Origin of the sequence: Undibacterium sp. Tian12W, assembly GCF_049339405.1 — a bacterium.
Taxonomy (GTDB): domain Bacteria; phylum Pseudomonadota; class Gammaproteobacteria; order Burkholderiales; family Burkholderiaceae_D; genus Undibacterium.
This window is the reverse complement of the sequence record NZ_JBMPPK010000016.1, coordinates 57672-173014: the sequence shown is the minus strand read 5'-3', so window position 1 is coordinate 173014 and position 115343 is coordinate 57672. Positions and strand designations below refer to the sequence as shown.

The 115343-nt window shown below is 49.6% G+C and carries 111 protein-coding genes, 8 tRNA genes, 1 pseudogene and 1 riboswitch (2 of these 121 cut by a window edge); of the genes and pseudogenes, 43 read left to right on the top strand and 77 right to left on the bottom strand.

Translation table 11 applies throughout. The features are described 5' to 3' along the window. Positions 1-308: the 3' end of a response regulator gene (locus tag ACO0LI_RS20730; protein WP_423034935.1), read on the top strand. 316 nt of this gene lie to the left of the window's left edge; 308 of the gene's 624 nt are visible here — the last part of the coding sequence; its start codon lies off the left edge, out of view; its stop codon occupies positions 306-308. A gap of 10 nt (positions 309-318) precedes the next feature. Further along, positions 319-2127 (top strand): hybrid sensor histidine kinase/response regulator, encoded by a 1809-nt coding sequence (locus ACO0LI_RS20725; protein WP_423034933.1) that lies wholly within the window; start codon positions 319-321, stop codon positions 2125-2127. A 95-nt stretch (positions 2128-2222) separates the two neighbouring features. Here the strand turns inward: ACO0LI_RS20725 and ACO0LI_RS20720 are convergent, their stop codons facing one another. From ACO0LI_RS20720 to ACO0LI_RS20710, 3 genes are read right to left on the bottom strand one after another with little or no spacing between them, the layout of a single operon-like run. Next, positions 2223-4460, bottom strand: coding sequence for a RelA/SpoT family protein (locus tag ACO0LI_RS20720; protein WP_422950373.1), 2238 nt, complete (start codon positions 4458-4460; stop codon positions 2223-2225). 5 nt (positions 4461-4465) lie between these two features. Continuing rightward, positions 4466-4816: a RidA family protein gene (locus tag ACO0LI_RS20715; RefSeq protein WP_423034931.1), complete on the bottom strand. Its 351-nt coding sequence runs from the start codon at positions 4814-4816 to the stop codon at positions 4466-4468. A gap of 21 nt (positions 4817-4837) precedes the next feature. Continuing rightward, the gene (locus ACO0LI_RS20710) at positions 4838-5707 is read right to left on the bottom strand and encodes an alpha/beta fold hydrolase (RefSeq protein WP_423034929.1); all 870 of its coding nucleotides are present in this window, start codon (positions 5705-5707) and stop codon (positions 4838-4840) included. 357 nt (positions 5708-6064) lie between these two features. On the opposite strand from ACO0LI_RS20710, the gene ACO0LI_RS20705 reads away from it, so the two are divergent. Beyond that, positions 6065-6589 carry a DUF3617 domain-containing protein gene (locus ACO0LI_RS20705; RefSeq protein WP_423034927.1) on the top strand — a complete coding sequence of 175 codons (525 nt, stop codon included), beginning with the start codon at positions 6065-6067 and terminating at the stop codon, positions 6587-6589. An 89-nt stretch (positions 6590-6678) separates the two neighbouring features. Here ACO0LI_RS20705 and ACO0LI_RS20700 read toward each other — a convergent pair whose 3' ends face one another. Both ACO0LI_RS20700 and ACO0LI_RS20695 read right to left on the bottom strand, forming a co-directional pair. Then, positions 6679-7320, bottom strand: a complete 642-nt coding sequence (locus ACO0LI_RS20700) for a CoA transferase subunit B (RefSeq protein WP_422950376.1) — start codon at positions 7318-7320, stop codon at positions 6679-6681. 18 nt (positions 7321-7338) lie between these two features. Beyond that, complete coding sequence (locus ACO0LI_RS20695) at positions 7339-8040, bottom strand: CoA transferase subunit A (protein WP_422950377.1); 702 nt, start codon at positions 8038-8040, stop codon at positions 7339-7341. A 181-nt stretch (positions 8041-8221) separates the two neighbouring features. Between ACO0LI_RS20695 and ACO0LI_RS20690 the strand changes: the two genes are divergently transcribed. Continuing rightward, positions 8222-8782, top strand: a complete 561-nt coding sequence (locus ACO0LI_RS20690) for a LuxR C-terminal-related transcriptional regulator (protein WP_423034963.1) — start codon at positions 8222-8224, stop codon at positions 8780-8782. 81 nt (positions 8783-8863) lie between these two features. On the opposite strand, the gene ACO0LI_RS20685 is transcribed toward ACO0LI_RS20690, so the two are convergent. Further along, positions 8864-9325, bottom strand: coding sequence for an acyl-CoA thioesterase (locus tag ACO0LI_RS20685; protein WP_422970449.1), 462 nt, complete (start codon positions 9323-9325; stop codon positions 8864-8866). Then, positions 9322-10098 carry an SDR family oxidoreductase gene (locus ACO0LI_RS20680; RefSeq protein ID WP_422950641.1) on the bottom strand — a complete coding sequence of 259 codons (777 nt, stop codon included), beginning with the start codon at positions 10096-10098 and terminating at the stop codon, positions 9322-9324. Before ACO0LI_RS20680 ends, ACO0LI_RS20685 begins: the two co-directional genes overlap by 4 nt. 343 nt (positions 10099-10441) lie before the next feature. On the opposite strand from ACO0LI_RS20680, the gene ACO0LI_RS20675 reads away from it, so the two are divergent. Continuing rightward, positions 10442-12064 (top strand): electron transfer flavoprotein-ubiquinone oxidoreductase, encoded by a 1623-nt coding sequence (locus ACO0LI_RS20675; protein WP_423034961.1) that lies wholly within the window; start codon positions 10442-10444, stop codon positions 12062-12064. Between the two features lie 213 nt (positions 12065-12277). Here the strand turns inward: ACO0LI_RS20675 and ACO0LI_RS20670 are convergent, their stop codons facing one another. The 28 genes and pseudogenes from ACO0LI_RS20670 to ACO0LI_RS20535 all read right to left on the bottom strand — a co-directional run bounded on the left by ACO0LI_RS20670 (position 12278) and on the right by ACO0LI_RS20535 (position 39935). After that, complete coding sequence (locus ACO0LI_RS20670; RefSeq protein WP_423034925.1) at positions 12278-12844, bottom strand: NUDIX domain-containing protein; 567 nt, start codon at positions 12842-12844, stop codon at positions 12278-12280. Next, positions 12837-13076, bottom strand: coding sequence for a DUF2818 family protein (locus ACO0LI_RS20665; protein WP_423034959.1), 240 nt, complete (start codon positions 13074-13076; stop codon positions 12837-12839). Before ACO0LI_RS20665 ends, ACO0LI_RS20670 begins: the two co-directional genes overlap by 8 nt. Before the next feature lie 153 nt (positions 13077-13229). After that, positions 13230-13319, bottom strand: a pseudogene (locus ACO0LI_RS20660) (DUF2818 family protein); the annotation flags it as partial. Between the two features lie 11 nt (positions 13320-13330). Next, positions 13331-14806 carry an NADH-quinone oxidoreductase subunit NuoN gene (gene nuoN / locus ACO0LI_RS20655; RefSeq protein ID WP_423034923.1) on the bottom strand — a complete coding sequence of 492 codons (1476 nt, stop codon included), beginning with the start codon at positions 14804-14806 and terminating at the stop codon, positions 13331-13333. 82 nt (positions 14807-14888) lie between these two features. After that, entirely contained in the window at positions 14889-16382 is a 1494-nt protein-coding gene (locus tag ACO0LI_RS20650) for an NADH-quinone oxidoreductase subunit M (protein WP_423034957.1), read from the bottom strand. Positions 16383-16408: 26 nt separating this feature from the next. Next, on the bottom strand, positions 16409-18484 hold the full coding sequence (gene nuoL / locus ACO0LI_RS20645; RefSeq protein ID WP_423034921.1) for an NADH-quinone oxidoreductase subunit L: 2076 nt from the start codon (positions 18482-18484) through the stop codon (positions 16409-16411). Positions 18485-18581: 97 nt separating this feature from the next. Continuing rightward, on the bottom strand, positions 18582-18896 hold the full coding sequence (gene nuoK, locus ACO0LI_RS20640) for an NADH-quinone oxidoreductase subunit NuoK (protein ID WP_162041807.1): 315 nt from the start codon (positions 18894-18896) through the stop codon (positions 18582-18584). Continuing rightward, on the bottom strand, positions 18897-19544 hold the full coding sequence (locus ACO0LI_RS20635; protein WP_423034955.1) for an NADH-quinone oxidoreductase subunit J: 648 nt from the start codon (positions 19542-19544) through the stop codon (positions 18897-18899). It lies immediately after the preceding gene. 16 nt (positions 19545-19560) lie between these two features. Beyond that, the gene (gene nuoI, locus ACO0LI_RS20630; RefSeq protein WP_422950382.1) at positions 19561-20049 is read right to left on the bottom strand and encodes an NADH-quinone oxidoreductase subunit NuoI; all 489 of its coding nucleotides are present in this window, start codon (positions 20047-20049) and stop codon (positions 19561-19563) included. Positions 20050-20061: 12 nt separating this feature from the next. After that, positions 20062-21126, bottom strand: a complete 1065-nt coding sequence (gene nuoH / locus ACO0LI_RS20625; protein WP_422950383.1) for an NADH-quinone oxidoreductase subunit NuoH — start codon at positions 21124-21126, stop codon at positions 20062-20064. After that, positions 21126-23432, bottom strand: a complete 2307-nt coding sequence (gene nuoG, locus ACO0LI_RS20620; RefSeq protein WP_423034919.1) for an NADH-quinone oxidoreductase subunit NuoG — start codon at positions 23430-23432, stop codon at positions 21126-21128. Before nuoG ends, nuoH begins: the two co-directional genes overlap by 1 nt. Positions 23433-23464: 32 nt before the next feature. Then, entirely contained in the window at positions 23465-24760 is a 1296-nt protein-coding gene (gene nuoF, locus ACO0LI_RS20615) for an NADH-quinone oxidoreductase subunit NuoF (RefSeq protein WP_422950385.1), read from the bottom strand. Then, positions 24760-25245: an NADH-quinone oxidoreductase subunit NuoE gene (nuoE, locus tag ACO0LI_RS20610; protein ID WP_162041813.1), complete on the bottom strand. Its 486-nt coding sequence runs from the start codon at positions 25243-25245 to the stop codon at positions 24760-24762. The genes nuoF and nuoE overlap by 1 nt, the downstream gene beginning before the upstream one ends. Before the next feature lie 37 nt (positions 25246-25282). Continuing rightward, positions 25283-26536, bottom strand: a complete 1254-nt coding sequence (locus tag ACO0LI_RS20605; protein ID WP_162059349.1) for an NADH-quinone oxidoreductase subunit D — start codon at positions 26534-26536, stop codon at positions 25283-25285. Next, positions 26536-27132, bottom strand: coding sequence for an NADH-quinone oxidoreductase subunit C (locus ACO0LI_RS20600; RefSeq protein ID WP_423034917.1), 597 nt, complete (start codon positions 27130-27132; stop codon positions 26536-26538). Before ACO0LI_RS20600 ends, ACO0LI_RS20605 begins: the two co-directional genes overlap by 1 nt. Positions 27133-27161: 29 nt before the next feature. Then, positions 27162-27638: a NuoB/complex I 20 kDa subunit family protein gene (locus ACO0LI_RS20595; RefSeq protein ID WP_422970442.1), complete on the bottom strand. Its 477-nt coding sequence runs from the start codon at positions 27636-27638 to the stop codon at positions 27162-27164. Between the two features lie 6 nt (positions 27639-27644). Then, on the bottom strand, positions 27645-28004 hold the full coding sequence (locus ACO0LI_RS20590) for an NADH-quinone oxidoreductase subunit A (RefSeq protein ID WP_110253971.1): 360 nt from the start codon (positions 28002-28004) through the stop codon (positions 27645-27647). 112 nt (positions 28005-28116) lie between these two features. After that, positions 28117-28201, bottom strand: a tRNA-Leu gene (locus ACO0LI_RS20585). A gap of 85 nt (positions 28202-28286) precedes the next feature. Beyond that, on the bottom strand, positions 28287-28679 hold the full coding sequence (gene secG / locus ACO0LI_RS20580; protein ID WP_422950389.1) for a preprotein translocase subunit SecG: 393 nt from the start codon (positions 28677-28679) through the stop codon (positions 28287-28289). A gap of 41 nt (positions 28680-28720) precedes the next feature. Continuing rightward, positions 28721-29464, bottom strand: coding sequence for a triose-phosphate isomerase (gene tpiA / locus ACO0LI_RS20575; protein WP_422950390.1), 744 nt, complete (start codon positions 29462-29464; stop codon positions 28721-28723). A gap of 189 nt (positions 29465-29653) precedes the next feature. Continuing rightward, complete coding sequence (locus ACO0LI_RS20570) at positions 29654-30634, bottom strand: NAD(P)H-quinone oxidoreductase (RefSeq protein WP_423034953.1); 981 nt, start codon at positions 30632-30634, stop codon at positions 29654-29656. 125 nt (positions 30635-30759) lie between these two features. Then, positions 30760-32916, bottom strand: coding sequence for a polyribonucleotide nucleotidyltransferase (gene pnp, locus ACO0LI_RS20565; RefSeq protein ID WP_422950392.1), 2157 nt, complete (start codon positions 32914-32916; stop codon positions 30760-30762). A gap of 225 nt (positions 32917-33141) precedes the next feature. After that, positions 33142-33411: a 30S ribosomal protein S15 gene (gene rpsO / locus ACO0LI_RS20560; RefSeq protein ID WP_110253976.1), complete on the bottom strand. Its 270-nt coding sequence runs from the start codon at positions 33409-33411 to the stop codon at positions 33142-33144. Positions 33412-33541: 130 nt separating this feature from the next. After that, positions 33542-35080 carry a 2-isopropylmalate synthase gene (locus tag ACO0LI_RS20555; RefSeq protein ID WP_422950393.1) on the bottom strand — a complete coding sequence of 513 codons (1539 nt, stop codon included), beginning with the start codon at positions 35078-35080 and terminating at the stop codon, positions 33542-33544. A 396-nt stretch (positions 35081-35476) separates the two neighbouring features. Continuing rightward, on the bottom strand, positions 35477-36346 hold the full coding sequence (pssA, locus tag ACO0LI_RS20550) for a CDP-diacylglycerol--serine O-phosphatidyltransferase (protein WP_423034915.1): 870 nt from the start codon (positions 36344-36346) through the stop codon (positions 35477-35479). 307 nt (positions 36347-36653) lie between these two features. Beyond that, positions 36654-37670, bottom strand: coding sequence for a ketol-acid reductoisomerase (ilvC, locus tag ACO0LI_RS20545; protein WP_110253979.1), 1017 nt, complete (start codon positions 37668-37670; stop codon positions 36654-36656). Positions 37671-37728: 58 nt separating this feature from the next. Next, on the bottom strand, positions 37729-38220 hold the full coding sequence (ilvN, locus tag ACO0LI_RS20540; protein ID WP_110253980.1) for an acetolactate synthase small subunit: 492 nt from the start codon (positions 38218-38220) through the stop codon (positions 37729-37731). Further along, entirely contained in the window at positions 38220-39935 is a 1716-nt protein-coding gene (locus tag ACO0LI_RS20535; RefSeq protein ID WP_422950397.1) for an acetolactate synthase 3 catalytic subunit, read from the bottom strand. The genes ilvN and ACO0LI_RS20535 overlap by 1 nt, the downstream gene beginning before the upstream one ends. A 207-nt stretch (positions 39936-40142) precedes the next feature. On the opposite strand from ACO0LI_RS20535, the gene ACO0LI_RS20530 reads away from it, so the two are divergent. The 12 genes from ACO0LI_RS20530 to rarD all read left to right on the top strand — a co-directional run bounded on the left by ACO0LI_RS20530 (position 40143) and on the right by rarD (position 48014). Next, positions 40143-40430, top strand: a complete 288-nt coding sequence (locus ACO0LI_RS20530; protein WP_423034913.1) for a hypothetical protein — start codon at positions 40143-40145, stop codon at positions 40428-40430. Positions 40431-40523: 93 nt separating this feature from the next. Next, positions 40524-41093 (top strand): RNA polymerase sigma factor, encoded by a 570-nt coding sequence (locus ACO0LI_RS20525; RefSeq protein WP_162041826.1) that lies wholly within the window; start codon positions 40524-40526, stop codon positions 41091-41093. After that, a complete protein-coding gene (locus ACO0LI_RS20520; protein WP_422950399.1) occupies positions 41090-41506 on the top strand; it encodes a DUF3619 family protein in 417 nt (138 codons plus the stop codon). The genes ACO0LI_RS20525 and ACO0LI_RS20520 overlap by 4 nt, the downstream gene beginning before the upstream one ends. 2 nt (positions 41507-41508) lie before the next feature. Beyond that, entirely contained in the window at positions 41509-42222 is a 714-nt protein-coding gene (locus ACO0LI_RS20515) for a DUF3106 domain-containing protein (protein WP_423034911.1), read from the top strand. A 4-nt stretch (positions 42223-42226) separates the two neighbouring features. After that, positions 42227-42745 carry an RDD family protein gene (locus tag ACO0LI_RS20510; RefSeq protein WP_423034909.1) on the top strand — a complete coding sequence of 173 codons (519 nt, stop codon included), beginning with the start codon at positions 42227-42229 and terminating at the stop codon, positions 42743-42745. Between the two features lie 62 nt (positions 42746-42807). Further along, the gene (locus ACO0LI_RS20505; RefSeq protein WP_162041829.1) at positions 42808-43479 is read left to right on the top strand and encodes a TetR/AcrR family transcriptional regulator; all 672 of its coding nucleotides are present in this window, start codon (positions 42808-42810) and stop codon (positions 43477-43479) included. Continuing rightward, positions 43476-44057, top strand: a complete 582-nt coding sequence (locus ACO0LI_RS20500; RefSeq protein ID WP_423034907.1) for a TIGR00730 family Rossman fold protein — start codon at positions 43476-43478, stop codon at positions 44055-44057. Before ACO0LI_RS20505 ends, ACO0LI_RS20500 begins: the two co-directional genes overlap by 4 nt. 105 nt (positions 44058-44162) lie before the next feature. After that, a complete protein-coding gene (locus ACO0LI_RS20495; protein WP_162059367.1) occupies positions 44163-44372 on the top strand; it encodes a DUF3460 family protein in 210 nt (69 codons plus the stop codon). A 45-nt stretch (positions 44373-44417) separates the two neighbouring features. Continuing rightward, positions 44418-45275 (top strand): segregation and condensation protein A, encoded by an 858-nt coding sequence (locus ACO0LI_RS20490; protein ID WP_422950403.1) that lies wholly within the window; start codon positions 44418-44420, stop codon positions 45273-45275. 39 nt (positions 45276-45314) lie between these two features. After that, positions 45315-46154 carry a pantoate--beta-alanine ligase gene (gene panC, locus ACO0LI_RS20485; protein WP_162041832.1) on the top strand — a complete coding sequence of 280 codons (840 nt, stop codon included), beginning with the start codon at positions 45315-45317 and terminating at the stop codon, positions 46152-46154. Next, positions 46154-47053 (top strand): cobalamin-binding protein, encoded by a 900-nt coding sequence (locus ACO0LI_RS20480; protein WP_423034904.1) that lies wholly within the window; start codon positions 46154-46156, stop codon positions 47051-47053. The genes panC and ACO0LI_RS20480 overlap by 1 nt, the downstream gene beginning before the upstream one ends. 82 nt (positions 47054-47135) lie before the next feature. Continuing rightward, positions 47136-48014: an EamA family transporter RarD gene (gene rarD / locus ACO0LI_RS20475; RefSeq protein WP_423034902.1), complete on the top strand. Its 879-nt coding sequence runs from the start codon at positions 47136-47138 to the stop codon at positions 48012-48014. A gap of 74 nt (positions 48015-48088) precedes the next feature. On the opposite strand, the gene ACO0LI_RS20470 is transcribed toward rarD, so the two are convergent. Continuing rightward, on the bottom strand, positions 48089-49897 hold the full coding sequence (locus tag ACO0LI_RS20470; RefSeq protein WP_422950407.1) for an ATP-binding protein: 1809 nt from the start codon (positions 49895-49897) through the stop codon (positions 48089-48091). Between the two features lie 141 nt (positions 49898-50038). Here ACO0LI_RS20470 and ACO0LI_RS20465 point away from each other — a divergent pair, with 141 nt between their 5' ends. After that, entirely contained in the window at positions 50039-51391 is a 1353-nt protein-coding gene (locus tag ACO0LI_RS20465; RefSeq protein WP_422950408.1) for an FAD-binding oxidoreductase, read from the top strand. Positions 51392-51441: 50 nt separating this feature from the next. Here ACO0LI_RS20465 and ACO0LI_RS20460 read toward each other — a convergent pair whose 3' ends face one another. Next, positions 51442-52569, bottom strand: coding sequence for a YiiX/YebB-like N1pC/P60 family cysteine hydrolase (locus tag ACO0LI_RS20460; protein ID WP_423034900.1), 1128 nt, complete (start codon positions 52567-52569; stop codon positions 51442-51444). A 20-nt stretch (positions 52570-52589) separates the two neighbouring features. After that, positions 52590-53216, bottom strand: a complete 627-nt coding sequence (locus ACO0LI_RS20455; protein ID WP_423034898.1) for a response regulator — start codon at positions 53214-53216, stop codon at positions 52590-52592. Between the two features lie 363 nt (positions 53217-53579). Here ACO0LI_RS20455 and ACO0LI_RS20450 point away from each other — a divergent pair, with 363 nt between their 5' ends. From ACO0LI_RS20450 to ACO0LI_RS20430, 5 genes are all read left to right on the top strand, one after another. Then, complete coding sequence (locus tag ACO0LI_RS20450; protein WP_422950411.1) at positions 53580-54362, top strand: C1 family peptidase; 783 nt, start codon at positions 53580-53582, stop codon at positions 54360-54362. Between the two features lie 41 nt (positions 54363-54403). After that, the gene (locus ACO0LI_RS20445) at positions 54404-55327 is read left to right on the top strand and encodes a hypothetical protein (RefSeq protein WP_422950412.1); all 924 of its coding nucleotides are present in this window, start codon (positions 54404-54406) and stop codon (positions 55325-55327) included. Positions 55328-55337: 10 nt separating this feature from the next. Next, on the top strand, positions 55338-55640 hold the full coding sequence (locus ACO0LI_RS20440) for a hypothetical protein (protein ID WP_422970425.1): 303 nt from the start codon (positions 55338-55340) through the stop codon (positions 55638-55640). A gap of 109 nt (positions 55641-55749) precedes the next feature. After that, positions 55750-55849: riboswitch (TPP riboswitch) on the top strand. 68 nt (positions 55850-55917) lie between these two features. Then, positions 55918-58062, top strand: a complete 2145-nt coding sequence (locus ACO0LI_RS20435) for a TonB-dependent siderophore receptor (RefSeq protein ID WP_423034896.1) — start codon at positions 55918-55920, stop codon at positions 58060-58062. 162 nt (positions 58063-58224) lie between these two features. After that, positions 58225-58740: a hypothetical protein gene (locus tag ACO0LI_RS20430; protein ID WP_423034894.1), complete on the top strand. Its 516-nt coding sequence runs from the start codon at positions 58225-58227 to the stop codon at positions 58738-58740. 82 nt (positions 58741-58822) lie between these two features. Here ACO0LI_RS20430 and ACO0LI_RS20425 read toward each other — a convergent pair whose 3' ends face one another. Together ACO0LI_RS20425 and ACO0LI_RS20420 are read right to left on the bottom strand one after the other, a co-directional pair. Further along, on the bottom strand, positions 58823-60280 hold the full coding sequence (locus ACO0LI_RS20425; protein WP_422950416.1) for a Ppx/GppA family phosphatase: 1458 nt from the start codon (positions 60278-60280) through the stop codon (positions 58823-58825). A 152-nt stretch (positions 60281-60432) separates the two neighbouring features. Continuing rightward, positions 60433-61305 carry a class I SAM-dependent methyltransferase gene (locus ACO0LI_RS20420; protein ID WP_423034892.1) on the bottom strand — a complete coding sequence of 291 codons (873 nt, stop codon included), beginning with the start codon at positions 61303-61305 and terminating at the stop codon, positions 60433-60435. 321 nt (positions 61306-61626) lie between these two features. Between ACO0LI_RS20420 and ACO0LI_RS20415 the strand changes: the two genes are divergently transcribed. Beyond that, the gene (locus ACO0LI_RS20415) at positions 61627-62223 is read left to right on the top strand and encodes a hypothetical protein (protein ID WP_422950418.1); all 597 of its coding nucleotides are present in this window, start codon (positions 61627-61629) and stop codon (positions 62221-62223) included. A 28-nt stretch (positions 62224-62251) separates the two neighbouring features. On the opposite strand, the gene ACO0LI_RS20410 is transcribed toward ACO0LI_RS20415, so the two are convergent. From ACO0LI_RS20410 to ACO0LI_RS20380, 7 genes are all read right to left on the bottom strand, one after another. Further along, the gene (locus ACO0LI_RS20410) at positions 62252-62584 is read right to left on the bottom strand and encodes an SMR family transporter (protein WP_162059374.1); all 333 of its coding nucleotides are present in this window, start codon (positions 62582-62584) and stop codon (positions 62252-62254) included. 150 nt (positions 62585-62734) lie between these two features. Further along, a tRNA-Lys gene (locus ACO0LI_RS20405) sits at positions 62735-62810 on the bottom strand. A gap of 64 nt (positions 62811-62874) precedes the next feature. After that, positions 62875-62950 (bottom strand) — tRNA-Lys (locus ACO0LI_RS20400). Positions 62951-63122: 172 nt separating this feature from the next. Further along, positions 63123-63884, bottom strand: coding sequence for a tol-pal system protein YbgF (ybgF, locus tag ACO0LI_RS20395; protein ID WP_422950419.1), 762 nt, complete (start codon positions 63882-63884; stop codon positions 63123-63125). Positions 63885-63979: 95 nt separating this feature from the next. Then, positions 63980-64507: a peptidoglycan-associated lipoprotein Pal gene (gene pal / locus ACO0LI_RS20390; protein WP_422950420.1), complete on the bottom strand. Its 528-nt coding sequence runs from the start codon at positions 64505-64507 to the stop codon at positions 63980-63982. A 44-nt stretch (positions 64508-64551) separates the two neighbouring features. Further along, a complete protein-coding gene (tolB, locus tag ACO0LI_RS20385; RefSeq protein WP_423034889.1) occupies positions 64552-65829 on the bottom strand; it encodes a Tol-Pal system beta propeller repeat protein TolB in 1278 nt (425 codons plus the stop codon). A gap of 15 nt (positions 65830-65844) precedes the next feature. Then, complete coding sequence (locus tag ACO0LI_RS20380; protein WP_423034887.1) at positions 65845-66960, bottom strand: energy transducer TonB; 1116 nt, start codon at positions 66958-66960, stop codon at positions 65845-65847. Between the two features lie 130 nt (positions 66961-67090). Here ACO0LI_RS20380 and ACO0LI_RS20375 point away from each other — a divergent pair, with 130 nt between their 5' ends. From ACO0LI_RS20375 to ACO0LI_RS20365, 3 genes are all read left to right on the top strand, one after another. Next, on the top strand, positions 67091-67486 hold the full coding sequence (locus ACO0LI_RS20375) for a hypothetical protein (RefSeq protein WP_423034885.1): 396 nt from the start codon (positions 67091-67093) through the stop codon (positions 67484-67486). 98 nt (positions 67487-67584) lie between these two features. Continuing rightward, positions 67585-68133, top strand: coding sequence for a cytochrome b (locus ACO0LI_RS20370; protein WP_423034883.1), 549 nt, complete (start codon positions 67585-67587; stop codon positions 68131-68133). A gap of 110 nt (positions 68134-68243) precedes the next feature. Then, complete coding sequence (locus ACO0LI_RS20365) at positions 68244-68714, top strand: GNAT family N-acetyltransferase (RefSeq protein ID WP_423034881.1); 471 nt, start codon at positions 68244-68246, stop codon at positions 68712-68714. A 113-nt stretch (positions 68715-68827) separates the two neighbouring features. Here the strand turns inward: ACO0LI_RS20365 and ACO0LI_RS20360 are convergent, their stop codons facing one another. The 6 genes from ACO0LI_RS20360 to ACO0LI_RS20335 are packed head-to-tail and all read right to left on the bottom strand — an operon-like array spanning position 68828 to position 74175. After that, on the bottom strand, positions 68828-69325 hold the full coding sequence (locus tag ACO0LI_RS20360) for a lipocalin-like domain-containing protein (protein WP_422950426.1): 498 nt from the start codon (positions 69323-69325) through the stop codon (positions 68828-68830). Positions 69326-69357: 32 nt separating this feature from the next. Continuing rightward, entirely contained in the window at positions 69358-69582 is a 225-nt protein-coding gene (locus ACO0LI_RS20355; protein ID WP_422950427.1) for a hypothetical protein, read from the bottom strand. After that, positions 69579-70880: a PQQ-dependent sugar dehydrogenase gene (locus ACO0LI_RS20350; RefSeq protein ID WP_423034879.1), complete on the bottom strand. Its 1302-nt coding sequence runs from the start codon at positions 70878-70880 to the stop codon at positions 69579-69581. Before ACO0LI_RS20350 ends, ACO0LI_RS20355 begins: the two co-directional genes overlap by 4 nt. Positions 70881-70893: 13 nt before the next feature. After that, positions 70894-71433, bottom strand: coding sequence for a manganese efflux pump MntP family protein (locus ACO0LI_RS20345; RefSeq protein ID WP_423034877.1), 540 nt, complete (start codon positions 71431-71433; stop codon positions 70894-70896). Further along, positions 71426-73123 carry a PQQ-binding-like beta-propeller repeat protein gene (locus tag ACO0LI_RS20340; protein WP_423034875.1) on the bottom strand — a complete coding sequence of 566 codons (1698 nt, stop codon included), beginning with the start codon at positions 73121-73123 and terminating at the stop codon, positions 71426-71428. Before ACO0LI_RS20340 ends, ACO0LI_RS20345 begins: the two co-directional genes overlap by 8 nt. Before the next feature lie 17 nt (positions 73124-73140). After that, on the bottom strand, positions 73141-74175 hold the full coding sequence (locus ACO0LI_RS20335) for a ferritin-like domain-containing protein (RefSeq protein ID WP_423034873.1): 1035 nt from the start codon (positions 74173-74175) through the stop codon (positions 73141-73143). A 425-nt stretch (positions 74176-74600) separates the two neighbouring features. Here ACO0LI_RS20335 and ACO0LI_RS20330 point away from each other — a divergent pair, with 425 nt between their 5' ends. After that, positions 74601-75401, top strand: a complete 801-nt coding sequence (locus tag ACO0LI_RS20330; RefSeq protein ID WP_423034871.1) for a MipA/OmpV family protein — start codon at positions 74601-74603, stop codon at positions 75399-75401. Between the two features lie 81 nt (positions 75402-75482). On the opposite strand, the gene ACO0LI_RS20325 is transcribed toward ACO0LI_RS20330, so the two are convergent. From ACO0LI_RS20325 to ACO0LI_RS20305, 5 genes are all read right to left on the bottom strand, one after another. Beyond that, entirely contained in the window at positions 75483-76631 is a 1149-nt protein-coding gene (locus ACO0LI_RS20325; RefSeq protein WP_423034869.1) for an acyltransferase family protein, read from the bottom strand. A 118-nt stretch (positions 76632-76749) separates the two neighbouring features. Further along, positions 76750-77700, bottom strand: a complete 951-nt coding sequence (locus ACO0LI_RS20320; RefSeq protein WP_422950434.1) for a DMT family transporter — start codon at positions 77698-77700, stop codon at positions 76750-76752. A 68-nt stretch (positions 77701-77768) separates the two neighbouring features. Further along, positions 77769-78593, bottom strand: coding sequence for an AraC family ligand binding domain-containing protein (locus ACO0LI_RS20315; RefSeq protein ID WP_423034951.1), 825 nt, complete (start codon positions 78591-78593; stop codon positions 77769-77771). A gap of 84 nt (positions 78594-78677) precedes the next feature. Continuing rightward, the gene (gene rnhA, locus ACO0LI_RS20310; RefSeq protein ID WP_110254005.1) at positions 78678-79112 is read right to left on the bottom strand and encodes a ribonuclease HI; all 435 of its coding nucleotides are present in this window, start codon (positions 79110-79112) and stop codon (positions 78678-78680) included. Next, positions 79105-79878, bottom strand: a complete 774-nt coding sequence (locus ACO0LI_RS20305) for a class I SAM-dependent methyltransferase (protein ID WP_422950435.1) — start codon at positions 79876-79878, stop codon at positions 79105-79107. Before ACO0LI_RS20305 ends, rnhA begins: the two co-directional genes overlap by 8 nt. Here ACO0LI_RS20305 and gloB point away from each other — a divergent pair. The 4 genes from gloB (at position 79856) to ACO0LI_RS20285 (ending at position 85302) form a co-directional block, all read left to right on the top strand. Continuing rightward, positions 79856-80668, top strand: a complete 813-nt coding sequence (gene gloB / locus ACO0LI_RS20300; RefSeq protein ID WP_423034867.1) for a hydroxyacylglutathione hydrolase — start codon at positions 79856-79858, stop codon at positions 80666-80668. The two genes, ACO0LI_RS20305 and gloB, sit on opposite strands and share 23 nt — an antisense overlap. Before the next feature lie 36 nt (positions 80669-80704). Further along, on the top strand, positions 80705-81901 hold the full coding sequence (gene earP, locus ACO0LI_RS20295; protein WP_423034865.1) for an elongation factor P maturation arginine rhamnosyltransferase EarP: 1197 nt from the start codon (positions 80705-80707) through the stop codon (positions 81899-81901). A gap of 115 nt (positions 81902-82016) precedes the next feature. Next, a complete protein-coding gene (locus ACO0LI_RS20290; RefSeq protein ID WP_423002970.1) occupies positions 82017-82592 on the top strand; it encodes an elongation factor P in 576 nt (191 codons plus the stop codon). Positions 82593-82905: 313 nt separating this feature from the next. Beyond that, positions 82906-85302 carry a fused MFS/spermidine synthase gene (locus tag ACO0LI_RS20285; RefSeq protein ID WP_423034863.1) on the top strand — a complete coding sequence of 799 codons (2397 nt, stop codon included), beginning with the start codon at positions 82906-82908 and terminating at the stop codon, positions 85300-85302. Positions 85303-85407: 105 nt separating this feature from the next. On the opposite strand, the gene ACO0LI_RS20280 is transcribed toward ACO0LI_RS20285, so the two are convergent. The 3 genes from ACO0LI_RS20280 to ACO0LI_RS20270 all read right to left on the bottom strand — a co-directional run bounded on the left by ACO0LI_RS20280 (position 85408) and on the right by ACO0LI_RS20270 (position 87978). Then, complete coding sequence (locus tag ACO0LI_RS20280) at positions 85408-86217, bottom strand: MetQ/NlpA family ABC transporter substrate-binding protein (protein ID WP_423034861.1); 810 nt, start codon at positions 86215-86217, stop codon at positions 85408-85410. A gap of 70 nt (positions 86218-86287) precedes the next feature. Continuing rightward, entirely contained in the window at positions 86288-86947 is a 660-nt protein-coding gene (locus ACO0LI_RS20275) for a methionine ABC transporter permease (protein ID WP_423034859.1), read from the bottom strand. Next, positions 86947-87978 (bottom strand): methionine ABC transporter ATP-binding protein, encoded by a 1032-nt coding sequence (locus ACO0LI_RS20270; RefSeq protein WP_423034857.1) that lies wholly within the window; start codon positions 87976-87978, stop codon positions 86947-86949. The genes ACO0LI_RS20275 and ACO0LI_RS20270 overlap by 1 nt, the downstream gene beginning before the upstream one ends. Positions 87979-88238: 260 nt before the next feature. Here ACO0LI_RS20270 and ACO0LI_RS20265 point away from each other — a divergent pair, with 260 nt between their 5' ends. Continuing rightward, positions 88239-88547, top strand: a complete 309-nt coding sequence (locus tag ACO0LI_RS20265; RefSeq protein WP_423034855.1) for a hypothetical protein — start codon at positions 88239-88241, stop codon at positions 88545-88547. A gap of 82 nt (positions 88548-88629) precedes the next feature. Here the strand turns inward: ACO0LI_RS20265 and ACO0LI_RS20260 are convergent, their stop codons facing one another. Both ACO0LI_RS20260 and ACO0LI_RS20255 read right to left on the bottom strand, forming a co-directional pair. Then, on the bottom strand, positions 88630-89883 hold the full coding sequence (locus ACO0LI_RS20260) for a DUF1501 domain-containing protein (RefSeq protein WP_423034853.1): 1254 nt from the start codon (positions 89881-89883) through the stop codon (positions 88630-88632). Positions 89884-89914: 31 nt separating this feature from the next. Next, positions 89915-91495 carry a DUF1800 domain-containing protein gene (locus tag ACO0LI_RS20255; RefSeq protein ID WP_423034851.1) on the bottom strand — a complete coding sequence of 527 codons (1581 nt, stop codon included), beginning with the start codon at positions 91493-91495 and terminating at the stop codon, positions 89915-89917. Between the two features lie 404 nt (positions 91496-91899). On the opposite strand from ACO0LI_RS20255, the gene ACO0LI_RS20250 reads away from it, so the two are divergent. Continuing rightward, positions 91900-93477, top strand: a complete 1578-nt coding sequence (locus tag ACO0LI_RS20250) for an ABC transporter substrate-binding protein (RefSeq protein WP_423034849.1) — start codon at positions 91900-91902, stop codon at positions 93475-93477. Positions 93478-93587: 110 nt separating this feature from the next. Here ACO0LI_RS20250 and ACO0LI_RS20245 read toward each other — a convergent pair whose 3' ends face one another. Further along, positions 93588-95180, bottom strand: a complete 1593-nt coding sequence (locus tag ACO0LI_RS20245) for a thioredoxin family protein (protein ID WP_423034847.1) — start codon at positions 95178-95180, stop codon at positions 93588-93590. Between the two features lie 275 nt (positions 95181-95455). Here ACO0LI_RS20245 and ACO0LI_RS20240 point away from each other — a divergent pair, with 275 nt between their 5' ends. Further along, positions 95456-96508, top strand: a complete 1053-nt coding sequence (locus tag ACO0LI_RS20240) for a sulfate ABC transporter substrate-binding protein (RefSeq protein ID WP_422950447.1) — start codon at positions 95456-95458, stop codon at positions 96506-96508. Positions 96509-96580: 72 nt separating this feature from the next. Here the strand turns inward: ACO0LI_RS20240 and ACO0LI_RS20235 are convergent, their stop codons facing one another. The 5 genes from ACO0LI_RS20235 to gltX form a co-directional block, all read right to left on the bottom strand. Continuing rightward, entirely contained in the window at positions 96581-97000 is a 420-nt protein-coding gene (locus ACO0LI_RS20235) for a DUF1801 domain-containing protein (protein WP_422950448.1), read from the bottom strand. A 161-nt stretch (positions 97001-97161) separates the two neighbouring features. Then, positions 97162-97237 (bottom strand) — tRNA-Glu (locus ACO0LI_RS20230). Positions 97238-97305: 68 nt separating this feature from the next. Then, positions 97306-97381, bottom strand: a tRNA-Glu gene (locus ACO0LI_RS20225). Positions 97382-97412: 31 nt separating this feature from the next. Next, a tRNA-Ala gene (locus ACO0LI_RS20220) sits at positions 97413-97488 on the bottom strand. A gap of 64 nt (positions 97489-97552) precedes the next feature. Next, the gene (gltX, locus tag ACO0LI_RS20215; RefSeq protein ID WP_422950449.1) at positions 97553-98947 is read right to left on the bottom strand and encodes a glutamate--tRNA ligase; all 1395 of its coding nucleotides are present in this window, start codon (positions 98945-98947) and stop codon (positions 97553-97555) included. 192 nt (positions 98948-99139) lie between these two features. Between gltX and ACO0LI_RS20210 the strand changes: the two genes are divergently transcribed. The 3 genes from ACO0LI_RS20210 (at position 99140) to ACO0LI_RS20200 (ending at position 100402) form a co-directional block, all read left to right on the top strand. Next, a complete protein-coding gene (locus tag ACO0LI_RS20210) occupies positions 99140-100054 on the top strand; it encodes a pseudouridine synthase (RefSeq protein WP_423034845.1) in 915 nt (304 codons plus the stop codon). A gap of 73 nt (positions 100055-100127) precedes the next feature. After that, a tRNA-Pro gene (locus ACO0LI_RS20205) sits at positions 100128-100204 on the top strand. 121 nt (positions 100205-100325) lie between these two features. Then, a tRNA-Pro gene (locus tag ACO0LI_RS20200) sits at positions 100326-100402 on the top strand. A 94-nt stretch (positions 100403-100496) separates the two neighbouring features. Here the strand turns inward: ACO0LI_RS20200 and ribD are convergent. After that, positions 100497-101594 (bottom strand): bifunctional diaminohydroxyphosphoribosylaminopyrimidine deaminase/5-amino-6-(5-phosphoribosylamino)uracil reductase RibD, encoded by a 1098-nt coding sequence (gene ribD, locus ACO0LI_RS20195; RefSeq protein WP_423034949.1) that lies wholly within the window; start codon positions 101592-101594, stop codon positions 100497-100499. Between the two features lie 31 nt (positions 101595-101625). Beyond that, positions 101626-102714, bottom strand: a complete 1089-nt coding sequence (apbC, locus tag ACO0LI_RS20190) for an iron-sulfur cluster carrier protein ApbC (RefSeq protein ID WP_423034843.1) — start codon at positions 102712-102714, stop codon at positions 101626-101628. A 203-nt stretch (positions 102715-102917) separates the two neighbouring features. Between apbC and ACO0LI_RS20185 the strand changes: the two genes are divergently transcribed. Beyond that, positions 102918-103604 (top strand): carboxypeptidase regulatory-like domain-containing protein, encoded by a 687-nt coding sequence (locus ACO0LI_RS20185; RefSeq protein WP_423034841.1) that lies wholly within the window; start codon positions 102918-102920, stop codon positions 103602-103604. 76 nt (positions 103605-103680) lie between these two features. On the opposite strand, the gene ACO0LI_RS20180 is transcribed toward ACO0LI_RS20185, so the two are convergent. Both ACO0LI_RS20180 and ACO0LI_RS20175 read right to left on the bottom strand, forming a co-directional pair. Further along, complete coding sequence (locus ACO0LI_RS20180) at positions 103681-105213, bottom strand: phage tail sheath family protein (RefSeq protein ID WP_423034839.1); 1533 nt, start codon at positions 105211-105213, stop codon at positions 103681-103683. 40 nt (positions 105214-105253) lie between these two features. Next, positions 105254-105853, bottom strand: coding sequence for a DUF924 family protein (locus tag ACO0LI_RS20175; RefSeq protein ID WP_423034837.1), 600 nt, complete (start codon positions 105851-105853; stop codon positions 105254-105256). A 116-nt stretch (positions 105854-105969) separates the two neighbouring features. Here ACO0LI_RS20175 and ACO0LI_RS20170 point away from each other — a divergent pair, with 116 nt between their 5' ends. The 4 genes from ACO0LI_RS20170 to ACO0LI_RS20155 all read left to right on the top strand — a co-directional run bounded on the left by ACO0LI_RS20170 (position 105970) and on the right by ACO0LI_RS20155 (position 108939). Beyond that, positions 105970-106503, top strand: a complete 534-nt coding sequence (locus tag ACO0LI_RS20170) for a GbsR/MarR family transcriptional regulator (protein ID WP_422950456.1) — start codon at positions 105970-105972, stop codon at positions 106501-106503. A gap of 123 nt (positions 106504-106626) precedes the next feature. Next, the gene (locus tag ACO0LI_RS20165; protein WP_162041878.1) at positions 106627-107064 is read left to right on the top strand and encodes a thiol-disulfide oxidoreductase DCC family protein; all 438 of its coding nucleotides are present in this window, start codon (positions 106627-106629) and stop codon (positions 107062-107064) included. Positions 107065-107143: 79 nt separating this feature from the next. Further along, on the top strand, positions 107144-108469 hold the full coding sequence (locus tag ACO0LI_RS20160) for an SDR family oxidoreductase (RefSeq protein WP_423034835.1): 1326 nt from the start codon (positions 107144-107146) through the stop codon (positions 108467-108469). Then, complete coding sequence (locus tag ACO0LI_RS20155; protein WP_162041880.1) at positions 108466-108939, top strand: DUF2269 family protein; 474 nt, start codon at positions 108466-108468, stop codon at positions 108937-108939. Before ACO0LI_RS20160 ends, ACO0LI_RS20155 begins: the two co-directional genes overlap by 4 nt. Positions 108940-109011: 72 nt before the next feature. On the opposite strand, the gene ACO0LI_RS20150 is transcribed toward ACO0LI_RS20155, so the two are convergent. The 4 genes from ACO0LI_RS20150 to ACO0LI_RS20135 all read right to left on the bottom strand — a co-directional run. Beyond that, entirely contained in the window at positions 109012-112029 is a 3018-nt protein-coding gene (locus ACO0LI_RS20150) for a sugar-binding domain-containing protein (protein ID WP_423034832.1), read from the bottom strand. A 69-nt stretch (positions 112030-112098) separates the two neighbouring features. Continuing rightward, the gene (gene gudD / locus ACO0LI_RS20145; protein WP_423034830.1) at positions 112099-113436 is read right to left on the bottom strand and encodes a glucarate dehydratase; all 1338 of its coding nucleotides are present in this window, start codon (positions 113434-113436) and stop codon (positions 112099-112101) included. A gap of 439 nt (positions 113437-113875) precedes the next feature. After that, positions 113876-114607, bottom strand: a complete 732-nt coding sequence (locus ACO0LI_RS20140) for a site-2 protease family protein (RefSeq protein ID WP_423034828.1) — start codon at positions 114605-114607, stop codon at positions 113876-113878. A gap of 64 nt (positions 114608-114671) precedes the next feature. Then, positions 114672-115343 carry the 3' portion of a DUF2167 domain-containing protein gene (locus ACO0LI_RS20135; protein ID WP_423034826.1) on the bottom strand. Its footprint extends 210 nt past the window's final position, so only the last 672 of its 882 coding nucleotides appear in the window; the start codon falls outside the window, past its right edge; the stop codon is at positions 114672-114674.

Genomic DNA, 115343 nt, shown 5'->3' with positions numbered 1-115343 from the left:
AAAGCAGGGCTTCGTCTGAAGTGATCAATGCGGTCAAACTGGCTTTGGCAGGCGGTGCACCGACCACTCCTTGCGCTCCCTGCGCTAGCGGCACAAACTCGCCAGCAGCATTGAACTTGCTGACAGCAAGACAGCTAGACGTACTGCTGATGCTGGATAAAGGCATGACGAATCGTGACATCGCCCTGCAACTGGGCCTGTCAGAAAAAACCGTCAAGAACCATGTCACCGCCCTGCTCAATGGCCTTGGCGTGATCAACCGCCTGCAAGCCATAAGACGGGCGCGCGATCTTGGCTTGCTAAAGTGAGCGACAGTGCATGAGCACCGCCATCAACACCGTCGTCAGCGCCAGTCCAAGACTACCACCAGGCAGTGTGCGTCAGGCCTTGCATGCACATGTCGCGCCAAGCATTAGCTGGATCATGGGCTGCAATTGGGTCACGATGATGCTGATGAGCCTGACCATCAGCCTGCTGCTGCCTGCACAGCAAAGCCTGGCCTGGCAATGGCTGGCGGCAGGCTCGGCCTACTCGTTGGCATTCATGCAGTTGCGCTGCCGATATGCGGCTGCCGAGTATGCTGTACGAGAAGGTTTTTACACTCTTTCCATATGTGGTTTCAGCCTGTTGTGGGTGGCAGTGCCAGTGCTGTTTTTTGACCCGCAGAACTTTGCTTTTTCCATGTTCATGCTGACCATCTTTGGTGGCCTGGCTGCAGCGGCGGTACCGATATTGTCAGCCTCATTGCTTCTGTACTGGATATGGGTGATCCCACCTTTTCTGGCCCAGATCATTACTTACTGGCTACGCGGCGGCGGCTCTTATTATTGGGGTATAGGTTTTGGCATGCTGATTTTACTGATCAGCCAGCTGATATTTGCACGCCATCATCATAAAACCATCATTGCCTCGATACGCCTGGGTCTGCAAAATACCCTGCTGGTACAACAACTGGAAGAAAAAACTGCGCTGGCCGTCTCCGCCAATAAAGCCAATACCCGCTTTTTGGCGGCGGCCAGCCATGACTTGCGCCAGCCTGTCTATGCGCTGAGCCTGTTCCTGGATGCATTGGGAAGTTCTGGCCTCAATACCAGGCAGGCAGCCATGGTACAGCACGCCACTGCAGCCAACCTCGCCGCCAGTGAAATGCTGCAAACCCTGCTCGATTTTTCTCGTATAGAAGCTGGCGTCCTGAATCCTCAACAAAGACGCATGGACTTGATGAGCATACTGAATCAGTTGGGTGAAGAATTTGGCCCGCAAGCCTACAAGAAAAACCTGCTGTACCGCACCCGGCCCAGCAATATATGGATAGACAGCGACCCACAGCTGATTGCGCTGGTTTTGCGCAATCTGGTCAGCAATGCCTTGCGGTATACCCAAAGTGGCGGCGTGCTGGTCGCCGCGCGGCGCAGGCAGCAATATGTCATGCTGCAGGTGTGGGATACTGGCATAGGCATACCGGCTGACAAGCATGAAGAAATCTTTCGTGAATTCCATCAATTAGGTAATGTAGAAAGAGACCATCGCAAAGGCCTGGGCATGGGCCTGGCAATAGCTGAAGGCCTGGCCCGCAGCCTGGGGGCCAAAATCGAAGTTGCCTCCCGGCCAGGCAAGGGTTCAGTGTTTTCACTGGTGCTGCCGCTGCAAGCCATGCGCAAGATCGAGCGTCATGTCAATGAACAGCAACTGATTTATGCCGAAACCAGTGAAAACAGCTTACCTCTGTTAGGAGTTCATGTACTGGTGGTGGATGATGATGAAGCCGTGCGGGCCGGGTTGCATGCGGTATTGCAAAGCTGGGGTTGCCAGGTCAAGCTTGCAGAGGGAATGGAAGACGCGCTGGCAAGAACTACTGAGGATGTACCTGACGTGCTAGTCACAGATTATCGCCTGCGTGGCGGCGTTACCGGCGGTGACATTATCCATGCCGTGCGCCAGGCAATCAGCATAAATATGCCTGATAAAAAACTGGTCTTGCCAGCCATCATCGTTACTGGCGACACCCATCCCGAACGCCTGCGCGAAGCCCAGGGACATGCTGCCCTGCTATTACACAAACCACTCACTGCCAGTGCATTAAAAATCGCACTGGTGCAAGCACTGGCAAGTGATACGTCTGCCTGATTTCAAAAAACTCTCAAAAAAATTAACTTCTCATTCTTTGAGAACCTAGCTACAGCAACGTCCCTCAAAAGACAGTTAGCTCAAATTACTGATATTCAATTCCGGCGTACTTCAAGCACACCACTGACTTCATGCAACACATGCAGCGCCTTTTGCAACTGCGTGGTACCGCCTATTTCCACAGTAAATGACATGCGCGCTTGTGACTTTGCACTCTGGGTATTGACGCCGATGACATTGATTTTTTCACGGGAAAACACTTCAGAAATATCACGCAGCAAACCCTGGCGGTCTTGCGCCAGCACGAAGATATCGACCGGGTAAACCGTGTCCCTTCCGTGATCACCCCAGGTAGTTTGTATGACACGCTCAGGTGCCTTATTGCGCATCTCGGCAAAATTCTTGCAACTCAGGCGGTGTATGGATACACCTTTGCCGCGCGTGACAAAGCCGACGATATCATCTGGTGGTGCTGGTTTGCAGCAGCGCGCCAGTTGCGTCATCAAGCCTTCAGTGCCGACCACCAGCACACCGGATTTGGCACCTTGCGTAACGCTGGATGCACGGCTCTTGTTGGTGAAGCTGAGTTCATCCGGCTCAACTTCCGCCACATTCTCACGCAAGACTGTTTCGATTTGCCTGAGACTGAATTCATCTTTGCCAACGGACAGGAAAAGATCATTGACATCTGCAAAACCCAGCTTGCGCGCCAGTTCTTCAAGATTAACTGCGGTCTTGCCTTCGCGTTGCAAAGTCTTTTCAACCAGGGCACGGCCATTCGACAGTGTCTCTTCCTGATCGATGGCATTGAACCAGGCGCGAATTTTAGTGCGGGTACGGGTACTGGCAGAATAATCTGGCGAGAGCCAGTCACGTGATGGGCCAGCCTGGGAAGAGCCAACCTTAAGCGTAATAATCTCTACCGTCTGACCATTTTGCAGCGGCGTGTTCAACGGCACCATGACATTATCAACCCGTGCGCCACGGCAGCGATGACCAACATCGGTATGCAGGTGATAGGCAAAGTCTACCGGGGTGGAATTGCAGGGCAATTCTATGACGCGGGCTTGCGGGGTCAGTACATAAATTCTGTCGTCCAGGCTGGCGGCCTTGAGTTTTTCTACCCACTCGCGCTGCAACTCTTCTTGCTCGACGACGACATCGGTGACATCAGTTTTCCAGGCCAGCAATTGCCTGAGCCAGGCAATTTTTTCATCGTATTCCTGCGCTGAGAAATTCGAGCCGCCGGACTCTTTATAACGCCAGTGAGCCGCCACACCATATTCAGCAAACTGGTGCATTTCACGCGTACGTATCTGCACTTCCAGCGGCCTGCCATCTTCTACCACAACAACCGTATGCAATGATTTATAGCCATTCGGTTTGGGGCGGGAAATATAGTCGTCAAACTCTTTGGGTATTGGCACCCAGGCGTTGTGAACCATGCCCAAAACGGTGTAACAATCCTTGATGTCATCGACGATGACACGGAAGGCACGCACGTCATACAACTCATCAAAGTTGACTGACTTGCCCTTCATTTTTTTCCAGATGCTATAGATATGCTTTGGTCGCCCCGATACTTCAGCCTTGACACCGGCTATCTGCAATTCCTTGTTCAGTCTTTCTATCGCATTGACGACAAAACTCTCGCGCTCCAGGCGCTTTTCTTCCAGCATCTTGGCAATGCGTTTGTATTGTTGCGGCTCCAGGAAACGGAAGGACAGATCTTCCAGTTCCCATTTGAGCTGCCATACGCCGAGGCGGTTTGCCAGCGGCGCATACAAGTCCATGGTTTCGCTGGCATATTGCTGGGCCGCGCCATCTTCGCGCTTGCATTCAGCAAAATAACGCAAGGTAGTCACCCGCGATGCCAGGCGCACCAGCACCACGCGCATATCGGTGGCCATGGCCAGCACCATCTTGCGCAGAGTTTCCATCTGGCTCGCGGCTTTTTCAGCAGCGTCCTTACCACGGCCTACATCATGCTGCGTCAAAGCGGCTTCACGCAGCTTCATCAAGCGGCGTATGCCGGTAACGAGATCAGCGATCTCCTTGCCGAAGCGGATTTCTATCTGCTCTGCCGCAATCGGGTTCAGCTCTGGCAATTCAAACAGGATGGCAGCGATACGGGTATCAACATCGGTACGCAACATGGCCAGCGTCGCCACCACGCCATTCACAAATTGCAGGGCATTTTGCTCTGTGACGACGCACTTGTTCGCATACAAGGGGGTGACGTATTCCAGCGCCGCGATGACGCGCTCTGCGTCGGCTTCGGACAAGCCTTCCAGCAAAGCTGCTTCAGTTGCTGTGGTCGAGATTGATACCATATGATTTATATCTGTGCTGCAGTGACAACGACTTCAATGAGCCAGGCAGGATTGGCCAATTTAGCTTCTACCGTGGCACGCGGTGGTGTATTGCCTTGTCCAACCCAGGCGTCCCACACCTGGTTCATACCACCGATGAGGCTGATGTCAGATAAAAATATCTGGCAACTAAGGATGCGCGATTTGTCGCTGCCTGCTTCGACCAGCAAACGGTCGATATGGGCCAGTACTTGCGATGTTTGTCCTGCTATATCCTGGCTGGCATCATCAGGGATTTGCCCGGCCAGATACACGACTTTATTAAAAATCGCGGTTTCGGACAAACGTGGGCCTACATGAAATCTTTGGATACTCATTTTTTGACTCTATTTTTCAACTTATTCTTGGTTCAATAAAAAATCAACAGCTACCGCTATCTGCTCCGGCTGCACAAACGTCGGTGCATGTCCCACGCCGGCAAATTCCACCAACCGGGCGCGCGGGCCACGCTGCGTCATCGCCTGCGCTGATTCAGCCGTCAGCAAATCTGACTTTGCGCCACGCACCAGCAAGGTCGGGCAACTTATTGCATCATACGCTGCCCACAGCATGGTCTGCGCAATTGCAGCCAATTCCGGCGTGCTGGCCTTGATAGGCTGCGCGAGACCCAGATCATAGTGTCGCACCCATTGCCCCTGCTCGTTTTGACGCAATACATCTCTCGCCAGTTTTTCCCACTGAGCCTCACTATGCGGGCCAAAGGAAATTGAGATCGCCTTGATATAGGCTTGCGCTTCCTCAAAACTGTCAAAGCGCACATCCTGGCCTATGTAGTCGCCTATCCTGACCAGCGCATCTGGATTAAGCACGGGCCCCACATCATTCAGGATCAGTTTTTTGATAGGGCTGTCAGGCAAGCTCGCAAGACTCATGCCTATCAAACCACCCATGGAAGTACCAAACCAGTGCACGGTCTGTGCGTCCAGTCTGGCCAGCAAGCTGACCATGTCACTGACATATTGCGGAATCTGATAATGCATGGGATTGCGCAAACGGCCTGAATAGCCACGCCCTACTACATCAGGGCATACCACCCGGTACTCATCGCATAATGCCACGGCCAGGGAATCAAAGTCCTCAGCTACCCGTGTCACACCGTGAACACAGACCAGGACCCTGGGATTAAGCGGGTCACCCCACTCTTTGTATGACATGGCGTGCAAGCCGGTAGGCGAGATACATTGCACTGATTTGCGTCTGGCCTGCATGGATTTTCCTCGTGAACAGTATTTTTACATTCTTTATGACGACATTTTACCGTTCGTTGGGCTTAAAATCATTGTTAACTGCATAAATGCTTATTTTTTAGGCAAAACAACTTAGACAAAAGCGTCTCCGCGCCTATGAGTAAATTGTACGGACGTCTTAGCAAAAGACCGCCAATAGAGGCAATATCCGCGGGATTCGTTGGAATAAACGTGCCAGCATGGCCAGCCAATTCACTATTGAGCTGATACTGAACATTTATGTAACGCGACTAGAATGCGACAGACATCTTATTTTCTGCTTTCGTCCCAATTTTTTCAGATGTATAGTGCCATTACACCATCGAACGGGGAGCTCCCATGCATGTTTTTGTACGTCTGGCTGGCGTGTCAGCCATACTTTTAACGACTGGCACTTGTTTTGCTGCAGACAGAATGAAACCCGGCCTGTGGGAAATGTCCATGAAGTCAGATGCCATAAAAGCCATGCCCAAGATTCCGCCAGAACAACTGGAGAAGATGAAGCAGATGGGCATCAAAATCCCTGACATGCAAAATGGCGGGATGACGCATAAGGTTTGCCTCACCAAGGAAATGGTAGAGCAGGACAAGCCACCTTCAGGTGGCCGCGACCAACAATGCCAGAGTAAAAACTTCACTCATTCCGGTAGTATTTATTCAGGAGAGGTTGTATGTGACATGCCTGAAATGAAGGGTAATGGCACGATCAAAGGTAGTTACACGCCCGATAGCATGACTTCCATCTATGATTTCAAAGGCGTGTCTCATGGACAGCCCATTTCACAACACATGGAAACAACCGGCAAGTTCATAGGCAGTGACTGCGGCGACGTTAAACCACCGCCTATGCCACAAAAAAAATAAACCTTGCTGGCATCGCAAGGAAAACAAAAAAGCCGATGTTGACAACATCGGCTTTTGCATCAAAGACTATGCATCATCAATCCAGCAACTCAGGCAACAGCACTGACATCCAGTGGGGCCTCTGTCTTGGCGATGATTTCTTCCTTGCTGACGCCGCTGGCCAGCTCAACCAGTTTCAAGCCCGCTGGGGTAACGTCAATAACGCCGAGGTCCGTGATAATGCGGTTGACCACGCCCACGCCCGTCAATGGCAGATTGCAAGCCTTCAGGATTTTATGGGCATCGCCCTTGGCAACATGCTCCATCAGCACTACAACACGACCTACACCCGCTACCAGGTCCATCGCGCCGCCCATGCCTTTGACCATTTTGCCAGGTATCATCCAGTTGGCCAGGTCGCCATGTTCGCTGACCTGCATCGCCCCAAGAATAGCCAGATTGATCTTGCCGCCACGTATCATGGCGAAAGAGTCAGCCGAGCTGAATATGGATGAACCGGGCAAAGTTGTTACGGTTTGCTTGCCGGCATTGATCATGTCGGGATCCACTTCTTCTTCAGTCGGGAATGGGCCTATGCCCAGCAAGCCGTTTTCTGACTGCAGCCAGACTTCCATGCCTTGCGGTACATGGTTGGCGACCAGGGTAGGCAAACCTATGCCCAGATTGACGTAAAAGCCGTCTTGCAATTCTTGTGCTGCACGCGCAGCCATTTCATCACGATTCCATGCCATGTCTTGTCTCCTGCTATCTTAATTCGATGGGCGTACGGTACGCTGTTCTATACGTTTTTCTGGATTGGCATTGACAACAATACGTTGCACGAAAATGCCTGGTGTGTGGACTTCATCCGGATCCAGCTCACCAATTTCTACCAGCACCTCAACCTCGACCACGGTGATCTTGCCAGCCATTGCCACATTGGGATTGAAGTTACGCGCTGTCTTGCGATACACCAGGTTGCCTGCCTTGTCGGCTTTCCAGGCCTTGACCAGGGATACGTCAGATACCAAAGCACGTTCCATCACATATTTCTGGCCATCGAATTCACGGATTTCCTTGCCGTCGGCAACTATCGTGCCTACACCGGTCTTGGTGAAAAAGGCTGGGATACCGGCACCGCCAGCACGCAGTTTTTCTGCCAGAGTACCTTGAGGCGTGAATTCCAACTCAAGTTCGCCAGCCAGGTACTGGCGTTCGAATTCCTTGTTTTCACCAACATAGGATGAAATCATTTTCTTGATCTGACGGGTCGTCAGCAACTGGCCCAGGCCAAAGCCATCTACGCCAGCGTTATTTGAAATGGCGGTCAATTCCTTGACACCGGAATCGCGCAAGGCAGCGATCAGTGCCTCAGGTATGCCACACAGACCAAAACCGCCAACAGCGATAGTCTGGCCGTCCTTGATAATGCCAGCCAGAGCACTGGCTGCGTCAGGATAAACTTTGTCCATATTGTCCCCTCTCCAGGTTGTAAATCGATATTTCTTTTGTCAAATGGCTGCATGCAACATACTACCAACACACGACCCGCAGCCACGCAAATCATTAGTCTTACAGGATATGATGCTGCGTTATACTGCGCAATACCGTAAAAATACGCCTTTACCAGAAACCTGTCAGTGGACCGCAGAAATGAATGCCGCACAGCCCATCGATTTTGAATCCATATTTCAACATGCACCTGTCGGTATGTGCGTGTCGCAAAACCGTATTATCCAGGCTTGCAATGATGATCTGGCTAAAATGTTTGGCTATCAAAAAGATGAATTGCTGGGTCAGTCATTCCTGGTACTTTACCCCAGTCCCGACGAATTTGAACGTACCGGGGCCAGGATCACGCCCATCATGAATGCCAAGGGCTATTACTCTGATGAGCGCATCATGAAACGCGCCAATCAGGAGCTGTTCTGGTGCCACGTCTCTGGCCGTGGCCTGAACAAGGACAACCCCCATGCTGCCGGCATCTGGACTTTTGAAGACCTCAGTGCAAAACGCTCTGTCACCGCCGAACTGACACCAAGAGAACGCGAAATTGCGGCGCTGCTGGTAGAAGGCAAGACCAGCAAACTGATTGCCCGCCAGATAGACCTCAGCCCCAGAACAGTGGAAATGCACAGGGCCAAACTCATGCGCAAATTCAATTCAGCGACATCCAGTGAACTTGTGCATAAATTGCTGGGCATCATGCGCTGAGCGCTGCAATAAGCTCAAATACAGGGGGCGGGCCTGGCCGACCTCTTTCATGATTCATTCACATCATACAACTGAGGTAATTCAGATCTTCGCAGTCCTGGATTGACGTTTTGCGACCTTGATTTCACTGAGCTTTTGCTTGATGGCTTCAGGCAAGGCCTCGGATTTACCTGTCTCGGCAGATACCCACACCACTTTGGCCCCACCTTCGGCATACAGGGCATAACCGTCACCGACTGAACGCATTTCCTGTATGGTTTCAAAACTGCTGCGGCCTGCCGCACCGATATAGGTACACACTTCCACCTGCCCAGGATATTTCAGGGGCTTCTTGAAGGTGCAATAGGCATTGACGATGACCGGACCATTGCCCTTGTCATCCGGCAGGCAACCCATCATGCTCAGCCACTCAATACGCGCCTGCTCCATATAACGGAAATACACGGTATTGTTGACATGGCCCATGGCATCCATATCGCCCCACCGGATAGGAATGGTGACGGTATAGACCAGCTTCTTTTCCGTGACCTTGTTCTCTATCATTGCACGCTCATACCGTCATCGGCAGTAACGATGGCACCATTCAGGAAGCGGGATTCTTCCGCTGCCAGTAAAAGCAGCAAACCATCCAGGTCTTCTGGTGTACCAACACGTTTTCTTGGCAGCATATCGACCAGTTTCTGACCTGCATCGGTAGAAAAATAGTCTGAATTGATTTCAGTTGAAATATAGCCTGGGCAAATTGCATTCACATTGATACCGTACTTGCCCCACTCCACTGCCATGGCCTTGGTCATGTGCACTACGGCAGCTTTGCTCATGCAGTAAATACCTATTTGCGGTAAGACGCGCAAACCGGCTACTGAAGCAATATTGATGATGCGATGTTGTTTTTTAGGATCACCCTTGTGACGGGCGATCATGCGCTTGGCCGCTTCTTGCGCCACGAAAAAGGCACCGCGCTGATTGGTATCCATGACATAGGCATAATCATCAGGCGTCACATCGACCAGGCGTTGTGTGGTCGATACACCAGAGTTATTGATCAGGATATCGATAGGGCCAGCCTCAGTCTCGGCATGGGCAATCGCTGATTTGATACTGCCATAGTCAGTCACATCCAGTGCCACTACATGGGCGGCACCGCCTTCAGACTCGATCTCGGCACGTAATTCCTTGAGCCTGTCTATACGGCGCGAGGCCAGCACGACCTGTGCACCTGCTTGTGCCAGGACTTTTGCAAAACGCGCACCAAGGCCACTGGAAGCACCAGTAATCAATGCAATCTTGCCTTCGAAATTGACTTCTATGCCCATCTGATTCTCCACGAATAATTTGAATAAGCTTACTACTCTATCACCCGCTATGATGACATACTGATTATGCTTGTGTTGTATGGATTTGAATTAGTTAAGGATATTTACAGAAATTTTCCTGCCATTTCACATGATCTTGATGCACACCAAAGTTGGCTCTGCGATAATTCTGAGTATTTTGTACTTCCACAACAATAAAAATTCGAGCACACCCTCGCTTGCGCAATACATTCACAGCAGATAACATGCTGACAGCAAATAAGCACGCTCGTTCGAAAATCTTCAGAAAGTGAAAATAGCCATGACACAAAGCATACTTGAACAGTACGGCCCACGCGACGCGATGGAATATGACGTCGTCGTCGTCGGCGGCGGACCCGCTGGCCTGTCAGCAGCCATCAAGATCAAGCAACTGGCCGCAGAAAAAGGCACGGAAGTCTCGGTCTGCGTACTCGAAAAAGGTGGTGAGCCTGGTGCCCACATCCTGTCTGGCGCCGTCATGGACCCAAAGGCCCTGACTGAACTGTTTCCTAACTGGAAGGAAATGGGCGCCCCCCTGAATACTGAAGTTACTGAAGACCGCGTTCTGGTTCTGACTGAAACCAAGGCTTACCGCACACCTAACTGGATGCTGCCAGCCTGTTTCGAGAATCATGGCAACTACATCGTTTCATTGGCCAATGTGACGCGCTGGCTGGGCCAGCAGGCCGAAGCGCTGGGCGTAGAGGTATTCCCAGGCTTTGCTGCGGCAGAAGTCTTGTATAACGAAGATGGTTCCGTCAAAGGTGTTGCGACTGGGAATATGGGTGTAGATCGCCACGGTCAGCCAACTTCTTCTTTCCAGCTCGGCATGGAACTGCATGCGAAATACACCTTGTTTGCCGAAGGCGCACGCGGCCATCTGGGCAAGCAAGTCATTGCCAAATACGATTTGAACAAGGGCAAAGACCCGCAATCCTATGGCATAGGCATCAAGGAATTGTGGGAAATCGATCCCAAGCAGCATAAGCCTGGCCTGGTGGTGCACACGACAGGCTGGCCATTGATGGACCAGTACAGCGGTTCTTTCCTGTACCACCTGGAAGACAATCTGGTGGCAGTTGGTTATGTGGTTGGCCTGGCCTATGAAAACCCTTACCTGTCCCCTTACGAAGAATTCCAGCGTTTCAAGACCCACCCGTCTATCCGCACTTTCTTTGAAGGCGGCAAACGTATTTCTTACGGTGCGCGTGCGATTACTGCCGGTGGCTTGCAATCCCTGCCCAAACTGGTGTTCCCAGGTGGCGCATTGATAGGCTGTGATGCTGGCTTCCTCAACATGAGCCGCATCAAAGGTAGTCATGCTGCAATCAAGACCGGCATGCTGGCTGCCACTGCCGCATTTGAAGCAGTATCAGCCAACCGCCAACACGATGAACTGAGCGCTTATTCAACAGCGTTTGAACAATCATGGCTGCATGAAGAGTTGTATACTGCGCGCAATGTCAAACCCTTGCTCAAGCGCGGTACTTATGGCTCACCACTGGTGTGGCTGGATCAGGTCGTCTTGCGTGGCAAGGCACCATGGACGCTGCATCACAGCAAGGCAGATCATGAATGCCTGCGCCCTGCTTCTGAATTCACGCCCATCGTTTATCCAAAACCAGATGGCAAGCTGACTTTTGACCGCCTGTCGTCAGTGTTTATCTCGAATACCAATCATGCGGAAGACCAGCCCATACATCTGACCTTGAAAAATGCTGATGTACCAGTCGCAGTCAACCTGGCCAAGTTCGCAGGCCCGGAAGCGCGTTATTGCCCGGCTGGGGTGTATGAGTTCGTAAAAACTGAAGAAGGCGCAGACCGCCTGCAAATCAATGCGCAAAACTGTGTGCATTGCAAGACTTGCGATATCAAGGACCCGACGCAGAATATCGTCTGGGTGACGCCTGAAGGTGGGGGTGGACCAAATTATCCAAACATGTAGTCGAAGGCCTGATTAAGCTACTGCGCAGCGCAATTTTGAGCCTGCGATGCTCGCCGTACGTTCGTACGACTGCGCTTCTTAACTCAAACTTGCGTTGCTCGCTACGCTTACTCAGACCTTCTTGACAATGCTGTTTGAAATGAAGTTCTACTGCGAAAAGCCGCTGATCAGCGGCTTTTCGTTTTTAAAACTTTTTGCAATTCCGACCCGCAATCACCACTTACCGGCCAGGATTTTCTCCAGCCAGAATGTGCCTATGACGGTTTTTACGTCGGTGATCTGGCCGAATTTAATCCAGTCCAGCATCTCTGGCAGGGTGGCGGTGAATACTTCGAGGAACTCTTCTTCATCGAGGGCGGCCTGCCCTGCCGTCAGGCCTTTGGCCAGGTAGATGTCGAGATGTTCGTCGGAATAAGCGATGGCGTTGTGTATGGTGCAGACGAAAGACCAGTCACTGGCTGTATAGCCGGTTTCTTCGCGCAACTCGCGCTGAGCGCACAGTAAGGGGTCTTCACCTGCATCTATCTTGCCAGCAGGGAATTCTATGAAGACCTGATGTAAGGGATAGCGGAACTGTTTTTCCAGCAGGATGCTGCCATCATCAAACAGAGGGATGATAACCACGGCACCGGGGTGGCGTATGTATTCACGCGTGGCAGTCTGTCCATCCGGCAAGGACACAACATCTTTATCGACCTTCAGAAAACTGCCCTCATACACCAGCTCGCTGCTGATCTTGTTTTCTTGCAGATCCAGCTTGCTGGTGATTTTCTCAGCCATGATTGCGCTTCAGGTAGCGATACACAAAACCGGGGAAAGCCAGTACCAGGAACAGGCAGGCATTGATCGCATAGAACTCCCATCCTTGTGGGAAGCGGTTGCCTGCTGAAGACTCAAGAACAAAAGCAATGCCACCGACACAGAAATACAGGATGATGAGTTCAAGAAGGCGCAACCACAGCGACTTGACCTGAACCGTATTCGATTCTGGCACCTCAGAATATGCAGGCATAGTGCGCACAGGCGAATCATTCGTGGTGCTGAGTGTCGCATTCACGTCGCCATCTTCATCAGCAGGAGTAGCAACAGCCAAATCGACTGCAGATGAAGAAGCTGATTTCCAAAAGAAAATAGACTTAAGAAATACGAAACGCTGCAAACCTATGATAGCAAAGCAGCGCTCATTCAAGAAAGGCAGGTTGGCAGCGAGAACTGCCAACACGATAATCAGCCAGGTAGATGCAGAATTACCCACTGCTGGCCGTATCAGTATTTAAGAGTATTGGAAATGGCGTTTACGCAGGCTGTCATCAGCGATCCTGGCAAGATGCCGAGGACCACGACGATCAGGCCATTCACGCTCAATACCATGCGCACGTCGGCGCTGGCAACGATAGGACTATTATCTACCGGATCATCAAAATACATGAGTTTGACGATACGCAGATAATAGAAAGTACCGATCAGCGAGAACAATACAGCAACGATAGCCAGCCACAATTTGCCAGTAGATAAAACCGCCTGCAAGACTGACAGCTTGGCATAGAAGCCCATCATAGGAGGAATACCAGCCAGCGAGAACATCAGCAGCAGCATAACCAGGGCAAACCATGGATTGCGCTTGTTCAGGCCTTTCAGATCTTCCAGGTTTTCTGCTTCAAAACCTGAACGTGCCAGCAGCATGATGACGCCAAAGGTACCCAGCGTCGTCAATACATAAGTGATGCTGTAAAACATGGAAGAGCTGTAAGCATCGACTGCCAAGTCAGAATTACCATTTGCCACGCCAGACAACATACCCAGCAACATAAAGCCCATTTGTGAAATGGTGGAATAAGCCAGCATACGCTTCAAGTTAGTTTGCGCAATCGCGGTCAGATTACCTATCGCCATCGACAAGACCGCCAGCACCACCAGCATCTGCTGCCAATCAACAGCCAACGGGAACAGTCCCTCTACCAGCAAACGGAAGGTAATTGCAAACGCCGCCAGCTTGGGTGCGCCGCCCAGTAGCAAAGTCACCGCAGTTGGTGCACCCTGATACACGTCAGGTACCCACATATGGAAAGGCACCACGCCCAGTTTAAATGCCAGACCCGCAACCAGGAAAACGATACCGAAAACCAGAATAGTTTTATTCGCTGTTGCAGTCGCAGTGACTTTAACAACTTCATTCAACTGCAAAGAGCCAGTAGCGCCGTACAACATGGAAATACCGTACAACATGAAACCGGACGCCAGCGCACCGAGGATGAAATACTTCATCGCCGCTTCAGTAGAAACAGTATGGTCACGACGCAGGGCTACCAGGGCATACAGTGACAGGGACATCAATTCCAGACCAAGGTAGATCACCAGGAAGTTATTACCAGAAATCATCACCATCTGGCCCAGCAAGGCAAACAGCGCCAGCACATAGTACTCACCGCCAAGGTGGGTATTGGTCATCGCGCGATCGCTGACGTATTGACGGGAATAAATCAGAGTCACGCCTACTGCGATATAAGAGAACAGCTTCAGCAGTACGGCCATAGGGTCAGAAACAAACATATTGTTACTGACGTATTCCGACTTCACCGGATCAGCGAATACCACTGTCAGGACACCACAGATCGTCAATGCCAGTATGCTGAGCGCATACGTCACATTGCGTTTGCTGTCCGGCAAAAACATATCAGTCAGCAAGATGCCGCAAATCGCCAGCAGCAAAAAGATTTCAGGGTAAAGTGGTATCAGGTTCATATTATTCAATTTTTACTAGCATTGATCTGCTGCCACAACTATCTGATGCAGACTGCCGTGGCTTGCGTATCCAAATTCCCGGTCAAGGTATCAGCTTAGGGACTGCCACATGTCGCAACAGATCAGCTACCGACACCTGCATTGCATCTGTAAATGGTGCTGGATACAAACCCATCACCAATACCGCTATTGCCAACACACCCAGCATGAAGAATTCACGTTTGTTCAAGTCGCTCAGATGGGCTACATGTTCATTCGTGATATTGCCAAACACCACGCGCTTGACCATCCACAAAGAGTAAGCCGCACCAAAAATCAGAGCCGTTGCTGCCAGCATGCCTATCCAGAAATTGAACTGGACTGCACCCAGGATGACCATGAACTCGCCAACGAAACCAGAAGTTGCCGGCAAGCCGCAGTTAGCCATGGAGAACAACACGAACAAGGCAGCAAATTTAGGCATGGTATTGACCACACCACCGTAGTCAGCAATTTCACGGGAATGTACGCGGTCATACAAGACACCGATACACAGGAACATCGCGCCAGAGATAAAGCCGTGAGAAATCATTTGTACGATAGCGCCCTGCACTGACATGTCGTTGAACATGAAGAAGCCCAGAGTCACAAAGCCCATATGCGCAATCGAAGAATACGCCACCAGCTTTTTCATATCTTTTTGTACCAGTGCTACCAGGCCGATATAAATAACGGCGATCAACGACAGCGTGATCATGAAACCTGCCATGTAATGGCTGGCGTCAGGTGCGATAGGCAAAGAGAAACGCAGGAAGCCATAAGCACCCAGTTTCAACATGATGGCTGCCAACACGACAGAACCACCAGTCGGCGCTTCAACGTGGGCATCTGGCAACCAGGTGTGTACTGGCCACATAGGTACCTTGACTGCAAACGCCATCAGGAAGGCGCAGAAAATCATGATCTGAGTTGTCAATGGTAAAGGCAGTTTATGCCATACCAGAATATCAAAGGAATGACCGGCTTTCAGATACAGGTAGATAATGGCTATCAGTGTCAGCAGAGAACCCATCAAGGTATATAGGAAAAACTTGAACGCAGCATACACACGGTTCGGGCCACCCCAGACACCGACGATGATATACATAGGGATCAGCGTGGCTTCAAAGAAGACATAGAACAACATGCCGTCAGTCGCGCAGAACACGCCTATCATCAAGCCTGACAAAATCAGGAAGGCACCCATATATTGGGAAACCTGTTTTTCTATGACTTCCCAGGCGGCGATGACCACGATCACGGTGATGAAAGCTGTCAGAGGCACCAGCCACAAAGAGATACCGTCTATGCCCAATGCATAGAACACATTGAAGCGTTCTATCCAGCTATGTTTTTCAACAAACTGCATACCGTGTGCAGTATTGTCAAAAAGCTTGATCAAAGGCAGCGTCACGATAAAGCTGCAGATAGAACCGATCAGCGCAACACCGCGCACCAGAGCTGGATTGTTATCGCGCCCGAATGCCAGTATGAAGATACCGAAGGCTATCGGTAACCAGATCGAAAGGCTAAGTAGAGTAGAAGTTGACTGCATAATAATTATCTTTTTATAGCCGTGGTCACTTATTTAGCAAAGGGAAACAGCACTGTATAAGCCAGGAATCCCATCACGCCGAGTATCATCACAAATGCATAGTGATAGATATAACCACTCTGCAAATGACGTATCAGTTTGGAGACCCAGCCAACCAGTTTTGCGCTGCCGTTAACTACCAGGCCATCGATGAGGCCTTTGTCACCAATATTCCACAAGCCACCACCGAGTACACGTGCGCCACCGGCGAATACGATTTCGTTAAAGCGGTCCATGTAGTATTTATTTTCAAGCAAGGTGTACAGTGGGCTAACTGCCTTCTTGATCGCTGCTGGAATTTCAGGTTTGACCATGTAGAACACATAGGCCGTCACAACACCTGCCAGCGCAAGCCAGAATGGTGGCGTCATGAAGGAATGCAGACCCATCGCACCAGCGCCGTGAAATTCGTGGTGCAGTTCTTCCATCGCATGATGTGCTTCATTGACAAAAATGACGTTCTTGAAGAAGCCACCAAACAACATAGGCTCAATTGCTATCGCACCGATAAACAGCGAAGGAATCGCCAACAGAACCAGAGGCAACCAGACAACTAATGGGGACTCATGCGGTTTTTGACCAGGAGCCAGACCATGGTGATGGTCGTCATGATGATCGTCAGCAGCATGGTGGTCGTCTTTGTGTGCAGTTTTATGATCATCGTGATGATCATGCGCATGTGCCTTACCAAAGTTTTCCTTGCCGTGGAAGACCAGGAAATACATACGGAAAGAATAGAAAGCTGTTACGAACACACCTGCCAGCACAGCAAACTGCGCAAAACCGGCGCCTGGTAAATGGCTGGCCTGCACTGCTTCGATAATACTGTCCTTGGAGTAAAAACCGGACAGGAAAGGCGTACCTATCAATGCCAGAGAACCAGCCAGGGAAGTCAGCCAGGTGATAGGCATGTATTTTCTCAAGCCACCCATGTTGCGGATATCCTGATCATGGTGCATACCGATAATCACGGAACCGGCACCAAGGAACAACAGCGCTTTAAAGAAAGCATGTGTCATCAGATGGAATACCGCAACCGAGTAGGCAGAAGCACCCAGTGCCACTGTCATATAACCCAGTTGTGACAATGTAGAGTAAGCCACGACGCGCTTGATATCGTTCTGGATGATGCCCATGAAACCCATGAACAGCGCAGTAATCGCACCTATCACCAGGATGAAGGACAAGGCAGTGTCGGACAATTCAAACAATGGTGACATGCGTGACACCATGAAGATACCTGCGGTAACCATGGTCGCCGCGTGGATCAGTGCAGAAATCGGGGTTGGGCCTTCCATCGAGTCTGGCAACCAGACATGCAGAGGGAATTGTGCAGACTTACCCATCGCGCCGATGAACAGGCAGATACAGGCAACGGTAATCAGCATCCAGTCTGTATGTGGCAACAGCATGGCTGCCAGCTCATTTTTCTTGGCGAATACTTCAACATAGTTCATGGAACCGGTATTGGCGACCAGCAAGCCTATGCCCAGGATGAAACCAAAGTCACCGACACGGTTGACCAGAAAGGCTTTCATATTGGCGTAAATTGCCGTTGGTTTGGTGTACCAGAAACCGATCAGCAAATAAGACACCAGACCCACAGCTTCCCAGCCAAAGAACAATTGCAGGAAGTTGTTACTCATGACCAGCATCAGCATGGCGAAGGTAAACAGGGAGATGTATGAGAAGAAGCGGTTATAGCCCTCGTCTTCTGCCATATAGCCAATTGTGTAGATATGCACCATCAGCGACACAAAGGTCACGACGCACATCATCATGGCTGTCAGGCTATCGACCATGAAGCCAACTTCCAGCTTCATGTTACCGACCTTCATCCATTGATACAGGGTCTCGTTATAAGTTGCGCCATCCATCACGGCAGACAAGGTCATGCAGGAGATGATCAATGCAATCAATACACCGAGTATGGTGACTGTGTGCGATACCTTGCGGCCAACCACATTGCCGAAAAACTTCGTTCCTAGCAGACCTGCAATAGCAGACCCGACCAGGGGCGCCAGTGGTACTGCCAATAATAATTGTGGGTTAAGTTGCCCCGCCATGATGACCCTTTGTTAGCTTTATTACTTTTCTAAATCGCCAGCCTATACCGGACTACCGGACTGCCGCAACAGGCGACAATCCGCACCATTAACCTGATTAACCTTTTAATGCATCCAGATCTTCGACATTGATGGTATCCAGATTACGGAACAAGACCACCAGAATCGCCAGACCTATTGCTGACTCAGCAGCAGCAACGGTAAGGATGAAGAACACAAATACCTGCCCTGCTGCATCACCCAGATAATGGGAGAACGCGATGAAATTGATATTCACTGCCAGCAACATCAATTCAATCGCCATCAGCAAGACGATGATATTTTTACGGTTGAGGAAAATACCGACGATGGAAATCGCAAACAGGATTGCGCCCAAAATCAGGTAATGCGTCAAACTCAAAGTCAAAGCCATTTAAGCCTCCGGATTCACAGTAGCTGCCGCAGCAGTGGCATTGTTCTCAGCGCGTTCGGATTCAGCTTTCATGCTGACGATACGGATACGGTCCTTGGCTTTTACTTTGACCGCAGCAGAAGGATCAAAATACTTGCTGTCTTTACGGCGACGCAAAGTCAGTGCAACTGCAGCAACGATAGCCAGCAACAGAATGGCCGCTGCAACCTCAAAAGCAAACTGGTAATGCGTGAAAATCTCTATACCCAGGTATTTGGTGTTACCTATCTTGTCAGCTGCTGCCGGTACATGATTGTCCGGACGCAAAAAGCCGCGCAACAACACTGCCGACATTTCCAGCACGATGATGACGCCAACTGCTGCAGCCAACGGGAAGTGACTCCAGAAACCTTCTCTCAATTTATCGAGATTAATATCCAGCATCATCACCACAAACAGGAACAACACCATGACCGCGCCGACATACACCAGCACCAGCACGATGGCCAGGAACTCGGCCTTCAACAACATCCAGATACCTGCCGCATTGAAGAAAGTCAGGACCAGAAATAAGGCGGCATGCACAGGATTGCGTGCAGAAATCACCTGGATCGCAGCGACTATCATGATCGCTGCGAAAACATAAAATAAAACGGTAGTAAATTCCATATCGAACCAGGTCCAGTTAGCGGTATGTGGCATCAGCGGCGCGCGCTGCTGCAATTTGTGGCTCGTAACGATCACCTACAGCCAGCAACATCTCTTTGGTGAAATATAGATCGCCGCGTTTTTCACCGTGATATTCCAGTACGTGGGTTTCCACGATGGAATCGACCGGGCAAGACTCTTCGCAGAAACCGCAGAAAATGCACTTGGTCAGGTCGATGTCATAACGGGTAGTACGGCGAGTACCGTCAGCACGCTGATCAGATTCAATCGTGATTGCCATTGCCGGGCACACTGCTTCACACAATTTACAGGCGATGCAACGCTCTTCCCCATTCGGGTAGCGACGCAAAGCATGCAAGCCACGGAAACGTGGAGACTGTGGTGTTTTTTCCTCAGGAAATTGCACCGTGATCTTGCGGGCGAACATATAGCGACCTGTCAGGGCGAGGCCCTTGATCAGTTCGCGCAGCATCAGGCTGCCAAAAAAATCCTTGATTGCTTCCATTTTTTTAGCCTCTTACTTCCAAATATTCCATGGAGTTTGCATCCATGCTGCGACGATAACCAGATACACCAGAGTCAGCGGGATAAATACTTTCCAGCCCAGACGCATGATCTGGTCATAGCGATAGCGTGGGAAAGATGCGCGAGCCCAGATGAACATGGAAACCACAACAAAAGTCTTGATACCGAGCCAGATCCAGCCAGGGATAAAATCCAGGAAACTGAACGGTGCAGACCAACCGCCGAGGAACATCAAAGATGCCATGGCAGAGATCAAAATCATATTGGCGTATTCAGCCAGGAAGAACATGGCGAAAGACATGCCGGAGTATTCAACCATGTGACCGGCAACGATTTCGGATTCACCCTCAACCACGTCAAACGGATGACGATTGGTTTCAGCAATACCGGAAATCACATACACCACGAACATAGGCAACAGCGGCAACCAGTTCCATGAAAACAGGTTGAAACCATAGCTGGCTGCAAAACCTTTGGTCTGGGCATTGACGATGTCAGTCATGTTCAAACTGCCAGATACCATCAGCACGATCACCAGTACGAAGCCCATGGCGATTTCATACGACACCATTTGCGCAGATGCACGCATGGCACCAAGGAAAGCATACTTGGAGTTGGATGCCCAACCGGCGATGATGATGCCGTAGACTTCCATCGAGGTGATTGCCATGATCAGCAGCAAACCTGCATTGACGTTCGCCAAGACAGTTTCAGGGCCAAAAGGGATCACCGACCAGGCTGCCAGCGCTGGCATGATGGTCATGATAGGCGCCAGCACGAACAAGATTTTGTTTGCTTTTGCCGGGATGATGATTTCTTTGAGCAGCAGCTTCAGCGCGTCAGCAATAGGTTGCAGTAAACCTGCAGGACCTACGCGATTCGGGCCAAGACGGATGTGCATCCAGCCTATCATTTTGCGTTCCCACAAGGTCAGGTAGGCTACACAGCCCATGACTGGCAAAGTGATGCAAACGATCTTGAGCAGCGTCCACAAAGGCATCCAAAAGGCGCCCAGGTAGTGCTGACCAAATTCATGGATAGAGAGCAGCAAATTCATTATGCACGCTCCAGTTTGATCGCGCCGAACATACCGTCCAGATTACTTGTCAGGTTGTGGCCTGCAGCAATCCTGACTACATTCTCAGGCAGAGATTGATCGATTCCGACAGGAATCAGGATAGAACCTGTTTTGCTCAGTCTGACCATGTCACCTTCGGCGATGCCCAGCTTGCTAGCATCAGCAGAGCTGATCCATGCTTGCGGTGCGCGGGCATCGGCTGTCAGTTGCAGGGATTCTGCACGGCGTACGATAGCGTCTGTGCTGTAAATACCAACGTCAGCAATACGCTCCATGCCAGCAGCAGCCTTGACAGGAACTGATGGAGCTAGCCTGGATGTGTTGTTCAATTGCGTAGTCAGGTCAGCTTGCGCCAATACTGTTGCACGCACTGCTTCTGCTGTCTCGAAATCAAAGTTCTCCAGGCCCAGCAAATTACCAAGTACGCGCAAGACTTTCCATGCAGGACGGGTATCGCCCAGAGGTTTGACTACACCATGGAAACTTTGTGCACGGCCTTCGCAGTTCACAAAAGTACCGGATGTTTCTGTGTAAGGAGAAACTGGCAGCAAGACGTCAGCATATTCAGCACCATGTTTAAATGGCGACATGACGACGACCATTTCAGCATTGTCCAAAGCGGCTTTGGCTTGTACCGGATGTGCGCTGTCAAGCAAAGGCTCGGCGTGCAAAACGATGTAAGCTTTTTTGGCTTCAGTGAATACTGGCTTGGCATTGTTGGCAGGAATCGCATTTGCCAGGTAGCCACCAACTGTATTTGCGGCTTCTGTCAGGTAACCAAATTCTGAACCTGCGTTTTCAGCTATCCATTGTGCCAGTGCATGCAATTGCGATGCTTCTGGATGGTAAGACGCTGTGTTACCCAGGAATACACCAGCATTGCCAGCCAGCAGGCTAGTCGCAATCGCTTCTGCTTTGGCAGATGCTTGCACTGCGTCGTAACCAGCAGGTTTGGCGATTTCTTTTTTAGCTGCGATAGCAACGGCAACTTCAGCCAGGAAAGCTGTCCACAGTGATGGAGCTACGATTGCATTGTTGGCCAGCTTGATGAGCAATTCATCATTCGTTGCATGCAGGATACTGAGCTTGGCACCCATTTTTACTGACTGACGCAAGCGCGCTGCCAGCAAAGGATGATCCTTACGCAGGAAAGAACCAATAACGAAAACGTTTTTCAACTGACCAAACCTGGCAATGCTGGTACCCAGCCAAGGCTTGACAGAAGAATCCAGCGCGAAGTCAGACTGACGCAGGCGGAAATCAACATTATCAGAACCGAGGCCACGCACAACGCGTTGTAGCAGCGTCAGTTCTTCCAGAGTAGAACTTGGTGCAGCAACCGCAGCGATAGCATCAGCGCCATGTTCATGCTTGACGTTACGCAGACCATGCGCAACATATTCGAGTGCTGTCTGCCAGTCAGTTTCCTGCCATAACCCGCCCTGCTTGATCATGGGCTTGGTCAGACGCTCTGTGCTGTTCAAAGCTTCGTAAGAGAAACGGTCTTTATCAGAAATCCAGCATTCATTGATTTCTTCATTTTCCAGCGGAACCACACGCATAACCTTGTGGTTCTTGACCTGAACGATCAGGTTAGAACCCAGGCCATCATGACCACTGACCGATTTACGGCGTGACAATTCCCAGGTACGGGCAGAGTAACGGAAAGGCTTGGATGTCAGTGCGCCTACCGGGCACAGATCGATCATATTGCCTGACAATTCTGAATCAACCGTTTTGCCAACGAAAGAAGTGATTTCAGAATGTTCGCCACGGTTGAGCATGCCCAGTTCCATGACGCCAGCGATTTCCTGACCAAAACGAACACAGCGTGTGCAGTGTATGCAGCGGCTCATTTCTTCCATGGACACCAGCGGACCTACGTCCTTGTGGAATACCACGCGTTTTTCTTCATCGTAACGGGATGCCGTACCACCGTAACCAACTGCCAGATCCTGCAGTTGACATTCACCACCCTGATCGCAGATAGGGCAATCCAGCGGATGGTTGATGAGCAGGAATTCCATCACTGCTTTTTGTGCTTTTATTGCCTTGTCGCTGGAAGAACGAACGATCATGCCCGGCGTGACAGGTGTCGCGCAGGCAGGCAAAGGCTTAGGTGCTTTTTCAACCTCAACCAGACACATGCGGCAGTTGGCCGCAATAGATAATTTTTTGTGATAGCAAAAATGCGGGATGTAAGTGCCAAGCTTATTGGCAGCATCCATCACCATACTGCCCTCTTGGACTTCGACTTTTTTGCCGTCTATTTCGATTTCAACCATGGTCTACTCTAAGTGCGCTAACCGAAGCTGGCTTACATGTAAGTGGGCACCAAGCAATGCTTATGCTCGATGTGATATTCAAATTCTTCGCGGAAATTCTTGATCATTGCGCGTACCGGCATCGCTGCTGCATCACCGAGGGCGCAAATTGTCTTGCCCTGAATATTGTCAGCAATGGAGTTCAGCATATCCAGATCATCTGGACGGCCATGACCGTGTTCTATCCTGTGCACCATGCGATACAACCAGCCGGTACCTTCACGGCAAGGTGTGCACTGACCACAGGATTCTTCAAAATAGAAATAAGACAGGCGCAACAGTGACTTGACCATGCAGCGTGTTTCATCCATGACGATGACAGCACCAGAACCCAGCATGGAACCGGCCTTGGCGATGGAGTCATAATCCATGTCAGTCGCCATCATCACATCACCAGTCAATACCGGCATGGATGAGCCACCAGGGATCACTGCCTTGATTTTTTTACCGTCACGCATGCCGCCAGCGAGTTCCAGCAAGGTGGCAAACGGTGTACCCATAGGTACTTCGTAGTTGCCAGGTTTTGCTACGTCGCCAGACATGGAGAAAATCTTGGTGCCACCATTATTTGGCTTGCCCAGTGCAGCGTATTTCTCACCGCCCATGGCCAGCACAAAAGGTACGGCTGCAAAAGTTTCTGTGTTATTGATCGTAGTTGGCTTGCCATACAAACCAAAGCTGGCCGGGAAAGGCGGCTTGAAGCGTGGCTGCCCTTTCTTGCCTTCCAGCGATTCCAGCAAGGCTGTTTCTTCGCCACAGATGTAGGCGCCGTAGCCGTGAAATGCATGCAACTGGAAGTTGAATTCAGAACCGGCAATTTTGTCGCCCAGCATATTGGCTGCACGAGCTTCTTCCAGCGCTTCTTCGAAACGGTCGTAGTCAGCAAAAATTTCGCCGTGGATGTAGTTGTAACCCACAGTGATACCCATGGCGTAAGCACCAATGGCCATGCCTTCGATCAGCGCATGCGGGTTATAACGGATGATGTCACGATCCTTGAATGTACCAGGCTCGCCCTCATCTGTATTACAGACCAGATATTTTTGACCAGGGAACTGACGTGGCATGAAGCTCCACTTCAAACCGGTAGGAAAACCCGCACCACCGCGACCACGCAATGAAGAAGCCTTCAACTCAGCAATGACTTGCTCAGGAGGGATTTTTTCATTCAGGATACGCTTCAGGGATTCATAGCCGCCACGAGCTACGTAATCTTGCAGATGCCAGTTTTTGCCATCCAGGCCAGCCAGTATCAAAGGCTTAATATGGCGATTATGCAGACTCGTCATTATTTAACCTCTTTCAATTCATTGACCAGACCGTCAATTTTTTCATTCGACATGAAGCTGCACATGCGCTTGTTATTAACCAGCATCACAGGTGCATCACCGCAGGCACCCATGCATTCACCTTCAACCAGTGTGAACTGGCCGTCTGCCGTAGTTTCCCTGTAATCGATACCGAGTTTTTGCTTCAGGTGATGTGCTGCACGTTCGCCACCAGACAAGGCGCAAGGCAGATTGGTACAGACCGAAATCTTGAACTTGCCCACCGGTTTGGTGTTGTACATATTGTAGAAAGTCGCGACTTCCTGCACTGCTACTGCGGGCATGCCGATGTAGTCAGCCAGAGTCTGCATGACTTCCGGGGATACCCAGCCAGTTTCATCCTGGGCAATAGCCAATGCGGCCATCACAGCGGACTGGCGCTGGTCAGCCGGGAACTTTGCAAGTTCACGATCAATTTTTTTAAATGCCTGCTCTGATAACACCATAGCTAATGCCTCGATTCGACGTCCTCGGGACGCCGCTTTATCTGTCAATCTCACCAAACACAATATCCTGAGTACCGATGATCGTTACCGCATCAGCAATCATGTGACCTTTTGCCATTTCGTCCAAACCCTGCAAATGCGCGAAACCTGGCGCACGGATTTTCAGACGATAAGGCTTGTTAGCACCATCGGACATCAAGTAAATACCAAACTCGCCTTTTGGATGCTCAACTGCGGCATAAGCTTCGCCAGCAGGAACATGGAAACCTTCGGTGAACAGTTTGAAGTGATGGATGAGTTCTTCCATATTCGACTTCATGTTCACGCGATGTGGCGGCGCAACTTTATGGTTATCAGTAATCACCGGACCCTGGTTATTTCTCAGCCACTCTACGCATTGTTTGATGATGCGGTTGGACTGGCGCATTTCTTCTACGCGCACCAGGTAACGGTCATAACTGTCGCCATTGACGCCGACCGGGATATCAAAATCCAGCAAGTCATAGACTTCATACGGCTGCTTCTTGCGCAAATCCCATTCGATACCGGAACCACGCAACATAGGGCCACTAAAACCCATGGCCATGGCGCGCTCAGGCGACACTACGCCAATACCAACCAGACGCTGCTTCCAGATACGGTTGTCGGTCAACAGTGTTTCGTATTCATCGACATATTTTGGGAAACGATTGGTGAAGTCTTCAATGAAATCCAGCAGAGAACCCTGACGGTTTTCATTCAGCAACTTCATCGCTTTTTCATTCTTCAAGGCCGATACAGTGAATTGCGGCATTTGATCCGGCAAATCACGATACACACCACCTGGGCGATAGTAAGCAGCATGCAAACGTGCGCCTGAGACTGCCTCATAGCAATCCATCAGATCTTCACGTTCGCGGAATGCGTACAGGAATACCGCCATTGCACCCACGTCCAGCGCATGCGCGCCTATCCACAGCAAGTGGTTCAACAGGCGTGTGATTTCATCAAACATGACGCGGATATATTGCGCACGCAAAGGCACTTCCAGGCCCAGCATCTTTTCTATGGCCATGACATAGGCATGTTCATTGGCCATCATGGATACATAGTCCAGGCGATCCATGTAAGGCACGGATTGCAGGAAAGTTTTTTGCTCAGCCAGTTTTTCAGTCGCACGATGCAAGAGACCAATGTGCGGATCAGCACGTTGTATCACTTCACCGTCTAGCTCCAGCACCAGGCGCAACACACCGTGCGCAGCAGGATGCTGAGGACCAAAGTTCAGGGTGTAATTCTTAATCTCAGCCATTATTTCATCCCGTAATTTTCTTCACGAATCACACGCGGCACATTTTCGCGTGGATCTATCGTGACAGGCTGGTAAACAACGCGCTTTTGATCTGCGTCATAGCGCATTTCAACATAGCCGGAAACTGGAAAGTCTTTACGGAATGGGTGACCGATAAAACCATAGTCAGTCAAAATACGACGCAAGTCATTGTGACCATCAAACAGGATGCCAAGCAAGTCGAACGCTTCACGCTCATACCAGTTGGCGGCATTCCAGATATCGATCAGCGATGGCACGACTGGCATTTCATCATCCGGCGCAAACACGCGCACACGCAAACGCCAGTTATGCTTGATCGACAGCAGATGGGAAACGGCAGCAAAACGCGCACCTTCCCACAAGCCATCTCCATAAGTAGAATAATCAACACCACAAAGGTCGATCAATTCTTCAAAACTGGTTTCTGCATGGTCGCGCAAAGTGCGCATGACATCCAGATAAGCAGTTGCAGAAACCACGATGGTGATTTCACCCAGCGCATTCTTCAAGTCCAGAATGCGCTCACCCAGGACATTTTTTACTGCTGCCTCAAGGTTTTCCAGTTTGGTAGTCATAATTTATTATTGCCCCAGCGATCGCGCGATTAACGAGCAATGGTATTGGTACGTTTGATCTTGTTTTGCAACTGTATGATGCCGTACATCAGTGCTTCAGCAGTTGGCGGGCAACCTGGCACATAAATATCAACTGGCACAATACGGTCACAACCACGTACTACGGAATACGAATAATGGTAGTAACCACCACCATTAGCGCAAGACCCCATGGAAATCACCCAACGCGGCTCTGCCATCTGGTCATATACCTTGCGCAGCGCTGGCGCCATCTTGTTACACAGCGTACCGGCAACAATCATGACATCAGACTGACGCGGAGATGGACGAAACACCACCCCAAAGCGATCCAGATCATAGCGCGACGCACCAGCATGCATCATCTCTACCGCACAGCAAGCCAGACCAAAAGTCATCGGCCACATGGAGCCGGTACGCGTCCAGTTGATCAGCTTGTCAGCAGACGTCGTCAAAAAGTTTTCGTTGAATACACCTTCAATTGCCATAATCCATCACTCCCAATCCAGAGCGCCTTTTTTCCAGATGTACCAAAATCCAACGCCAAACTCGAGCACGAAGCCGAGCATAATCAGAAAACCTGTCCAGCCCAGATCACGCATTGCCACGCCCCAAGGGAAGAAGAATGCCGTTTCCAGATCGAACAAAATAAACAGAATCGCCACCAGGTAATAACGCACATCAAACTTCATGCGCGCATCTTCGAATGCCTCAAAACCGCATTCGTAAGCAGAATTTTTTTGTGAGTCTGGTTTGTATGGAGCAAGAACACGCCCCAGGATTTGCGGCACCACACCTACGGCGATACCAACCAGAATAAAGAGAAGAACTGGGAAATAATTTTCGAGGTTCACGTTAGGCTACCTGTAATTGAATGCCAGATTGAAGCATTTATTTCTTAAGATCAAACCACAAGAAATAAAGCTTCCTCGACCGGATCAGCAAAGAAAACTGACCCTATTTTTTTGGTGCCGACGACGAGACTCGAACTCGTACAGCTTTCGCCACTACCCCCTCAAGATAGCGTGTCTACCAATTTCACCACGTCGGCTTAAGCCCAGCATTCTACTATGTATAGCCTCATTGTTCAACGCGCAATTGCAGCAATTCAATGTTTTTTGCTGGGCAAAATCAAATTATTTTGGAATCTGACCCGATTGACCAGCAGAAGAAGCCGGTGCGGATGTTGCAGCTGCAGCAGAAGCTGCGGCCGGCGCACTCGCAGGTGCAGCATTTGTCGCAGGCTGAACTACAGTCACACCTTCCATGACACCACCAGAAGGCTTGCGGGCGCCAGTACTGAATACCGCCAGACCCAGGGTTGCCGCAAAAAATATCGCAGCAGCTATACCCGTCGCCTTGGACAAGAAATTGGAAGAACCAGTTGCACCAAACAAACTACCAGAAGCGCCAGAGCCAAAAGAGGCACCCATATCAGCACCTTTACCGTGCTGCAATAAAACCAGACCAATAATTGTCAATGCAGACAGAATCTGAATAACGATGACCAACGTGTGTAAAGTTTGCATTCAAAACATCCAAGTAAAAATTAAGTACTACAATAAACCAATTAACTGGCAGCGATAATTGCAAGAAAGTCTTGTGACTTCAGTGCAGCCCCGCCAATCAAACCACCATCAATATCGGGCATTGCCAATAACTCTTTGGCATTTTCCGGCTTCATGCTACCACCATACAAAATCTGTACTTTTTCTGCCGCACCCGCATCACGGACAGCCACTTGCTGACGCAGGAAATGATGCACTTCTTGCGCCATTTCAGGCGTTGCGGTTTTACCCGTACCTATCGCCCAGACGGGTTCATAGGCAATCACCAGGCCATTAAGGCTATCCAGCACATCCAGCACAGCATTCAACTGCGCCGCTACAACCGCATTCGTCTGACCACTTTCTCGCTGCTCCAGGGTTTCACCGACGCAGACGATAGGCAAGACACCATGCTTCAACAATTGCTGCGCCTTGTGCGCTACCAGCTCGTTTGTTTCAGCATGATAAGCACGGCGCTCAGAGTGTCCGACAATCGCATATTTACAAGCGCAATCCTGCAACATGGAAGCAGAAATCTCACCCGTATAAGCACCATGCGCATGCACAGATACATCTTGCGCACCCCAGCTCACAGCAGTACCACTCAACAATTCTGCACACTGCGCAAAATAGGGCGCAGGAGCACAGACCAGCACGTCACACTGCAAACTGGCAGGCAAACCCGCCTTGACTTCAGACAACAATGAACGGTTGGCAGCAAAACTACCATTCATTTTCCAGTTACCGGCTATTAAGGTGCGTCGCATAGTGAGCCAAAATATAAATAACCGTCTATTGTAGCCTTCGCTGCAGACAGGGTCAAACCAGCAAGACCAGTTTTTACATTCCGAAGTTACTATAAAGACATAATTACATCAAATTTATGAGCAATATGGCAATTTTGTAAACTTCGACACATCCAGACACAGGTTTAATAAAAAAATAACAAGCAACAACTAATCCAGAGCCAGCATGATTTTACCTATATGCAAACCCTCTTCCATCATCGCATGCGCCTGAGCAGCTTGCTCCAGAGGGAAAACCTGATGTATGACGGGGACTATTTCTTTCGATGCCAACAGCGGCCAGACTTGCTCTTGCAGTTGTGTCGCGATTTTTGCCTTGAATGCAACGGAGCGTGGGCGCAATGTCGAACCCGTCACCGTCAAACGCCTGCGCAAGACCTGCGCCAGATCAAGCTCCGCCGAATTACCACCTAGCAGGGCAATAATCGCCAACCGGCCATCATCTGCCAGGCAATTGATTTCTTTTGGCACATAGGAGCCCGCGACCATATCCAGAATGACATCGACACCCTTACCTGCCGTCAATTCCTTGATGAGCTCGACGAAATTTTCAGTCTTGTAATTGATGCCGCGCTCAGCACCCAGTTTTTCTGTCGCTCTGCATTTTTCATCCGAGCCCGCCGTGGCAAACACCCTATGTCCCAGCGCCTTGGCAATCTGGATGGCTGCCACACCTATACCCGAAGTACCGCCCTGCACCAGAAAACTTTCGCCCGGCACCAGATGCGCGCGCTGAAATACATTACTCCAGACTGTAAAATAAGTTTCTGGCAAAGAAGCCGCTTCCACCATGGAAAGACCAGCAGGCACCTTCAAGCACTGACCCGCTGGCGCCACGCAATATTCCGCATAACCACCGCCCTGCACCAATGCGCAAACCTGGTCACCCAACTCAAAACCACTACCCTGCACATCACCACCGACTATTTCGCCAGCCACTTCCAGGCCCGGCAAATCTGAAGCACCTGGCGGCACAGGATAAAAACCAAGGCGCTGCAAGACATCAGGGCGATTCACACCAGCCGCGGCAACCTTGATTAATAGCTCGCCCTTACCCGGCACTGGCACAGGCCTGCTGCAAATCTGCAAGACTTCAGGCTTGCCATATTGGGTAATTTCAATTGCGCGCATTTCAGTTTTCATCTTCAGCCTTTGTAGGGGTCCAGCAATACAGTACGCAATTGTAAGCCAATAAAAAAACGCCCGTGCGAGACGGGCGTTTTTAACTCTGAAAGGTCAGAAGACCTTAGAATTTATTACTGCTGCTGTTGTTGCTGCTGTTGCTGCTGTTGCGGCTGAGCTGGTGCTTCAGATTCAGAAGCTGCTGCCTTCATCGACAACTTGAAGCGACCACGGTCATCAGTTTCCAGTACTTTTACACGTACTTGCTGACCTTCTTTGAGGTAGTCAGCAACTGCATTCACGCGCTCATTGGCGATCTGACTGATGTGCAGCAAACCATCTTTACCTGGCATGATTTGTACGATCGCGCCGAAGTCCAGCAATTTCAAGACTGTACCTTCATAGATTTTGCCAACTTCAACTTCTGCAGTAAGCTCTTCGATACGGCGCTTGGCTTCCTGTCCAGCTGCTGCATCAACAGAAGCGATCGTCACGATACCTTCATCGCTGATATCAATTTGCGTGCCAGTTTCTTCTGTCAAGGCACGGATTACCGCACCACCTTTACCGATCACGTCACGGATTTTTTCCGGATTGATCTTGACGGTGATCAGGCGTGGCGCAAAGTCAGACAATTCTGTATTACCGACTGGCACAGCTTCTTGCATTTTGCCAAGAATATGAATACGGCCTTCTTTAGCTTGCGCCAGAGCGACTTGCATAATTTCTTTAGTGATACCCTGGATTTTGATATCCATTTGCAGGGCAGTGATGCCTTCTGCAGTACCGGCTACTTTGAAGTCCATGTCGCCGAGGTGATCTTCATCACCGAGGATGTCTGTCAGAACGGCAAACTTGTTGCCGTCCTTGATCAGGCCCATGGCGATACCAGCAACGTGTGCTTTCATTGGTACACCAGCATCCATCAACGCCAGGCAGCCGCCGCAGACGGAAGCCATGGAAGAAGAACCATTGGATTCTGTAATTTCAGATACCAGACGGACTGAGTAGCTGAAATCTTCCGGATCAGGCAAAGCAGCTTGCAATGCACGTTTAGCCAGACGACCATGACCGATTTCACGACGCTTAGGTGTGCCAACACGGCCTGTTTCGCCAGTAGCGAACGGGGGCATGTTGTAATGCAGCATGAAGCGGTCAGAGTATTCACCCATCAGCGCATCAATTTTTTGCTCGTCACGGGCAGTGCCCAGAGTCGCAATCACCAGAGCCTGAGTTTCACCACGTGTGAACAGGGCTGTACCATGCGTACGTGGCAGAACGCCAGTGCGGATAGTGATAGGACGTACAGTACGTGTATCACGGCCATCGATACGTGGCTCGCCTTCCAGGATTTGGGAACGAACGATTTTCGCTTCCAGATCAAACAGGATATTGCCAACTTCAGATGAATCAGGAGCAGCTTCGCCTTTGGCAGCAGCTTGCTCAGCCAGTGCTGCAGCAACTGTAGACGTTGCCGCCTTCAATTGTTCAGTACGTGCTTGTTTTTCTTTGGTTTGATACGCAGTGCGCAACAGAGGCTCTGCCACTGCTGTAACAGCAGCGATCAGCGGCTCATTTTTTGCAGCAGGTGCCCATTGCACTTCAGGCTTGCCACCGTCGCGTACCAATTCATGGATCGCATCGATCACAGCTTTCATTTGCGTGTGGCCGTAAACAACTGCGCCCAGCATGATTTCTTCAGACAATTGCTGCGCTTCAGACTCAACCATCAACACGGCTTGCTCAGTACCGGCAACAACCAGGTCCAGCTTGGATTGTTTCAGCTGAGTTGCGGTTGGGTTCAATACATATTGGCCATCAATATAGCCAACACGTGCCGCACCTACCGGGCCACTGAATGGGATGCCAGCAACGGAAATCGCTGCAGAAGCACCGATCATCGCAGCGATATCAGGGTCGATTTCTGGATTGACGGACAATACATGAATGATGACCTGAACTTCGTTCAGATAACCTTCTGGGAACAGAGGGCGAATTGGGCGATCGATCAAACGGGAAGTCAGTGTTTCTTTTTCTGATGGACGACCTTCACGCTTGAAGAAACCGCCAGGAATACGGCCAGCAGCGTAAGTTTTTTCCATGTAATCCACGGTCAGAGGAAAGAAATCCTGACCTGGTTTTGCATCTTTCTTGGCAACGACAGTCGCCAATACAACGGTATCTTCTATGGATACCAGGACTGCACCCGATGCCTGGCGAGCGATTTCGCCGGTTTCCAGTGTTACCTGGTGCTGACCATATTGGAAGGTTTTAGTAATTTTATTAAACACAATGTGTCCTTTCTATTTGCCGACAGATTTTCAGGCGCTGTCGTTCACCTCACCACGAGCAATCCGCCTGGACTGCTTTTTGCCTGTTTTTTAATATTTACATCAAAAACCGGGCTAAAACTGGATAAAACTAGATGAAACCAAAACTCTAGATGGACAAAAAGCCTGCGACAGTTAAATGACGCAGGCTTTTTGCTACAAATCTTTTGCTAAATTCAGCAAGAATTACTTACGCAAGCCGAGTTTTTCGATCAGTGAGCGATAGCGATTCAAGTCTTTACCTTTCAGGTAAGACAACAGACTCTTACGACGGTTAACCATCATGATCAAACCACGACGTGAGTGGTGATCTTTAGAGTGTGCTTTGAAGTGACCATTCAGGTCATTGATACGTGCAGTCAACAGAGCAACTTGCACTTCAGGAGAGCCTGTGTCGTTTTGACCACGGGCATTATCCGCTACGATAGCGGCTTTTGCATTTTTTTCGATAGACATGATTTTCCTTAACATGCGATAACAATAGTCATATTAACCATACAAACCATCATTATCGTGACATAACAATTCCGCCGGAATGACGGAACGCGTGACTATAACACCGTTTTTAGCCAGAATCAAATCTGCTTTAAATCTGCGGGTTCAGTTTCTCTGTCTTCGATTGCAATTTATTCAATGCCGACAAATAAGCTTTCACTGAAGCAACGACGATATCAGGATCAGCACCCACCCCATTGACGATGCGGCCAGCCTTGGACAAACGCATGGTGACTTCACCCTGCGACTGAGTGCCAGTAGTGATTGCATTCACCGAGAACAACAACAGTTCTGCGCCACTCTGCACCTTGGAATCGATGGCATTCACAATGGCATCAACCGGACCATTACCATTGCCCTCACAAGTCACTTCCTTGCCGTCTGAAGTAAATACGACTTTGGCATAAGGCAACTCGCCAGTTTCAGAGCGCTGCGAAAGAGACACATAATGGAAGGCATCGTTATTTTGTGCATGCTCCTCATCAGACACCAGGGCAAGAATATCTTCGTCGAATATTTCCGACTTGCGGTCGGCGAGCTCTTTGAAGCGGGCAAAGGCGGCATTAACTTCAGTTTCTGATTCCAGCGCGATGCCCAATTCTTCCAGGCGCTGCTTGAAGGCGTTACGGCCAGATAATTTACCCAGGACCAGTTTGTTGGCGCTCCAGCCCACATCTTCAGCACGCATGATCTCGTAAGTATCACGCGCTTTCAAGATGCCATCCTGATGGATGCCAGATGCATGGGCAAAAGCATTTGCACCAACCACAGCCTTGTTAGGCTGCACGGCAAAGCCGGTGATTTGCGACACCAGCTTGGATGCAGGTACGATCTGGCTGATATCTATGCCCAGTTGCAGGTCAAAATAATCCTTGCGAGTGCGCACGGCCATGACGATTTCTTCCAGAGCCGTATTACCAGCACGCTCACCCAGGCCATTGATGGTACATTCAATCTGACGTGCGCCACCTATCATGACACCCGCCAGAGAGTTGGCAACCGCCATGCCCAGGTCATTGTGACAGTGCACAGACCAGACCGCCTTGTCGGAATTGGGAATACGCTCACGCAAAGACTTCAACATATTGCCGTACAGCTCAGGCACGGCATAGCCAACTGTGTCGGCAAAGTTGATCGTCGTTGCACCTTCTTTAATAACCGCTTCCAGCACACGACACAAGAAATCCATATCTGAGCGACTGCCGTCTTCAGGGCTGAACTCCACATCATCCGTAAAATTGCGGGCATAGCGCACTGCCTGTATGGCCTGCTCCAATACCTGGTCTGGTGTCATACGCAATTTCTTTTCCATGTGCAGAGGAGACGTCGCGATGAAGGTATGAATACGCTTGCGTTGCGCGGCCTGCAAGGCTTCTGCTGCGCGGGCGATGTCGCGGTCATTGGCGCGCGACAAAGAGCAGATCGTTGAGTCCTTGATGATGGAAGCAATCGCCTTGATAGATTCAAAATCGCCAGGAGACGCCGCCGCAAAACCAGCTTCAATCACATCGACTTTCATTCTTTCCAGCTGCTTGGCAATACGGATTTTTTCATCCTTGGTCATTGATGCACCAGGGGATTGCTCGCCATCGCGCAAAGTTGTGTCGAATATGATGAGTTTGTCGGCCATGTTATTGCTCCTGATATGAATTTAAGTCTGAAATGTTGTAGATGAAAAACTGCAAACTGAGAATATTCTTTGACCTACCCTTGCAAGACGCACATGGGTGGTGAGACTACTCGAATTGTGGGTATAGGGGGATTTAGCGCGTGAACGCTAGTAGAGATGCCAGCAATAGCGATAGCAGACCAGACAGGCCTGCCATAGTGTTTTTTGCTATTGATGTAGATGCGAAGTTCATGCCAAAGACTATAAGCGCAAAGGCAGAAAAGTGCAAGAATTTATAGCAGGAAATTCCTGTTTTTATGAGGCAGAAAAGCAAAAAAGCCGCGATACATTTTCTGTATTGCGACTTTTCTTGAAAAACACCAAATTTAATCTGGCAGCGCGAGTTTTGATACCGGCTTATTTATCATCATGGTGATGATCATCAACACTAGTCTGCACTATGCTGACTGGCCTGCCCTTGCGCCAGCGCCACAGCAAGACGATATAACCAGACAGTCCATACAGGACAAACAAACCAAACAAGACCTTGGGCGGATCACTGACTACCGCAACATAGGCCAGCACGATGAGGAAAGGCGCAATGAATGGTACGGACTTACGCAGGTTCACGTCCTTGAAACTATAGAAAGGCACATTGGTCACCATCGTCAAACCAGCAAACAAGGTAAGGCTCCAGGTGCTCCAGCTCAAGTCACGCCCGAGGAAATGCAGATCTTCCATCAGCAATACAAAGCCCGCAACCAAAGCAGCGGCCGCAGGACTGGGCAAACCCTGGAAATAACGCTTATCGACCACACCAATATTGGTATTGAAGCGCGCCAGGCGCAAGGCCGCACCGGCACAATAGACAAAGGCCGCCAGCCAGCCCAGCTTGCCCATACCCTTCAACGACCATTCATAAGCCACCAGCGCCGGTGCAGCACCAAAGGAAATCATGTCTGACAAGCTATCGTATTGCGCCCCAAACTCACTCTGGGTATTGGTCATGCGGGCGACGCGACCATCCAGACTATCCAGCACCATGGCCGCGAAAATCGCCAGGGCCGACCGGTCAAAACGTTGATCCATTGCCATGACAATCGCATAAAAACCGCAAAACAAGGCTGCAGTCGTAAATGCATTCGGCAACAGGTAAATACCACGCCTCGGCTTGGCTGGGGTGCGTATATCACTCGCTTCCTGCACACTCGCGGCTGTATTCTTGCGCACACCCTTGGGGAAGAGCTTGAAACTACCTTTGGGTTTTCGTTTTAATATAGGTGCCATTCTTGCTATCGTCAACTGTGAAGTATATTTCTTGCCAGAGCAAGGAAGGAAAAAGTGTGCGAAGTATAACCCCGATTATTAGCAATGAAAACAAACGCAGGGACATGGTTCTACACATTCAAACATCAAATATACATCCTCATTCACATTTAACTACATATTAAATGCACACATATTTAAATGCACACATATCTGGTAAGGAGCCATGAGGCCCTGAAAGTAAAAATCGCCCTTCCGGGCGATTTTTAGTCTTCGAGCTGCGTGCGCCTGCAAGCGCACGCTGGATGATGCCCGGCGATCTCAGCAATTAGTTTTTGCTTTGATCAACCAGTTTGTTCTTCGCTATCCAAGGCATCATGGCACGCAATTTCGCGCCCACTTCTTCGATCTGATGCTCAGAAGTCAAACGACGGCGGGAGATCAAAGTCGGCGCGCCGGCTTTGTTTTCCAGGATGAAGCTCTTCGCGTATTCACCAGTCTGAATATCTTTCAGGCATTGGCGCATGGCGTTTTTGGTGTCTTCTGTAACGACTTTAGGGCCAGTCACATATTCACCGTATTCTGCATTGTTGGAGATCGAGTAATTCATGTTGGCGATACCGCCTTCATAGATCAGGTCAACGATCAGTTTCAATTCATGCAGACATTCAAAGTAAGCCATTTCTGGTGCATAACCAGCTTCAACCAGGGTTTCGAAACCAGCCTTAATGAGTTCAACTGCACCACCGCACAGAACCGCTTGCTCACCGAACAAATCAGTTTCTGTTTCTTCACGGAAGTTGGTTTCGATGATGCCGGCACGGCCACCACCGTTAGCCATTGCGTAGGACAAGGCGATGTCACGGGCAGAGCCGGATTTATCCTGATACACAGCGATCAGGTGAGGCACGCCGCCGCCCTGGCTATAAGTACCACGTACAGTGTGGCCAGGTGCCTTAGGAGCGATCATGATGACATCCAGATCGGCGCGTGGCACAACTTGACCGTAGTGGACATTGAAGCCATGGGCAAATGCCAGCACTGCGCCTTGTTTGGCGTGAGGAGCAACGTTTTCAGCATACACCTGGGCGATGTTTTCATCTGGCAGCAAGATCATGATGACGTCAGCTGCTTTGACTGCGTCGTTCACTTCAGCCACGTTCAGACCGGCATTTTTTGCCTTATCCCATGAAGCGCCGCCTTTACGCAGGGCGACAGTCACTTTACAGCCGGAATCATTCAAGTTCTGTGCGTGTGCATGGCCTTGAGAACCGTAGCCGATGATAGCAACGTTTTTGCCTTTGATCAGGGAGAGATCACAATCTTTGTCGTAGAAAACTTTCATTTTGTATCCTAATAATTAAGTATTTTTGTAGGGGATGGCGTATGCCTGAAACTATTTTTTAAACCTTGAGGATGCGTTCGCCGCGTCCTATGCCTGAACCACCGGTACGTACCGTTTCCAGAATTGCCGTGCGGTCGATTGAATCGATGAAAGCATCCAATTTACCTTTATTACCAGTCAATTCTATGGTGTAGGTCTTTTCGGTGACGTCGATGATGCGGCCACGGAAAATATCTGCGGTACGCTTCATTTCTTCGCGCTCCTTGCCGACCGCCCTTACTTTGATCAGCATCAGTTCGCGTTCTATGTGCGCGCCTTCGGTCAGATCAACCACTTTGACTACCTCAATCAGGCGGTTCAAATGCTTGGTGATCTGTTCGATGATGTCGTCAGAACCAGAAGTCACGATCGTCATACGCGACAGGGTCGGGTCTTCAGTCGGTGCAACCGTCAGGGTTTCAATGTTATAGCCGCGCGCAGAAAACAGACCGACCACACGGGACAAGGCACCGGCTTCATTCTCAAGAAGGATGGAAATAATATGTCTCATTACAGATCCTCCGAACCCAGCAACATTTCAGTCAAACCCTTGCCTGCCTTGACCATGGGCCAGACATTCTCGGTTTGATCAGTAATGAAATTCATGAACACCAGCCTGTCTTTCATGGCAAAGGCTTCACGTACTGCACCATCGACATCCGCCGGGTTTTCTATCTTCATGCCGACGTGGCCATAGGCTTCCACCAGCTTGGTAAAGTCAGGCAGAGAGTCCATGTAAGACTCAGAATAGCGTGAACCATAATCAATTTGCTGCCACTGCCTCACCATGCCAAGGAAGCGGTTATTCAACAAGATGATTTTTGGTGTCAGGTGATATTGCTTGCAGGTTGCCAGCTCCTGTATGCACATCTGTATCGAGGCTTCGCCAGTGATACAGGCAACAGTCGCATCTGGATTAGCCATCTGCACGCCCATGGCGTACGGCAAACCTACGCCCATGGTACCCAGACCACCGGAATTGATCCATCGACGTGGTTTATCAAAGCGGTAGTATTGCGCAGCCCACATCTGATGCTGGCCTACGTCAGAAGTAACAAAGGCATCGCCCTTGGTCACTTCCCAGACTTTTTCAACCACGGACTGTGGCTTGATGACTTCATTTGAAGTCGGGTATTTCAGGCATTCGCGGCCACGCCATTCATTAACCTGCTTCCACCAGGTAGCCAGCGCCTTTGGATCAGGACGTGTCTCCACTGCACTCAGTTGTGACAGCATTTCCTGCAAGACGTCTTTGACATTACCGACGATAGGAATATCAACCTTGACGCGCTTGGAAATCGACGAAGGATCAATATCAATATGAATGATCTTGCGTGGATGCGAAGAGAAATGCTTGGGATTGCCGATCACGCGGTCATCAAAACGTGCGCCAATAGCGATCAGCACGTCACAGTGCTGCATGGCCATATTGGCTTCGTAAGTACCATGCATACCCGGCATGCCGACGAATTTTTCATCGCTGGCACGGTAGGCGCCCAAACCCATCAGGGTATTGGTACATGGAAAGCCGAGCAAATCAACCAGCTTGTTCAGCTCCGGCGCAGCATGCGCGAGTATCACGCCGCCACCTGTGTAAATCATGGGACGTTCAGCCTGCAACAGCAGTTGCACAGCCTTGCGAATTTGACCTGCATGCCCTTTATCGACTGGCTTGTAAGAGCGCATTTCGACTTCTTTAGGGTAGCTATAGGTAGTTTTGTGCATGCTGATATCCTTGGGGATATCCACCAGCACAGGGCCCGGACGACCTGTCGTTGCAATATAGAATGCTTTCTTGACGGTCTCGGCCAGATCCCTGACGTCTTTCACCAAAAAATTATGCTTGACACAGGGACGGGTAATACCAACGGTGTCACATTCCTGGAAAGCATCCTGGCCAATAACGGCACTGGGCACCTGACCTGAAATGATCACCATGGGAATCGAATCCATATAAGCAGTTGCCAGCCCGGTTACCGCATTGGTAACACCAGGTCCGGAAGTGACCAGAGCCACGCCTACTTTATTGGAGGAACGGGAATAAGCATCGGCAGCATGTACTGCAGCCTGCTCGTGACGCACCAGGATATGTTGGAACTTGTCCTGATTAAAAATCGCGTCATAGATATAGAGTACGGCACCACCCGGATATCCGAATACATGCTCAACACCCTCTTCGGCAAGACACTTGACAAGTATCTCTGCGCCTGTAAATTCTGAACTCATAAATTGTGTCCTTTCAAGGTCCATAGGAGATTGATCGGATGTTCTTTCCTGGCGAAATCGACATGTAAATACCGGAAAGCTGAGATCCCTTTACGTGCGGTCACATTCCCCTTTACACATCCGTTGGATATGGTGCCAGGCAAGGCTTAGTGCACTCGTTCAATCAGTATTAAGGCTTTACAACGACAGACTTCTCACGCTTGTGGCATGGGTCAGAACAAACAGCTTCTTAAAGCGAACTTGTCGGCGACGGCATTGTGGGCTGTTCCAGACAAGCATTTTGTGCCCCGAGATTTTGGAGCGGACTCACAAGGTACTGCGTCGCAGCAATTTGGTCAAGGAAAATTCTATAAGAAAAGAAACTTATTTGCCGTTAAAATGTTATCAAATGACAATAAGCCACAAAATTCAGGACATAAGCACGTATTTTTGCTAGCATGTGCGCAATTTTGCATAGCCAGCTTCTTTAGTTTCAACGCCATTGATCGCAATTAATCAAAGCCAATGCGTAACGACAATGAAGAAGCCGCGCCTGCTATAACAACGTAACTCAACGCAAAGCGAACGTAAAGCGCGTAACTGCCAACAATGGCCACAGACAAAGAATTATCCAGCTTTTTGGAAGGTGTAGAACGACGCGCTTTCAAACATGCTGTCTATACGGTAAGAAATGAAGAGTCTGCCCTGGACATTGTCCAGGAGGCAATGATCAAGCTCGCCGAAAAATATGGCGACAAGCCTGCGGCAGAATTGCCCATGCTGTTCCAGCGCATACTGCAAAACACTATTCTGGATTTTTTTCGCCGGGAAAAGGTCAGAAACACCTGGGTCAGCCTGTTTTCCAGCATCACGCCGTCAAATAATCAGGACGACGATAATTTTGACTTGCTGGAAAGTTATGCTGAAGAAGGCTCAGAATCATCCGAATCCAGTGCAGACAAGATAGAACGTGAGCAAGTTCTTAACATAATTGACGAAGAAATAAAAAAACTTCCAGCACGTCAACGGGAAGCATTCCTCATGCGTTATTGGGAAGACATGGATGTAGCGGAAACCGCCGCTGCAATGGGTTGCTCAGAAGGCAGCGTCAAAACACACTGCTCCAGGGCAACACACGCATTGGCCGTCACGCTCAAGGCGAAAGGAATACACCTATGAATTACTCAAAAGAAGCTAAAGACCTTGAGTTTGCTTACAAGGTAAGACGGGCGCTGAACGAGTCAGCAGAAAGCCTGCCCGCCCCTACCCTTGACAGGCTGGCGCTGGCACGCAAAGCGGCTTTGGCCCGCAAGAAGCAGGAAGCACCGGCAGCCGTGAAGGTATTCAAGGGCGTGCTGGCTGGCAACTCTGGCTTTTCTTTCCAGGGACCAGGTTCCTGGATGGGCAAGCTGGGCCTGGCCCTGCCCTTGTTGGTCCTGGTGGTTGGCTTGCTGGGCATTTATGAATACGAGCAACAGCAAAACATTAATGAACTGGCAGATATCGATACTGCCGTCCTGGTGGATGAATTACCGCCAGCCGCCTATGTTGATACCGGGTTCAGTGCTTATTTGAACAAAACAGAGGAGTAGTAGTGACGTTTGCGTTAATACCGAATACTGTTTGTCTCATTATTCTGTCTCTTGCAATACCGCTGGCTTTTGCCGGCGGTATTTCTGTTCCTGCGTCCAATCCACAAAGTACAGTTAATACAGCTAAGGCCAGCACTGGCCTGCTGGGTGGCAGTACCCTGAGCAAACCGCTGTGGACAGAACTCAGCGCTGCACAGAAACAGGCTTTGGCACCATTGAGTCCTGAATGGGACAAGATGTCAGAACTCGGTAAGAAAAAATGGCTGGGGATCGCCGATCGCTACGCAACGATGAAGCCGGACGAACAAGCCAGGTTGCAAGAACGCATGCGTGACTGGGTCAAATTGACCCCTGAGCAGCGTATGGCCGCCCGCGAAAACTACGCAAAATCAACACAACTCAAGCCTGAGCATAAGTCAGCCCAATGGCAACAATATCAACAGCTGAGCGAAGAAGAAAAAAAACGCCTCGCAGATGAAAACCAGAAAAAGAAAAGTGTGACCAATCTGCCATCGGAATCTGTCAAGAATCCGAAAATTCTGGCACCTATCAAGGTAGGCCCAACGCCGCCCACTACATCAGCGCCAGCCGTTAAAGTCATTACACCACCTGCGGCAGCCCTTGTTGCACCTGCCGCCTCAGTTGCTGCCACACCACCGGCAGCTACTGCAACCGATACCACAGCTGCCAGCGTGCCCGCGTCCCAAAACAAGTAATCCCGTGAATTCTGATCTGACTGCTCCAGCCATACGCCGCCGCCTGATTTGCATGGTCTATGAGGCCATGCTGCTGTTTGGCATCGTTTTTGTCTCAGGCTTTATCTTTGATGTGATCACGCAGAGCAGGCATGCCCTGACTTTACGTCATGCCCGTCAGTTCTGGCTGTTTCTTGTCATTGGTGCATATTTTGTGTTTTGCTGGAGCCGCAGCGGCCAAACCCTGGCGATGCAGACCTGGCGTATCAAAGTAGTTGACCTGGATGGCGGCAAATTGCCTGTGGTGAAGGCTATAGTACGCTATTGCCTGGCATGGATGTGGTTTTTGCCTGCCATGGCACTGGACCATCAACTAGGCCTCAAAGAGTGGCAAATGGCTGGCGTGGTCATCGCTGGCATGCTGGCCTGGGCATACACCGCCCGTTTCGACAAGCAAGGCCAGTTCTTGCATGACCGTCTGGCCAAGACCCGATTGATCCATATTCCCTCAGAAATTGAGCTGAAAGCGCAGTCAGGAACCTGATACTCTTTTGATGTTGCGCTTTCAATGTTATTCTTATGAAATAAATTATCGAGAAGAATGACATGCAACACAAAGCTCCTCGTCGCACCAGGGAACGTATACTTGAGTTATCCCTGCGCCTTTTCAATGAATTCGGTGAACCCAATATCACCACAACCGTGATTGCTGAGGAAATGAATATTTCCCCGGGTAATCTGTATTATCATTTCCGCAATAAAGATGATATCGTCAATTCCATCTTTGTGCAGTTCGAGGCAGAGATCAACAAGAAGCTGGCTTTCCCTGAAGGGCGCAAAGCCAATATTCAGGATATCTGGACTTACCTGCACCTGACGTTTGAACTGGTCTGGCGCTATCGCTTTTTCTACCGCGACCTGAATGATTTGCTCTCACGAAACCGTAAGCTGGAACTGAACTTCAAAGAGATACTGACGCACAAGATCAAGGTCGCGACCGAACTGTGCAATGGCTTGCGCGCCGATGGTGAATTTGAAGCCAGTGACATTGATATCGATGCCCTGGCGACCAATATGGTGGTCGTTGCAACTTACTGGTTGTCGTATGAATATGTGCGCAATCCGCGTAAATATACCGAACTGCAAACCATGTCAGAGTCTCTGGCACGTGGATGTTATCAGGTGATTGTGCTGATCAGCCCTTACCTGCGCGGAGAAACCAAGAACGTCTTTGAGAAACTGTCGCAAGACTATTTGCGCAAGATCAATCCAGCATGAAGAATATTTGCGTCTATTGCGGCTCTTCGCCAGGCATTACCACAGACTATGCCATTGCAGCACGCCAACTGGCTGCTGAGCTGGTCAGGCAAGATCTTGGCCTGGTGTATGGCGGCGGCAATGTCGGCCTCATGGGTGTCATTGCTGATGAAGTCATGCTCCTGGGCGGCAGAGTCACAGGTGTCATCCCTAAAGCACTGATGGATAAAGAGGTTGGCCATACCGGCCTGAGCTCCCTGCATGTCGTTGCCAATATGCATGAACGCAAAGCCATGATGGCTGATTTGTCGGATGCCTTCATCGCCATGCCTGGCGGCATAGGCACACTGGAAGAATTATTTGAAGTGCTGACGTGGTCGCAACTGGGCTTTCACGAAAAACCTGTTGGTTTATACAATATTAATGATTTTTACCGGAAATTGCATGATTTTCTCTTGCACACGGTAGAACAGGGCTTTTTGCGGCCTGGCCACCTGGACTTGCTGTACACGGAAACCGACCCAGCCCAGCTCTTGCAGAAGTTTGCCAACTATCGCCCAGTGCACGTAAAAAAATGGCTGGAAGTCAAAGACCTTTGATTTCTCTGCATGCCTGAAGCTTTACTCAAGGGCCAAAACCGCATGGTGAGGCCAAAAGCAGAGTAAAATGCGGCTTCATCCGACTTTTCGTGTTTATTTCAAATTATGAAATTCTCCAAGCAATTCTCTTTGTACGAATCCGAAGCAACCAACTTCATCAAAGACCTGAAAAAAGCCAATCCTGCACTGGAACAAAGCCAGCGCGATGGCCGTGCCCTGCTGTGGGACAAGCAAGCGATAGATCTGGATACGCAAAAACGCAATCTGGAATCGCGCATCAACCAGCAAGCCTACGTGTATCAAAACAAAGGCTAAGGCTAATACAGCCTGCCTTGATACTCTGATCAATCCGGAAAGCCAGTGAGCGCCACAGCAGCGTTAACCCCAACCGATTTACCCTTGGTTGGCGCAACCGACAGCACGCCTGATGTTGTCGATGGTCTGGCATTTGCCAAGCTGTATGGTGAGCCGCTATTCAAGCTGCCGACTGATCTGTACATCCCCCCTGACGCGCTGGAAATATTCCTGGAAGCATTTGAAGGCCCGCTGGATTTGCTGCTATACCTGATACGCAAGCAGAACTTCAATATCCTTGATATTCCGATGGCCCAAGTCACGCTGCAGTATCTGCAGTACGTCGATCAGATACGCAAACACAATCTGGAACTGGCGGCCGAATATCTGCTGATGGCAGCTATGCTCATCGAGATCAAATCCCGCATGCTGCTGCCCTCGAACAAGAGCACAGACAGCGAAGAAGCAGATGATCCGCGCGCCGAACTGGTACGCCGCCTGCTCGAATATGAACAGATGAAGCTGGCTGCTTACGATCTTAATGCAGTGCCACAACTGGGCCGTGATTTTTTGCACGCCCAGGTGTTCGTCGAACAAAACACCGTGCTGCACTGGCCGCATGTCGATATCGCTGACCTGCAGTCTGCCTGGGCAGATGTATTGAAGCGCGCTACGCTCGTCGCCCATCACAAGATCAGCCGTGAAGAACTGTCGGTGCGTGAACACATGACAGGGATTTTGCGCAAGCTGCAGTCATCCAAGTTTGTAGAATTCTCCGACCTGTTTGACGTCAGTCGAGGTGCGCCTGTGCTGGTCGTCAATTTTGTCGCCCTGCTTGAGCTGGCCAAAGAAACCCTGATAGAAATCACCCAGGCAGAAGCCTTTGCGCCTATCTATGTGCGCCTGGCCTATTCGCCTGCCTGATGGCAAGAACATTACTATTCCTCACTAAAGAGCCGTAACATGAAAATCATTTCCTCCATTGAAGAATTGCGCGACCAGTTGAGTGGGCAATTGCGTACTGCATTTGTACCTACCATGGGCAATTTGCATGAAGGGCATTTATCCCTGATGCGGCTGGCAAAAAAACATGGTGATCCTGTGGTCGCTTCGATTTTCGTGAACCGCCTGCAGTTTGGCCCGAATGAAGATTTCGACAAATACCCGCGCACTTTCCAGGCTGACGTAGAGAAGCTGGAAAAAGAAGGCGTGTATGTTCTGTTTGCACCGACTGAAAAAGACCTGTATCCAGAACCGCAGGAATACCGCGTGCGCCCACCAGATGATTTGGGCAATATACTCGAAGGTGAATTCCGCCCAGGCTTCTTCACTGGCGTCACCACTGTTGTACTGAAGCTGTTCTCTTGCGTACAGCCACGCGTTGCCGTCTTTGGTAAAAAAGATTATCAGCAACTCATGATAGTACGCAATATGAGCAAGCAATTTGCCTTGCCGACAGAAATCATCGCCGCCGAAACTTTCAGGGCAGAAGACGGTCTGGCCCTATCTTCGCGCAATATGTATCTGTCACCAGAAGAACGCGCCGAGGCACCTGCCCTGTACAAAGTCCTGAACGAAGTCGCAGCAGAAGTACGCGGCGGCCATCTGGATATGTTTGAACTCGAACGCCAAGCCATGGCAAAACTGGCGACACGCAACTGGAAGCCGGATTACATCTCCATACGCAAACGCGCCGACCTGCAACCACCGTCTGCTGGCGATCTCGCCCAGCAATCACCGCTGGTGGTAGTCGCTGCCGCCAAACTGGGTGGCACACGCCTGATCGATAATCTGGAAATCTGATGCGTCGTTTTCAATCGCTAACAGGCAGCCTTGCACTTGCAGTCTGCCTGACAGGGAGTCTTGCATCCACTAGTGCACATGCGGCCATCACTGTACTGGATGATGCACAGCGACCTGTCACGCTAGAAAAACCTGCGCAACGCATCGTCAGCCTGGCACCGCATATTACCGAAATGTTGTTCGAGGCTGGCGCAGCAAATAACATCATTGCCGTGACTGATTACAGCGACTATCCCGAAGCTGCGAAAAAACTGCCATCAATAGGCAATATTTTTGCACTGGACCTGGAGCGCCTGCTCTCTCTCAAACCCGATCTGGTCATTGTCTGGGGCACAGGTAATGCAAAAATCCTGGCCAATAAATTACGCAGCAACCACATCACTGTCTTTGAAAGTGAGCCCCACAATTTTGAAATGGTGGCAACTTCGATAGAAAGACTGGCGACACTGGCTGGCACAGAAAGTACCGGCAAAGCCAACGCACAAAAGTTCAGGCAGCGTCTCGACAATCTGCGCAAGACTTATCAATTGCTAGCAGGGACAGCACCTATCAGCGTATATTATCAAATGATACGCAGGCCCTTGATGACCATCAATGACACGCATATGGTGTCCGACTCCATACGTCTGTGCGGTGGCAAAAATGTATTTGGCCAGCTCAAGGAGTTGAGCTCCACCATCACCAATGAAGCAGTGCTGGCAGCGAACCCTGATGTCATCTTCAGCAGCGGTGAAAATATAGACAGCATGGCAGACTGGAAGCAATACCCGATACTGACAGCAGTAAAGAAAAATAATTTCTATGCAGTCAAAGGTGACTGGCTGAATCGTGCCGGGCCACGCATACTCGATGGCACCGAAGCACTTTGCAAACATCTGGCCGCAGCAAGAAGCAAATAGGCGCTGGCAGCAAACAATTTCTATTCAAGCGATAATGTTTGTCTTGCTTGCTGCCGCAAGCCTTACAGATTGATTGCTACTCATGCGCCAAGGTATTTTGTTTGCAGGCTCCGCGTATTTCCTCTGGGGCCTGTTCCCCATCTATTTCAAGACCCTGCACGACGTCCCTGCGCTGGAAATCCTGCTGAACCGCATGCTGTGGTCATTGCTATTCCTGGTTGGCGTGCTGACCTGGCGAAAGCAATGGGCATGGGTCAGCACAGCAATCAGGCAACCAAAACTGATAGCTGGCTTTGCCCTGAGTGCGGTGCTGTTGTCCGCCAACTGGTTTGTCTATATATGGGCCGTCAATCACGGCCACATCGTTGATGCCAGCCTCGGTTATTTCATCACGCCCCTTGTGAATATCCTCATAGGCTCAGTCTTGCTGCGTGAAAAACTGCGCCCTGGTCAATGGCTGTCAGTAGCCCTGGCTGCTATAGGCGTCGCCTGGTTGACCATACAGACTGGCCACCTTCCATGGATAGGCCTGGTGCTGGCAACGACATTTGGCACTTATGGCTTGCTGCGTAAGACCTCTGCCCTGGGTGCACTGGAAGGCCTGTCATTGGAAACTGCCCTGCTCTTTCCATTTGCCTTTGGCTGGCTATGCTGGCTTACTGCACAAGGACAAAACAGCTTCATCGCCAGCAGTGTGGATATCAAGATGCTGCTGCTCATCAGCGGCCCTATCACTGCCATTCCCCTGTTACTGTTCGCGGCAGGCGCAAGGCGCATACCGATGACGACACTGGGATTGCTGCAATACATCTCGCCGCTGGTGCAGTTACTGCTGGGCGTCTGGCTATATCACGAGCCTTTCGACTCCAACAAACTGGCAGGCTTTATCGCCATTTGGGCAGCGCTGGTCGTCTATTCAGCTGAAGGTTTGTGGCGCAATTTCAATCAACAAAAAATGTGAACGCCTCAGAAAACATCAAATTATTTTTTGTGAGTCAGTGCGAAATGGAAAGTTCAATAGCAGGTAAATGCTCATCATGCAGCAATTGGTAAAATCAGGATAAGTGAACACCCACCCGATGAAGACAGAATCTGCAATTGCATACCACACTCAGACGCTCTGTTACGAATGTTGCTCAAACCACGACCTTTTGAAGGAATTGCCAAGTCAAAACCAATTCCATTATCTTGAATGATGACTGAAATTGAGTCAGCATTGACTTTAGTACTCACTGTCACCTGAGTAGCCTGAGCGTGTTTAATGATGTTGGTAAATGCCTCAAGAATAATTCTTTGCACATGCTGAACTTTAACCGGATTCATTTCCTGTATTGTCGGTAGCTCACCAACCTCCCAGACCAATTCTATTCCGGCACCGTTAAAACGGTGTTCGAGACGATAGCGTAATGCACCCAAAACACTCCCCAGATCACCCTCCATTGGCTCCAGCGCATCAATAGTCAACCGTAGCTCATCAATCAACTCCCTGACTTTTTGCTCCATGATAGCTGGTTGCATGATTTGAGTGCGAACATGATTTAACATACCAGCCAGTTGCGAGCCGAACCCATCGTGCATATCACGCATGATACGTTGCCGTTCAAGTATTAATGCTTCTTTGATTTGCCCTTCCTTCTTCTCTGCATTTGCCCGCTCGAGCTTACTCAGGGCTTTATTGAGATTATTTCGCGTGCGCAGAAGACTACGTCTTGTGGCTTGTACCGAGCGTGTAAAGCGCATAGCCATGATGACACTCATCGCCAACATGAAAAAGAGAATGGAAAATCTTGCCAACGCAAATGTCTGATAGCCATGCTTCATATGTACAACAACAATATGGTCATAAATACCAAAAGACAGGGCAATAACTGCAGCACCAAGCAACAAGTTATTTTGAAAGCTGGTTTTTTTCCTCCATTTGGCAAACAGCAAGATAGTCGTTAAAAATACATACAACAACATCACAAATAACCATACCTTGCGTGCCAGATAACTTTCGCCAAAGCTATAGGAAAATGTCAGCAATACTGTTATCACCGCAAAAAGCCATATGCTTCTTACAGTCCAGACGGACTTCATTCTCAATATGTTGACGGTACTGAAGATCAGACAAGCGACGGCACCACCGTAAGCCATGTCTATTGCCCACCCCCACCATTTGTAGGGAAATATCGGCTCTGTTGTCAGTGCATAGGTAGTACGAAAACCCCAAAGCAGAGCAGACATACCAAAGATGACGTACGCACGGGATCCCGCGGCCCAACCAAAACCACAAAAAATCAAAGACAAAAACATACAAATACTGATCGTGGCAAGAGATCCACCAACTTGCCAGACCATTCTTTGCTCAAACATGGGGCTGACATCCTTTAGCGGACCTATCCATACTTCAGACAAACCAGCATAGCGTGCCACTTCACCAGCAATCGTCACAAAGATTGTATTCTCACCAATATTCAAGACACCATTTGCAATGTTGAACATATGCGGAGTATGCACAAAGTCTTTACGTTGGTCGTTAAGCTCGCCCCTACTGCCGACCATCACGCCGTTGACCTCGACCCTTATACGATTACCTGCCCGTGGAAGAAAGATTGCATAGGTCTGTGCAACTTGCTGCGTTAATACAAATGTGAACGAATAACGCATCACGCCAGCACGCATGGGCTTGTATACATTCCAGGAGTCAGGCAATGCAACGATGCCAAGCTGCACACCTGTATTGATATCCAAAAGACTTGCATGATCAAGGCGTAATACTTGCGCCTGTGCAAAACGGCCTTCAGCCAACATAAGCACAAGAAATATCCCAGCGGAAATCAAGCACTTTTGCAACAAGGCCATGATGACCATCCCTAATTCAGGTGATTTATTTTAAATAAAACAACTTATAGACTGATGTCATTAAACTATGTCAGTATAATTTAAGCAATAAAATTCCCCATTCCAAGTTGGTATTACAACACTCAAATACGTGGAGGCACTATGATCACCATTCATGACCTTACCGGACTTAATGCAACATCGATTTCATCCATGCCCATCATCGCAGATCAAGATGAAATGAAAACTTATCTGACTGATCATGATGACACAGAGAAATTATCAATCGCAGGTTCACGTCACAGTCAGGGTGGGCAAGCGACATGCAGTAATGGTGCGATGCTGATCACTGAGTTAATGAACAGAATTACCGAAGTAAACACGACGGATAACACTGTCACGGTAGAGGCTGGTGCGACCTGGTCTGACGTCCATCATCACCTGAACCAATTTGGTTTGGCTCCATTAGTACATCAATCGTCAGCAGGTTTTTCAGTCGGTGGTTCGCTGAGTGTCAACTGCCATGGCCGCGACGCCAGAAAAGGACCATTATCTTCCACCGTCAAAAGTTTGGAACTTTTATTGCCGAATGGAGATACCACAACAGTGACGCCAGCAGACGAGCTATGCAAAGCAGTGCTTGGCGGATATGGTAGCTGCGCAGTCATTCTTGAAGCGACGCTGCATGTAGGGAGAAATGATCTATTACGCCAGGATGCAAAATTAATCAGCCTGGAGGACTATCAGAAAAAGATCGTTGACAGAGACAATACCAGCACCTGGCCGGACATGCACTATGCATGGCTGTCCTTTGATCCAAAAAAGCTTTATGACGAGGTACTCAGCGTTGATTATGTCAACACGCTGCAAAGCGCCGCAAGCAATGAAAAACTTGATATTGAAAAATGGGCCACGGGCGAATTTACCAGTAAGGCATGGGCTGTTTCTCGCCAAAGCACAGACGCACGTTCCAAATTATGGCAACTGGTCAAAGCATATTACCCTGGCGACCACACAATTAAAAGTCGCATGAACTGGATGCGCTCTGCCATTTCCTTTGTTCTGCATAAAGGCACCGATGAAACTGACATGCTCCAGGAATATTTTGTCCCATTGCGTGAATTGCTGCCTTTTGTGAAAAAATTAAAATCCTTGTACCAAGAAACAAATGCAGTGTCAGTCTTGAGCACAACGCTAAGGATAGTTCAACCAGAGAAAACCGACCATACGACATTTCTTTCATACTGCCCAAAAGAAAGCATGGTATGTGTGGCTGTTGATTTGAGTGTAAAAGTCTCAGGTGGCGTGCCAGATCCATCAGCCATAATATGTTTTAACAAGGCAGCACGATTCGCAATCGCGGCTGGCGGTAGCTATTACCTTCCATATTATCGTGCTGCGGACCGGGCGCTGTTTCAGGAAGCCTACCCAAATCATGCATCCCTGACTTCTGCGATTGCAGCGCATAACCCGAATCGCAAATTGCACAATGATTTTTTAAGCGCATACCTTTAAAAACAGAGGCTGTCCAGAAACTGGATGGCCTCTTTTTTAACATCAACACATCAGGCGTAGGGAAAGTTTCCTGGTCCCGCTTTACCAGTTGGGAAGTTAGGTGGCCTGTGGTAGCTAGTGTCGAGCACTTGGCTATGATAAAGCATCTTTGGAGTCATCCACGGGAATGGATGCGATAGCTGTATGCCCGCCAAGCTCAATGCATGCGTTAATACCTCAGATAAAAGGGCCTTGCTTGGGCCATGCATATCGGATAAGTCCAACAGGCGATCAACTACCCATTGCCATGTCGCCTGATCAGCAACATCTATATTGGCACCTAACTTGAATGCTCTGAAAATAAACTCACTACAATAAATGCGATCATCATCGCCTAAGGTCTTGGTGTCAAACATATCGTAAGGTCTGCCCAGCATTAATTTGGCTTGTGCCTCGACCATTTGCTTCATTTCCAGTGACAGCTCCTGACCTGCATCTTTTGGTCTAGCGGCCCAGATATAGTTTCCCCTTGCGAGTTTCTGATTGCGCCAGGAACGCAAGCGCTCGATGCCTGCGCCCGTCGGCCATACAATCTCCTGGCTTAATTCAGCTGGATCATCATACGGATGCAAAGAAACACGGTAATGGCTAAAATCTGAGGCGTTCGCCTCAATCACAAACACCTGCTGATCACGCCGTACAGCCATGGCAACATGACCAATATAATATGGTCCAAGATGCCCATCGAAATTTCCCAGGCTAAATTCATTGTCCGGGCCACCCAAACCAGCGCGAAATAACATGACCAATGGATTTTTCAGAAAATCATCCAGCGTACTGTTTGCATCAAATCCAAAGATGTTAAAAAAATCCGGCAAGAAAGAACTGATGGCGTCTTTGACCTTAAAAGCCTCATGCAGTAATTTGCTTTCCGGCATGTCAAATAAAGAATCGCCATAAAATTTTTCCAGCAAAAAGAATTGCTTTGCGTCCCCATCTCCAGCACCATCTACAGTCCAGATTCGCTCTTTCACATTCGCTAATATCTGTGATTCATCATTCAAACTCTTAAACTGGAGAAAATCAGCATTAAAAGATGGGGCCAAGGGAATTTTTGAGTCTGGTGTCCTGGGGAACAGAAGATCGCCGGTTTGCAGTTTATCTGGCGAGGGTGAGAGTTCATTTATATTTGAAAACATGGAACCTCCGATACATTAGTTTATTTCAACAAGCCTAATTTGTTTGCTTCATATACAGCTTCACTTTTGGAATGCACTGCCAATTTCACATAGATATTTTTAATGTGTGTATGCACGGTATGTATCGATACTTCATGCAAACGTGCCACCTCTGCATATTTAAATCCTCGCGAAATATAGTTCAGCACTTCCAGTTCACGTGGGGTCAATGCCCCGCCTGGAGGCACATCAACGGCAGGGGCGGGTTCTTTCCGGAATTTACGCAATACCAGCCGGGCAATCACCGGTGTCATAGGTGCACCACCAGAACTCAGCAACATGATCTGCTTTTCAATATCATCATCCATTGCATCCTTCAGTAAATACCCGGATGCACCCGCTTCAATACTGGCAAGCACATGTGATTCATCTTCAAACATACTGATCACCATAATGTCAGTTGCAGGATGCCGGATTGCACAGTACCGGATGACGTCAATACCGCTGATATCCGGCAAACCCAAATCACTGAGCAAGACATCCGCATGATGGTCTTTAAGCCAATTCAACATATCGTTGCCGCATACCGCTGCATAAACCAAACGCAAATATTCAGAAGCTGCAATTGACGCACAAAAACGTTCCCGCGTAGCCGCATCATCTTCCACCAGAGCAACGTCAATTTTTGATGTCAATTTATTCATATCAGAAAATTACTTTATTTCCCTGCAAAAGTCACTATCAAAAAATGGGAAAGCTATTCAAAAATAATGACACAGACTTGACTTCCGTCATGACGCAAAAAAGAACCAGTCGAAATTAATCCGGTACGGTGCATCCTAAGCTTTTCAGCAGCGCAACGCCCTCCCCATTTTTAGTGATTTTCCTTCCATAACTCAGCTTCTAATATTGGCAATACAGAAAGCAAAAATATCAACAATGTCGATGCACGCAAGGCTGATGAATACGCAAGTTAAGACATGAAGATTTGGTTTCTGAAAATAAACTCCACAACGAAAGAAGGACTTATCATGCCTGCCAATACCAACATGGAAACCAAGTATTTTTTTGGATGGAAGCCAGATTTACCAGATATCCGGGATCGTAGCTATTCGGCATCATTCGAATTGCTCAACAATTTGCCGGCCGCAGTAGATTTGCGCCCACTTTGCCCACCTGTAGTATCTCAAGGCAATCTGGGCTCGTGCACGGCAAATGCCATTGCCAGCGCGCACTACTTTTGTCAACTGAGGGAAAAGCGAGAATTTGCTTTCCAGCCCTCGCGTTTATTTATTTATTACAACGGTCGCCTGCTGGAGGGAACACAAGGCTCAGATAGCGGTGAATACATCCGGGATGGATTTAAAACGATCGCCAATGAAGGTGTATGCCCAGAGACCAACTGGCCATATGACGTCAGTAAGTTTTCCCTCGCGCCAGACAAAGAATGCTATGACAAAGCAAAAAATTACCAGTCAATACAATACGAGCGACTGACACAATCACTAAGCCAATTCAAGGCTTGTCTTGCAGATCAATATCCCTTTGTGTTTGGATTCACTGCCTATGAAAGTTTGCGGAGTGAAGAAGTCAGAAAAACCGGCAAACTGAACCTGCCAAATGGCGGCGAGAAAACCATCGGTGGTCATGCCGTTATGGCTGTCGGCTATGACGATGCCACACAATGCTTCATTGCACAAAATTCGTGGGGCACCGACTGGGGAGACCAAGGCTATTTTTATATCCCTTACTCCTATGTAACGGACAGAAATCTGGCCGACGACATGTGGACTTTGCGCTTGGTCGAAGTTTGAAGCCCCTGCATTTACACAATAAAATCTTCCGGGAGAACATCATGTCAATTCCAAACTATAGCAAATACCTGGCCGGGGTATTTGTGATTTTGCTTTTACAAGCCTGCTCTATACCAATCAAAAAAATCGAAGCCCCGGCACCGATCGAAGCAATAACTAAAACCGGGTATACGTCGAAACAAAAAGAAACAGATATCACTGCTTATCAGAAAGCGATTGGAGAAAAAGACGCCTCAGCAGCAAAAACTATCCGTAATCGCATCGTCTTGAGTATACGCAGGGAAATCGAAGTCAATTACTCTGCATTTGAAAGAAGCATGTTTGAAAACCGTGCCCAGACAGAGGTTGGCGCAGACATACTTGAACTGGCCTTGTCCACTGCTGCCACATTGACCGGTGCCGAAAGGGCTCGTAAGAATCTGACCGCCTTGCTGACAGGCGTCAAAGGTTCAAGACTGTCAATCGACAAAAATTTCTTTGCAGATAAAACCTACGGTACGCTGGTGGCACAGATGCGGACATCTCGCGCCAACATCAGTGCTGACATCTATAAAAAACTGGCCCTTCTCAGCGTTGAAGAATATTCGCTGGAACAAGCAGAAATTGACCTGGTCAGCCTGTTTAATGCTGGAACGCTGCATGAGGCAGTTATTGCAGTAGCCAACAAGGCCGGTCAAGACGCGGTCAGCGCAGAAAAAAATGAAAAAGATAGTGCCAATCTGGTGCTTGATGCCACAGTGGATGACTTTAATCAAATCTACACATTGAGAAAAAAACTCAGAGAGATGTATTTGAATGGTGACATCGCTGGTGCGAAAAAAATATTGAAAGCACTGGACAGCAACATGCCTGCCAACATCAGCAATGACGATGTCTGGAAAAACCTTGATGCTGAATTGAAAAAAACCCAGTCGAACAAAGCCTATCTCAAAACATTGCTCGACGCATTTAATACAACCAAATAAGGAGACCATCATGGACGCACAAATCAGTGGAACAAAAACTTTACTGGCCCAGCAAACTGCCATCAATTTTTCTGAACAAGCCAACAACGTCAAGCTTTTTTCTTATCATGCTGGCAATGAGCCATTTAACAATGTGGTACTGCATGAAGTTTCGCTTGCTGAGGAAATTATCCCTCTGGAACTGGTCGAATTATCAGAAGATAAGACAATCAACGAACTTGTTGCAACATACAAAGAAAAAAACAAAAGCTTGTTGTTCTTCAACGCAATCTATGTTGAAGGTAACAAAAAAATGGTCGCAGGCTTTCGTTAAACTCAATAATCTGAGTTTGCAATGAGAATGGCACGCTGTCGCTTTTCACTCAAATGCGACAGCGTTCGTAAAGTCAAAATAAAGCCGCATCGGTTTCATGTTAAACTAGGCTCAACGCTAGGGGTCCTGGGAATAATCATTTCCGGGTGAGAGAGTCCCTTCTACCTGATCTGGATAATGCCAGCGAAGGGAAGCGCAAAGTCCCGGTCCCTCCTGCTTCTTTGTTTGCTCCCGCGCTGCCATCCACAACGCATTAAAAGCAAACCAAGAGCACATCATGTCTGACTTTACTGTACGCCCGCACTTTTTACGTCCCACCATCATTGCCTGCGCTATCGCCCAGGCTTGCCTGTCGCTGTCATCTGCGCACGCCCAGAGCACGGCAGGAAATGACAAATCCCTGCCAGAAGTGACCATCACTGGCAGCAAAGGCACAGAAAACAAGGTAGAGCGCAGCAAAGTCACAGGTTTTATTGATGCGGCACTGCTGGATACGCCTAACTCAGTCAATGCCTTCAGCACGGCACAGATGCAGGACCTGCGCATACGCCAGACCACGGATGCGATGAAATATGACGCCAGTGTCAATGATGCGTATAACGCCATTGGTTATGCCGAGCAATTCTCCATACGTGGTTTTGCCCTGGATAATTCCAGCAGCTACCGCAAAGACGGTTTTGCCATTCCTGGTGATGCTTCCATTCCTTTGGAAAATAAGGAGCGTGTAGAAATACTCAAGGGCATAGCAGGCTTTCAGGCTGGTTTTGGTACGCCAGGCGGCATCATCAATTATGTGACCAAACGCCCTGCCAGCTATGCAGTTCGCTCTGCCACATTTGAAATCAGCGAGCGCGGCACTGTATATGGCGCAGCGGACATCAGTGACAATTCCAGTGACAAGCAATTTGGTTTCCGCATCAATGCAGCGGGTGAACGCCTGCGCTCTTATGTCAAAGGCGCAGATGGTAATCGTCAGTTCTTTTCTGCCGCATTTGACTGGCACATCACACCACAAGCCCTATTGCAAATCGATGCTGACTACCAGCACAAATCGCAATTGTCAGTACCAGGTTTTCAATTATTCAATGGCACGGATTTGCCACGTGGTATCCCTGCTGACCTGATGCTCAATGCTCAGCCATGGGCAAGACCGGTAGATACCCGCAACAGCAATCTTGGCCTGCGTTTTGAATACCAGATCAATGCTGACTGGCGCGCCAGTGTCTCAGCCAACAAGCACGAATTCAAGCGCGATGACTACACAGCCTTCCCTTATGGCTGTGGCGCTGCCAATCTGTATCCGGGCTATTGCGCGAATGGCGACTATGATGTGTATGACTATCAAAGCGTGAATGAATCCAAATCACTGTGGGGCACACAAGCCCTGTTGAATGGCAAACTCAATCTGGGTGGCATGCAGCACGAGCTGGCTGTTGGCCTCAGCAATTCACAGCGTAAAGATTATTTTGGTGATTATGTGTATGACTATGCGGGCAGCAGCAATTTGTTCCGTCCTGTCAGCGTAATGCCATCTGTAAATAAAACCGGCCCGGTTTTGCTGCGTCGTACTGACAAGGAATGGTCAGCATTTGTACAGGACATTATCAGTCTGCAAGACAACCTGAAATTGCATCTGGGCCTGCGTCATCTGAACATCTCGCGCACGCAACTTGATAATCCGGGCTATGACCAGAACAAATTCCTATCGACAGCTGCGCTGGTATTCAAACCAGTACAGCAAGTTTCTGTATATAGCAGCTTTGCCCAGGGACTGGAACACGGCGGCATCGCGCCATTCGGCACCAGCAATGCCAGCCAGATGCTGAACCCCGGCAAATCCACACAAATTGAATTTGGTGTGAAGGCCGATGTACAACGCGACCTGAGCCTGTCTGCAGCCATCTTCCGCATCAAGAAGCCGCTGGAATATACCAATAGCAGCAATACCTATGTCAGCAATGGTGAGGCACTGCATACTGGCCTGGAGCTCTCTGCCCAGGGCAAGCTGACATCGCAACTGAATCTGGGTGCAAGCATCACTGCACTGGATGCCAAACAGCAAAACACCGGCATCAGCAGCCTTGATGACAAGCGCGTCATGAATGTGCCACGCTTTAAATCGACAGTCTATGCAGATTATGCGATAGCTGAAGTCAAGGGTTTGAATGTGAATGCGAGCTGGCAATACGCCAGCAGCAAGGCCTTCAGCCCGGACAATAGCGTTACCGTGCCTGGCTATCACGTCGTCAATCTGGGGGCGCGCTATGCAACGCAAATCGGCAATACGGCCACTACCCTGCGCTTTAACATCGACAATGCACTTAACAAGTTTTACTGGCGTGATGTGACCCAATCATTGGGTGGTTATTTATTCCCAGGTGCGCCGCGCACTTATAAAGTATCAGCACAATTTGATTTCTGATACGGCATGATCCATTCAAAAAGCGATGCCAGTTTATCTGGCATCGCTTTTTTATTGCTTGCAGTACTGCCATTCAATACTTTTCAGTCTATACGTGGCATTAGGTAGAGAATATGTCATCCTTATAGCTCGCATTCAGGCAAACCTATAGGTAAGGACATGATGAATACTTTCAAGTATATTTTTGCGATCGCAGGCAGCCTGCTCGCCAGTCTTGCAAGCGCAGATGAAGTATTGAAATGCCGCGCCAATTTCCCCGATTTTGGGAATGGCAAGCACCAGTTTGAAATACAGATAGACAAACTGGCAGACGGCAAGCTCGCAGGGAAAATTGACGGCAAGCCCGCCAATCAGGATATCAAGATGAAAGAGTACCTGATATCGCCTGCACTGGACTATGAGACAGATCCGTATTCAGCCGCCTTTGGCAAACTTAATGAAGCAGAGACCGCCCTCATTCATATCCATAAATTGCAACAAGACCCCTATGCCGGACAAAAACCGCTGGTTTCATTCCCATTAAAGGAAGTGAGCAAGGTGCATTATTACGATATGGTCGGTGGTGCAGGCAGTAAAGCCAACAAATTTGGTGGCACGATAATTTTCGAGGCCTATAACAAATCAGGCAAGCGCCTGGGTCGCGTGTTCAGGTCCATTATGGTGGCGGATTGCATTTGATTGCGTTTGATCGAATTTGCTTAGCTCTCCTTGCCAGGCACAATCGTGATGGCAGGGAGGGATTAGTAAGGTGCAGGAAAAATTACACGTTCGCCCGGACCAGAAAATCTATGCCTATCTCACGCCAGGCTTCAATTTCTTTTTGCAGCCAGTAAGCAACTGTGGGGTGGACACTGACCCAGTCGCGTTTCATTTCAAGCTCAACTCTGCCTTTCATTTTCAGGCGCACATCTTCAAAATCAATTTCAGCGCGTGAATGCATGAGCATCACTGCCAGACGCAGTGCCAGCACCGCCTTGGCAAAATCCTGGTCAGCCAGACCATCACCGACCTTGCGCAGATTGCCTTTCTGACTGAGGATAAGCTTGCTCATCACTCTTTGCTCACGCGTGGTAAAGCCCGCCATGTCGGCATTCTCTATCATGTAAGCGCCGTGCTTGTGATAACCGGTATGCGAAATCGCCATGCCGACTTCATGCAGGGTCGCACTCCATTGCAATAAGCGCACATAGGTATCGCCAGCAGGTTTCAATTGCAGATACAGGGACTTGACCATATCTGCGACGCGGTTCGCCCGCGACATATCAGTACGGAATAAATTCGCAAACGATTCGACGGCAACTTCACGGCGGTCGCGTCTGGTGGCGCGCAGGTACAAATCCCACATCACCCCCATGCGCAAACCGGCTTCTATCGGCTGCAAGACACTGATATTAAATTCTGTCATCAGGCCTATCAGTATGGCGAGCCCACCTACTACCATCGCGACTCGCTCAGGCTTGATGCCGCTCAACTCCAGCTGATCTATCTGCCCGCATTGCACGCAATATTGTTTGAGTGCATTCAGGCTCTTCAGGGTCAGGCTGCCATCACCGAGGCCACCTTTGCTGATGGCATCAGAAATCGCCCGCATGGTACCTGAGGAGCCGTAGGCCTTGCGCCAGTGTTGTGGCTGGTAAGGTGGTGCCGCATCTTCAAACATGGAGCGGGCCGACAGGATGGCAGCTTCAAATGCGGCATCCGTCAAACGTCCGTCAGGGAAGAAACTTGCACTATGCTTGACTGTACCTATGCTGAAGGATTCGACCTTCAAAATCTCATGCCCATGCCCGAGTATCACTTCAGTCGAGCCACCACCGATATCGAGGACCAGCCGACGTTCACCTGGCACTGCCACGGCATTCGATACACCGATATAGATCAGACGCCCTTCTTCTTCACCAGAAATTACCTCAATCGGGCAACCTATGGCAGCCTCTGCCAGCGGCAATAATTGCGCTGCGTTTTTTGCAATGCGTATGGTATTGGTAGCGACTACCCTGACGCTTTCTACCGGGTAGGCATTCAGAATTTCACGAAAGCGCGCCAGGCAATTAATCGCCTTCTGCATGGCCTCTGGCGTCAAGTTGCCATTTTTATCCAGGCCTGCTGCAAGACGTATAGGGTCGCGCGCGCTCTTGATGACTTTGATGACATCGCCTTCATGCCGGGCGATGTGCATGCGAAAACTGTTGGAACCCAGATCAACGGCGGCCAGCATGTTTTCTATCCTTTACTGAGTGTGAATATAACAATCAAAAAACGCACCGAAAAAACAGGTGAATTGCAGAATAAGCATAAATGATATTAATCATTTTTTATGACCATACAGTGACCTTGATAAACTGCGGTGGTCTGTGTGCCACAAAATGCTTAAGACTGGACAAAAAATCTTCTCTGCATGGCTTCCAGCCCTGTGGTCTTCAGCACTTCAGCCAGACGCTCTGCTGGCCGTTTGGCTGGCAAGCCCTTGTATTCTGCCACGATGAGTTCGTTTTTCATCGAATGCTCCCATCCTACCAGTTCCGTGACCCTAACCTGATATCCATGTGCTTCCAGTTGCAGGCAACGCAGTACATTGGTGATCTGGCTACCGAATTCGCGCGTGTGTATGGGGTGACGCCACATTTCTGACAAGGGATTATTTTTTACCGCATCGCCCTTGGACTTGCGCAACTCTGCTGCGACTTCTGCCTGACAACAAGGTACCAGTACCATGAACTGTGCTTTTTTCTTTAGCGCAAACTGTATTGCATCATCTGTAGCGGTATCACAGGCATGTAAGGCCGTGACGATATCGATTTTTTCTGGCAGAGCCGATGAAGTAATCGAATCGGCAACAGATAAATTCAAAAAAGACATGCCAGGAAAATCCAGGCGCTGCGCCAGTTCGGTCGAGCGCTGCACCAGTTCATCACGCGTCTCTATGCCATAAATTCTGGCCTTGCTTTGTGCCTGCTCAGATTTGAAGAACAGGTCATACAGAATGAATCCCAGATAAGACTTGCCCGCACCATGATCCACCAGGCTGATATCGGCATGGTCTTGCTGCAATTTCTGCAATAGCGGCTCTATGAATTGGTACAGATGATAAACCTGCTTGAGCTTGCGGCGGCTATCCTGGTTCATCTTGCCATCACGCGTGAGGATGTGCAGTTCCTTGAGCAACTCCAGCGACTGGCCAGGGCGTATTTCATGCTTTTCCGACTTATCCGCAGGGGCGGTACTGGCAGTTTTCTTTTTCATGGCTTTCATTCATCGTGCACTAACATAAGGTCCAGCATGATAAGGCATAAGTACTTACCCGGCAAAAAAACAGGCTTTCGTCATACACAGTCGATGTCAAATCAGGTCGTAATTTACCTTAACAGTCTTTCAGAGAAATTTCCCCTTCAAAAGTATGGATGACACAGTCTGTGTCAATTACGCAATCATTAAAGGGCAAGCATGCATCATGGCAAACAATTAGGATAAATAATAGCCTATTAGCGATTTAAGCTTTGCCCGTCACCAGCAGGATGAATGACAGCAACACACATTACTCTGATCAATAAGCAAGGACACCCTATGAGCACCATCGCCAAAAACGAAATTGAACCGACAGACCCATCCGATCTGAAACGCCGCAATTTGCTGCAACTGGCTGCGGGGCTTGCCGCATCAGCAACGGCAATAGAAACAACAGCGACCATATCATCTCCAGCCACTCCTGCTGCAACAGGCAAGCCCGGAGACTTTCACTTCTTGTCTGGCAACTGGAAAATCAAACACCGCCGCCTGAAAGACAAGGAATGGGATATTTTTGAAGGCGAAGCCAGCGTCATTGAAATACTTGGCGGCATCGCCAGCGTAGAAGAACTGCGCATACCCGCACGCGACTTTAGCGGCATGGGCCTGAGGCTGCTCGATACAGAACGAAAGTTATGGGCCGACTACTGGGTCAATGGAAAAAATGGCGTATTGACCCCACCACCATCCCTGGGCAGTTTTGTTAATGGCGTAGGCACCTGGGAATCAGAATACAAGGACGGAGAACAAGCCATACTGGTGCGTGGCGTGTGGGACCAGATCACCAGTAATTCCTGCCGCTGGTACCAGAGCATCTCACGCGACCAGGGACAAAGCTGGCAAGAGAACTGGGTCATGCACTGGCAGCGCGCCTGAAGCACTTATAATCAAAGGCTGCGGTGATTTAATGCGCGGCAGCCCTGGAAAATACATTCATGATAATCACACCAGCCATGATGAAGGCGATACCAATCAGGGCAGGCATATCCAGTTTTTGCCCAAACAAAAACCATCCTATAAGAGTGACCAGCACGATGCCAACACCAGACCAGACTGCATAAGCCACACCCACAGGTATCACACGCAGAGTCAGCGACAGAAAATAAAACGCCAAACCATATCCCAGTACCACTAAAACTGATGGCCACAATCTGGTAAACCCCTCGCTCGCTTTCAATGATGAAGTCGCGATGGTTTCAGCAATGATGGCAATGCCTAGTAACAGCCATTTATTCATGATGCCAGCTCCTGACGTTGTTGCAGGTAAGTCGCCTGATTGAAATATCAGCGGGAATACTTAAACTCAATTTATTGAGGTATTGAGGTTATGCGAAATGCAGAAAAGCAAAAAGCCAACCCCGTAAGGTTGGCTTTTTGCCATAAATCTTGGTAGGCCGTGCGGGATTCGAACCTGCGACCAACGGATTAAAAGTCCGCTGCTCTACCAGCTGAGCTAACGACCCAAAATTATTGCAATTGCTAAAAAATTTAAAGACTTAGTAACACGACCTAAGTCTTTGTAATTCGTGGTAGGCCGTGCGGGATTCGAACCTGCGACCAACGGATTAAAAGTCCGCTGCTCTACCAGCTGAGCTAACGACCCCCGAAAGACCAAAATTATAGTATGTTCCAGATACTCTGTCAACGGCGTTACAGGAATAAGAAAGGACAGGCCTGTCAGGCAGGCCTGATTTTCCTGTCCTGCCATAGGGAGGACAGTATGCAAGGCAAGAGATTCTGGCGTCGCCGTTCAGCAACGCCACTATGGGGCTGACTTACTTCAACCCCGCCAAACGATTTTTGGCTGCCTGCGCAGCTTCAGTGTCCGGGTATTTGGCCAGAACGCTTTCCAGCACTTTTTTGGCTGCAGGTTTTTCTTTGAGTTCGATATGGCAAGCGGCGATATTCAGCAAGGCATCGGGTACCTTGGGGTGGTCTGGGTAGCTTTTTACTACCAGTTGCATGTTAGCGATGGCGTTGCGGTAATCACGCTGCATGAAGTAAGCAAGACCCAGCCAGTACTGCACAGTTCCTGCATAAGCGGATTGTGGATAATTCATCAGGAAGTTGGATAAGGCAGGCGTTGCAGCCTTATAGTCACCAGCTTTAAACAGGGTGCCAGCAGCATCATAAGTACGCTGCTCATTAACATCGACAGTCGCGTCCTGGCCATCTACTGTCACACGTTTGGGTTCCAATTTACGAATACGATTGTCGAGATCGATGTAAAAATCCTGCTGGCGCTTTTGCGCATTGGTGAGATCATTGGTCAACACTTCGATCTGGCCGCGCAACTTGGATATTTCTGCGCGCAGCGCTTCATTTTCATTTGCCAGCTCCAGTGCAGTACCCTTGTCTGCCTTGGTTTCCAGTCTGGAATCAAGCCTGGCATTGACCGCATCCACTTTTGCCCGCAAATCCAGTATGGCTTTGCGCGCCTCATCATCGTCAAAAATACCGGCAGACGCCATGGTAGGCAAAAATGCGCAAGACAGCGCGGCAGCAAGAATGGTGGTGCGTATGGAATTAAGTTTCATGGCGATCTGAAAAAATGGATACGCACTGCAGCTTTACATCAAAGATGCAGTGCCAAATGCAAAGAAAGCCTCAAACGAGGCTTTCAAACACGAGATTACTTGTACAGAATATCGGAGCGGCGATTCTCTGCCCAGGAAGCTTCATCGCTACCTGTTGCCTTTGGTTTTTCCTTACCCAAAGAAACAGCTTCGATCTGCGCATCGGACACACCCAGCAAAGTCAGGGATTTGCGTACGGCTTCTGCACGCTTTTGGCCCAATGCCAGATTGTATTCGCGACCACCGCGTTCATCCGTATTACCCTGGATCAGGATATTGCGGTTTTTGTTAGTGCCAAGGAACTTGGCATGTGCATCAACCACTGGTTTGAACTCTTCTTTTACAACATAGCTGTCATAGTCAAAATACACGCTACGCTTGGCCAATGCACCTTGCGTCAATGGATCAACAGTTGCAGTGACTTGTTTTACTGTATTTGTGTCTGTGCTGGACGCCGTTGTCGTAGTCGTAGATTTATCTTCGACTTTCTTGTCTTCCAGCGGAACTTTGGAAGCACAAGCTGTCATCAGAACAACGCTGGAAATCAAGATTGCCAGGGTTTTGGATTGGGATGTAGTACGCATTTTCTCTCCTGATTTAAAATAGATAAGCAATTAGTCAATACAGCTTATTTCATGAAAGGACCCCAGGTGGGCTCCCGAATATCTCCGGCCTGGACCGTCAATTTCTGCTTCACCTTGCCATCAATCGACACTACCGCGAGCGCGCCACGACGGCCAGACTCAGTTGCGTACATGATGTAGCGTCCATTTGGTGAAAAACTTGGTGACTCGTCCTTGGTAGTATCAGACAGTCTTAATTCCTGGCCGCTGGCCAAATCCAGTGCATACAACTGGAACTTGCCATCACGACGTGAAATATAAGCCAAAGTCTTACCGTCAGGGGATATTCTTGGGGTGATATTGTATGAACCGGTAAAGGTCACGCGTTTTGGATCACCACCACTTGCACTCATTTTATAAATTTGTGGGCCGCCGCTGCGGTCGCTCAGGAAATAGATAGACTGACCATCGGCAGAAAATTGCGGCTCAGTATCAATCGATGAACTGGAGGTTAATTTTTGCAGATTACCGCCATTGGCATTTACCGTAAAAATCTGGGTCTGACCATCGCGCGACAAAGCCACTGCCAATTTGCTGCCATCATGAGACCATGCCGGTGCTGAATTATTACCCTTGAAATTGGCAACTTCTGTTCTTTCACCGGTGATCAGGTTTTGTACCAATATTACAGGCTTGCGCTTTTCAAAGGACACATAGGCAACCTTGGTGCCATCTGGCGACCATGCCGGAGAAATGATGGGTTCTGAAGAACGCAAGGCGATTTTGGTTCCATCACCATCAGCATCGGCCACTTCCAGGCGATATTCAGAACCAGCCTTTGTCACATAAGCGATGCGGGTAGAGAAAATACCGCGTACACCAGTCAATTTTTCGTAGATATCGTCAGCTATCCTGTGGGCTGTCAGACGTATATTGTTTGGCGGCGCAGTGACCGAAAAACCAGACAGGGCATTCGATTTGACTGTGTCGAACAATTTATAACGCACGTCAAAGCGGCCATCTGCCAGGCTTTGTACGCTGCCAACCACCAGCGCATCTGCGCCTTTGGATTTCCAGTCGCCAAAATTAACGACAGCGTTTTCATTCAAAACTGTGTTGGCATCGATGATCTTGAAATAGCCGCTGCGGTTCAAGTCATCCTTGATGATGCTGGTCACTTGCTGAGGCGTCAGGGCCTCGTCGGTAAATCCGGCAATTGCAATCGGTATCTGGTTGGAGCCAACGCCTGATATTTCTACCCTGATCTGGGCAGAGACAGGAGCGAACCCCGATAAATTGGCGACCGCTGCAATCACAGCCGTTACAGCTATTTTCTTCAACATAGACATCATTGGAGTTTATTCTTCCTTCATACGGTTAACCACCGTCACACTGGGTGGAACTTGACCAGTCTTGTCACGCGGGAATGGAGCTGATTTTTCTATGCCAGCAGCAACCGCATCATCAAACGCTGGAATTCCCGAGGATTTAACTTTGCGTATTGCACCACGTAGTGATCCATCTGGCAATAGGTTAATCGTGTATTCCACTGTAGGATTACCGGCCGTACTGTCAGTCCCAGTGTAACTTGTATTGGATTTGACCTTGGCTGCAATTTTTGCGCTATAGCTGGGGTCACCGCGGTTATTGCCCGTAGATTTTTCACTGTTACCAGAATTTCCGTTACCTGCATTAGCTAGCTGTTTTTTTATCCTTTCTCTTTCGTCATTTAGGAGTTTTTCGGATTTTTCTTTTTCTTTGGCCGCCAGCTTTTTCTTATCTGCTTCCTGAGTAAGTTTTTCATCCTTGCGCTTTTGTTCGGCAAGTTTTTCCTGCTGCTCTTCCTTGCGTTTTTTCTCAGCAAGTTCGCGTTGATGCTCTTCTTCTTTTTTCTTTTCGAGCAATTTACGCTTTTTTTCCTGCGCCAGGGCAATTTCAGGATCTTCCTGACGCACTTCTTCCTTGACCGGCACAGGCTCTTTCGGCTTTTCTTCTACGACAGGATCGGGAACCGGAACAGGCTTGGGGGCAGCTTCACGGGTGGTCATATCCCAGACCTCAGCCTCAACTGCGTTGCTTTCCTTATTTTGCCAGCGCACACCTATCCATAAAAAACTTAACAAAACGACATGCACAAGGGCGGCCAGCGCTATGGATCGCAATTGCCCCTTCTGATGCTGATGAAAATCCGGATGTACTTGCTTGGAAACCTGATTCATAGTCATTAAGACTTTATTTGCCCGACTTGGTTCCGGAAATGTTAACCATGTCAGTGACAAAAAATGCACATTAAAGTTGTAACAGCTGAAATTATAAACCGCAAAAGACTTTTTCCTCATAATTCGTACTGAACTACGATACCCATCGTCTTTGGCGTCTTTGGCGTCTTTGCATACGCCTTTATATATTAACGCATAAGAAAAAACCAATCCGTGTAAAATTTGTAAGTGATTTGCGTATGTGCTAAAACTCATTTCATCAACAGCCTCAGGATGAATTTAAGGCGAGCTAGCCTGTCTATATTTTGCCGATCCCTGGGTTTGAGCGCTGACAATATCAAAAAAATAACATAAAATTATCGATTTAAACAAGCCGAGGACTATCATGTCGCACTTACCTACCCCAGGTGCCATCATTTATGCCAAGAACCTGAGCAAGCTCAGTGGTTTTTACGAGCAAGTCCTGCGGCCGACCGCTACCCACGCAAATGACGACTATACGATTTTCGAGTTGCCGCATTTTCAGTTGGTTATTCATGCCATCCCGCCGCAGATTGCCAACACCTTCGAAATTTTGGTCCCGCCGCAGCTAAGGTCAGACACCGCGATCAAATTAATGCTGCCTGTTGCCAGCATCAGCAAAGCCAGGGATGTGGCCGCCAAGCTTGGTGGCAGGATAGATGCAGAGAACTACGAATGGGAATTCCAGCATTACCGCATCTGCGATGGCTACGACCCGGAAGGCAATGTTATCCAGCTCAGGGAATATCTATCCAGATAAGTACCATAAGAATCCTGAAAGTTTGCGAGTTAAATTGAAACTTTCAATGTCATGGCATGTCCATCCTGCTACTAACAAATAAATTTGAGGATGTGGCAATGGACAAAGCGGATAAACTCAGTAAGATCACCATTTCTTTGCACTGGATCACAGGCATCGTCATCATGGCTTTATGTGCCGTGGGCTTATATATGACGCGTGCCGAAGCCTGGGCTTTGTACCCGGTTCACAAATCCGTGGGTGTGCTGGTTTTATTTGTCGCCCTGTTGCGCGTCTTCTGGCGTATCAAAAATGGTTGGCCAGCAGCGGCGGCAGACTATACGCAGCTTGAGCAGCGACTGGCAAAAATCATCAAATGGGTGTTGATCATTGCTACATTGGCCTTGCCAGTGACAGGCATGCTGTTTTCTGGTGCCAGCGGCCATGGCTTTGGCATCTTTGGTCTGGTCATCGTGCCAGCCCAGCATATGCCAGGCAACCCGGATCAGGTATTGGCCTATAGCAAATTCTGGGCTGAGACTGGTGAAACCTTGCACCAGGCCGCTGGCTACATCCTGATTGCAGCGATACTTTTGCATATAGCCGGCGCATTCAAACATCACTTCATAGACCGAGATGCTACCTTGAAGCGCATGCTGGGCAAGTGATTGAGCGTTCAACGCAGCATCATTCCATACAAGCTGAGGCAAGACTGACGCAGGTGAAACAATCTGGCTTGCTTGCAGAGCTCTTGAAGAAAATATCATTGACCCAAAAAATGAAGTTTAAAGACCTCGCAACAACGGATATCAATACCTTGCTGGATATGCTCATGGACTTGGGGCGTAGCGATGGAGTAGCCGAAATTCGCACAGATGCTGCAGCGCTTGAACTGGCCCTGTTTGGCAACCATCCAGCTATCTCTGCTAAATTTGCTATGGTGGATGAAGCTGTCGCCGCGTTTGTCATTTACTCCTGGAAATGGGGCACTTTTACTGGCGTGCGCGACATGTATATGCAAGCCATCTATGTGCGGCCTGAATTCAGACGTCAGGGACTTGGGCTCAGCATCATGCAGCATCTCGCCGGTATTGCCGTCGATGCAGGATGTTCGAGAATAGAATGGCTGACCGTCAAGGATAAACAGATGAGTAAGGAATTTTACGATTCCATCGGCGCTGTGGAAGCCAGCCATATGATAGTACGCCGTGTACAGGGTGATGCGCTAAGCAAGCTAGCTGGCTTGTGAACGAGATGGAATTTTCTGGCAATCCTTGGAGCAATCAAAAACCGGAGCTTACCTTTCTTTGCAGCAGGTAAGCCCCCGCTAAGACTTTATAGATGCCTGCTCACATGCATAAATCACGTCAGCCGCTTCAAGCGCCGCAAATACTGACCTGGCGTACCTACATTCAGATAATCCTTGCCATCAAACACAAAGCTGCGTTTTTGCACTGTGCCGGTATAGGCACGCATGACGTCAGCAAATACGTTCATGACTATCGTGCCGCCCAGATGCGGGTGATTGGTATCCATCTCTACGGTATAGGTACCAAAATAAGCATACGGGCTGGCAGTGGCGAAGCTGTCTATCAGCAGGGAGTGTGGCACTTCCCAGGGCTTTTGCGGTGTCAGCCAGGATGATTGTGGCTGACCGCTGAAAGGGTCTGCTGGTATCGCTAGCGGCGGATTTTGCGAAATCATCAGACTGAAGTGGCCGCTCTTGTCATAGACCCAGTAACCTGCTGACGGATTACCCCAGGGGTAGGTTTTCTTGGTCGGGTCGCTGGGGTCGTCACCTATATCCCAGGCTTCGACCATTTCCCAGCTACCGATGAGGGTTTGTGCATTGAGGCTCATATGAAATTCCTTCTGCAAATTTAATCAACTGACTATTTTGGGTAACCTTCATTGATCCAGGTCTGGAACATCGCAACCTGTTCTTTGGTGAAAGGTGGATAAGGCGGTGGCGGCATGCCACCCTGTAACTGGCTCAATACCATGCTGGCATTGAGCCTGACATCATCATATTTGGTCAGGTCCAGCCGCCACATCATGGATGCGCGAAACTGATTGAACAGTGGCGCAATATCTTTTTCGAATGAAACCTGGCTCATGATGTCAGCTCCATATTATTGACAGGGATTTTCCAGACACAGCCGCTAGCGGCGCTTGCACGTATATCTTTTTTTTCAGTGAATTCAAAATCGCCAAAATCGACCACATACATGAATGCACCATCTGGCGAGAAAGCGACATCAATCGGCCGGTGCCAGGGCACAGACGCCAAAGCCGGCAAGGCATGCTTGCTCCAGTCGCTGGTATCTACACGGATAAGATTGCGCCCCACTCTTGGCCCCGGCGGCCCGGTCATGGGACGTTCATCGCCAAATTGCGCGACGATGAGATCACCGGCATGGCGCAGCCCGGCAGGTATCTGCGTCATCTTGACTGCACAGGCATTGATATCGAAGGCCAGCAGGGGTTTTTCTGGTGCTGGCAATTCTGCATGATTAGCCAGCACAAAGGCCTGGCCTTCACCTTGGGGATTGCGATAGGCTGGCGCGTTTATGGGTAAGCCGCCAAGATAATCTGGCCAGCCATACCAGGCACCTGGCTTTACTTCAAACAGAAAGTCAGGACAATTCCAGACTGGCCGCACACCACGCACATCAGTGCCCTGCTCGGTCGCAATCAGCCTGCCATCCGGCAGAAATAACAAGCCAAAGGCATTACGTATGCCCCAGGCTACCAGTTCCAGGTCCGAACCATCCAGATTACAGCGCATGATGCTGGCGGTGCATGGCGTCTGGCCTTGCAAGCGGGTACCGCCTGTGTGGACTTGTCCAAAGCGGGCAAATGCACTGGTGGAAACCTGCTGACCTTCAGGGTCGGTGACTGTCGCCAGATGGTCACTAAGCGCAATGTCATAGCCAGGTATATCAGGCGCATGTCTGGTTTCGCGCAACCACGCCAGGTCGTGTGAATCTGTGCCTATGATGCCGCTGTTGGTCATGGCCCCCTGGCCGAAATACATTTTATTGTCTGGCCCCACCGCCACCATATTGGTGTGGTAATTGCCAAAGCCAGGCAGATCATCCAGCAACACTGTCCAGGTGCTCGTTTGCAAATCAAGGCGGCTGATGCGGCCTGGGTAACCGCCTTCAGAAATGATGAGGCTGTTGTCATGCCAGACCAGACCATTCACTGGTTGGCGTAAATTATTCAATAATTCCTGGACGCTGCCACCTTCACTGACACTGAGTATGCGCCCGCCTTTGGCTGCACCATCAAATGGCAAACCCGTCTCAGCAATATATACCTGACCTGCAGGAGAAACCGCAACACTGCTGGGGAAATTAAGATTGCGCACATAGGCCTGCATGGCCGTGCGTTCACTCTGGTCTTTTGGCATGATGAACAGTCCGTCAGTCGTTATACATCATGCGTACAGCCAGAAAACACATATAAGCACCGGCCAGCAATTCCACGCGCTTGGGTAAAAAATTGCGTATCCAGTTGGCGAAATACAGGCCAAAGCAAGCCATGCCCGCACTGATAACACCGATAATAATGGCTGAGGTCATTACAGGTGCACTGGAAAAACTGACACCAGCGCCAGCGATGACATTGTCAAGGCTTAGTGCCAGAGGCAAACCCAGCAGAAAACCCGGATGATTGACGAATTGTGGCAAACCTCTGGCTTCACTCCGGTAAGCCAGCCACAAGATAATGAAGCCGCAAGCCAGCATCGCAAATGGCGCAATATGGGAGGCAAGCGGGCCCAGCATGCTGATCAGGCCACGCCCAAGCAACAGGCCCATTATTGCAGCACCCAGTTCACAGGCACAAAATGCGATTGCCAGCATATGCATGCGTTTGCGCTGCATGGGTAATAGCCCCAGCGAAGTGCTGGCCTGCAAATTGTCGAGCCCGGCGACAATACCAAACAAGATAACTTCAAGCATGTTGATTCTCCTGGTCTTTCAAACCATAGATACGCAATACCCCGCCCTGTTTACCAAACACCAGCGCACCGGCCACCATGTAATTACCCGCCACTGCCGGCCCCAGGCAATAGCCATAACCACCATTCATGCCACCAGTCTGGTCGCCCAGATTATCTTGCCAGAGCATCTTGCCGCTGTACACATCAAAGGCATACACAGCGACTTTGGACGTGGAAAAAAACACCAGGTCATTGACGACTACGGGTGAACTCAAACCGGATTCACCAGGTGTACGATACATCGGTGGTTGCGACTCTATATACAGACGCGGATCACTGTCATCCATGGCCCAGGCATCTTCCAGGGTTTCCCAATCCAGGGCACGCATGAAAGGCGTAGTACGGTAATCGATACCAGCTTCGACATTATGATAATTATTGCCGCCCACACCGATGAACAGACGACCCAGCGCGGTGTGTACCGCTGCCGTGCTGTAAGTGCCAGAATAATTTTCCTGGTCTTCTTCATCTGACTCTTGATTTGGCACATAGGGGTCCATGCGCTGGTCGTTGGGTGACACATGCGGATCTACCGTGGGTATCTGGGTGCCATCATTATAGAAAGGCAGTAATTGCCGCCAGTTCAGCAATTCCAGCGTTGCCGCGTCAAACCTGAAGAAGCCACCGTTCTTGCAACCAGCCGTGACAATACGGCGGCCATTGATCGTCATCAGCGTCGGCGAACCACCAAAATCAACATCAACATCAGTAGCGCGATAACTGCTTTCTGCCGGTGGCTGGCTAAAGCCACGGAATTGGCCGCTCGCTGCATCCAGCGACAGGATGCCGTTGGAAAAACCTTTGCTGGGCAAGGCACTGTCAGGCACAGGGTTGCCGGTGGCGCAGTACAGGCGATCAAGCCGCTCATCGTAGGCAATTGACGACCACACCGATGCCCCGCGTATGGCAGGATTATTTGGGCCTATGGTATACATCGCTGGCAAAGTGCCGCTCACGGATTCTGGCGGCAAAACATTAGGCAGATTGGGTACGCCTTCTTCATACTGGCAGGTACAGTATATCCACTGCACCTGGCCAGTCTGGGCATCCATGGCATAGATAAAGCCAAAGCAGCCGGGGTTTTCACCCTCACCCATGCCAACAAAAACCAGGCCATTAGTGCCATCTGCAGCCGCTACCACTGGCGATGACCAGCCAGCTGCTGGCACACCCGCCGAGACATCGCCAAGATTGGATGTGGGTTGATTGAAATCAAGGTCAGCATGGCGCAAATCCACGACCCAGTTTAAACTCAGGTCAGCCGCATTCAGGCAATAGAACTTGCCATTGAAGGCGCTGAAATAGACTTTATTGTCCCAGATAGCCGGGGTGCAACCCATGCCCATGAAGCCGTGCGTATCACCTTCTGTTGGGTCTATCGGCCATTCATAATGCGCCACCGTCATGCCGCTGGATAATTCTATCTTCATGAACTTGCCACCATTCGCACCCGGCAATTCATGATTATTCGCCAGCCCTACATACATATAACCATCGACGATGGCAGGCACAGACAAGACCGGGCCAGGGATGGCGATATCATGCAATAGCGTGAATTGATCAAGCGTGTCACGACTGATATCACTGCCCTGCACTTCACCCGTGTGCGCAGTATCGCCATGGAACATCCACCAGTTAGTTTGCGTCATTGCTGCTCTCCAGAATATCAGGCGGGAATATAATCAAATGTGGGACCGGCAGTCTGGCCAGGAACAACGTCCTGTGTCATCAGCAACTGTGCCTGCTCTCTGAGTGATTGCATGGACAGCAAGGCCAGTGCAAGATTGTCAGGCTGACCGTTAAAGACATTGTGCAACTTGCGCAGCATGTCTGAGTAAGTGCTGTTGAAAGTCAGGTTCAGATCGGTAATGCGCGGCTTGCCGGCATAGCTATGCCGGTTTGGATTACTGATGACTGGATAAATGCCGCCAGCATCAAACTCTATGCGGTGGCCTTCAAATACCCAGGCTGGCTGGCCGGGTTTTGGTGTGGGGTTGGCGATCAGTTTGCGGCCATGATAAATCTCTGCGTATTTATAGTAATGCGCGAGTTCATGCTCAGGGTCAATGGGGCTGGTATCGCTGCCCTCGCCCTGCTCAACAATCATGTCTATCGCCGCCAGCGCCGTTGTCTCATCATAGACACCCTTGTTTTGCAATTCCCTGAAGCCCGTTACCAATTGTTTTTCTGGTGGACCGGTAAAGATATTACCCATCCTGGACAACTCGCAAATGTCTTTTTTAATGTGCGCATAGAACTCGCCTATGGTCACACCATCTGCCGGAGGAGTTGTGCCATCCACGGTTTTCTCGGGTTCTTCTATGACCATGAAAACATCAAGCAGCAATTGCTTGGACAGTGCGGCCAGGGGGACAATCAAACTGTCCTCGACTGCACCTGGCAAGTTTCCGGGATAGTGCGGAATAAAGCGCGGATGATCAATTTTCGGATGCCCGCCTATGGCATTAAGGACATTGCAATCCAGCGACATGTGCAACATCTCTTGCTTGACGATGGATTTGATGAGATGGGCGACTTCCAGATTCTGGTCTGTCTTGATCGAATACAAGGCATACAGATAAGGCGGTATGGTCGAATGCTCCAGCTCTATGGCGGTCTGCAGGGAATGCTTGAGCAGCTTGAGCCTGTGATCAAAACTATTGTCACGGTGTTCAATTAACAGGTGCTTGAGGCGAATCATGAATTCTCCCGACGGGTAACAGTCCATTAACGCGATATGCCAGCTTGAATATAGTGAATACAAAAGGCATATTTAACATTTTTACTAGCTTATTTAACATCATCCATCATGATTGCAAATTGCGCAAGTGATTATCTAAAAAACAAATAAAATTTAACAATCCTGTCTCTTTCATGCGGGTACAAGCATTTGACCTGTTTATCCGCACCACGCCTGAAAGCCTTTCTTTGCAACCCCTGCAGAGGTCAATCTGGCAAAAAGTACTGCATTGCAATACGTTTTGTGCATACAGGCGGAGCCTGCGATTTTCCATTGGCATAGTTTTTTCATATTTGCGAGACTTCGCTCCGTGCTCTCCGCCGGGGAGTAGCAGCGCGGCACAAATGCTGCCAGGACTGTTTAGCTTTTATTGATTAAGGATCACCATGAAACACATATTTACACTGACAGCCATCGCTTTCTCCAGCCTGATGTCTATGTCATTTTCTGCACACGCACAAGACAAAACATCACAGGAACCTGAATCTACTGCGGTGGTCGGTGCTGGTGTGTTCTACGCACCTGAGTATCTGGGCGCAAAGAAAAATCGCTTTGGCCCTGCTATTTATGGTGAATACCAAAACAAAAACGGTTTCTTTGCCAGCACCATGCGCGGCGTCGGTTTTGGTACAAAAGTAGATGATTTTTATTTCAGCGCAGCACTGGGTTACCGTGCAGGCCGTGAAGATTCACGCGACTCCAAATCCCTGTTCAGCTCAGATGACTTGAAAGGCATGGGCAATATCTCTGGTTCAGCAACAGTCAACCTGCATGCAGGTACCACATTTGGCCCTGGCATCAAGGCAAGTATTGACACCAACCTGGCGCTGTCGCACAGAGAGAATGGCAATGCCTACAAATTTGGCCTGGCAGCACCTGTATTCCAGACAGCAACAGACAGGGTAGAAATTGCGGGTAACCTGACTTACAGCGATGCGAAATATAACCAGACTTATTTTGGCGTAACGCCGACACAAAGCACCAATTCCGGTTATAAAACCTTTGCTCCTAAAGCAGGCTTTTCACAAGCGATGGCGACAGTTGCATGGACACACGTGATCGATAAAAACTGGTCAGTACGCAGTGCGGCCGGTGTATCGCAAGTGATGGGTGATGCTGCTGACAGCCCGCTGACGAAAAAGAAAACCAGCCCGATCTTGATGACTACTGTGAACTACGCTTTCTGATTTTAACAATGCTTATATGATTAATTCGTATAGTTAAAATACAGATGACAGATGCGGCTTCAATTCGAACCCGCATCTTTTTTATTGCGTAGTTTGCAAGCTGGTATGTGAACTTCTGGTTTTGTTACGCAAATACGCATTTACTGGCTCTGCTACATAACGTGCCACCAAACCAGCAATTACCACGCTCAGCAACAGGAATAAAAACAGACAAGGCAAACGCATTTCATATGACAATGTCTTCTTGCTGACGACATTGCGCATGAGCGCCAGCACGATGATATGGAACAAATATAGCTCATAACTATGCCTGCCCATCCAGCCCAGCCATGTTAAACCCCTGCGACTTGCCCAGCCTTGCTCGGATGCTTGTAATGTCGCCATCAAAAAAGCGGCGCTGAAAAGTGAAATCAGCGTAAAACCTTCGATTTCGTGCCCGCCTATGCCACGCAAATAAACAGTCGCTAAAGCCACTATGGAAAACCAGCGCAAACAAATCGCGACAGTTTTGCTCAACTCGATTTTTTGTGCCAGCAATGCAGTCAGGCAGCCTATGGCAATCGCATCAAAACAGGCAAAATAGGCATACATGTATTCAATTTCATTTTTCAGATGCTGGCTGCGGTAGATCGGCGCATAAACTATCAGGCCCAAACAGAGCAATACAAATAAATTCTGCTTGCGCAAGGTGATGCACAGTAAAGGCAGGCAAAGATAAAACATTTCTTCGACAGACAGCGACCAGTAAATGTTGAGGCAATAATTAAAATAGCCCGCAGATTGCATGAGAACGTTATGCCAGAGCGTCAGCACTGAACCGGCAGCAATAAAGAAGTATGATGCCGGCAACTGTTTGCCATTATCTGCATTATCAAAATTCGGCACGCCCAGAACGCCGAGCGTGACAATGATCAGCAATGCCAATAGCAGCGGCGGCATGATACGTGCAATCCGCAGCAGATAAAATTCACGCCAGTTAATTTTTGCCCAGCTACCCCAGCGTTTGATAGAGTTGGAGGTAATCAGATAACCGGAAATGGTGAAGAAGATAGTGACACCATAATTGCCATTCAAGACGATGGCGCGCAATAATTCTGGTCTGAGCAAACTACCCAGAGGACTATCTTTCAGACCCAAGCCCAGGGAGAAATGCAAAAGCAAGACCAACAAAATTGCCAGTCCCCGTAAGAAATCAATCCCTGCATTTCTACTACTTATATTTTCCTGCATGGGCAAGCATCCTTAAATTAGTGAATACAAAAAAATAGAGTTAATTCTAAATCAACATATTCGTTTCTTTGCATAGCATATTTCCAGGAAGTAATTAGCAGCAAAATAGTGACAATCACTAATGAGTGGCTTGAGGTTTGACACGCAAGGCAGCGACAACACCAATAATCAATAAAACGATACCAAGCAAAACCATGGGTTCTGGCATGCGCTTGCTGAGAATGAAGGCATAGGCCAGGGCAGCCAGCGTTTCAAACACAATGAGTTGCCCGGCCAGGTTGGTAGGCAAGCGCTGGCTGGCCTGGTTCCAGCACATCGTGCCCAGCCATGATGCAAACAGACCGATGATCAGCATCAATGTGATGAAGTATTGTGGCCGGGGGCCGAATGGCATCGAAAAATCCTGGCCAGTCACACCCATGTATACCCATAGCCCCATATAACCGAGCAAAGCCAGCGGCAAGGTTGCAACGCCTTGGGCACTGGCCCAGACCCTGGGATTGCGGTCCGGGTGATGGCGCAGCCAGTCTGCATTTCTTAATGGGTACCAGGTCCAGCAAGCCACAGCAACCAGAGCAAACAGGCCGCCTATGATATAAGTCTGGATATCTTTGTTTGAAGCTGCCTGCAATGCGGCAATTTCTACGCTGTTGACGCAAGCGACACCAGCAAAAATCATCAATAGTGATGGCAACATGCGTCGCCAGGCAATGCTGCCGTCACGCTGGGCATTACGGTAATTGGCGGTAATGGCGATGACGACTGGCAGCGTACCTATCAGCATCGTAGGCAACGGTGCGCCTGAGCGTTGTATGGCACTGGCAAGACAAAGGTAATACAGAATATTGCCGACCGCTGCCAGCTTCAATGCTTCTATCCAGTCTGACTTGTTCAACAAACGCAATTGTCGCCTGTCCATCCAGGCTATAGGCAGAGTGATCAGGCCAAATGCCAGATAGCGGCCAAATGATTGCAAGGCCGCCGGATATTCAGGCAAGAGCAAAGGGCCGATGAATACCAGCCCCCACATCAAACCTGCTGCCATCGCATACAAAACACCGATACCCATGCTGTTCATCCCCTGAAAAAAATCAGCTTAAAACAATATGAGAAAGCAGTCTTGTACCAGATTGCTTTTTACGCGCTCATTTGCTGTTGATAGCGCGCCGGTGTCACGCCATAGCGTCGCACAAAGGCCTTGTTCAAATGAGATTGGTCAGTCAGGCCAGTTGCAGCAGCCACCTGGGCCGGAGGTAAGCCTTTGCCGAGCAGGCACTTGGCTTCATACAGGCGCAAGGCCATCAGCATTTGCTGAGGTGTCGCATGATATTGCGCCTTGAAGCTGCGCAAAAAATGAAAGGGACTAAGCCCGGCAACCAGCGCCAGTTGCTCAAGGCTGATGCGTTCTGCCATGCTGGCACGCATATAATCGAGCACCGTGGCAAAACGTTGTTTCGCCAGAGGTACAGGTGCTTGCGGCGCACTGGCAAAGCGCTTGAATTCAGACAGGATATCAAACAAGAGACTATCAAAACCCAGCTTGTCGGTCGCTTGCCAGATTTGCTCCAGCATGACACCCAGTTTGCGCGCACTGTTGGCATCGTGGGCAACCGCATACCTGAACCACCAGCCACGTTCACCCGTGACTTCTGCTACCACGTCCGGGTCTATATACATCATGCGATAACGCCAGCCGGTATCAGTCTCTGCCCTGCCGGTATGTAATTCATCCGGGTTCATCATCACGACTGAATCTTGCGGTGCCAGATGATCGCTACCCAGATAGCGAAAACGCTCTACCCCGCTGGCGATAGAACCCAGGCCAAAAGCTTCATGCGTGTGCGGTTCAAAGGCATGGGCGACGATATGGGCGCGGTAAAGTTCGACGCCAGGGCGATGTTGCGCCCTTTTGAATTCAGCACGGTCATTCACATGTTCAAAGCTTTCAGGCACACCAGGCATGGAAAAAGCGCCCTCATTGCCCTGAAGGCCTTGTTGTATGCTGGTGTGAATGTTTGCTATGTCCATGAGATATTTTGTGCGCTTTTACAATACCGATTCAACACCACGGTTAGCCAGTTGATCTGCTCTTTCGTTGCCGGGGTGACCAGTGTGACCACGCACCCAGCGCCAGTCAATTTCATGGATGGTACGTGCAGCATCGAGTTGCTGCCACAGATCGACATTCTTCACTGGTGCCTTGGAGGCTGTTTTCCAGCCCTTGGCTTTCCAGCCTGTGATCCATTCGGTGATGCCTTTTAATACATACTGGCTATCGGTGTGCAGGGTAATATGACAGGGCCGCTTCAATGCGCCCAGCGCCTGTATCACCGCCATCAATTCCATGCGGTTATTGGTGGTTTCTTTTTCGCCGCCAAATAATTCTTTTTCTTTATTGCCAGCGATCAGCAAAGCGCCCCAGCCGCCAACGCCAGGATTACCCTTGCAGGCGCCATCTGTGTAAATTTCTATATTATCCATTTGATTCTTTTGATTTGTTTGCAACTGGCAAGGCATGTGTACTGGATACCCGCTTTTGCTTCCATGCGGGCCCTATCAAATGCATGCCTTTGACTCTTTTCACGGCCTGCAATATATACACTGCGCCAAAATAAGGCCACCAGCGTTGCCCTGCTTTTTCCATGAAGCGATAACGTTGCAACCATTTTTCCGATTTAACGGGAGGGGCATAACAACCAAAATCGCTGCTACCCACTTCCATATTCAATAACTTCAGCCAATCCTTCAAACGCGGCGGACTGATGAATTCCCCCTCTTTGGGCAGGAAATAATTTTTGCTCAAACGCCCGGTCGCCTGCCTTGCGCCCCACAGGCTGGCACGGTTAAAGCCAGTGATGATAACCCGGCCTTCTGGTATCAACACCCTTTCCACCTCGCGCAAGATCTGGTGTGGTTCCTCAGCAAATTCCAGCACGTGTGGCAAGATAATCAAATCTATGCTGTGTGCATCAAAAGGCAGCTCAGCAAAGTCATGCACGACCACAACAGGTCGCTTTTGCCCCGGCTGGTTTTCATCCGGCATACGGGAATTGGTCAGCCAGCGATGTGGCATGCGACTGGCTGCCAACGCATCAATTTGCGGCAAACCTATCTGCAAGGCATTGAAACCAAAGATATCGACCGTCAATTTATCGAGCATGGCCTGCTCCCATTGACGGATATAGCTACCTGCTGGCAGCTCTAACCATGCTCCAAGGTCTATAATGTTTTTTTCCAAAGCATCCATGCCTGATATGAAGAATTCCCTGAGTATATTGACTGTCCCCGCCTTTGACGACAATTATCTATGGATTATCCATGACGGCCAGCATGCTGCCGTGGTTGATCCTGGCGATGCCATGCCAATTTTGCAAGCTCTGGCGCAGCATCAACTGACATTGTCCGCTATTTTACTCACTCATCATCATGCTGATCATATAGGCGGTGTGCCACGTCTGCTGGAACATGCTGCTGTGCCAGTATTTGGCCCTACCAATGACAAGATTGCCGTAGTCACGCAAAAGCTACAACAGGATGATGTAGTAACCGTGCCCGGCATCAACCTGGAGTTGAAAGTGCTGGACGTTCCCGGCCATACACTGGGTCATATTGCCTACTTCGCGCCTGAACAGCATTGGCTGTTTTGTGGTGACACCCTGTTTGCCGGTGGCTGTGGCCGGTTGTTTGAGGGTACGCCGGCTCAGATGCTGCACTCACTCGACAAACTGGCTGCCCTGCCAGATGATACGGCAGTATATTGCGCCCATGAATACACGCTATCCAATCTGCGTTTTGCCAAAGAGGTAGAGCCTGGTAACCAGGATTTGCTGGAGCGTATCAAACGCGAACAAGCCAGACGTGAGCAAGGCATACCTACGGTGCCTACCCAGATAGGCCTGGAAAAACAGACCAATCCATTCTTGCGCAGTCGCGAAAGCACAGTTATCAGCCGCCTTTTGGAAAGCGGTAAAATCCCAGTCGCACAAAACGATGTCAGCCATTTTGCTGCCTTGCGTGAATGGAAAAACCGCTTTTAAGTACGCTTTCAGGTACGCTTTTAAAAACACATTGCAATGCATTTAACAGAAATAAATACAACTCACACAGCAAAAACTTTGGCCCTGTTTTGCAAGGTCGTCGATAACTTCGGCGATATAGGCATTTGCTGGCGCATGGCCAGGCAACTGCAGCAAGAACATCGCATCGCCGTCACGCTATGGGTGGATGATTTACGCAGCTTCCAACGCATCTGCCCGCCAGTGAATATTGATGCAGAAGTGCAGGAAATTGCTGGCGTTACCGTCAGACACTGGCGTGATCAGCAGGGTGCATTTACGGTTGCTGACATTGCCGACATCGTCATAGAGTTTTTTGCCTGCGACATACCGCCAGGCTATATCCAGGCCATGGCACAGTGTGAGCCGCGCCCGGTCTGGCTCAATCTTGAAGGCTTGACGGCAGAAGAATGGGTGGAAGGCTGTCATACCCTGCCCTCGCCCCATCCTTCCTTGTCATTGACCAAGCATTTCTTTTTTCCCGGCTTCAATAACAAAACCGGTGGCCTGTTGCGTGAAGCCAGCCTGGACCAAGAAAGAGCAGCATTTCAAGCTGACTCTCAGGCTGTCGCTGCCTTCCTGCAGCAATTGGGGCTCACTGAAACTGAGATCAATAACACAAAAGTATCGCTGTTTTGCTACCCACATGCACCTGTGGCTGATTTGCTCAAGACATGGCAAAACGGTGATCAGGCCATGACTTGCCTCGTGCCTGAAGGTGTGGCAAGTGAAGCTATAACAGCATTTCTAGGGCAAGCATCCAAAGCCGGTGTCAGTGGCAGCCAAGGTGCATTGACAGTACGTGTACTGCCCTTCATCCCCCAGGCAGATTACGACAAATTGCTGTGGGCCTGCGATATCAACTTTGTCCGTGGTGAAGACTCATTCGTGCGGGCACAGTGGGCCAATAAACCCTTCATCTGGCATATCTACCCGCAAGATGAAAACCTGCATCATGTGAAATTGAATGCATTTTTAAAAACCACCACATCTGCCACGACAAGCCTGGTTGCCTTGTCGCATGCCTGGAATGGTGTCAGCCATCCACCACTGGACTGGGCAGAAATATGGCAGGCCTTTCAATCCGACCTGCCTGAAATTGCACGACTTTCTGGCACTTGGCAGGAAAAAATGCACGAAAATGGGGATATGACGGGCAATTTATTGAAGTTCGTCAATGCAGTTAGGCTGGCAAGCCAAAAAGATGCAGTATAATGTTGGGTTAATTTTTAACCTGTTTTAAATCTCAATCAAACGTGGGCTTGCGGTGATTTTTTGCCAGTAGGCAACAGATGATTTTTATGCAACCTACTTTTTACGTATACTCGCTATGAAATTTGCAAAAGAAATTCGTGTTGGCAACATCATTATGGTCGATAGCAAACCTATGATCGTTTTGCGCTCTGACGTCAACGGTTCCAGCCGCACAGGCTTCACTTACAAGTGGAAAATGAAAAGCCTGTTGACCAACAGCCCACAAGAAAACGTCTTCCGTGGCGACGACAAGTTTGACGTAGTTGTATTGGACAAAAAACCAGTTACTTATTCTTACTTCGCTGACCCACTGTTCGTATTCATGGATCAAGAATACAACCAGTATGAAATCGAAGCAGAAAACATGGGCGATTCCCTGAATTACCTGAAAGATGGCATGGAATGCGAAGCAGTATTCTATGACGGCAAAGCAATCTCTGTAGAATTGCCAACCACTATCGTTCGCCAGATCATTTACTCTGAGCCAGCAGTTAAAGGCAATACTTCAGGCAACGTACTGAAAGAAGCCAAGATCGAAAATGCAATCGAAGCAAATTGCCATATCGTTCAAGTGCCACTGTTCGTCAGCCAGGACGACATGATCGAAATCGATACACGCACTAACGAATACAAAAAAGTCGTACGTAACTAAACAATAAGACGTAAAGACTTTGCGAAAAACGCCGCTGAATACAGCGGCGTTTTTTTTCGTCCGGCAATTTGCATGATGGCCGCTTTCCACTCCCCAACATAGGCTGACAAAGACAAGATGGTCTTTTTATTAAACCATCATACATCTGAAAAACAAGGTCACAATTTAGTCATTTGACAATACTCAGCAACACCAATAACATTCAAATTCTTTTTACTATCATTCGCTTAAACTATTGGAGAATATGGTATAAATAGCAAAGAATAAATTCCCATCCACCAGCGCCTGGAAGACGCTCACTAAAAATATAACCGTGAAAAAAATAAACACCTTGTTTGGAATTTTCTTTGCCTCCGGTTTTGCGGCACTGGCTTACCAGATCTATTTTGCAAAGAAGCTTGCCCTGGTATTTGGCAGCCAGTCCAGCGCCACTTACACTGTGCTGGCGATTTACATGGCTGGTATGGCAATCGGCGCTGCAATAGGTGCAGGCGTGGCAAAACGCACACGCTTCCCGGTGCGCATGTATGCCATGGCAGAGCTGGCTATTGCCCTCTACTGTCTGTGTACGCCTTATATATTTTCATTCGCGCACGATATCTATTTAATGATTGCAGTCGGCTACAGGCCCGATTCTGGCTATCTCGTCATTTATCAGGTTTTGCTGGGCGCACTGGTACTGCTATTTCCTACCATCCTGATGGGCCTGACCTTCCCCCTGCTGGTACGTGCCGTTGCGGATAGCAAATCCTGCATGGCTTCTATTTCATGGTTTTATTCCGCCAATACTTTTGGTGCGGCGTCTGGCGCCTTATTGTCAGGTTATCTGATTATTCCTGCTATGGGTATGAATGGCACGCTGTGGCTGTCCTCTACCATCGATATCATGGTGGCGCTGCTGGCATTCTTACTGGTCAGCGACACAAAAACGACGGATAGTTTGCCAGCACATGAGCAAGGCAAAACTGATATGCTGGCGCAAGGCTCTTATCGCTTTGGCCTGTTCGTCCTGCTTATCGTCGGCGCACTGACCATGATGATGGAAGTCTCGACCATACACTTGCTGGCGGTGGTCATAGGCAATAGCACTTATGCTTTTTCCCTGATGCTGACGTGCTTTCTGGCTGGCCTGGCCCTCGGTGGCAAATATGCAGGCAAGGCAAGCAAGCGCTCCACCAGTGAGCAATTAAATGACGCCTTGTTCTTGCTGACCTGCACGATCTTGTGCTCCACTTTTTTGTGGCATCTTTCTTCTTTGTATTTCTATGGTCTGGCAAAAAGCACGGTCCCCTATTCTTTCTGGTTCAGGGAATTTTTGCGCGCCATTCCTGCAGTCATCATTGCCCTGCCACCAGCATTTGCAATTGGCGCTCTCTATCCTGTCAGCATGACGATCGCTTCCAAAGGCCAGCATGACGGCATAGGCTTCCCTTCTGCCATCAATACCCTGGGCAATATCGCCGGCGTGTTACTGGCTGGATTTTTGCTCCTGCCAGCTATCGGCGGCTTCTATACCAGTTTATTGTGCGGTGTGATGGCCTTCACCCTGCTGTTGATAGCGACCTGGAAGTCGCGCGACAAATCTGCGCCTGCCCTGCAACAATATGGCAGCGCTATTGCCGCCACGATCTTGCTCATTGCCTGCCCCAAACAACTGGACCTGAACGCAATCGCCACTGGCATCAACACTTATTTCAAGCCTACTTACTATGCGGGCTGGAAAATGATAGACCATGCGGAGAGTGCCGATGGTGGCCTGACTGCGGTCATGGCGCAAACCGAACAAGGCAAGGAATTTAAAACCCTGACCACCAATGGCAAATTCCAGGGCAATAATGTCATGGAAGCCGGCAGTGAGATGCTGGCGCAGGCAGGTTTTGGGTTGATACCCATGCTGCATTTGAATAACTACGACAATGCCCTGGTCATAGGATATGGCACTGGCGTCACGGCCATGGCCATCCATGAATCCGGTTTCAAATCGATGGAAGTAGTTGATCTGAGTCGCGACCTGGTGAATATCGCCAACCGTCATTTTGCCGACGTCAATCAGAATCTCGCTACCAAACCTGGTGTGTCATTCCTGTATACCGATGGCAGAAATCATTTGTCACTGACCGACAAAAAGTACGACCTGATTGCGATACAACTGTCGTCCATCTGGTTCGCAGGTGCAGCCTCTCTGTACAACCAGGAATTTTATGCATTGGCTAAATCCAGGCTGGCCGACAAAGGCATATTGAAGCAATGGTTTCAATTGGCGCATATGTCTAAGCAAAACCTGAGAGTCATGATTGCCAGCCTGTCGCATTCATTCCGCTACGTCTGGATTTATAGCGTAGGCAAGCAAGGCGCAATGATAGCCAGCAATAGCCCGGATGCTTTCCCTGATGCTGAAAAGGAAAAACATTTGTTAGCGATGGCCAATAACCAGACCATGAAGACCTATATCGACCTTTACAAGAACGGCATAGCATCCGTTTCTGCAGCACAGGTGCTCAATCCTGAGCAAATCAAACAAATGCTGGCATTGAGCGAAACTACACTCTCAAATGACGATAATCTTTTGCTGGAATACAGCACGCCAAAAGGCAATGCCATGAGAGATGAAGAATTCAGGGACAATATCGATTATCTGAAAAGCTTTGCGCGCAGCCCCTATGTGAATTTGAAGCAGGCAGCAACTGCGCCTACATCGACCAGCAGATAAAGTGGCATATAAAGCGGAATATAACTCCGCATATAAAGCAGCATATAAAGCAAAACACCCCGGCAAGAAACTTCTGCCGGGGTGTTTTATTATCCGAAGAGACGATTAAAAAGCAGGAACCACTGCGCCCTTGTATTTGTCTTCAATGAATTTCTTGACTTCAGGTGAATTCAAGGCTGCCACCAATTTTTTGAAAGCCGGGCTATTTTTATTGTCTTCACGCGCCACCAGCAAATTTGCATAAGGTGAATTCGCGTCTTCGATAAACAGCGAGTCTTTGACTGGATTGAGTTTTGCTTCTATCGCATAATTGGTGTTGATCAAGGCCAGATCAACCTGATTCAATACACGCGGCAAAGTTGCTGCTTCGAGTTCCTTGAATTTCAGCTTCTTAGGATTCTCAATGATATCTTTTTGAGTGGCAGAGATATTTTTTGGGTCCTTCAATTTCAACAAACCCTGTTTTGCCAGCAACAGCAAGGCACGGCCAGAATTGGATGGATCATTCGGAATAGCGACAGTTGCGCCATCTGGCAAGTCAGCCAGTTTTTTGTACTTGCTTGAATAGGCAGCAAAAGGTTCTACGTGCACCTTGGCGATAGGCACTTCGATATCATTCTTGTGGCTTTTCTTGAATTCATTCAGGTAAGGCTGGTGCAAAAAGAAATTGCCATCCAGATGTTTTTCATTGACCTGCACCGCTGGCTGTATGTAGTCAGTAAACACTTTTACTTTCAAATCCACGCCTTCTTTGGCGAGTTGCGGTTTGATAAATTCCAGTATCTCTGCATGTGGCACGGGGCTGGCAGCGATGTTCAAGGTTTCTACTGCAAATGCAGTTGGTGAAAACACGGCAGCAGCTGTCAGGCTACCTGCCAGTATCACGGTAAAACGGCGTTTAAGGTTCAAAGACATAGTGGCTCCAATTTAAAAAATAAAAACTTACTTAGTTACTTGCGTAATTACTTGCTTATTACTTGCTTAATCACTTACGTGTGAATTTCAACACCAGCTTGTCACCGACAAATTGCAGCAACTGCACCAGCACGATCAAAATAAATACCGTCACCACCATGACCTCGGTCTGAAAACGTTGGTAACCATAGCGCAGCGCCAGGTCACCCAGACCACCTCCACCGATCACGCCCGACATGGCGGCATACGACACCAGGGCTATCGTCGTTACTGTTGAGGCAGCCAGCAAACCCGGCAATGCTTCTGGCAACAATGCATGCCAGATAATCTGCCAGGTCCTGGCACCCATGGCCTGGCAGGCTTCAATAATTCCTTTATCTACTTCCCGCAACACGTTTTCTACCAGGCGTGCAAAAAATGGCGTTGTTCCGATTACCAGCGGCGGTATGGTTCCCGGCACCCCCAGCGATGTCCCCATCAATAACAGCGTGAAAGGGATCAATACGATCAGCAAAATAATGAAAGGGATAGAGCGCAAAATATTCACGACTACCGACAACACTGCATACAGCAGGCCCTGCTCCAGCAATTGCTTTTTACCTGTCAAAAACAGCAGCACGCCCAAGGGCAAACCCAGCACCACGGTGAACAGCAAAGAAGCACCTGTCATCGTCAAGGTATCGAGTGTCGCCAGTGCGATATCACTCCAGTCAATTTGAGAGAAGTCCATCAGTGCACGCCTGCTGCTGCGCTGATTCTTGCCACCCTGACACCAGCATTTTTCAATAAATCCTCGACAGTCGCTGACTGTTCCCGCGTGCTGTGCAACTCCACCAGCAATTGCCCGTAAGGCGTATCCTTGATGCGCCCTATAACACCTTGCAGAATGGCGATATCGACACCAGCCTGCGCCGCGATACGGGTGATGATGGGTTCATGCGTACTGGCACCTACATAGCTCAAACGCAGCAAATGACGGTCAGCATCCTGGTCGCTACGCTCCAGCACAGACAGGTCCAGTGCCTGATTTTCTGCAACCAGGCTTTGCGTCACCACATGCTGAGGATGCAGAAACACATCGACCACATCACCGAGCTCAACAATCTCTCCCGCATCTATCACTGCCACCTTGTCGCAGATAGTGCGTATCACCTGCATTTCATGGGTGATCAAGACGATGGTCAGGCCCAGTTTTTTATTGATATCCAATAACAGACGCAAGATTGCTTGCGTGGTCTCAGGGTCTAATGCCGAGGTCGCCTCATCGCATAACAATAGATGCGGATAATTTGCCAGCGCCCTGGCAATGCCCACTCTTTGCTTTTGTCCACCAGACAATTGCGATGGATATTTATGACCCTGATCTTGCAAACCTACCAGCTCAAGTAATTCGTTTACCCTTGCCTGGATTTCCTGCCTTGTATATTTGCCACTCAGCTTGAGCGGAAAGGCAATATTGTCGACGACCGTTTTTGCATGCAGTAAATTGAAATGCTGGAACACCATGCCCACACGCTGGCGCAAGGCGTGCAATTGTTGCGCGTCAAAACTGGTGATGTCCTGATCATCAATCACCACTTTGCCCGCACTGGGACGCTCCAGTAAATTCAGGGTGCGCAGCAAAGTGCTTTTACCCGCACCGGAACGGCCTATGATGCCAAAAACCTGACCCGTTTCTATGTTGAAATTGATATTATGCAAGGCTCTTACTTCGCGGCCCTGATGGCTATAAATCTTTGCTAACTGCTCTATACGTATCACTGAGTATCTGACCGGCTGTTGTTGCTGTTGGACTCAACTTTATCGAAGGCAACAAGTTTTTTCCAATCATATATATGCATTTGTATATACAACTATTCGTATAAGCAAAGTTGAAAAATGAATACGCACTATCAATTGAGCAGGTTTGATTAACATTGACGCATGGCAACAAACTGCAATTTGTGGTTAAATCGCTTGTAATTTTGGTCCAGGCTCGCTATGTTGAAATGATCCTGGTTCTAGTCTTAGGAGTTAATATTATGGTCACGTCCGTTACATCTTCGAGCGCAGCGCAAGTTGCACAACAACAGCAACTCTTGCAGCAGGCTGCTGCCGGTCAGCAGAAACAAAGTGCGGAAACCATAGGCGCGGCAGCTGACCGCGACTCCGGTGCGGCTGATGCCATTGCAGATCAAAAAAGAATTACCGCCTCACAGGCCGAGCAACAGGCGCAACTGGCCAACAAGCAAAATGTCAAGCAGCCAGAACCGCCGCCGCCAGAGCAACCCAAACCAGTCGTCAATACCAGCGGGCAAGTGACTGGCACAACCATCAATACTACTGCCTGAACACCGTACCCATACAAAAAAGCCACTCCGGTTTAATCCAGAGTGGCTTTTTTTCTTAATATGATCAGCAATTAATCAGCAATCAGGCTTTGTTCACAAATAAATTAAAGCTGGATCTGGCATAAACCTGTTCAGGAAAAACCTTGAGCAATTGATTGTCTGACAAACCCATATGACGCTCACAGACCTGCGTCAATACCGAACGAAAATCGGTAGTCACCGGCACATCACGTCCCTCATATAACTGATCATTGCCGAGGCCACGCCAGTCGCCATATACCTTGCCGCCAGCAACTTTGCCCCCAAGCACCCACATGACATTGCCATGCCCATGGTCGGTGCCGCCATTGCCATTCTGTTTGGCAGTACGGCCAAACTCTGACATCACGACGATCGTGGTGTCATCAAACATGGGGCCAAGGCGCTTGGCCAGATTCGCCAGACCCAGGCCCAGCGGTGACAAACGATTTGCCAACTGACCTTTTCCTGCTCCCTGGTTGGCATGGGTATCCCAGCCACCCAATGCCATGAATACCATCTGGATTTTAGGATCATTCTTGAGCAAGGTCGCAACGCGGGCACTGTCATCAGGAAAACCATTGGGCAAAGGCGCGCCGCCATCGGCAGCCTGCTGTTCTTTTTCCATGGACGCGCCCATCATTTCCTGATGCGCTTCTTTGGCATCACTAAAGGCTTTGGCGTATTTATCGTTGTCCTTATACATCTGTTCAAAAGCTGCACCGACCTTGGGTCTGTCCAGTACATTCGCCTTGGTGCCCGCCGCACCACTGGCGATATTGCTGGCGGCAACCGTGCCTGACAAAATACGGGGCATGACCGCACCAACACTGACTGCGCGCGTTGGCGTCGTCGTACCAGGCAAATTACCAAGCAAACGGTTCATCCAGCCATCTGTCGTGCCTTTACGACCAGGCGTGCCAGACTCCAGATAATCCTGGGCATCGAAATGTGAACGGGTAAAATCCGGTGAGCCACTGGCATGCACGAAAGCCAGCTTCTTTTGTTGCCAAAGATCCTGCAAGTCTGCCAGAGCAGGATGCAGACCAAAATAGCCATCGAGATCTATCGCACCATCGGTCTGCCCCGGCCTTGCCAGTGCGATGGTCGGGCGCAGGCGCGCATAATTGCTGTCACCATAAGGTGCAACCACATTCAAGCCATCGACTGCGCCCCGCAACATGATGACGATGAGCTTGTTTTTTGTTGCTGCCTCGGTAGCTGCACCATTTGCCCTCGCAGCCCAAGCAGCCTGCCCCACCGGGACCAGCAAACCCGCTCCTGCGGCCATGGAATATAAGAAATTTCTGCGTTTCATTTTGCTCTCTTTATCTGCAAGCTTGCTTGTTTCAATGCTGCATAAAATCCGGGCTGCCCAATATCAGTGATGCACGCAAGGCTTCTGGATTGCCATTCACAATTTCTATACTGCGTCCAGACAAGCCTGGTCCCAGTGTTTGCAACAAGGCAGTGGCACTGACAGCAGGCATGACTGCGGGCCGGTCTGATTTTTCCTCAGCCTGTTTTGCCAACTGCTTCTTGCCCATTTTGTCGCCGTCCTCTATCTCTTTATCAAATGGCAGACGGCCGGTTGCGAGTGCGGTGGCAAAGTTGATGCGGCGGCTGATGGCATCCGGGTTCATCCAGGCATCCTGAGTGTTTTTATAACCATCGGGTGTCTGGCTGCCATATAAAGGCATGCCGAGTTGTGCCAGTACGCCCAACACGGGCCTGACATTTTGCACGTTGACATCACTGGCCCGGATGGCGGACACCACATATTGATACGGGGTTTTATATTTCACGCCCGCATTTTGCGGATCACGAAATTCGGCACTGGCAAACAGTGTCTGCAATACAGCCCGTATGTCACCACGCGTATCGAGATAACGTCTGGCCAGCCTCTCAACCAGGGCGGGCGCAGGTTTGTCAGCGACAAAATACTGTGCCAGTTTGAAACTCAGATGATGGGCAGTAGATGGGTGTGTCGCCAGCACATCGAGCGCGAATTCTGCTTCTGCCTGACCACGCACAGGTATGGATTTACCGAGCCACAGTTTGCTACCTTTATCGTGTCTGTCAGCATCAAAGTAAAAGTTTTGATTACTCCTGACCATGGCACGCGGATCAAAAGTCCAGCCGGTCAGCATGCGTGCCAGTTCGGTCACGTCTTTCTGGGTATAGCCGCCATCCACACCCAGAGTATGCAACTCCATGACTTCACGCGCATAGTTTTCATTCAGGCCGCTGGACTTGGCCTTTTGCCCACCGCCCTTGCCCTGTTTGCCATTGGCATGAAAGTCTGCGGACGTGGATAGCCAGTTATCCAGATAAAACAACATGGCAGGATGCTTGGCCGTTGCACCCAGCAAATCACGGAAGTTGCCAAAGACATAGGGACGTATCGCATCGCGCTCATAGCTGGCAACGAGCGCGCGGTCCAGGCCTTTGCCATTGAACACATTGAAATGATTAAACCAGAAATCGACCATCACTTCTTCCAGTTGATGCGAGCTTTCTATGGCACGGTATAGCCTGGATTCTGCGGTTTGCTCAATGATGCGGCCGACCAGTTCACGGCGTTTCTTTTGCGCAGCATCGGATTCGTCACTGGTATCTTTCAAGGCTTTTTGATAATCAAACAAGACCGAGCCTGCACTCTGGCTCATGACATCAAGTGATTTCAATTTCTTTTGCAAGCCATCTGGCATGGGCAGGAATTGCGGATTCAACTGCTGCTCGATATAGGCGTCCACACCCATTTTTTTGACGCGTTCTATATCGCCAGGCCGCGGGCCATAGGCAAGGCGGTTCAGTACGTGCAGGGCTTCGGCCTCAGTCGAAGGACCTGCAGCATGCACAGGAAGAGCACAGATATTTACGGTAATCAACAACACCAGCAAGCCAGGAATTTTTGTCAGGTTTTTCATCTATTTTTTATACCCGTTATTGAAACTGTTGAAGTATTTATGCAGAAGAACAATGACCTGCTTATTCATTCGTACAATGTAATCAATATAGTTTCATGCGAATAGCATTCACAAGTAACGGCATGTAAATCAAAATAAGCAAAACTGCGGATTGTTACAGGAAAAATCCTTGTAGCCCCTCGCAGAACCTGCGCGACAACCCGATTCATTTCGCTCTTGCAGAATGTGCTTCGATTTGTAAATTTCAAAATTCGAAATTTCTAAATTTGCAAGCTGGTTTTATCAACATGTCAGAACGCATTCCATCTCACTTCATCTCATTTCAAATATACAAATACATTCGCGGCCCTGATGAAAAACGCAGGCAATGGTAAGCTTGCAAGATTGAAACTTGAAAGTTGCTTATGCTTCTCACCACAAAAAAGCTCCTGCTCCCCGCCCTGCTCGCAGTCTCGCTGGGCATTTTGCAACCAGCACACAGTCTTGCAGCCAACCTGAAGATAGGCCTTGCCGCTGACGTCAATTCCATGGACCCACACTATTTCAATAGCGGGCCGAACAATGCCATGGCCTCGCATTTGTTTGAAGCACTGGTCAGTGTTGATTCAGATGGCCGCGTTGCACCTGGTCTGGCGCTGTCATGGAAGGCGATTAACCCGACCACCTGGGAATTCAAATTGCGGCCTGGCGTGAAGTTCCATGATGGCAGCGAAATGACGGCAGAAGATGTGGTGTTTTCCCTGGACAGGCCTGCTCAGATAAAAAACAGCCCAGGCCCGTACACCAGCTTTACCAAACAAATTATTGGCAAACAGATCGTTGATGCCCATACCCTGCGCCTGAAAACAGCGACGGCATACGGCCCATTGCCGCTGGATATGAGTTCTGTATTCATCGTTTCAAAAAAAGCAGCATTGCAGGCAAGCACCGATGACTTCAACAGCGGCAAGGCAGCAATCGGCACCGGCCCCTATAAATTTGCCAGCTTCAAACGCGGTGATGCAGTGGAGCTGACAAAAAACGATGCTTACTGGGGTGAAAAGTCAGCCTGGGACAAAGTTACCTTCCGCATCATCACTGCCGGTGCGCCACGCATGGCTGCACTCTTGTCTGGTGATGTCGATGCGATAGAGAGTATCCCCCCAGCAGATTTGAGCAAACTCAAAGGCAATGCCAAATTCAAGCTGGAGCAAAAAATTTCCTGGCGCACCTTGTTCTGGCAACTTGATCACCAGGCCAGGGTTTCACCCTACATTACCGACAAGGCTGGCAAACCGCTGGCGGCCAATCCCCTGAAAGACATACGCGTGCGCAAGGCGATTGCCAAGGCCATCAACCGTACCGCATTGACAGAGCGCATACTGGAAGGCCTGGCAGTGCCCGCATCCAATCTCGTCGCCCCTGGCGTGTTTGGCTATAACGATAGTCTGAAGCTTGAAGCCTACGACCCGGAAGGTGCTAAAAAATTGCTGGCTGAAGCTGGATATCCAAATGGCTTTGCGATTACGCTTCATGGCCCCAATAACCGCTATATCAATGATGAACAGATAGTGCAGACTGTCGCACAATTCCTCAGCAAGATCGGCATACAGGCCAAGGTAGAAACGCAACCGCTGGCAGTGTATTTCCCCAAAGCGTCCAAGGGTGACTACAGCATGGCCCTGCTGGGCTGGGGTTCACTGGCGGGCGACTTCGCGTTGCGTACCACGCTGGGTACTGTTAATGCCGACAATGGCTGGGGCAGCTGGAACTGGGGCAAATACAGTAACCGTGCATTGGATGAGGCGATACAATCTTCTCTCGCTTCTGTCGAAGCAGACAAGCGCGAAGCATTTGCCAAAACAGCCATGGCGGCCGCCTTGCAGGATTATGCAGCCATCCCGCTGCATCATCAGTACGCCAGCTGGGCCATGCGCAAGGGCTTGCATTACAAGGCGAGGACGGATGAATTTACCTTTGCTCACCAGTTCAAACCAGACTGAGTTGCATTGAAAAGCCCATAAAAAAATCCCGCGATATCAAGTCGCGGGATTTTTTGTTTTGTGCAAAGACTGTTATCAGGAATCAGGATTCATGTATCAAGATTTATGTATCAGGATTTATTAAGCACACCCTGGCAAACTGCTTTTTGCGGGTCATTCGCGGGTAGCTTGCCGCATATGCCATCGAGCTGACTACGGGCTTTCTGGTAAGCGACCTGGTGCTTGCCTTCCTTATTCCAGTCTATGAGTTTTTTACCCATTTTTTCCAGATAGGCGCGGTTGCGTTCATAGAAGGCATTATCGACTTTTGCGGCTTCGCCAAAGACACTTTGCACGGCTTTTTCTATACGTGCATCATCATTTGGCGCCAGCTCTACCAGGCTGCTGACATAGTTGGAACCCCATTGCAAACGGGTGGCCGGGCCCTTGGCGGCGTTATAAGCTTGCTCATACCAGTTTGCGGCAGCGACTTTGTCACCACGCTTCTTGGCATTCGAACCCAGGGTGGACATGAAGTAGTAAGGAGAATGTGAACGCTTGAGTTCAGCCTTGAGCAAGCTGTCAGAATCATCAAGCAAACCAGCATCACCCAGCGCATGGGCAGCGGCATTGACGACAGACTGGCGTTCATAGGCATCGGTAGTTGCCTGCTCTATCGCAGCTACACGCTTTTGCACATCCTTTTGCAAAGCTGCTTCTGGCTTGGCATTATCCAGACTGGCCAGAGCGACCTGGGCACCAACTGCACCCAATCTGTCGGTCTTGGAAATCGTGGCATCATCAGCGAGCTTGACCACTGCCGCGTTCCAGGCACGTATCAGCTTGTTGCGTGGCTCTGATTTGGCAACAGTCAGGAATTCGGTGATCTCCCCGGCAGCATTGCTCAACAAATCCATATTGTCGCGCGCTGTTTTGGGATCATTGATGGCTTTCAAGACTTTATCTGTTGCCTGGGCCTTGTCTATGCTTGGTAATGCCTGGCCTGGCTTGGCTGTCGCTGCTGCATAAATGCCGCGCAGGTACAAACGCGTGGCATGCAAACCAGCCGGGCTCAGTTCAGACAACTTGAGCAAAGTCGCCACCAGTTCTTTGCCTGGCACCAGTTTTTGCTCGGGATCATCCCATGAATAATCGGCCAGCAGACTCCAATCCTCATCCTTGAGATTTTTATTGCCCGCCAGTGCCAGTTTCATTGTGTCCTGCACAGACAACGTGGTATTCAGGGCCTGGGTCAGCACTTGCAAATAACGTTCAGAATCAACTTCACCGGGCAAACGGGTGATCTCTGTGCCGTCAGGTTTGAAAAGTATCATGGTCGGATAACCACGTACTTTGAACTGCGATGCAAATTTTTGTGCACCTGGGGTATCGCCATCCAGATATACCGGGATGAAATGACGTGATTTATCGATGAATTCCTGACGATTGAAAATTGTCGCCTTTACCTGGTTACAAGGCGGGCACCAGATTGCTCCCCAATACAAGAACAAGGGCTTGTTGCTGGCCTTGGCCTGGGCAAAAGCCGCATCTACATTATTGTCCTTGCGCCAGTCTATACCACCCTGCGCGGCATTGGCTGCATGTGCAGAGGCGCTGGCCGCCTTGCTATCCGCCGCCTGGGCGGGCAATGCAGTCATGGCAGTCAGTGAAATTGAGGTGCTTGCAGTCAACAGGGCTGCCATCAGGGGAGTAGTCATTTTCATCGGTTTTGACCTGGATAAATATATCAAGAGACTCAGTGTAGCAAATTTAATGTCTTTGCAGTACAGCGGACGCAAGCTGTTATCAGACTAATTTTGAGTATGCATATTTGTTTTTCTCCGGCAAGAAATACCTGGCCCGTTTTGCAATTTCGCGTAGGCCATGTCACTTATTCCATGCCACTTATTCCTTACGAGTCTAAGCAAGTAAAAATATCATCGTTCACAAGTCTGGCATTTTTGCGCAAGATGGACAATCCGCAAACCGAGAGCAAAAAATGAGCAAAATCGCACATGTAAAACAGTTAATCAAAACCCGCCAACGCCAGCGCCGCACCACTTTCGCCGCCGCATTGCTGATTGCCAGTGTCAGCCTGCTTGCCTTTTACAGCACGGCACAAGCTGCCACCGGCATACTGAATGCATCCTATGACGTGACCAGGGAATTATTCAAGGACATCAATCCCGCCTTTGTCGCGGACTGGAAAAAGAAAACCGGCGAAAGCATCAGTGTTAACCAATCCCACGGTGGTTCCAGCAAACAGGCACGCTCGGTGATTGATGGACTGGAAGCCTCGGTCGTGACCATGAACCAGGCCAATGATATCGACATCCTCGCAGACAAGGGCTTGCTGCCACAAGACTGGGCCAAGCAATTCCCGAATAATGCAGCACCGTTTTATTCAACCATGGTCTTCCTGACGCGCAAGGGCAACCCCAAGCACATCGCCAGTTGGGATGACCTTGGCAAACCGGGCTTGAAAGTCATCATCCCCAACCCAAAAACCTCAGGTAATGGCCGTTACAGCTACCTGGCAGCCTGGGGCTCAGTCATCAAGACCGGCGGCACAGAAGCTCAGGCACGCCAACTGGTAGAAAATCTGTTCAAGAATGTACCGGTGCTTGATGGTGGCGGACGCGGTGCCACCACCACCTTCACCCAGCGTGAAATTGGTGATGTGCTGGTGACCTTTGAAAATGAAGTGCAACTCGTACGTCAGGAATTTGGCGACAACTTTGAAGTCGTTTATCCAAAAATCTCTATCCTGGCAGAATCCCCAGTCGCGGTGGTAGATAAGGTAGCCGACAAACTGGGCACCCGCAAAATCGCCACAGCCTATTTGCAATTTCTCTATACCGAAGCTGGCCAGGACCTGATCGCCAAACACTACCTGCGCCCACGCTCAGAAATCGCAGCAAAGAAATATGCAGCCTCTTTCAAGCCTGTGAATTTGTTTACTGTCGATGATGTATTTGGCGGCTGGAAGCAGGCGCAGAAAAAACACTTTGATGATGGCGGTGAGTTTGACAAGATTTACATCAAGAAGTAAGTCAATAATAAAGCCATAGCAAACAACACGACAGAAATCAGCACAAACAAAACATCAAACAACGCATATTGTTTATGCACCCAGCATGGGTAGATGCTTTCTGTCGTGATAAGTGAGCGCCAAAAGTATGCAATGCTTTACCTCATCAACAGGAATCTCATCATCCTGATGAAAGATGATGGCTCTGTTAGCTTCGAACTTTAGTTTGTCGCTGTATAGCTCTTTGAAAGTATCAAGCAGCCTGGTCTGACAATGAACATACATGGCGTATTGTTCTGGCGCCGAACTTTTCCAATCTATTCTGACTGTGCTGCCAGTCTTCGTTAGATAACTCGGTTCACCCCACTTCAGGGTTTCTTCCAATGTGTCAGATATTTTATGTTCCGATGCGACATCCAGGACCAACTGCCGCAGGAGCATCAGCTTTTGTCGTATGTGCGGCGAATAGTTGTTGAATACTTTTGCGACCTGGGGATTTTTTATTTTACCCATTTCCGCCCTCATCCTCGCTGACACACCATGTTGAATGCTTATTATCGAAATAATATAGTCAAAATACGTAGTTGAAATAAACTGAAGAGAAAAGCATGCCGCAAAAACAAAAAAAGCCTTGATTTCTCAAGGCTTTTTTCACTCTCTTAACGAGAACTTACTGGCGTCCCCAAGGGGATTCGAACCCCTGTACTCACCGTGAAAGGGTGATGTCCTAGGCCTCTAGACGATGGGGACAGATTCTGTCCGTGTTGCTGACCTAAATCGTAAATTACTTGCTGTCCACAATAAATAATGAAGTTTATTGGCGTCCCCAAGGGGATTCGAACCCCTGTACTCACCGTGAAAGGGTGATGTCCTAGGCCTCTAGACGATGGGGACAACAAGTAATGTTCTGCTCTGCCACTTTATTTGGTGGAGGTAAGCGGGATCGAACCGCTGACCTCTTGCATGCCATGCAAGCGCTCTCCCAGCTGAGCTATACCCCCGACGCTGCAGAACAGAAACGAGATTATAGGGGATACATCGTCAGATGTAAAGCCCCCAAACTTTCTAGCCTGCAATTACGCTCAGGCGCTGCGTAACGACTTCACGGCCAAACAGCTCGATGACGGCATCGATGGATGGTGTTTGCAATTGACCTGTCAGCAGCAAGCGCAAAGGCATGGCCAGTTGTGGCATCTTCAGCGAGAAGTCAGCCAGGGTTTGTTTCATGGCGGCAGACAGGGCTGCCTTGTTCCATTCCACGGTTTTGCACAGTTCGGCGTATTGGCGCAAGGCTGGCAATACCGCATCTGTCACATGCTGTGTCAACAATGCCGGGTCTGCTACTGGCTGACGATAGAACAGCATGGCAGCCTGCCCCAGCTCTACTGTGGTATTGGTGCGCTCTTTCAACAGTGCGATTACGGCTTCCAGTGCGGGTGCATTATCAAACTGCGCGCCATCATCCAGCATTTGCTGTTTGATCAAACCAGCCAGGCGCGTGTTGTCTGCGGCCTTGATGTAGTGGTTATTGATCCAGGCCAGTTTTTCAGGATTGAACTGGGCAGCAGAAGCAGACAAATGGCTTAAATCAAACCAGCTGCACATTTGCTCCATAGAGAATATCTCATCGTCACCGTGGCTCCAACCCAGGCGCGCCAGATAGTTGAGCATGGTTTCCGGCAGATAGCCTTGCAGCGGATAGTCCATCACACTAGCAGCACCATCGCGCTTGGACAGTTTTTGGCCATCAGGGCCCAAGATCATAGGCAAATGACCATAGTGCGGCAGGGTCGCGCCAAGTGCGTTCAGGATATTGATCTGGCGCGGTGTGTTATTGACATGGTCATCGCCACGGATAACGTGGGTGATTTGCATATCCCAGTCATCGACTGCGACGCAGAAGTTGTAGGTAGGCGTGCCATCAGGGCGGGCAATCACCAGGTCATCCAGTTCACGGTTGCCGATAGTGATTTGCCCCTTGACGACATCCAGCCAGCTGACTTCACCATCCAGCGGGTTTTTAAAACGTATGACCGGCTTGCGGTCCGCCGGAATCGCCGGCAAAGTCTTGCCAGCTTCAGGACGCCATGTACCGTCATAACGCGGCTTTTCACCTGCTGCACGCTGGCGGTCACGCATAGCTTCAACTTCATCCGGCGAGGAAAAGCAGTGATATGCCGTGCCTTTTGCCAGCATGTCGGCCAGCACTTCGCTATAGCGCTCCATGCGTTTCATTTGATAGTAAGGGCCTTCGTCATGATGCAAGCCAAGCCAGTTCATGCCGTCAAGAATGGCTTGCACAGCTTCTGGCGTTGAGCGCTCAAGATCGGTATCTTCTATGCGCAGCACGAAAGTGCCACCAAAATGACGGGCAAATGCCCAGCTGAACAAGGCAGTGCGGGCACCACCAACGTGGAGATAGCCGGTAGGGCTGGGAGCGAAACGGGTACGTACAGTCATGAGATCACTAGCCTGCGCCCTGCTGTCGATATAGCTGACATACTAGAACGCGATAATGGTTAAAACCAGCATTTTACCGTTTTAACATCCCGGGCGGATAGTTTCATGATCTCAGGCAGCCCGCCAAGCTCCTGCTCCATGCCTGCATGATAGTATGGCGACGCCAACAGACCATCCGATAAACGATCAGACATGCAAGCCCAGCCTCCCCTGCCCCTGCCCCTGCCCCTGCCCTTACCAGTACGCGACGGCATCGCGCCCAGCTATATCTGGATACCCGAAGGCCATTGGGACAATGTCTTCAGTTTTTTGCAAGCCCATTTCCCGGATGTGAGCGCAAGCACCTGGCAAGCACGTCTGGACAGACAAGAGGTCGTTGATCAACACGGCAAAGTCCTGCTTGCAAATAGCGCTGTCAAACGCGGCATGTGTATTTACTACTACCGTGAAATCGAGAATGAAACACCTATCCCGTTTCATGAAGAAATCCTGTTCCAAGATGAGCATTTACTGGTGGTCGATAAACCGCACTTCCTGCCAGTGATTCCATCGGGTCGATTTTTGCGGGAAACCCTGCTGGTCAGGCTGAAGAAAAATACTGGCTTGATGGATCTGACCCCCATACACAGACTGGACAGGGAAACCGCAGGTGTCATGCTGTTTTCACACAATCCAGCCACCCGCGGGCAGTATCAATCCCTGTTCCAGCGCAAAAGCATGGCAAAGACCTATCACGCCATTGCGAAGCATTTGCCCGAACTGGTTTTCCCGCTACGGCATTACAGCCACATGGAAGAAGCCGACAAGTTCTTTGTCATGCGCGAAGTGGCAGGCATGGCAAATTCAGAAACCCTGCTTGATATCAAGGAAAGACGTGGCGAACATAGCCTCTACCAATTGCAGCCTGTGACCGGTAGAAAACACCAATTGCGGCTGCACATGAGCAGTCTCGGTGCACCCATTTTGAATGATGCATTTTATCCGGTGGCCCTGCCCTGCAAGGCGGATGATTTTTCTGCCCCTTTGCAGTTACTGGCAAAATCCATCTGTTTTGATGATCCGATTACTGGACAGCAACGCTATTTTGAAAGCAAAAAATCACTATAAATACTTGTTGTATAGGGGATGTAAAGTCAAACGGCTTGACAAGCAAGTCTCAAAACAGTACTATTGCGGTCTTCGGAGTGTAGCGCAGCCCGGTAGCGCACCTGCTTTGGGAGCAGGGGGTCCAAGGTTCGAATCCTTGTACTCCGACCAGATTCTAGGGATCGTCACAGACGGTCCCTTTTATTTCAGTAGATACAGATCTTGTTTTTTCAAGCTGGTTCGACTGAAATAATAAATGTCAGTAAATGTCAGACCAGACAGACCAGTTTTTCGGAGTGTAGCGCAGCCCGGTAGCGCACCTGCTTTGGGAGCAGGGGGTCCAAGGTTCGAATCCTTGTACTCCGACCAGTTAAAAAAGGATCGTTGATTATTCAACGATCCTTTTTTCTTTTCTGCCTTACATTTTCCGGCTTCACATATTCCTGCTTCACATATAAATGATTTATTTCAAGCGAGCCAGTATCCGCACATCATCTCCCACCTGCCTGATTTCGTGAAATTGCAAAACACTCGCCTGATCTACATGTGTCAATTCAGGTAAATTAAATAAACCAGCGCCACTACCCAGCAGCTTGGGCGCCAGATACAACAATAATTCATTGACGCAGCCTTGCGCAATCAATGCACCATCCAGGGTCGCGCCTGCTTCCACATGCAATTCATTGATTTGTCTGCGCCCCAGCTCTTGCATCAGGGCGGGCAAATCCACTTGCTGATTTACGCCTGGCAAGCAAATCACTTCCGCCCCCGCCTGTTCCAGTTGCAGCTGTTTTTCAGCATCAGGTTCAGCACAGACAATCAAGGCACCCCCTTGCAACACTTTGGCTTGTGGCGAGATGCGCAGATGTGAATCGACGATAATTTTTTGTGGCTGACGTGGCGTGTCTATGCCGCGGACATTCAGCATGGGGTCGTCTGCCAGCACGGTGCCTATGCCAGTCAAAATAGCATCTGCACGCGCCCGCCATTCATGACCATCCTGTCTGGCTGCTGGTCCGGTAATCCACTGGCTTTGTCCATTACTCAAAGCGGTGATGCCATCAAGGCTGCCGGCAACTTTCATCCGAACCCAGGGCTTGCCTGTTTCCATGCGCTGGAAAAAACCTATGTTCAATTCGCGTGCCTGCAAGGCGAGATCAGGAAAAGTATCACACTCAACTTCAACACCAGCTTCCCGCAAAATACTTAAACCGCGCCCTGCTACTTGTGGATTGGCATCCTGCATGGCAGCGACCACGCGAGCTATACCTGCATCACGCAAACCATTTGCGCAAGGTGGTGTGCGGCCAAAATGGCTGCAGGGTTCCAGCGTGACATAGGCAGTGGCACCACGCACGTCATGGCCTTTTGCCACCGCATCACGCAGTGCCTGCACTTCTGCATGCGCCTGCCCTACTGGCTGCGTCCAGCCCTGCCCCAGCACCTCGCCATCACGCACGATCACGCAACCCACTTTGGGGTTCGGTGAAGTTTCTATGGTCGCGCGCCTGGCCAGCTCCAGCGCTTGCTGCATGTAAGCATAATCCGCCTGCTTATCCATACTATCCATACTATCCATACTCGCCTGCACCTCAGGTATGTTGTATGGTGATAGTCGGGAACTTGCTGGTCATGTCCTTGGCTTTTTCAGCAACCTTGATAGCGACTTTGCGGGCGATGTCTTTATACAGACCGGCGATTTTCCCATCAGGCTCAGCAACGACGGTAGGCGTACCAGAATCAGCTTGCTGGCGTATGCTCATCGTCAAAGGCAGGCCGCCGAGGAAATCGACGCCAAAGTCAGCGCACATCTTCTGACCACCACCCTCACCAAAAATATGCTCGGCATGGCCACAGTTTGAGCAGATATGGATACTCATGTTTTCGACGATGCCCAGGATAGGGATGCCAACTTTTTCAAACATTTTGAGGCCCTTGCGCGCATCCAGTAAGGCGATGTCTTGCGGTGTCGTCACGATGACAGCGCCAGTCACTGGTACTTTTTGCGACAGCGTCAACTGCACATCACCCGTACCTGGTGGCATATCAACGATGAGGTAATCCAGATCACGCCAGTTGGTTTGCCCCAGCAATTGCTGCATGGCCTGGGTCACCAGCGGGCCGCGCCAGACCATGGGTTCATCAGGGTCTATCATGAAACCGATGGATGAGACTTGCAGGCCATGGTTTTCCAGCGGCTCCATGGTTTTGCCATCGACCGTTTCAGGGCGCCCAGAGATACCCATGATCATGGGTTGGGAAGGGCCATAAATGTCGGCATCCAGAATACCGACAGCAGCGCCTTCAGCAGCCAGGGCCAGCGCAAGATTGGCAGCGGTAGTCGATTTTCCGACCCCACCCTTGCCTGAGGCCACAGCGATAATATTCTTCACATTCGGCATGAGCTTGATGCCAGGCTGCACAGCATGGGCGATGATTTTTGAGGTCACATTGACCGCGACCTTGCCCACGCCAGGCAAGACAGCAATGGCAGCCACAACGGCAGCGCGTATCAGTTCAAACTGGCTTTTAGCCGGGTAGCCCAGTTCCACGTCCAGGCTGACATCTGCGCCTTCTATCTTGATATTTTTTACTGATTTAGTCGCGATCAGGTCTTTATTGGTGTTTGGGTCTGTCACTTTTGCCAATACGGCTTTAATGTCTTCTACTGTAATACTCATGCAATTCTCCATAGATATCCTGCAAGTCTAGCGCAATTTGCGTGCCGAGGCTGCATATACCCTTGATGAATCCTTGCTAAATCCTTGATGACAGGCCTGTTGTAAGTGGACATCTTGAGGAAACGCAAACTCCCTTGCCAAATAAAGTTCAAGCATAATAGCTCTGCGCCCATTTGTTTTTATAAGAAAATCAGGAGAAATTGATGCAAATACTAGCAAAACTGCTGCCCCGTAAATTCTGCCTGTCATTGTCTGTTTTGGGATTATTCAGTTATTCCCTGGCTGCCCAGGCTGGTTTACTGGTGGGACATCTGATCGACAAGAACGGGCAAGCCATGGGCAATGCCGTCCTGTTTGCGACACCGCTGGATACGCCCTCACCCGCCAAAAAGCCCGGCGACACCAGCATCGTGGCGCAAGAAAATTATGCTTTCAGCCCTTTCCTGACTGTCATACGCAGCGGCACTCAGGTGCGTTTTCCCAATAAGGATAATCACGAGCATCACCTGAAATCATTTTCTCCTGCAAAAACCTTTGAATTGCGTGTAAATAGCAAAAAAGAAGAGCCAGCTCCCATCGTATTTGATAAAGCGGGGGAAGTTGCCCTGGTTTGCCACTTCCATGACTGGATGCGCGGTTTTATCTATGTGGTTGATACGCCGTATTTTTCCAAGACTGATGCGTCAGGCAGTGTCGCTCTCAACAATCTGCCAGCGGGCAAGTATGAAGTCAAAGCCTGGGCACCGAATATGTTTGGCGAACCTTTGGCACAAACAGTGCAAGTGGCGAACGATGGTCCGACCAATGTCAAATTCCAGTTCAGTTTCGTACCCAAGGCACCACCAGCACCTCGCAACTTGAGCAAGACTGCGACATTTGGTTATGATTGATTTGATTTGCTGTGATGTGATGTGATTCGCAGAGTGCCCGGCAAAGCACCGGGCACTCGCAAACAGTTTGATAAGCTTAGCCCGTTTGCATTTGCTGCTGGAAAGTCAGTACAATAAATTCTGCAGGATGTACCAGAGCGACCTTTACCGTGACATTCATCACGCCATCCAGTATATCTTGCGAGCTCATGGTGCTACCCAGCCCTACACTGACGCTAAATGCATCAGCTGCCTTGCTACCAACCAGTGCACCGTCCTTCCATTGCGTATTCAAAAAATTGCTAATCGTAGAAGTAACCGCTACCCAAGTCAGGTTAGTGTTGGGCTGAAACACATAAGACAGCAATGCATTTTTTATTGATTGCTCCAGCATGATCATGGTGCGCCTTACACTGATATAACGCCAGTCATCACTATTCCCGGCCAGAGTGCGTGCACCCCAAACCAGCAATCCGTAGTTGGGAAACGTGCGTATGGCATTCACCGCCATGCCATTCAAGGGCATATTTAAATTTTCCTGCTCCTGATCATTGATAGTCACTGCCGGAGAAATGGCATTGATGATGGTTGTATTGGCAGGCGACTGAAAAACGCCAAAGGTATGATCGGTACGTGCATATACGCCCCCCATCGCGGCTGCTGGTGGCAACAGGTTAACGCTGATAGCGATATTGTTCATGCAGGATCGATACAAGGGAGACAACGCCGTCAGGCTTTGATGACGCTGGCGCACTGCCACTGCATCGCCTGCCTGAGTCAACGAGTTGACGATATTGAGATAAGACTGCAATTTTGATGAAGCAGCACCTGAGGCGTCGGGGGAAAATAAAGTGGGGGCTTCTGTCGTCAAATCTGCTACCAGCAAAGGCAAGCTTGCGGCAGAAATCCAGCTGTAATCTATATCACTGAGGCTAACGATATTTGTATTCAGCCATGGATAATAACTGACACCATATTTATTGAACTCCTCACCCAGCCCGGCAATCTTGTAGAAGCCACCGCTGCCGTTGCCACCTGTAATGGGGTCTTGTGCAGTACCATCAGCAGGCAAATAGCCATTGTGCACATCCAGTACACATATGATGTGCTGCGATTGTTCACAGCTTTGCAATGCAAGTTGCGACACACTAACCCAGTCATCGAAGCTAAGATGCACAGCATCTGACATGACCAGCAAATCGGCTTCTGTGCAAGCAGCCGCAACAGGCAATGCATGCGTATAGACGTCTTTGCCAAAAGCTCCGGCAGAAATCACCTCATCATACGTACCAAGTGAAAGTACATAGCAAATCCCGCCGCCATTATTGAAAAACAATTCCAGGCCATAGTACAAACCAAAAGCCGGAGCAGCCTTATTGGCCTGGTACGGCGGTGTTGCATGGCTATTGCTGACGTAGTCGTACTCTATCTGTGGAGCAGCACCAAAGACATCAATGTATTCCACCATAGACGAAATGCGTACAGGCAGAGCTGTACCAGTTGCCTTGGCGCTATTTTTTGCTGTATAGCCAAGAAATACCGGAATACCGGTGGGCACTGCCACCACGGCACTGGAAAAACCATCCACTTCAGTAACATAAACGCCCGGCGTTGCAAGTTGCTCTGTCATGCTTGAGTACTCCCTGGTAGTGTGCCTGATAATTCTGGCTTTAGAATGATGAGCCGGGTCCAGCTAAAAATGTCAGTTCATCCGCAGTTGATGTACGTCCCAATATCACATTCCTGTGCGGGAAACGGCCAAACCGGCCGATGATCGCGCGGTGCTTTATCGCGAATTTATAAAAACCATCAAAAGTCTCGCGCTGCGCTTCTGGCACCTCGCGGCGCAATGCATCATACAAGGCAACTGACCTGTCCTGATCGGCCAGCGACTCTGAGTGTTCGAGTGGCAGGTAAAAGAATACTCTTTGTATGGGGCGCAATTGACGGTCTGCCTGCAATTGCAGGCCTGCCTCACAGTAAAGCCTGGCCTGCTCATCATAGGCAAAAGATTCAGGCAGGTTCCTATACATATTCCTGGGGAACTGATCGCAAAGGATAATTAATGCCAGCCGGCCCTCGGCAGTATTTTCCCAGCCCGACAATTCACCCTGTATGGCTTGTTCGGTCAGGTTGGCAAAGCCATCCCTGATTGCAGCATCGAGGTCATCGCTCTTGGACCACCATAGCTTGGCCTGGGATTGCGCAGTTTTGGCATCGTCGGTATCCAGCCCAAACCAGAAATTCAATACTGCATGTACATCATCCATCTATGCCCCCTAAGATTTAAGCTTCATTGTGAGCAATTTTATCTTTTCATTAAGGAAATTAATAATTCTTTTATTTCTGTCTTGACTGAAATAAGGGAATTAACTACACTGTGCTTATGGAACTTACACCCGTCAAACAAAAATTTATCCTGCACTGGGGCGAAATGGGCACCTTATGGGGTGTTAACCGTACCGTGAGCCAGATTCATGCCCTGCTGTATATCGTCGGTTGCCCCATGCAGGCAGAAGAAATTGCAGACACACTGGGTGTAGCAAGATCGAATGTATCCAATTCGCTCAAAGAGCTACAAAATTGGAAGCTGGTAAAACTGGCGCATGTCATGGGTGACCGCAGGGCACATTATGAAACTTCGCTGGATGTCTGGGAATTGTTCCGCACAGTAGTACGCGAGCGTAAGGAAAGGGAGTTCAACCCCACTATCGCCACCTTGCAACAATGTCTGGATAGCCCGGATCTGGATCAGGAAGACAAGGCCACGCAATTGCGGATTGCCGAAACCCTGGCGCTGATGAAGACCGTCACCACCTGGACCGATGAAATGCTGAGACTGGAACCGAATACCCTGATGAAGCTGTTGAAGATGGGTGCGGCAGTACAAAAATTTGTGCGTGGGGATGACAAGCAATAAGCCTGTTGCAACAGTATTCATCTGATACGCACAAGAAAAAATGCTCAGGCATTTTTTTTGAAGATACATTTCTGTTTAGACAGAAATATCAGAAATAAAAGTTAAAGTTGAGAAAGATTAAAAATGAGCGACTATCCACTGACCCTTCTGTACGACGCATCCTGCCCTGTCTGCAAGCTGGAGATGGACAATTTGCGTGAGCGCGATCAATTGAATAAATTGAATTTCATTGATGCTTCAGCGCCTGGTTTTGATGTCGCAAAATATGGCGTGAGCTTGACAGAAGTGATGCGTGTCATTCATGGCATCAAACCCGATGGCACAGTCGTGACTGGTGTAGAAGTCATACATCTCGCCTATCGCGCCGCAGGCCTGGGTTGGCTGACTGCATTCAGTAACTGGCCCATACTCAAACCCATCTGTAACTGGGGCTATGAGCATTTCGCCAAAAACCGTCACTGGGTTTCTGAAGTATTTGCAGATTCCATTTTGCGCATTGCCGCCAGACGTGCTGAAAAACGTAGCCGCGCTTGCAAAGAAGGTCGCTGCGACATCAAATAGAATTTACGCAAAACCGGCACAGTTGCAGTGCAGCGCCTTGACCGGACAATTTTGCGTAAGCCCTTACAAAAACAAGATCATGAAAATTTTTATCTGCGGCGCCCAAGGTTTTTTAGGCCGTCATATCAGTCAGGTTTTGCAAGATGCCGGGCATGAAGTCTGTCACGGTGTACGCAAACCCAAACTGCCTGAACGCCTGACTGATCCTGAAGAAATAGCGATCAATTATGCGCAGGATACCGAGCCAGCCATCTGGGAAAAACGTCTGCGCAGCCTTGGGCAAATTGATGTCATCATCAATGCCGTCGGCATACTCAATGAAACGACAGAATTAAGTTTTGATGCCATCCACCGCGATGCACCTGCTGCCTTGTTTTATGCAGCCGCCAGATGTGGCGTCAAAGCAGTCATACAAATATCTGCCCTCGGTGGCACGAACGAGGCTGAACATCCTGAAACCATGACGGGCTATATGCGCAGCAAACGCGCTGCTGACAAGGTACTCATGGATATCGCTCCTGGCGGCCTCAACTACCTGATCCTGCGCCCTTCTTTGGTGGTTGGCACTGATGGTGGCAGTAGCCAGTTATTCCGCGGCATGGCCAGCTTACCTGTGCTTGGTTTGCCGGGGCGTGGTGAGCAACAAGTACAACCCGTTCATGTAGATGACTTGTGCGCGGCAATCGCGCTCTGGCTTGCTGACGAAAACCGTCATAGCATGGTCTTGAATGCCGTTGGCCCGCAAGCCATGTCTTACCGGCGCATGCTGGAAATTTATCGATCAGCTATGGGTATGCCTGCGCAATGCATGTTTTCCATCCCCATGCCTGTGATGCGCTTCGCCGCCCGAGCAGCCACACTGTTACCGCAAAATCTGCTGACACCAGATAGTTTACGCATGCTCGAGCAAGACAATATTGCTGATGGAACGGGCTTTGCAACACATCTGGGCAGGCCAGCAAAATCGCATAAAGACTGGTTCACGGGCATCCCCGCCAATATGCTCGCCTGCAGCGCGATTGCAGGCTGGAGCCTGCCATTATTTCGCTATGTGCTGGCCCTGGTCTGGTTTGTTACTGCCGCTGTGTCGTTTGGTCTTTACCCGATCTCTGGCAGTCTGGCTTTATTGCAACCTCTCGGCCTTAGCGGTGCTCCTGCGATGTTCATGCTGATGGCCGCATCGACGCTGGATCTGTGCCTGGGTTTGGCTACCCTGCTCTGGCCAAGGCGCATTTTATGGCTGATGCAAATTACCCTGATTGTTGGCTATAGCGGCATCATTGCAATTTACTCGCCTGAATATTATTTACATCCATTTGGCCCGGTCCTGAAAAACCTGCCTATCCTGGCTTTACTCGTTTATTTATTTGCTCATCAAACAGACACACGAAAAGACACAAAATGAACACCTATCTCTTGCTTAAAACCCTGCACGTCCTGTCTTCTGTCTTACTGGTTGGTACCGGTTTTGGCTCGGCGTTTTATATGTTCTTTACCAACCGCAGCAGGCAATTCAAGGCACAAGTTGTAGTTGCCAGGTTGGTAGTGCTGGCTGACTGGTGCTTTACGACACCTGCCGTAATCATTCAGCCGCTGACTGGCTTTGCCATGGTGCACATGGCAGGCTGGCCCTTGAGCACACCCTGGATCATGTGGTCCTTTGTCTTGTACCTGTTTGCCGGTGCCTGCTGGTTGCCTGTGGTGTGGTTGCAAATACGCATGAAAGCCATGCTCGAAGTTGCTGATGCCAACAACACGACTGTGCTGCCAGAGCTGTACTGGCGCTATGCAAAGATATGGGAATGGCTGGGCTATCCAGCATTCATCGCCATGATAGGTGTGTACTTTTTGATGGTGAACAAGCCCAGTTTTTGACGGCTAAGTACAGCCAGAGACATCCAAATATAGCCAACCTGCTGACGGCAACAGACTGGCTACCCTCACTATTTAATGCAGAGCATCATAGAATTCTGCCTCAATAATCGACAGCGCTCCTTTGGCGACGACTTTGGCACCGGTATCCGTATTCTTTTGATTGGCAACCTCTTGCAGGGCAAATGCCTTGTCGCTGTCCGTCGCCATACTTGTCAGCTCTACTTTGACAACACTACCCCGTACAGCTTTCAAAGGCAGGCTGACATAGCCCAGGCTCTTGGGTGTCAATCCTTCATACACCAGCTTGCCATCGACGCTGATACGTATGGGGTAGCTGCGTTCACGCCAGCCAGTGAATTTAAAAACAGCTTCGGTCAGCGTGGCAGGACGCATCAGTTCATAGGCTATCCATGCCTCACCTGGCACACTGCTGCTATGCCAGGCGGTTGTTTCATCGTCATCAAAGGACTTTGCTGCAGCATCGACATTGCTACCCCCTGTGACCTTGGCAATATCCATCGCCAGGCGGGATGCTTTGAATGAAGGAGTAGCCGGTGTCGGGCCACGCCCCAGGTAGGAAGGCAATTGCGCACTCGCCAGTTGCGTACCCAGACCTGCATCTACTTTGACCGGTTTTGTAGTCATTTCCAGACTCGCTGATCGCAAGCCTGCGGTGGTAGCAGTCAGGCGTATTTTCCCGGCCTGGGTAGTGCTGCGTAACAGCAAGCGATTGACACCACCCTCCACCGGCAAACTGGAAGACAAGATGAAATTATTTTCACCCTGCGCAATACCGCCGCGCCATTCTGCCGGGCCATCCAGTTTAAAATCAACCAGATTCAATGCCACAGGATTGCGCTGGCCGTTTGCGTCTATGGCTTCCACCTCAACCAACGCCAGGTCAGCGCCATCGGCACGCCAGCCAGTTGGCGCAGCTTTGGCACTCAGGCGCAAAGCTACCGGTTCACCCGCTGTTTTCAATACGGTTTCACAAAGCTTGTTGCCATCTGCGGCATAACCTACAGCACGCAATTCACCGGCCTGCCAGCTTACGTCTTTGAAGCTGAACAGGAAGCGTGAACTTTGCTCACCCCTGCCTAGGGATTTACCATTCAGGAACAGTTCCACTACATCTGCACTGGACACCACTGTTATCGCCTTGGTGGTCGCTGGCGTGTAATTCCAGTGGCCTATGATATGTATGCGTGGCTGTTCTACATCCACCCAGCCATCCCAGATAACCTGATGCGCATAAAAACCGTCTTTGGGGATACGCATGGCATCAACTTCGCCACTACGGCGATAATTTTCAGCACCGCGATGATGGGTATTGGTATCAGAGAAAACGATATTGACGCCACCGCTACTGACCCGTTTGCCGGTGCCCGGTCGTTCGCGCCAGTAGTCGTACCAGCGCTGTACATTTTCTATGGCGTGGGAGTCCTGATTGCGGTTGTAGATGCTGGCATCTTGCCCCTTGTGCAGAGGGCCATCACCATCCTTGTGATACGGCGCAGTATAGTTATCCCAGTATTTGCGCAGACCTTCATCACGCGAATACTCCATGGCCCAGAAAGGCAGCCTGGCACTCTTGTTTATATAGAGCATTTCACCGCCATATTCTGCCACCTGGCTGTTCAGCATTTCCCGGCTGCCAGCGGCACGACCGCCATAAGGGTCATATTGGTCACGTATCGCTTTCATCTCACGCATATGGGCTTCACTGATGCCCTTGTTGCCGGATTCATAGAACAGGATGCTGGGATTATTGCGGTTATAAATGACGGCATCCCGCATCAAAGCCACTCTCTGTTCCCAGCGGTGGCCATCGACATCTGCTTCAGAATCACCAGCCGGCATGGCTTGTATCAGCCCTACCCTGTCAGCAGATTCCACATCCTGTTTCCAGGGCGTCACATGCATCCAGCGTACCAGGTTGCCATTGCTTGCTACCATCAGTTGATTGCTGTAGTCACTTAACCAGGGTGGCACTGACATGCCAACTGCTGGCCATTCATTCGAGGTGCGTTGCGCATAGCCGTGCATTTGCAGTACACGGTCATTCAGTTTGATCATGCCATTGGCAAATTCTGTCTTGCGAAAGCCGGTGCGTGTATGCACAGTATCCACTGCGCGGCCATTCACTTTCAGCGTTGTGCTGACATCATAAAGATAACCATAACCCCAACTCCAGAAATTCAGTTTGCCGACACGTGCATTGGCTTTCACCATTACTGTCTGGCCAGCGGCGATGGTTTGTGCCTGGCTGGAAAATGTGGCGACCTTCTTACCATCAAGATCGGTAATGGCAACTTCATAGACCACGCTGCTGGCGGCAGCTGTTTCATTTCTGACCTGGGATTCTGCAGTAATCGTGGCGGCCTTGCCAGCCACATCAAAATCCTGTGCATAGATGTAAGTGCCTGTAGTACCCAAATTGGAATATAAGGGTAAGGTCTGGTACAGGCGGCCACTCAGATGCAGGCGGATATTCTTGGGGATGCCACCATAATTCGCATTGAAATTATTGTTAGACCATTGATAGCGCTGGTTAGTCGCTTTTTCACGGTAATCCCAGGCATTGTCAGTGCGCACTGCAATGGTGTTTTCACCCGCAGTCACAGCCTCACTGATATCGACACCAAAAGCCATGACGCCGTTTTCATGCAAGGCGACGGATTTGCCATTCACAAACACTTCTGCGGCCTGGCGCACGCCTTCAAACTCCAGGAAGACCTTGCCCGCCAAAGCCCCCGCAGGCAAACGGAAACGCTTGCGATACCAGGCGATGCCAGTCGAAAGATCGGCGATATCCTTTTTAAATGCTTCATCTTCGTTCCATGCATGTGGCAAAGTAATTGCCTTCCAACTGGAATCATCAAAGGCGGGATTTGCTGCGCCCGGTGCATCGCCCACAAATAATTTCCAGCCAGGGTTGAAGTCATAGACGCTGCGCGCCGGGATAGCCGGACTAGTCTGTGCTGCTTGCAGCGCATGCGCAGACAAACTCATGAACAGGAAGAGGAAGAGGAATAGGAAGAAGAAGAGGAAGCCATTCAGAACTGGCATGAATAATCGAGATGTTCGCATGGATATCTACCCATCAATGGTTGAAGTCAGTACAAATTGCCGGTGCAGAATAAGAAACGGCGATGCGCATTAACGCAACATGCAAGGTTTTTTACGGTCAAACTTCCAGCCGTGTATCAGATATTGCATGGCAACTGCATCGTCACGCGCGCCCAGGCCCATGCTGCGGTACAGGCGATGCGCACGCTCCACTTCGGCCATGTCCAGCTCTACACCCAAGCCTGGCGTTTGCGGCACCTGCACCATGCCATCAATAATTTGCAAAGGCTGCTTGCCCAGGCGCTGGCCATCCTGCCATATCCAGTGAGTATCAATCGGCGTGATGTCACCAGGTGCTGCAGCGGCCACATGCGTAAACATCGCGAGCGAAATATCGAAATGATTATTGGAATGCGAACCCCAGGTCAGCCCCCATTGCTGGCATAACTGCGCGACCCTGACCGCCCCGCGCATAGTCCAGAAATGTGGGTCAGCCAAGGGAATATCCACCGCCTGCAGGCGTACTGCATGATCGAGTTCGCGCCAGTCAGTGGCGATCATATTAGTGGCAGTTGGCAAACCCGTAGCCCGTTTGAATTCAGCCATGACTTCGCGTCCAGAGAAACTTCCTTCTTCACCGCAAGGGTCTTCTGCATAGGCCAGTACATCTGCCTTGTCGCGGCACAGGCGTATGGCATCTTTGAGTAACCAGCCACCATTGGGGTCAATCGTGATGCGTGCTTGTGGAAATCGTTCGGCCAGCGCAGTAACGGCTTCCATTTCATCTTCACCGCGCAAGACGCCGCCCTTGAGTTTAAAATCGTTAAAGCCATAGCGTTTATAGGCAGCGTCGGCAAGCTTCACAATCGCTTGGGGTGTCATGGCTGCTTCATGGCGCAAGCGCAGCCAGTCATCGTCGGCATCGCGGTTGCTGATGTAGGGAAGTTCAGTGAGTCTGCGGTCACCGACAAAAAACAGATAGCCCAGCATTTTCACAGCAGCACGCTGTTGCCCTTCCCCCAGCAGCGCAGCGACTGGCACTTCCAGGAACTTGCCCAGCAAATCCAGCAAGGCAGATTCCAGTGCTGTGACAGCATGCACGGCAATGCGCAAATCAAAAGTCTGCTTGCCGCGCCCGCCACTATCCCGGTGTGCAAAAGCATCCCGCACCCGGTTCAATATGCCTTGATAATCGCCTATACCCCTACCCATCAGCAAATCACGGGCATCAAGTATGGTCTGCCGTATGGCTTCGCCACCTGGCACCTCACCAACACCGGTATTACCCAGACTATCGCTGAGTATTACGATATTGCGGGTAAAAAATGGACCGTGTGCACCACTGAGATTAAGCAACATGCTGTCATGACCGGCAACCGGGATGACTTGTAAATTGACGAGTACTGGCGTACTTGATGGATTGGACATGGTTCTTTTCATCAGAAAAATGACAACTTAAGCTTGGCGTATTGATGAAAATGGTAGCGCTATCAAAGCAAGAGGTCAAGACCAGGCACCATCAACAGGATGGAATGGAAAATGGGATTTTGTACGCATTCCTCCTATGAAAATGACTCAGTCAGTAGTTGATTTTCACATCAATCACGTACATGATTATTTTTACAAGCATGGAAGAATTTTCAGTAAATTGCTTTTTCATCTGAGATTTAGACGAAAAATGGTAGCGCAACAAGCACCATCATTCAGCTAAAGGGAAGCGTCGATGGAAGAGTAAATTCATGCATGCTTGCCAGCAAGCATGAGCAAGTCCAGGAGGATGGAAAGATGGGAAGATGGGAAGAGGCAGAGGCAGGCGGAATCATTACTCAGACCCGCCTTTGACCAGCAAAACTTACGGAACAATAAACTAAATCCCTTTGACCTGACGTGCCGCCTGCACCAGCTCGTGCACATCATTCGTCATGACCGCCAGAAAACCTAGCAAGATCAGGTAATAAGCCGCATAGGTGAAACGTACCTCACCAGACATATTGTAGTAAGCCTTGTTCTCTTCCGCCTGAGGATCATATTTCCAGGCGCGCCACAATTGTGGCCAGGCCAGTAAACCAATGATGATCAGCATGGGGCTGGGGCGATAATAAAACAAAGCCAGCAAGACGGGCACACCGACAAACCAGATGCGCGGTGTCAGCACCGCCGTAATGCGTCCGCCATCAAAAGGCGACAGCGGTATCATATTGAACAGATTCAAAAAAAAGCCTGAATACGCTACCGCCATCAATAAATCGCTATCGTAATTACGGGCAAGGAAGTAACACAGAATAGAACCAACAGTGCCAGCCAATGGCCCGCCCAGGCCAATGTAAGCCTCGGTCTCGGCATCGTGCGGCATATCTTTCAATTCTATCCAGGCCCCCAGAAAAGGAATGAAGGTAGGCAGACCTACATTCAAACCGCGCTGGCGGGCAGCGATGTAATGGCCCATTTCATGCACAAACATGAGCAAGACAAACCCCACGGCATACCACCAGCCAAATATCCAGGCATAGACAGCGACAGAAATAATCATGGTGCCGCCCGACGCCAGCAACTTGCTAAATTTGACGCCGGAAAACAGCAGGAACAGCAGCTTCATCATTTTTATTACATCCTATTTATTTTTGCCTGGACTTTAAGCTTCATAGCTTCAAGCTTTTATAACTTTACGCTTTATTACGGCCAAACAATTTGCCTATCAATGCGCCCAAGCCTACCACGGCAACCAGCGCCAGTTTGGCGAACTTGGCAAAGAAAGCGAAGATAAGAGCAAACAAACCCAGTTTTTTGGCAGCGACACCGGCAACCAAAGCTGCCAGGCCATACTCAGCGACTTTATCGGTACTGATATTAAAATCGTTGTAACGCTTGCCGTCTGTAAATTCCAGATGCCCCAATAAATCTTTAGCGATGGATTTTTGTTGTGGCAAATCGTTCAATGCCGTCACCAGGTTCAGGCTGATGTAGCCTTCACGGCCCAGCGCATAGGTATTGTAATTCACGCCCTGCCTGTCGCTGCTGCCTTGTTTGTCCTTGGTAATTGCTGACCACACCAGCCTGTGGGTTGTGGCTTCGTAATTCGGCTTTTCTGCCCAGCCCACCAGTTGCATTTCAGGGATACCGCGCTGTACACGTTCTTTATTTCCCGCTTCCGTACCTTCCTTTAAGCTTTTCAGCAAATCGTCGGCATTCCAGTCTTTGGCATCATCATCCTTGATATAGCCAGATTTTTGGTATTCAGCAACGATCATCCAGTCACCCTGCTCCGGGAAAATCACTCCCTGCAGGGTCTCGATGGAAGAATTGCCCATTGCACGCATGATGCGCCCTGCAGCGGG

What these genes read in the sequence shown, in the direction of transcription:
- ACO0LI_RS20725 (WP_423034933.1), top strand. Translation starts at nt 319, where the DNA reads ATGAGCACCGCCATCAACACCGTCGTCAGCGCCAGTCCAAGACTACCA.
- ACO0LI_RS20720 (WP_422950373.1), bottom strand. Translation starts at nt 4,460, where the DNA reads ATGGTATCAATCTCGACCACAGCAACTGAAGCAGCTTTGCTGGAAGGC.
- ACO0LI_RS20715 (WP_423034931.1), bottom strand. Translation starts at nt 4,816, where the DNA reads ATGAGTATCCAAAGATTTCATGTAGGCCCACGTTTGTCCGAAACCGCG.
- ACO0LI_RS20710 (WP_423034929.1), bottom strand. Translation starts at nt 5,707, where the DNA reads ATGCAGGCCAGACGCAAATCAGTGCAATGTATCTCGCCTACCGGCTTG.
- ACO0LI_RS20705 (WP_423034927.1), top strand. Translation starts at nt 6,065, where the DNA reads ATGCATGTTTTTGTACGTCTGGCTGGCGTGTCAGCCATACTTTTAACG.
- ACO0LI_RS20700 (WP_422950376.1), bottom strand. Translation starts at nt 7,320, where the DNA reads ATGGCATGGAATCGTGATGAAATGGCTGCGCGTGCAGCACAAGAATTG.
- ACO0LI_RS20695 (WP_422950377.1), bottom strand. Translation starts at nt 8,040, where the DNA reads ATGGACAAAGTTTATCCTGACGCAGCCAGTGCTCTGGCTGGCATTATC.
- ACO0LI_RS20690 (WP_423034963.1), top strand. Translation starts at nt 8,222, where the DNA reads ATGAATGCCGCACAGCCCATCGATTTTGAATCCATATTTCAACATGCA.
- ACO0LI_RS20685 (WP_422970449.1), bottom strand. Translation starts at nt 9,325, where the DNA reads ATGATAGAGAACAAGGTCACGGAAAAGAAGCTGGTCTATACCGTCACC.
- ACO0LI_RS20680 (WP_422950641.1), bottom strand. Translation starts at nt 10,098, where the DNA reads ATGGGCATAGAAGTCAATTTCGAAGGCAAGATTGCATTGATTACTGGT.
- ACO0LI_RS20675 (WP_423034961.1), top strand. Translation starts at nt 10,442, where the DNA reads ATGGAATATGACGTCGTCGTCGTCGGCGGCGGACCCGCTGGCCTGTCA.
- ACO0LI_RS20670 (WP_423034925.1), bottom strand. Translation starts at nt 12,844, where the DNA reads ATGGCTGAGAAAATCACCAGCAAGCTGGATCTGCAAGAAAACAAGATC.
- ACO0LI_RS20665 (WP_423034959.1), bottom strand. Translation starts at nt 13,076, where the DNA reads ATGCCTGCATATTCTGAGGTGCCAGAATCGAATACGGTTCAGGTCAAG.
- nuoN (WP_423034923.1), bottom strand. Translation starts at nt 14,806, where the DNA reads ATGAACCTGATACCACTTTACCCTGAAATCTTTTTGCTGCTGGCGATT.
- nuoL (WP_423034921.1), bottom strand. Translation starts at nt 18,484, where the DNA reads ATGGCGGGGCAACTTAACCCACAATTATTATTGGCAGTACCACTGGCG.
- nuoK (WP_162041807.1), bottom strand. Translation starts at nt 18,896, where the DNA reads ATGGCTTTGACTTTGAGTTTGACGCATTACCTGATTTTGGGCGCAATC.
- ACO0LI_RS20635 (WP_423034955.1), bottom strand. Translation starts at nt 19,544, where the DNA reads ATGGAATTTACTACCGTTTTATTTTATGTTTTCGCAGCGATCATGATA.
- nuoI (WP_422950382.1), bottom strand. Translation starts at nt 20,049, where the DNA reads ATGGAAGCAATCAAGGATTTTTTTGGCAGCCTGATGCTGCGCGAACTG.
- nuoH (WP_422950383.1), bottom strand. Translation starts at nt 21,126, where the DNA reads ATGAATTTGCTGCTCTCTATCCATGAATTTGGTCAGCACTACCTGGGC.
- nuoG (WP_423034919.1), bottom strand. Translation starts at nt 23,432, where the DNA reads ATGGTTGAAATCGAAATAGACGGCAAAAAAGTCGAAGTCCAAGAGGGC.
- nuoF (WP_422950385.1), bottom strand. Translation starts at nt 24,760, where the DNA reads ATGACGAGTCTGCATAATCGCCATATTAAGCCTTTGATACTGGCTGGC.
- nuoE (WP_162041813.1), bottom strand. Translation starts at nt 25,245, where the DNA reads ATGGTGTTATCAGAGCAGGCATTTAAAAAAATTGATCGTGAACTTGCA.
- ACO0LI_RS20605 (WP_162059349.1), bottom strand. Translation starts at nt 26,536, where the DNA reads ATGGCTGAGATTAAGAATTACACCCTGAACTTTGGTCCTCAGCATCCT.
- ACO0LI_RS20600 (WP_423034917.1), bottom strand. Translation starts at nt 27,132, where the DNA reads ATGACTACCAAACTGGAAAACCTTGAGGCAGCAGTAAAAAATGTCCTG.
- ACO0LI_RS20595 (WP_422970442.1), bottom strand. Translation starts at nt 27,638, where the DNA reads ATGGCAATTGAAGGTGTATTCAACGAAAACTTTTTGACGACGTCTGCT.
- secG (WP_422950389.1), bottom strand. Translation starts at nt 28,679, where the DNA reads ATGCAAACTTTACACACGTTGGTCATCGTTATTCAGATTCTGTCTGCA.
- tpiA (WP_422950390.1), bottom strand. Translation starts at nt 29,464, where the DNA reads ATGCGACGCACCTTAATAGCCGGTAACTGGAAAATGAATGGTAGTTTT.
- ACO0LI_RS20570 (WP_423034953.1), bottom strand. Translation starts at nt 30,634, where the DNA reads ATGCGCGCAATTGAAATTACCCAATATGGCAAGCCTGAAGTCTTGCAG.
- rpsO (WP_110253976.1), bottom strand. Translation starts at nt 33,411, where the DNA reads ATGTCTATCGAAAAAAATGCAAAAGCCGCTATCGTAGCGGATAATGCC.
- ACO0LI_RS20555 (WP_422950393.1), bottom strand. Translation starts at nt 35,080, where the DNA reads ATGGCCGACAAACTCATCATATTCGACACAACTTTGCGCGATGGCGAG.
- pssA (WP_423034915.1), bottom strand. Translation starts at nt 36,346, where the DNA reads ATGGCACCTATATTAAAACGAAAACCCAAAGGTAGTTTCAAGCTCTTC.
- ilvC (WP_110253979.1), bottom strand. Translation starts at nt 37,670, where the DNA reads ATGAAAGTTTTCTACGACAAAGATTGTGATCTCTCCCTGATCAAAGGC.
- ilvN (WP_110253980.1), bottom strand. Translation starts at nt 38,220, where the DNA reads ATGAGACATATTATTTCCATCCTTCTTGAGAATGAAGCCGGTGCCTTG.
- ACO0LI_RS20535 (WP_422950397.1), bottom strand. Translation starts at nt 39,935, where the DNA reads ATGAGTTCAGAATTTACAGGCGCAGAGATACTTGTCAAGTGTCTTGCC.
- ACO0LI_RS20530 (WP_423034913.1), top strand. Translation starts at nt 40,143, where the DNA reads ATGGGTCAGAACAAACAGCTTCTTAAAGCGAACTTGTCGGCGACGGCA.
- ACO0LI_RS20525 (WP_162041826.1), top strand. Translation starts at nt 40,524, where the DNA reads ATGGCCACAGACAAAGAATTATCCAGCTTTTTGGAAGGTGTAGAACGA.
- ACO0LI_RS20520 (WP_422950399.1), top strand. Translation starts at nt 41,090, where the DNA reads ATGAATTACTCAAAAGAAGCTAAAGACCTTGAGTTTGCTTACAAGGTA.
- ACO0LI_RS20505 (WP_162041829.1), top strand. Translation starts at nt 42,808, where the DNA reads ATGCAACACAAAGCTCCTCGTCGCACCAGGGAACGTATACTTGAGTTA.
- ACO0LI_RS20500 (WP_423034907.1), top strand. Translation starts at nt 43,476, where the DNA reads ATGAAGAATATTTGCGTCTATTGCGGCTCTTCGCCAGGCATTACCACA.
- ACO0LI_RS20495 (WP_162059367.1), top strand. Translation starts at nt 44,163, where the DNA reads ATGAAATTCTCCAAGCAATTCTCTTTGTACGAATCCGAAGCAACCAAC.
- panC (WP_162041832.1), top strand. Translation starts at nt 45,315, where the DNA reads ATGAAAATCATTTCCTCCATTGAAGAATTGCGCGACCAGTTGAGTGGG.
- ACO0LI_RS20480 (WP_423034904.1), top strand. Translation starts at nt 46,154, where the DNA reads ATGCGTCGTTTTCAATCGCTAACAGGCAGCCTTGCACTTGCAGTCTGC.
- rarD (WP_423034902.1), top strand. Translation starts at nt 47,136, where the DNA reads ATGCGCCAAGGTATTTTGTTTGCAGGCTCCGCGTATTTCCTCTGGGGC.
- ACO0LI_RS20470 (WP_422950407.1), bottom strand. Translation starts at nt 49,897, where the DNA reads ATGGCCTTGTTGCAAAAGTGCTTGATTTCCGCTGGGATATTTCTTGTG.
- ACO0LI_RS20465 (WP_422950408.1), top strand. Translation starts at nt 50,039, where the DNA reads ATGATCACCATTCATGACCTTACCGGACTTAATGCAACATCGATTTCA.
- ACO0LI_RS20460 (WP_423034900.1), bottom strand. Translation starts at nt 52,569, where the DNA reads ATGTTTTCAAATATAAATGAACTCTCACCCTCGCCAGATAAACTGCAA.
- ACO0LI_RS20450 (WP_422950411.1), top strand. Translation starts at nt 53,580, where the DNA reads ATGCCTGCCAATACCAACATGGAAACCAAGTATTTTTTTGGATGGAAG.
- ACO0LI_RS20445 (WP_422950412.1), top strand. Translation starts at nt 54,404, where the DNA reads ATGTCAATTCCAAACTATAGCAAATACCTGGCCGGGGTATTTGTGATT.
- ACO0LI_RS20440 (WP_422970425.1), top strand. Translation starts at nt 55,338, where the DNA reads ATGGACGCACAAATCAGTGGAACAAAAACTTTACTGGCCCAGCAAACT.
- ACO0LI_RS20435 (WP_423034896.1), top strand. Translation starts at nt 55,918, where the DNA reads ATGTCTGACTTTACTGTACGCCCGCACTTTTTACGTCCCACCATCATT.
- ACO0LI_RS20430 (WP_423034894.1), top strand. Translation starts at nt 58,225, where the DNA reads ATGAATACTTTCAAGTATATTTTTGCGATCGCAGGCAGCCTGCTCGCC.
- ACO0LI_RS20425 (WP_422950416.1), bottom strand. Translation starts at nt 60,280, where the DNA reads ATGCTGGCCGCCGTTGATCTGGGTTCCAACAGTTTTCGCATGCACATC.
- ACO0LI_RS20420 (WP_423034892.1), bottom strand. Translation starts at nt 61,305, where the DNA reads ATGAAAAAGAAAACTGCCAGTACCGCCCCTGCGGATAAGTCGGAAAAG.
- ACO0LI_RS20415 (WP_422950418.1), top strand. Translation starts at nt 61,627, where the DNA reads ATGAGCACCATCGCCAAAAACGAAATTGAACCGACAGACCCATCCGAT.
- ACO0LI_RS20410 (WP_162059374.1), bottom strand. Translation starts at nt 62,584, where the DNA reads ATGAATAAATGGCTGTTACTAGGCATTGCCATCATTGCTGAAACCATC.
- ybgF (WP_422950419.1), bottom strand. Translation starts at nt 63,884, where the DNA reads ATGAAACTTAATTCCATACGCACCACCATTCTTGCTGCCGCGCTGTCT.
- pal (WP_422950420.1), bottom strand. Translation starts at nt 64,507, where the DNA reads ATGCGTACTACATCCCAATCCAAAACCCTGGCAATCTTGATTTCCAGC.
- tolB (WP_423034889.1), bottom strand. Translation starts at nt 65,829, where the DNA reads ATGTTGAAGAAAATAGCTGTAACGGCTGTGATTGCAGCGGTCGCCAAT.
- ACO0LI_RS20380 (WP_423034887.1), bottom strand. Translation starts at nt 66,960, where the DNA reads ATGAGTTTTAGCACATACGCAAATCACTTACAAATTTTACACGGATTG.
- ACO0LI_RS20375 (WP_423034885.1), top strand. Translation starts at nt 67,091, where the DNA reads ATGTCGCACTTACCTACCCCAGGTGCCATCATTTATGCCAAGAACCTG.
- ACO0LI_RS20370 (WP_423034883.1), top strand. Translation starts at nt 67,585, where the DNA reads ATGGACAAAGCGGATAAACTCAGTAAGATCACCATTTCTTTGCACTGG.
- ACO0LI_RS20365 (WP_423034881.1), top strand. Translation starts at nt 68,244, where the DNA reads ATGAAGTTTAAAGACCTCGCAACAACGGATATCAATACCTTGCTGGAT.
- ACO0LI_RS20360 (WP_422950426.1), bottom strand. Translation starts at nt 69,325, where the DNA reads ATGAGCCTCAATGCACAAACCCTCATCGGTAGCTGGGAAATGGTCGAA.
- ACO0LI_RS20355 (WP_422950427.1), bottom strand. Translation starts at nt 69,582, where the DNA reads ATGAGCCAGGTTTCATTCGAAAAAGATATTGCGCCACTGTTCAATCAG.
- ACO0LI_RS20350 (WP_423034879.1), bottom strand. Translation starts at nt 70,880, where the DNA reads ATGCCAAAAGACCAGAGTGAACGCACGGCCATGCAGGCCTATGTGCGC.
- ACO0LI_RS20345 (WP_423034877.1), bottom strand. Translation starts at nt 71,433, where the DNA reads ATGCTTGAAGTTATCTTGTTTGGTATTGTCGCCGGGCTCGACAATTTG.
- ACO0LI_RS20340 (WP_423034875.1), bottom strand. Translation starts at nt 73,123, where the DNA reads ATGACGCAAACTAACTGGTGGATGTTCCATGGCGATACTGCGCACACG.
- ACO0LI_RS20335 (WP_423034873.1), bottom strand. Translation starts at nt 74,175, where the DNA reads ATGATTCGCCTCAAGCACCTGTTAATTGAACACCGTGACAATAGTTTT.
- ACO0LI_RS20330 (WP_423034871.1), top strand. Translation starts at nt 74,601, where the DNA reads ATGAAACACATATTTACACTGACAGCCATCGCTTTCTCCAGCCTGATG.
- ACO0LI_RS20325 (WP_423034869.1), bottom strand. Translation starts at nt 76,631, where the DNA reads ATGCAGGAAAATATAAGTAGTAGAAATGCAGGGATTGATTTCTTACGG.
- ACO0LI_RS20320 (WP_422950434.1), bottom strand. Translation starts at nt 77,700, where the DNA reads ATGGGTATCGGTGTTTTGTATGCGATGGCAGCAGGTTTGATGTGGGGG.
- ACO0LI_RS20315 (WP_423034951.1), bottom strand. Translation starts at nt 78,593, where the DNA reads ATGCCTGGTGTGCCTGAAAGCTTTGAACATGTGAATGACCGTGCTGAA.
- rnhA (WP_110254005.1), bottom strand. Translation starts at nt 79,112, where the DNA reads ATGGATAATATAGAAATTTACACAGATGGCGCCTGCAAGGGTAATCCT.
- gloB (WP_423034867.1), top strand. Translation starts at nt 79,856, where the DNA reads ATGTTTTTTTCCAAAGCATCCATGCCTGATATGAAGAATTCCCTGAGT.
- ACO0LI_RS20305 (WP_422950435.1), bottom strand. Translation starts at nt 79,878, where the DNA reads ATGGATGCTTTGGAAAAAAACATTATAGACCTTGGAGCATGGTTAGAG.
- earP (WP_423034865.1), top strand. Translation starts at nt 80,705, where the DNA reads ATGCATTTAACAGAAATAAATACAACTCACACAGCAAAAACTTTGGCC.
- ACO0LI_RS20290 (WP_423002970.1), top strand. Translation starts at nt 82,017, where the DNA reads ATGAAATTTGCAAAAGAAATTCGTGTTGGCAACATCATTATGGTCGAT.
- ACO0LI_RS20280 (WP_423034861.1), bottom strand. Translation starts at nt 86,217, where the DNA reads ATGTCTTTGAACCTTAAACGCCGTTTTACCGTGATACTGGCAGGTAGC.
- ACO0LI_RS20275 (WP_423034859.1), bottom strand. Translation starts at nt 86,947, where the DNA reads ATGGACTTCTCTCAAATTGACTGGAGTGATATCGCACTGGCGACACTC.
- ACO0LI_RS20265 (WP_423034855.1), top strand. Translation starts at nt 88,239, where the DNA reads ATGGTCACGTCCGTTACATCTTCGAGCGCAGCGCAAGTTGCACAACAA.
- ACO0LI_RS20260 (WP_423034853.1), bottom strand. Translation starts at nt 89,883, where the DNA reads ATGAAACGCAGAAATTTCTTATATTCCATGGCCGCAGGAGCGGGTTTG.
- ACO0LI_RS20255 (WP_423034851.1), bottom strand. Translation starts at nt 91,495, where the DNA reads ATGAAAAACCTGACAAAAATTCCTGGCTTGCTGGTGTTGTTGATTACC.
- ACO0LI_RS20250 (WP_423034849.1), top strand. Translation starts at nt 91,900, where the DNA reads ATGCTTCTCACCACAAAAAAGCTCCTGCTCCCCGCCCTGCTCGCAGTC.
- ACO0LI_RS20245 (WP_423034847.1), bottom strand. Translation starts at nt 95,180, where the DNA reads ATGAAAATGACTACTCCCCTGATGGCAGCCCTGTTGACTGCAAGCACC.
- ACO0LI_RS20240 (WP_422950447.1), top strand. Translation starts at nt 95,456, where the DNA reads ATGAGCAAAATCGCACATGTAAAACAGTTAATCAAAACCCGCCAACGC.
- ACO0LI_RS20235 (WP_422950448.1), bottom strand. Translation starts at nt 97,000, where the DNA reads ATGGGTAAAATAAAAAATCCCCAGGTCGCAAAAGTATTCAACAACTAT.
- gltX (WP_422950449.1), bottom strand. Translation starts at nt 98,947, where the DNA reads ATGACTGTACGTACCCGTTTCGCTCCCAGCCCTACCGGCTATCTCCAC.
- ACO0LI_RS20210 (WP_423034845.1), top strand. Translation starts at nt 99,140, where the DNA reads ATGCAAGCCCAGCCTCCCCTGCCCCTGCCCCTGCCCCTGCCCTTACCA.
- ribD (WP_423034949.1), bottom strand. Translation starts at nt 101,594, where the DNA reads ATGGATAAGCAGGCGGATTATGCTTACATGCAGCAAGCGCTGGAGCTG.
- apbC (WP_423034843.1), bottom strand. Translation starts at nt 102,714, where the DNA reads ATGAGTATTACAGTAGAAGACATTAAAGCCGTATTGGCAAAAGTGACA.
- ACO0LI_RS20185 (WP_423034841.1), top strand. Translation starts at nt 102,918, where the DNA reads ATGCAAATACTAGCAAAACTGCTGCCCCGTAAATTCTGCCTGTCATTG.
- ACO0LI_RS20180 (WP_423034839.1), bottom strand. Translation starts at nt 105,213, where the DNA reads ATGACAGAGCAACTTGCAACGCCGGGCGTTTATGTTACTGAAGTGGAT.
- ACO0LI_RS20175 (WP_423034837.1), bottom strand. Translation starts at nt 105,853, where the DNA reads ATGGATGATGTACATGCAGTATTGAATTTCTGGTTTGGGCTGGATACC.
- ACO0LI_RS20170 (WP_422950456.1), top strand. Translation starts at nt 105,970, where the DNA reads ATGGAACTTACACCCGTCAAACAAAAATTTATCCTGCACTGGGGCGAA.
- ACO0LI_RS20165 (WP_162041878.1), top strand. Translation starts at nt 106,627, where the DNA reads ATGAGCGACTATCCACTGACCCTTCTGTACGACGCATCCTGCCCTGTC.
- ACO0LI_RS20160 (WP_423034835.1), top strand. Translation starts at nt 107,144, where the DNA reads ATGAAAATTTTTATCTGCGGCGCCCAAGGTTTTTTAGGCCGTCATATC.
- ACO0LI_RS20155 (WP_162041880.1), top strand. Translation starts at nt 108,466, where the DNA reads ATGAACACCTATCTCTTGCTTAAAACCCTGCACGTCCTGTCTTCTGTC.
- ACO0LI_RS20150 (WP_423034832.1), bottom strand. Translation starts at nt 112,029, where the DNA reads ATGCGAACATCTCGATTATTCATGCCAGTTCTGAATGGCTTCCTCTTC.
- gudD (WP_423034830.1), bottom strand. Translation starts at nt 113,436, where the DNA reads ATGTCCAATCCATCAAGTACGCCAGTACTCGTCAATTTACAAGTCATC.
- ACO0LI_RS20140 (WP_423034828.1), bottom strand. Translation starts at nt 114,607, where the DNA reads ATGATGAAGCTGCTGTTCCTGCTGTTTTCCGGCGTCAAATTTAGCAAG.